Source organism: Devosia beringensis (assembly GCF_014926585.1).
Taxonomy (GTDB): Bacteria; Pseudomonadota; Alphaproteobacteria; order Rhizobiales; family Devosiaceae; genus Devosia; species Devosia beringensis.
Genome location: NZ_CP045422.1, coordinates 1,032,501 through 1,144,290 on the forward strand (window position 1 = coordinate 1,032,501; position 111,790 = coordinate 1,144,290).

Genomic DNA, 111,790 nt, shown 5'->3' on the forward strand with positions numbered 1-111,790 from the left:
GGGTGGCGCGGCCATGTTTACCGGCATGCTGGGGATTGGTCTGGCCGGTCTGGCGGGGCTATCGATCAACCTGCTGGTCGGCAGATCGACCTACCGAACCTGGCATGTGGGCGCGGTGGCCGTGCTGTCAGCGTTTCTGACCGCATTGGCGTCATTGACGCTGCCCGGTGCGACCCCACAGAATTTGCTGGCCGTTCTGGCACCGACGGTGCTGCTCAACATGACCACCACTATTGTCGCCGGACTGGCCTATCTGCAGGCCTGGAAAATGACGTCCGAGCGCGAGTTACTCGCCGTCGCCCTCACCAATGCGCCGGACATGGCCTATGTGAAGGATCGCCACGGCCGGTTCGCCGCGGCAAATCTGGCGACGGCGAAACTGTTCGGCTTTGAGGATGCCAAACGGGTCATCGGCAAGGACAATTATGCGTTTCAGCCGGCCGAGCGCGCCCGCCAGCAGCTCGAGGCAGAGCAACAGATCCTGCAGTCCGGCACACCGCAACTGGGCCTTGAAGAACAGGTGACCGAGGCGGACGGCATCGTCCGCTGGTACGCAACCAGCAAGGTGCCACTGCATGACAGGCATGGCACGATCATCGGCCTGGCCGGGGTGTCGCGCGACATCACGGCCAAGCGGCAGCTGGAACAGGACCTGGTGTTCAGCCGGGACACGCTGTCCCATGCGCTGGCCGAGATGACCGGCGGGCTGGCCATGTATGACAGCGCAGGCACCCTGCTGCTCTGCAACGAGCAGTATCGCGAAGCCTTTCCCTTTACCGGCGCCCTGCGCCAGCCGGGCGCGCATTACCGCGATATCCTGCGCGCCGTGCTCGCCACGCGCGAACAGCCGTCCACGCCCCAGGACCAGGATGCGGCAGCCGCGTGGGTGGAGAGCCGCTTTGCCAATCTGCAGCGCGAGTCCGAGGACGAAATTCACCTGGCCAATGACCGCTGGCTGCAAATCCGCACGCGCCCTACCAGTAATGGCACCACAATGGTGGTGGCGATCGACGTCACCCGCTTCAAGCAGGCCGAGATTGACCTGCACACCACGACCACCCAGCTCAAGCACCTGGTGCGCACCGACAGCCTGACCGGCCTGCTCAACCGGCGCGCCTTCGACGATGCCATCGAGGGCGAAATCCGCCGCACCGGCCGGGCCGGCACGGCGCTGAGCCTGCTGCTGGTCGATGTCGACCGGTTCAAGCCCTATAATGATCATTACGGCCACCTGGCGGGCGACGAGGCCCTGCGCCAGGTCAGCAATCTGCTCAAGGCCAGCCTCAAGCGCCCTGGCGATGTGGTGGCGCGGTTCGGCGGCGAGGAGTTCACCGCCATCCTGCCTGACACCGACGAGGACGGCGCCTATCTGGTGGCCGAAAGCTTCCGGCGCGCCCTGGCCGAGGCCAGGCTGCCCCATGCCGGCGCGGACAAGGGCTACATTACCGCCAGCGTCGGCGTTGCCACCTATATGCCCGATGCCATCGAGCGCAGCGCCGTGGATCTGATCGAAACGGCCGATGGCGCGCTCTACAGCGCCAAGGCCGCCGGACGGGACCGGGTATTTGGCACGCGCGTGGCCGCCAAGGGCCACTTCCGGGCACAATCCTGAGCTCGGGAGCAGCGCTTGGGGATGTTTGACGTCTAGCGCCCCTGCCCTGCCACCGGCTCGTGCGGGCTTTTGAACCAGTAGAAGGGGCGGCGCAGCAGATCGGTGAGGGCGCTGATCGTGGCCAGCGAGATCAGCAGCCAATAGAGCGGCAGGAGGAGCTGGGGTAGCATCAGACCCAGGCTTTGCACGCGGGCAAGCCCCAGGATCGTGGCTGCCAGCGTGCTGCCATAGCCCAGCACAAGAAAGCCGGTATAGAGCACCGACCAGCCGCGGCCGTCAAAGAGTGGCGCGCCCAGCGCCAGTTGCGCCACAAGGCAAAGGCCCAGGCCGCAATGCAGCAGCGGCGCCACGATCATGCCGAGCATCAGCACCTCAAAGATCAAAGCCGGGCCCAGACCCATCTCGTCGACCAGAAGCAGCGGCTTGCGGTTGTGCACGATGATGGTCTGCATCCAGCCCTTCATCCAGCGGGTGCGCTGGCCCAGCCAGGGCCGCAGGCGCAGCGGGCCGGCACGGTCAGATCGAGCTGGGCGGCGGCATAGGGCCAGCGCTGGGCGAGGCCCTGGCGGGCGGCCGTGACCAGATCGTCCGAAACGGAAGCGGTGAGGTAGGCCCGCAGGGCACAGGCGGGCAGGATGCAGATGCGCTGGCGCAGCTGCGGATTGGTCCGCAGGCGGCGCCGGAGCTGCAGCAGGCCGGCAAAATCGGGGGCGGTGAAATCGACCGCGCGGTCGAGCACCTGCATGCGGAACAGCCGCACCCCGGCCAGTTCCTCGAGCTGCAGCGGCTCGACGTCGCCCACCAGGCCGTGCGGTACCCGTTCGAAAAAGGCATAGCCGGCCCAGGCGGCCGCCCGCTCCATGGCCAGCGTCTCCTCCACGCCGCAGGCAATGATGGCGTGGAGCAGCGGATCGGTTTCGGCTTGCAGCGCGGATTCCAGCAGAGCCAGCGCTGCCTTGTCATCGGCACAGCCTTCACCCAGCACGGCCCGGAGCAGGTCGAGCGCGTCCGACACCGCAGGCGCCTCGGGCGATCAGCGCCGCCGTCGCCGTCGCCGTCGCCGTCGCGGCGGGATGGCGATGATGCCAGTCAACGTACAGAGCGGTGGTAGCACGACACTCTTCATCTGCATGGCTCGGCCCCCCAAAGCTGCCTGGATGATCGATCTGGAATGGTCTTTGGTGCGACTGAGCCCAACAGCCGCGCATGGCCCCGCGCCATGCCCATGGTCCTGACGTGAGGACCACAATCAATAAATCAACCGGCAAATATTGCGGGGATTGGTGCTGGTTGGCAAGGTGGGCGCGTCAGGACTGAAATGGGGCAGTCCTGACGCGCTCGCAAAGGCTCAGTTCTTGACGTCGAACTGATGCGGATTGAAGTGGTAGGCGGTCGAGCAGAACTCGCAGACCACTTCGATTTCGCCATTGACCGCCATTTCTTCACGATCCTCGGCGGTAAAGCTGGTGGCCAGCATGTCCTCGATACGATCGGCCGAGCAACTGCAGCGCTCCACGACCGGCATGGGCGGAAACACCCGCACGCCGGTCTCGTGATAGAGCCGGAACAGCAGGCGCTCCGAGCTCAGTTCGGGATCGGCCAGTTCGAGATCGTTGACCGTGGCCATAAGGGCCTTGGCTTCGTTCCAGCCGTCATCCTCGGTAAAATCGGGATCGGCGGTATGGGGATTGTTGAAGTCGCCATCGCCGGGCAGGTCGGCGATATGGGACATGCCATGCTCGGGCAGGTGCTGGATCAGCACGCCGCCGGCCCGCCAATGGGGGCGGTGATCGCCCTTTTGGGTGAACTCGGCCACGGCCAGGCGCACCTGGGTGGGGATCTGCTCGGACTGCATGAAATAGGTATGGGCCACCTCTTCGAGCGAATTGCCCTGCAAGGCGACAATGCCCTGATAGCGCTCCATATGCTGGCCCTGGTCGATGGTCATGGCCAGATGGCCATTGCCCAGCAGGTCTGCCGGCCTGGTGCGGCCCTCTTCGGCGGCCTTGAGCAGCAGCTCGCGATCGAAGCGGGCATAGCCGCGCAGCCCGTCCGGCGCGTCGAAATCAACCACGATCAGGTTGACCGGACCATCGGTCTGGGTCTGCATGATGAACTTGCCCTCGAATTTGAGGGAGGAGCCGATCAATGCGGCCAGCACCACGGCCTCGCCGAGCAGGCGGGCCACGGGCGCGGGATAGTCATGCCGGGTCAGGATGGTGTCGAGCGCCTCGCCCAGCCGCACGCTGCGACCGCGGGTATCGAGCTTGTCGAGGGTAAAGGGCACGACCGTATCGTCGCCGCTTTCCGGCCGGTCGAGCCCCAGGGCCGTCATCAGGTTGTCAGTCATGGGCGTCGTATCCGTCGTCATTTGTGGTCACGTGGCTTTCAGGTCGGCGAGGCCATAATGGGTATAGCCCACAAACTCGGCAAGAGTTTGCGGGCTGCGCGCACCGAACAGCGATGAGATGCTGATTGGGCTGAGCCGAAAATGGTGACTTTCAAGAACCGGAGCGGAGCGTACATGCGTACGCGAGCACCGGAAGCGCAGAAAGCTGCCATTTGCAGACCAGCCCAGACAGCAGATCGAAGCAGTTTAGTTCGTTTCGACCCCGAAGGCCCAGCACAGGATGGCTTTTTGGGCATGCAGGCGGTTTTCGGCCTCGTCAAACACCACCGACTGGGGACCGTCGATCACCTCGTCGGTCACCTCGTCGCCGCGATGGGCGGGCAGGCAGTGCATGAACAGGGCGTCCTTGGCCGCCAGGCCCATCAAACTGGTGTTGACCTGGTAGGGTTTCAAGACCCGGCGCCGTTCGGCGGCGTCGGTGTCACCCATCGAGACCCAGGTATCGGTGACGATGAGGTCGGCATTTTCCACCGCCTCGCGCGGATCCTCGATCAGCTTGACCCATTTGCCGGCCTTTTCGATATCGAGCATCAGGTCCTTTTCGGGATGATATTCATCGGGCACGGCGATGGTCAGTTCGCATTCGAACAGCTCGGCGGCATTAACCCAGGAGTGCAGCACATTATTGCTGTCGCCGACCCAGGCCACCTTGGCGCCCTTGATCGGACCGCGATGCTCTTCAAACGTCATCAGATCGGCCATCACCTGGCAGGGATGGGCGCGGCGCGTCAGGCCATTGATGACCGGCACGGTCGAGCCTTCCGACAGCTCGACCAGGTCCGCGTGGCTGAGGATACGGATCATGATGGCGTCGACATAGCGGCTCATTACCCGGCCGGTATCGAGCAGGGTTTCCTCGCGGGCCAGCTGCATGTCATTGCCGGACAGCATGATGGTTTCGCCGCCCAGCTGGCGCATGCCAACATCGAAGGAGACGCGGGTACGGGTCGACTGGCGCTCGAAGATCATGGCGAGGACCTTGTCCTCGAGCAGCTTGGGGCGGTCGCCCTGCTTGAGCCGGGTCTTGAGCGAGGTGGCGACATTGAGCATGCCGCGCAGTTCGGCATAGTCGAAATCGTCGATATTGAGAAAATGCCGTGGCGTGCCGGTCGAGGTCATGGGCCGGGCTCCTTTAGGTAACGCTGGGGTTATATCCGCCTGCTTGCTGGCCGGCGGCATGGCCTTGCCCCCCCGCTTGCGGGGAGGTGGGCGTTCATCGTCGGCGTCGCGCCTGCTGGAAAAGCATGGTGACTATCCTACTGCCGGCACCGAGGCCGTCTCGGCCTCGATGGCGTCAAAGGCGGCGGCCAGCTTGGCCACGGCTTCCTCGATCTCGACCTCGGTGACGATCAGCGGCGGGATCAGCCGCAGCACATTGTCGCCGGCGCCGACCGCCAGCATGTGGTGATCGTCGCGCAGCCGGGCGACGAAGTCGCGCACCGGCGGGGTGATCTTGATGCCGGCGAGCAGGCCCTTGCCGCGCAGTTCGAGCACATAGTCGGGATATTTCTGCGCCAGCTGCTGCAGGTGCCAGGCCAGCTTCTGGCCCATCTGGTTGACATGGTCGAGGAAGCCGGGCGCCAGGATGCGGTCGAGCACGGCATTGCCCACGGCGCAGGCCAGCGGATTGCCGCCATAGGTGGAGCCATGCGTGCCGGGCACCATGGAGGCAGCCACCTCGCCCTTGGCCAGGCACGCCCCGAGCGGGAAGCCGCCGCCAATGGCCTTGGCCACGGCAACGATGTCCGGCGTGATGCCGCTCCACTCAAAGGCAAAGAAGCGCCCGGTCCGGCCATAGCCGCACTGGACCTCGTCGAGAATGAGCAGCATGCCGTGTTCGTCGCACAGCGCGCGCAGGCCCTGCATGAAGTCGGTTGACATGGCGGTCACGCCGCCCTCGCCCTGCACGGTTTCGATCAAGATGGCGCAGGTCTGCGGCCCGATCAGCGCCCTGACGGCATCGAGGTCACCAGGGGCGGTGTGCTTGAAGCCGGGCAGCGGCTGGCCGAAGCCTTCGAGATAGCTCGGATTGCCGCCAGCGGCGATGGTGCCCATGGTGCGGCCATGGAAGGCGCCGGTAAAGGCGATGATCTCGGTGCGATCGGCCTCACCCTTGGCCCAGAAATAGTGCCGCGCGGTCTTGATGGCGCATTCGAGCGCCTCGGCGCCCGAATTGGTGAAGAACACCGAATCCGCAAAGGTGGCATCGACCAGCCGCTGGCCGAGCCGCTCCTGCTCGGGAATGGTGAAAACATTGGACGTGTGCCAGACCTTGTCGGCGGCGCTTTTGAGCGCGCTGACCAGGTGAGCGTCGCCATGGCCGAGCGCATTGACGGCGATGCCGGCATGAAAATCGAGGTAATCGCGGCCCTGCTGGTCAAAAAGGCGCATGCCTTCGCCCCGCTCAAAGGCGAGTTCGGAGCGGGCATAGGTGCCAAAGAGCGCAGACATGGGTCGAATTCCTTCTCAAAGGTCGGGGTTGTGCACGATGTTCAGATCGACGCGTGACAATAGCGCCACAAAAACCAAAAACGCGCCTGTCTCGCAGCGCGTTTCCGGGGCAGAGTTAGGCCAGTTTTCTCAGATAAGTCAATGATCACAGGCCATGCCTCGCATTTGACTCAAAGATCGTTAGCATAATTTTAACCAGTGAATTTACGGGGAAACTCTCGCCCGACTCTTGATCCTGATTCCTCGCATGGCGTAAACTCATCATCATTGGGAACACGATATCTCGTGTGGCGGACCCATTCAACATACGACGCCTAGCGTTTGATGGTTGCCAAGGTTTTTTGGCGGCGCAATGAAGGATTCTGTTTTGACGATGGTTTCAGGAGCACAACCGGCAGGCTGGACGGACGAGCGCGTCGAGACCTTGAAGAAGCTCTGGATGGAAGGGCTGAGCGCGAGCCAGATTGCTGGCCAATTGGGCGAAGGGGTTACCCGCAATGCCGTGATCGGCAAAGTCCACCGCCTCAAGCTTTCAGCACGAGCCAAACCCACCAATTCCGCCCCGCGCGCCCGGCCGGCAGCGCGCCCGGCCCCCCGCCGCGTCGCCAGCCCATCGGCCGGCCCTTCCAATATGGGTTCGGCCAGCAAGATGCGTAGTTCGATGCCGCAGCGTCCGCAGTCCATGGGCGCCACGGCTTTGGCGCATAATCCGGAAATGGAGCACCAGCTCTATGTCGCGCCGGCGGTGCAGGAACTGTTCATTCCCGAGGACAAGCGGCTTACCTTGCTGCAGTTGAGCGAGAGCACCTGCAAGTGGCCGATCGGGGATCCGCTGCACAAGGATTTCTACTTCTGCGGCCAGCACAGCCTCGAGAGTGGCCCCTATTGCGAGTTCCACTCCAAGCGCGCCTATCACCAGGTCGACAAGAAGCGTCGCTGAGACGAACTACATACCAAAAAAATCGGGCGCCTGCGGGCGCCCTTTTTTGTTGCTGGTGACCGCGATGCCGCAGCGAACTTTCCTCCCCCGCCTGCGAGGGAGGGAACCGCCGTCAGGCGGTGGAGGGGGGGCAGCGAGCACGATGGCGCCTGCCCGATCGCGAGGCCTAACGATGGGATTCCGATCATGTGGCTCCCCTCTCCACCACGCTTTGCGTGGTCCCCCTCTCCCGTGAACGGGAGAGGATGAAGAAGGGACGCCTCTCAGGGCAAAAACACGTCCACGCGCATGCCTTCGCCGGGCTTGCTCTTGATCGAGAGCTGGCCGCGATGGCGGTTGACGATGTGCTTGACGATGGCGAGGCCCAGGCCGGTGCCCTTTTTCTTGCGGCTGGCGTCGGCGTCGATGCGGTAGAAGCGCTCGGTCAGGCGCGGCACATGTTCGGGTTCGACGCCCGGGCCGTGGTCGATCACGGTGACCATGTGCTGGAAGCCGGGACGTCCGGCAGGGGCCAGGCTGACTTCGACGAACTTGCCGCCAGCGCCATATTTGATGGCATTGTCGAGGAGATTCTCGAAGACTTCATAGAGCTGGCCACGGTCGCCAAGGGTGGTCGAGGGGCCGGCAAACAGATCGAGGCGGATTTCCACATCGGCGGCCTTGGCCTGGGTCATCAGGCCCTCGCGCACTTCGCGCAGCAGGGCGGCCAGGTCGATGCTGCCGGTGGGCCGCACATGCTGGTGCATCTCGATGCGCGAGAGGCTGAGCAGGTCATCGATCAGCTTGCTCATGCGTTCGGCCTGGCCGCGCATGATGCCGAGGAATTTCTCACGCGCCGCCGTGTCCTTGGCTGCCGGGCCGAGCAGGGTATCGATAAAGCCGAGCAGCGAGGCCAGCGGCGTACGCAGTTCGTGGCTGGCATTGGCGATGAAGTCGGTGCGCAGCGCTTCGACCCGCTTGAGGTCGGTCAGGCTCTGGAAGGTGACGATGAGCTGGCGGTGGTCATCGGCAAACCAGTCGAGGCCCGGCTGGCTGAGCGGCGCAACCACGACCTTGTCCCAGGTTTCGGACGGCACGGTCTCGTGCAGTTCGATGCTGCGCGTCACCCCGCTGCGCATGGCCGCGTCGATCGCCTGCACCAGTTCAGGATTGCGCATGGAAAAGGAAAGGGGATTGCCGGTGGTGACACCGGGAAACTGGCGGCGCGCGGCAGGATTGGCATGCAGCAGCACGCCGCGCCGGTCCAGCACCAGGCAGGGGTCGATCAGGGCATCGGCAAAGACCGAGACGGTGCGGGCGGGCACGACGACCGGCAACGGCGCCGGCACAGGCTCGGTGGACGCCTCGACCGTTACCGGCGCGGCCGGCAGCAGGGCGACACCGGCGACCACGGCGACAAAGCCGATCAGCGCGCCAGCCGGACTCAGGCCGGCAAACAGCGCCAGCCCGGCAAACACGCCAGCGCAGCCGGCCAGCAGGCCGAGATGGGCGCGCAGGCGAGACAGAGCGGGGTGGGGGCGGCGGCCGGTGGGGCGGCTGTGGGATTCGTCCATTTGCTTTTGCGATTCAGTCAGTTGCCAAGCCCCTTGCACAAGGGGGCTGCTCTATAGCACGGTGACCATGACAGTGGAGCGACATGCGTGACTGACCCAATCGACGGCTTCGACATTGAAAATCCTGATCTCCCCAAGGCCATCAAGAAGCGCGCCATGGAGTCGGGCGGCTATCCCTATGAGGATAAGCTGGATCGCGACGACTATGAAGCCCGGATGTATGAGCTGCAAAAACAGCTGGTGACGCTGCAGGCGCATCTGGCGGCAACCGGCGAACGGGTGATGATCGTGTTCGAGGGGCGCGATGCCGCCGGCAAGGGCGGCACCATCAAGCGTTACATGGAAAACCTCAATCCGCGCTACTCCATCATCGCTGCCTTGCCAAAGCCCAATGATCGCGAGCGCACGCAATGGTATTTCCAGCGCTATGTCGACTGGCTGCCGGCAGCGGCCGAGACCGTGCTGTTCGACCGTTCCTGGTACAACCGGGCGGGCGTGGAAAAGGTAATGGGCTTCTGCACGCCCGAACAGACCGAGCATTTCCTCGAGGAAGCGCCGGAATTCGAAAAGCGCATCACCAAAGACGGCATCCACCTGTTCAAGTTCTGGCTGTCGATCGGCCGGGAAATGCAGCTCAAGCGCTTCCATGACCGGCGCCACGATCCGCTCAAAGTTTGGAAACTGTCACCCATCGATCTCGAGGCACTGCCGCGCTGGAACGACTATTCCCTGGCCCGTGACGAAATGATCAAGCGGACCCATACCGAGCACGCGCCCTGGACGGTGATCCGCACCAATGACAAGCGGCGCGGCCGCATCACGCTGATCCAGAGCGTGCTGGATCGGCTCGACTATGCCGGCAAGGACAGCAAGGCGATCGGCGAGATCGATCCCAAGCTGTGCTTTACCGGTCCGCAGTTTCTCAAGATGCCGCGGACCGACTAGCTGCGCTCGATGGCCCCCATGCGCTTGCTGGCGGTCGCCCAGGTCAGTTCGGTGGTGCGCGCCAGCACGGCTTCGACCAGGGTCAGCAGGGCATTGTTGGCATCCCAGGTGCGGCCCATTTCGGTGCGGGCAGGCAGCACCAGCTTGGCGAAGCGGCTGACCGGGCTCATCCATTCATCGGTGATCAGCACGATCTGGGCGCGCCGCGCGGCCAGATCGGCGGCCAGTTCCAGCAGCGCCGGGTCGTAGCGGCGCACATCGAACAGCAAGACGACATCGCCGGATCCGACATCCATCAACTGGTCCGTCCGGGTCGCCGGCCGGCCGTCGAACCGCTGCACGCCGGGACGGATCAGGCGCAGATGGGCCTCCATATAGCCGGCGAGGAAATCGCTGAAGCGGCCGCCGGCCAGCCAGCAATGGCGCCGGGGGTCGGCCAGCCGGGCGCAGACCGCCTCAAACTCGGAGGCCGGAATCAGGGCGGCGGTCTCGCGCAGATTGTCCACCGCCTGGGCAATGAAATGGTCGAGGAAATGGGCATCGCCGGCGCCCCGGGCCGCGCCGCTCGCGCTGCGCTGCAAAGGCGACTTGGAGCGCTGCTCCATCTCGTCGCGCAGGGCGCGCTGGAAATCGGGATAGGACTTGTAGCCGAGCTGGGCAACGAAACGCAGCACCGTGGCCGAGCTGGCGCCAGCCTGCAGGGCGAACTCGGCGACCGGCGCCAGGCCCAGCGTCGGATAGGAGCCCAGCAGCCCGCGCGCCGCCCGCTTTTCGGCCGCCGTCAGGCGTTCGATGGCATCGTGAATACGGCCGGCAACCGACTTTCCCTCCATCGTTCCCCCTGAACCAGAGCTTTCAGCATTGACAGTTTTTGCATTTGTGAAACTACTGATACAGAAGTTAACCAATTCTGCGTAGGGGCCAAGTGAGCATTGTCGAACAAAGCCCGGTTCTGGTGACCAATGCGCGCGGGGCATCGCCCTTCGTCATCGTCTGCGACCATGCCAGCAACCGCATTCCGGACCGCTATGGTGACCTGGGTCTGACCATGACCGAGCGGGTCAGCCATATTGCCTGGGATCCCGGCGCGCTGGCGGTGAGCCGGGGGCTGGCCGACCTGCTGGACGCCCCGCTGGTGCAATCGACCGTGTCGCGGCTGATCATCGACTGCAATCGCGACCTGGATGCGCCGGACCTGATCTGGACGCTGTCGGAGGCCACCGCCATCGCGGCCAATGAAAACCTGACTGCCGCGGAGCGGCAGTATCGGATCGACCATTACCACCGCCCGTTCCATGCCTCGATCGAGACGCTGCTCGAAGCGCGCCGCCAGGCCGGGCGGGAGACGATCCTGGTGTGCATGCATTCATTCACGCCGGTCTATCACGGGCTGGCGCGCCCCTGGCCGATCGGGCTGATCCATGGCGTGGACCCGCGCTTTACCGAGGCCGTCTATGACGCCCTGGCGGCGGACACACCCGACCTCAATATCGGCTGGAACCAGCCCTATGCGGCGCTCAACGGGGTGACGCTGACGCTCGAAAGACATGGCGATGCGCGCGGGCTCGACGCCACCATGATCGAAATCCGCAATGATGAAATCCTCGAACCGGCCGGGGTGGACCAATGGTCTGCCCGGCTGGCCCGTTGTCTGCAGGCGGCGCGTCTGGCGCGGCAGGGGGCAATGGCCGTGTAGTCAATACCAGGGCATTTTCAAAGGGGGACGTGACTATGAGTGAAACCAGAAAGGTCGGCAGTGTCGCTTATGCGAAACGCGACAAAAGCTATTTTGAAGAACGCGGCCTGACCCGCTATGCGGGCATCTGGTCACTATGGGCGCTGGGGGTTGGCGCGGTGATCTCGGGCCATTTCTCGGGCTGGAATTTCGGCTTTGCCACCGGCGGCTGGGGCGGCATGATGGTGGCAGCCGGCATCATCGCCATCATGTATCTCGGGCTGGTGTTCTGCATCGCCGAAATGAGCCCGGCTTTGCCTCATACCGGGGCTGCCTATTCGTTTGCCCGCACCTCGATGGGCCCCTGGGGCGGCTTCGTCACCGGCCTGTTCGAGAATGTCGAATATGTGCTGACACCCGCCGTGGTGGTCACCTTCATCTCGGCCTATTTCAGCGCCATTGTCGGGCTGGATACGGCCTATCTGCCGGTGATCTGGGTGGTGTTCTATGCCATCTTTCTGGCCCTCAACGTCTATGGCGTTGCCCTCAGCTTCAAGGTGACGCTGGTGGTTACCCTGGCCTCGCTGGCCGTGCTGATCGTGTTCTGGATCAGCGCCATTCCCAATATGGATTTCTCGCGCTGGGCGCTCAATATCGCGGCCGACGGCACCGAACTGCCCGAAGGCGGCGGCGAGCTCTTCCCGTTCGGCTTCAGCGGCGTACTGGCCACCCTGCCCTTTGCGGTCTGGCTGTTCCTCGCCATCGAGCAGCTGCCGCTGGCGGCCGAGGAATCGGTCGACCCCAAGCGCGACATGCCGCGCGGTATCCTCTTGGGCATGGGCACGCTGGTGATCTCGGCCTTCATGATCATGCTGCTCAATCCGTCCGTGGCCGGCGTCGGCGCCTATGCCCTGAGCACGTCGGGCGAACCGCTGCTGGACGGCTTCCGCGCCATCTACGGCACCAGCGGCGCCGTGGTGCTGGGCCTCGTCGCCATGATCGGGCTCATCGCCTCGTTCCACACCATCCTCTTCGCACAGGGCCGCCAGGTCTATTCGCTCAGCCGCGCGGGCTATTTCCCCTCCGGCCTGTCGGTCACCCATGGCGTGCACAAGACGCCGCATATCGCCATGATGGCCGGCGCCGCGCTGGGCCTGACGGTGATGCTGATCATCTGGTTTGCCAATGGCGGCGGCGGCAGCGGGGAAACCCAGCTGGGCGACGACATCATCGGCACGGTGCTGCTCAACATGGCGGTGTTCGGGGCGATGCTGAGCTACATCATGCAGGCGCTCAGCTTCATCCTGCTGCGCCGCAACCAGCCCAATATGGAGCGGCCGTTCCGCTCGCCGCTGGGCATTGGCGGCGCTGTCGTCACCATCCTGATAGCGGCGGTGACGCTGTTCTACCAGATGCAGGATCCCAACTTCTACAAGGGGGTGATCTGGGTGGTGCTGTGGTGCGCGGTGGGCATTGCCTATTTCGCCCTGGTCGGCCGCAACCGGCTGATCCTGTCGCCCGAAGAAGAATTCGCGCTCGAACACAAGGCCTGATTGCAGGCGGGCGCCCGGTGATCCGGGCGCCCATTCTTACAGGGGGAGACTGAGCATGACCTATTCGCTGGCCGATCTGGCGGCCGACACTGCCGCCGGCAGCATTGATACCGTGCTCGTCGCCTTTCCGGACATGCAGGGGCGCATGATCGGCAAGCGCTTCCAGGCCGAGTTCTTCCTCGAAGTGGCCGAGGACGAGACCCATGGCTGCGATTACCTCCTGGCCGACGACATCGACATGGAGCCGGTGCCGGGCTATGCCGCCGCCAACTGGGGCAAGGGCTATGGCGACTTCGTCATGAAGCCCGACCTGACGACGCTGATGAAGGCCAGCTGGCTCGAGGGCACCGCCATCGTGCTGTGCGATCTCAGCGACCACCACCATCACGAGCCCATCGCCCATAGCCCGCGCGCCATTCTGAAGGCCCAGATCGAGCGCCTCGCCGCCATGGGCTTCATGGCCAATGCCGCTACCGAACTCGAATTCTACCTGTTCGACGAGGACTATCGAACCATCAGCCAGAAGGGCCATGCCAAGGCGCAGACCGCCGGCGACTATATCCAGGATTACCACATCTTCCAGACCACCAAGGAAGAGGGGGTGATGCGGGCGCTGCGCAAGCACCTGCAGGCCTCGGGCATTCCGGTGGAATCCTCCAAGGGCGAGTGGGGCCCCGGGCAGGAAGAGATCAACGTCAAATATGCCGATGCGCTGACCATGGCCGACCGCCATGTGGTGCTCAAGAACGCCACCAAGGAAATCGCCTGGGCCCAGGGCAAGGCGGTGACCTTCATGGCCAAGTGGGACTATGCCCTGGCCGGCTCCTCAAGCCACATCCACATGTCGCTGGCCAATCTGGACGGCAAACCCATGTTCCCCGACAGCAGCGACGACCGCGGCATGAGCACGCTGATGAAGCAGTTCATGGCCGGCCAGCTGGCCTATGCGCGCGACATCACCTATTTCCTGGCGCCCTATATCAATTCCTACAAGCGCTTCCAGGCCGGCACCTTTGCCCCGACCAAGGCGATCTGGAGCCCGGACAATCGCACGGCCGGCTTCCGCCTCTGCGGCGAGCATTCCAAATCGATCCGCGTCGAGTGCCGCATGGGGGGCGCCGACCTCAATCCCTATCTCGCCATCGCGGCGCTGATCGCCGCCGGCATCAAGGGCATTGAAGACAAGCTCGAACTGCAGCCGGCCTTTGTCGGCGACGCCTATGTCAGCGAGCAACTGCCCGAAATCGCCAAGACGCTGCGCGAAGCCACCGACTGGCTGCGGCGCTCGGAAATGCTCAAGTCGGCCTTCGGTGCCGACGTAATCGGTCATTATGTGCACACCGCCGAGTGGGAACAGCTTGAATATGACCGCAGGGTGACCGATTGGGAACTCAAGCGGGGCTTCGAGCGCAGCTAGGTCTCCTTGCTGCCACACAATGTTTGACATACTCGGTGTCACCCCCGGCCCCCGCGCCGGACCGAGCCTGAGCGCTCGGCACAGATCCTGGCCCAGGGCCGGGATGACACCGTGGATTGGAAGAGTCCGGACCCATGACTGACACCGTAAAGATCATCTCCCCTATCGACGGCAGCGTCTATGCCGAGCGCCCGCTGGCCAGCGGCATCGATGTCGAGGCTGCGGTCATCCGCGCGCAGCTGGCGCGACGCGCCTGGGGCGAGACCACCCTCGCCGAGCGGCAGAAGATCGTCAGCCATTTCGTCGATGCCCTGCTGCTGATGAATGACGAGATCGTGCCCGAACTGGCCTGGCAGATGGGCCGGCCGGTCCGCTATGGCGGGGAGAAGCGCGGCGTCGAGGAGCGCTCGCGCTATATGATCGAGCTGGCCAGCAGCGCCCTGGCGCCGGTTCAGCTGCCGCCCAAGACGGGCTTTACCCGCTTTATCACGCGCGAGGCCCTCGGCATCGTGCTGGTCATAGCGCCGTGGAACTACCCCTTCCTCACCGCCGTCAATTCCATCGTGCCGGCGCTGGTGGCCGGCAATGCGGTCATGCTCAAGCATGCCAGCCAGACGCTGCTGGCGGGCGAGCGCTTTGCTTTGGCGGCAGAGCAGGCAGGCCTGCCGACTGGCCTGTTCCAGAACCTGGTCATGGGCCATGCCGATACCGAGGCGCTGATCGGCTCGGGTCAAATCGACCACATCAACTTCACCGGCTCGGTCGAGGGCGGCCGCCGCATCGAAACGGCCGCGGCGGGCACCTTTGCCACGCTGGGACTCGAACTGGGTGGCAAGGATCCGGCCTATGTGCGGGCCGATGCCAATCTCGACAACGCCATCGAAAACCTGGTCGATGGCTCGTTCTTCAATTCGGGCCAGAGCTGCTGCGGCGTCGAGCGCATCTATGTGCATGGCGACGTCTATGATCGCTTCGTAGAGGGTTTTCTCGACACGGCCAGCGGCTGGACGCTGGGCAATCCGCTCGATGCCGATACCGTGGTGGGGCCGATGGCGCGCGGCAGCTTTGCCGATCACGTGCGGCAGCAGACCGAGGAAGCGGTGCGCGGCGGCGCCACTGCTCGCCTCAACACCCGCCACCGGCTCGACGTCGCCGGTTCGCCCTATCTGCCGCCCGAGGTGCTGACCGGGGTCAATCACCAGATGAGCGTAATGCGCGAGGAAAGCTTTGGTCCGGTGGTTGGCATCATGAAGGTGGCCGACGACGCCGAAGCCATCACCCTGATGAATGACAGCCCCTATGGCCTGACCGCCTCGATCTGGACGCAGGATCTGGACATGGCCGCGAAGCTGGGCGCCCAGGTCGAGACCGGCACGGTATTCGCCAATCGCTGCGACTATCTTGATCCGGCGCTGGTCTGGACCGGGGTCAAGGACACCGGCAAGGGCGGCAGCCTCAGCGAAATCGGCTACGCCAATCTGACGCAGCCCAAATCCTATCACTTGAAGCAGGTGTGACCCCATGACCAAAGCCAACTGGAACTATCCCACCGCGATCAAGTTCGGTCCCGGCCGCATTGCCGAACTGCCGGAGGCACTCAGGAGCGTCGGCATCAGCAAGCCGCTGCTGGTGACCGATGCGGGCCTGGTTAACCTGCCGGTGACGCAGAACACCATCAAGCTGCTCGAGGATGCCGGCTTTGCGGTCGGGGTGTTCGCCGAGGTCAAACCCAATCCGATTGCTGCCAATGTGGCAGCGGGCATCAAGGCGCTGCGCGATGGCGGCCATGACGGCGTGATCGCCTTTGGCGGCGGCTCGGGCCTCGACGCCGGCAAGGTCATTGCCTTCATGGCCGGCCAGACCCGGCCGATGTGGGACTTTGAGGATATTGGCGACTGGTGGACGCGGGCCGACCCAGCCGGCATCCTGCCCATCATTGCCGTGCCGACCACGGCCGGCACCGGTTCGGAAGTGGGCCGCGCCGGGGTGATTACCGACGAGACGACCCATACCAAGAAGGTGATCTTCCACCCGCTGATGATGCCGAAAATCGTCATTGCCGATCCCGAGCTGACGGTGGGCATGCCCCGCTTCATCACCATCGGCACCGGCATGGACGCGCTGGCCCATTGCCTTGAGGCCTATTGCGCCCCCGGCTATCACCCGATGGCCGATGGCATTGCCGTTGAGGGCATCCGCCTGGTCATGGAGAACCTGCCCAAGGTGGCAGCCAATCCCGATGACGTGGAAGCGCGTGGCCATATGATGAGCGCGGCGGCCATGGGCGCCACCGCCTTTCAGAAGGGCCTGGGCGCCATTCACGCCCTCAGCCACCCCGTCGGGGCGCTCTACGACACCCATCACGGCATGACCAATGCGGTGTTCATGCCCTATGTGCTGCTGGTCAATCGCGGCGCCATCGAGACGCGCATTGCGCGGCTGGCGGCCTATCTCGGCCTGGCGCCGACCTTCGAGGCGTTCCAGCATGCCGTTATTGGCCTGCGCATGCGGCTCGACGTGCCGCACACTTTGGCCGAGTTCAAGGTCGATGGCACCCAGCGCGAGCTGATCGCCGACATGGCCATTGTCGACCCCACCGCGGGCGGCAATCCGGTTCAGCTCACCAGGACGCTGGCGCTGGAAATCTTCGACCGGGCGATGACCGGCCGGCTCTAGGGGGAGTCCCCCACCCAACCTCCCCCTGAAGGGGGAGGAGTCAGTTTGGTGCTTGGTGTGAGATAACGCCCATGAGTGGAGCGGCCCCTCCCCCTTGTATGTTTGCTTGGAGGCCGTGATTGGCGATGATCGGCCTGGGAGCTTTGGGTTTACCGGGCTCCCGGGCTGGATAGCGTGTGTCCCCCAAGAGCCAGCAAGCTCGCCCCTGAGCAGACGCGTCCGGCCCATCTTGACTGTCTCGAACGGTTGGTTGGGCGACATGCCCGCATACAAGGCAGAGCGATCATGATTTTTTCCCCAGACTATGTTGGTGTCGACGTCTCCAAGAAGCACCTGGATCTGGCCATCACCGGCTCGAGCAGGTTGCGCGTGTCCAATAATCCGGCTGGCATGGCTCGGTTGGTGCAAAAGATCTCCAGCCTGACCCGGCCCCATCTGGTCTGTGAGGCCACCGGCAGCTATACGCGGCTGATGGCCCGCTCGCTCAGCCAGCATGGCATCGCGCTGAGCACGATTAACCCGCGCCGGGTGCGCGATCTGGCTCGGGCCGACGGGCTGCTGGCCAAGACCGATGCGATTGACGCCGCGGCGATCCTGCGCTTCGCTCACCTGATGCACCCAGATCCCGACCCCCTCTACGATCCAAATGCCGTGGAAATGGCCGATCTGGTGCGCCGGCGCCGCCAGATGGTGGATATGCTGGCCATGGAAAAGCAGCGTCGCGAGCACCCTGAAGCTGCGCTGGCGCAAGCCAGCATCGATGCTCATATAGGCTTCTTGAGCAGCCAGATCGGCGAGATGGATCGGGCCATTACCCGCCAGATCGATAGCGATGCGACGCTACGGCGCCGGGCCGAACTACTCACCACCATCCCCGGCATCGGCCAGACTACGGCCGCCGTGCTGCTGGCCGAAATGCCCGAGCTGGGCGGCATCGGCAACAAGCAGGCGGCCGCCTTGGCCGGAGTCGCCCCCTTCAACCGCGATAGTGGTGAGATGCGCGGCCAGGCCCATATCGCCGGCGGACGCCTCTCGGTGCGCTGCGCTCTCTATATGGCCACCCTGTCGGCCATCCGTGCTAACCCGCCCATCCGCGACTTCTACAAAAGGCTGCGCGCCCAGGGCAAACCGGGAAAGCTCGCCATCGTCGCCGCCATGCGCAAACTCATCACGACAGCCAATGCCGTCCTTGCCAACAACACCCCCTGGCACACCAACACAGCTTGACCGCAAACACGGTTGCTCAGGGGGAGGAAGGGTGGGGGATGCCTAGCCAACCAGTTCGCGGATCGTCTCGACGACGCCGTCATCGAACAGGCTCTCGAGCTGGGTGACCACGGCGTCGCCAAAATCCTGGTTGTCGGCCAGGTCGGTGCCGAACACTTCGGTCATGGCTGTCAGGCCGATGTAAAGCGCCTCGGCATCGTCTCCGGCTTCGGCTGATATGGCCATCATGCGCATGGCGAGCGGGTCGCGGACGTCGATATTGCCGCCCTTTTCGTCGATGCCCACGACATAGCGCATCCAGCCGGCGACGCCGAGCGCCAGCCGGTCAAAGCTCTGGCCGGCCTTGAGACGGTCACGGATGGTACCGAGCAGGCGCTGCGGCAGCTTCTGGCTTCCATCCATGGCGATCTGCCAGGTGCGATGCTGCAGGGCCGGATTGGCGAAACGCGCCAGCAGTTCGTCGCGATAGGCGCCGAGATCGGTGCCGGGCATGTCCAGCGTCGGCATAGCCTCTTCGGTCATCAGCCCATGGATGAGCGTGAAGAAGGCCGGATCGGCAATGGCCTGGGAAACATATTCATAGCCCGCCAGATAGCCGAGATAGGCAATGGTGGAGTGGCTGCCATTGAGCATGCGCAGCTTCATGCGCTCGAAGGGTTCGACATCGCTGACCAGTTGCGCACCGACCGTCTCAAAGGGCGGGCGGCCCTGGGGGAAGTGGTCCTCGATCACCCATTGGGTAAAGGGCTCGGTCATGATGGGCCAGGCGTCTTCGGCGCCGATCAGGCCTGCAATGGTCGCCCGATCCACATCGGTGGTCGAGGGCACGATGCGGTCGACCATGGTGCCGGGAAAGGCCACCTTTTCCTTGACCCAGGCGCCCAGCGCCGCATCGCGCAGGGTGGCAAAGCGGGTGACGATGCGTTTGACCGTCTCGCCATTGGACGGCAGGTTGTCGCAGCTCATCACCGCAAAGGGCGCCACGCTCGCCGCGTGGCGCCGCGCCAGGGCCTCAACCAGCATGCCGGGGGCCGAACGGGGCGCGGTCGGCTTGGCCAGGTCATGGGCGATGTCGGGGTGGCGCTCGTCGAGCTCGCCGGTGGCCGGATCGTGGCAATAGCCCTTCTCGGTCACCGTCAGTGAGACGATGCGGATCTGGGGACTGGCCATCAGCGCCAGCAATTCCTCGCGCTGGGTGTTGGCGTCGAGCACGTCGATGATCGAGCCGATGACCCGGGGATGGGTCCCCGCGGCGTCGCGCACGGCAATGGTATAGAGCCCGTCCTGCGGCTCGAGTGCTTCCTTGGTATCTGGGCGGCGCAGGCTCGCGCCGACAATGGCCCAATCGGGATGGGTCTTGAGCAGGTCATCGACATAGACCGCCATGTGGGCGCGATGAAAGGCGCCGATGCCCAGATGCACGATCCCGGCGGTCAGGGTGCTGCGATCATAATCGGGCACAGCCACCCCGGCGGGAATGCTGCTCAGGGTCTTGGCGCTCAGACGCGTCATGGAAATCTCCGGCGAAATAATCTGGCGGCACCATAGTGCCTTCCGATCTTGTATGGAAGATACTGGGTTGCGGCGAAATGGGCTTTACCGGCATATGCCCTAGGCACGCAAGGAGGCAAGGCTTTGGCACAACAGCGCTTGGTCAGCATCGGTGAATGCATGATCGAAATGAGCGGCGGCGAAGACCGTCAATATCGCCTCGGCTATGCCGGCGATACGCTCAACACCGCCTGGTACATGCGGGCGCTGCTGGGCGACGACTGGTCGGTGGACTATTTCACAGCCTTGGGCGCCGACAAATATTCGGCCGACATCAAGGCCTTCCTTGAGGCCAATCGGATCGGCACGAGCCATATCCGCACCATTCCGGAACGTCGGCCGGGCCTCTACATGATCCATCAGGCCGATGGCGACCGACACTTCACCTATTGGCGCGACACCTCGGCGGCCAAGCTGCTTGCCGATGACAAGCAGGCTTTGGCCCAGGCGGTCGAGGGTGCCAGCATGGTCTATTTCTCGGGCATCACCCTGGCCATCCTGGCGCCGCGGGCGCGCGGCAGGCTGCTGGGCGCCATCGTGCGGGCCCGCGACAATGGCGCCAGAATCGCCTTCGACACCAATCTGCGGCCGGCGCTGTGGACCAGCCCGCGGGTGATGGCCGGCGTGCTGACGGCCGCCGCCAGCCTCTGCGACATCGTGCTGCCCACCCATACCGACGAGGCGCCGCTGTTCGGCGACAAGAATGTCGATGAAACCGCTGACCGCTATCTCGAGCTGGGCGTGGAAGAAGTGGTGGTCAAGGACGGCTCCGGCGAGGCGCTGATTGCCACCGCGCATGAGCGGGTGCGCGTGGCGCCGCCAGCGGGCGCAACTGTGATTGACGCCACCGGGGCGGGCGACAGCTTCAACGGCGCCTATCTCTCGGCCCGGCTGGCGGGCCAATCGCTGCAGGAGGCGGCCGAGGCGGCGCATCGCGTTGCCCGGGTGGTCATCGGGCAGAAGGGCGCGCTGGTCGATCCTAAGCTGGTGTCGCTTTAGCCCCTAGAACACCCGCTCGCCCTGCTCGGCCATATAGGCGGTTTCCTCGGGCGTGCTGGTCCGGCCCAGCGCCTTGTTGCGGAACGGAAAGCGGCCAAAGCGGGCAATGGTGTCGCGGTGGCCGGTCATGAATTTCTGCAGGTCCGCATCAAACTGGGCGAACAGCTGAACGCCTTCCTCCTGGATCACCAGCGATTCGGCATGCATGAAGGGCATGTAGAGGAACATCCGGCGATCCAGTTCGAGCGCCTGGTCGGCGCCGGCGGCAATGGCTTCCTGGGCCAGCACCAGCGCCATCTTGTCCTGGGCGAAGGCCTGGGAAGAGCCGCGATGCAGTTGGCGAGAGAACTGGTCCAGTGCGATGATCTCGGCCAGCCGGCCCTCCGGCGTTGCCCGCCAGCGCCAGGCCTCGCCCCGGGCCACCGCGACATGGGTGTCGGCAAAGCCTGCCGCCAAAGCGGCGTCGAACTCGGCCTTGCCGCCGAACCAGTCATCCTTGCCGTGCTGGACAAACCAGAAATCGATGACGTCGTCTGCGCCCTGCATGAAGCCTCCCTGTGATGGACGATCGCGTGTCAGGCGATCAAAGGCGCATCATTGAAGTTGGGGCCGCCGCTGGCAAGCCATGCACCCTCATCAGGCGCTGACAACCAGGTGAAGGCGATTGCCGGCGGGATCGCGCGTCTCGATGCCCTGTGCCAGCGGCTCGATTGGGGCGCCCGCCCGCTGCAGACGCGCCTCGACGTCATCCAGCGTGGTCGCATCGGGCAGCACGATGGTGAACCAGCGCAGGCCGGCCGAACCGGCAATGGGCTGGGCCGCATTGGCGCCCGACCAGATGTTGAAGGCCATTGTATGGGGCATGTAGTCGAGCCCGACATCGCCCATGCCGAAGGAGCGGATCAGCAGGAAGCCCGCAAAGCCGATGACGTCGCGATAAAAATCCATCGCCATGTCGAGGTCGGTGACATGGACATGCACATGGCCGATGCGGGTACCGGCCGGCATGCGCGCGGCCAGGGTGGGGTTCTCACCCAGTTCGCCCAGCAGGCCGTCGAGATCAATGGCCTCGCGGCCGGAATGGGGCTGGCCGGCGGCGGTCACCGCATAGGTCTGGCCCTTGTCGGGGTCGCCCAGCGTACCGCGCCACGGCGTTTCGAGGGTGATCTCGATGCCGTTGCCGTCGAGATCCCACAGGTAGATCGCCTCGGAGACCAGGTGGTCGGTGGGCGAAATCCGCACATTGCGCTGCAGCGCGCGCACCGCCATTTGCGCCAGGTCGGCCCGGGCGGGGACATGGATGGCGACGTGATAGAGCCCCAGGCTGCGCGGCACCACTGGCCGAATGGCCCCGGTTTCCAGCACGATCAGCGCCTTGCCGCCGGCGCCCAGGGTCAAGGCATTGCCCGTCTCGTCGATGAGATCGAGCCCGACCACGTCCTGCCAGATGGCCAGTGCCCGGGCGCGGTCGGTAACGGCGAGATGGACCGGTCCCAGCGTGGTGGTCAGCGGCAGCAGAGGCGCCGACTTCACATTGGTCTGGACGGATGTATCGATCATGGCGCGCTCCTGTGTGCCGCTGGGGATGGCTCTTACATAGGCTCGACTGATGGCGATGAGCAGGTGGCATTGAGCGAACAGTGCGGACGACAGAGTAGTCTGAAACGAACGACACCAAGGAACCATGCGGCCCGGCCATGGTTGGTCACCCATAGGCCCACGCCAAGAGGACATCAGCTCATGCACTTCACCGACAAGGTCGCCCTGGTCACTGGCGCCGGCTCCGGCATCGGCAAGGCCACCGCCCTGCTGCTGGCCAAAGGCGGGGCGCGCGTCGCCGTGCTCAGCCGCACCGCCGAGGAGATCGAGGCGACCCGCGACGAGATCGCCCAGGCCGGTGGCGAGGCGATCGCCCTTACCGCCGACATTTCCGATATGGATGACATGCGCGCGGCCGTGGACAAGATCATCGCCAGCTGGGGGCGGCTGGACATCGTGGTGGCCAATGCCGGCGTCAATGGCGTCTGGGCGCCGATCGACGACCTGCAGCCCGACGAGTGGGACAAGACCATGGCAGTCAATCTGGGTGGCACCTATCGCACCGTGCACCTGACCGTGCCGCATCTCAAGAAGGCCGGGGGGACCATCATCATCGTCTCCTCGATCAATGGCACGCGCACCTTTACCAGTGCCGGCGCCACCGCCTATTCGGCCACCAAGGCGGGCCAGGTGGCCATGGCCCAGCAACTGGCGGTGGAACTGGGGCCGCACAAGATCCGGGTCAATGCGGTCTGCCCCGGGGCGATCGATACGGAAATCGACGACAATACCGACAAGCGCAATGTCGCGGCGGCGGAAATTCCGGTCGAGTTTCCAGAAGGCGATATTCCGCTGACCGGCGGAGAGCCTGGCGAAAGCCATGACGTTGCCGAGGCCATCGCCTTTCTGGCGTCGGACGCGGCCAGGCACATTACCGGCATGCCGATCTACGTCGATGGCGGCCAGTCGCTGCTGCGCTGACCCGGACCGACCCGCCAGCCGGATTCATCTGCAGCGGCTGCATATGCGCTATGCAGCCGTTGCGTTTTATTTGACGGTTCACGCAAACTTAAGCGATTCAGCCGATCTCTAGTGCAACGACTGGCGGCAGAACGCCGCGGTCATTTCCCGGGCACCAGGGTGCAGCGTCATGAACTTTAGAAATTTTCCTATTCTCCAGAAATTCATTTTGACGGTCCTGCTGATGGGCATCGTCGCCACCGCCATTGCCGGCATTGCCTGGCGGGAGCTTGGATCGCTCAGCGCCACCATGGACCGGGTGGGTGAAAAGGAAGTGGCGGCACGCGAGGCCATGGACCTGCGCATGGACGTTATCGCCATCAGTCGCATGACTTACCAGCTGGTGCTCGACCCTGCCGGCGTCGCCGATTTCGTTACCCAGGCCGATCGTCGCATGACCGAGATGAAGGCCCGCTTTCCGATCATCGAGGCTGCAGCGGACGAAACCGAGCTCAGCCAGCTCGAAGCGGTCAAGCCGGTGATGGATGCCTATTTCGAAAAGATCAACGGCATGCTGACCGTCGCGGCAGCCCAGCCGTTCGACGCTGCCGCGCTCGATGCCGCCCTGGCGGACACCCTAGCCTCCCAGAAGGTCGTTACCGATACGATCAAGGTCTACAGCACCTATTCGGGCGAGCTGATGGCCAGCATGCGCGCCGATGCCGAGGCCTCGGCCTTCACCGCCATGCTGACCCTTGCCATCTCGGCAGCGGTGGGTATCGCCATCGGCCTGACTGTCAGCATGCTGGTGGGTCGCCGCACCATCGTCAGCCCGGTGCGCAACCTGACACAGACCATGAGCGAGCTGGCCGATGGCAAGCTGGACGTGGAAATCGCCAATGCCGACGCCAAGGACGAGATCGGCGCCATGGCCCGCGCCGTCGAAATCTTCCGCCAGAACGCCAAGCGCGTCGCCGCGCTCAGCGCCGAGGAAGCCGCCCACAACATGGCGATCGTCGAACGGGCCGACATGATGGCCCTGCTGCAGGCCGAACTGGCCGCCGTGATGAAGGCCGCCAGCGCCGGCAATTTCGACCAGCGCGTGGCGACCAATTTCAGCGATGGCGAGCTCAACAGCCTGGCTGCCAGCGTCAATGGCCTGGTCGACACCGTCGATCGCGGCCTGGCCGAGACCGGCACCGTGCTGTCGGCCATCGCCAATACCGATCTGACGCAGCGCGTCACCGGCGACTACCAGGGCGCCTTCGGTGCCCTCAAGAACAATACCAATGCCGTGGCCGAAAAGCTGGCCGACATCGTTGCCCAGCTGCAGGACACCTCGCGCTCGCTCAAGACCGCAACCAGCGAGATCCTGGCCGGCGCCAATGATCTGAGCGAACGCACGACCAAGCAGGCCGCGACGATCGAGGAAACCTCGGCCGCCATGGAAACGCTGGCCGATACGGTGATGAAGAATGCCGAGCGGGCCCAGCAGGCCAATGGCAAGGCCAAGGAAGTGACCACCTCGGCCGAACAGAGCGGCGAAGTCATGGCCAAGGCCACGGGTGCCATGGAGCGCATCACCACCTCTTCCGCCAAGATCTCCAACATCATCGGCCTGATCGACGATATCGCCTTCCAGACCAACCTGCTGGCACTCAACGCGTCGGTGGAAGCCGCCCGCGCTGGCGATGCCGGCAAGGGCTTTGCCGTGGTGGCCGTCGAAGTGCGTCGCCTCGCGCAGTCCGCAGCATCGGCCTCGGCCGACGTCAAGGTGCTGATCGAACAGAGCGCCAGCGAAGTGCGCGACGGCAGCCGGCTGGTTGCCGACGCGGCCGATCGCCTCAACGGCATGCTCGAGGGCGTCCGCGCCAGCTCGACGCTGATGGACGGCATTTCGCGCGACAGCCAGGAGCAGTCCACCGGCATCACCGAGGTCAGCATCGCCGTCCGGCAGATGGACGAAATGACCCAGCACAACGCCGCCCTGGTCGAGGAAATGAACGCTGCCATCGAGCAGACCGAGACCCAGGCCACCGAGCTCGACATCATCGTCGATATCTTCAAGGTGAGCGACGCGCGCAGCCAGCGCAGCATGGGCCGCGCCGCCTGATCTGCACCCATAGTCGACACCGATCCATAAAAGAACGCCGGGGCCCTGCCCCGGCGTTCTTTTTTGTCAGGCCACGAGGCCCTTGGTCAGTTCGAGCGCCTGAAGCTCAAACAGGCCGCGGTAGATGCCACCCTTGAGCTTGATCAGCGCCTGGTGATCGCCCTCTTCGACGATGGCGCCCTTGTCGAAGACCAGCAGCCGGTCAAGTGCCCGCACCGTCGACAGACGATGGGCGATGACCAGCGTGGTGCGGCCCACCATCAGTCGCTCCATTGCCTCCTGGATCTGCGCCTCGCTCTCGCTGTCGAGGCTCGAGGTGGCCTCATCGAGGATCAGCAACCGCGCATCGGCGAGGAAGGCTCGGGCGATAGCGACGCGCTGGCGCTCGCCGCCCGACAGTTTCACGCCGCGCTCGCCCACCATGGTCTCGTAGCCCTTGGGCAGGCCGGCGATGAAGTGATGCGCATTGGCCTGCGTCGCCGCCAGCTCGATCTCGGCGCGCGTGGCGCCGGGACGGGCATAGGCGATGTTCTCGGCCAGGGTCCGGTGAAACAGGATGGGTTCCTGCTGCACGATGGCGATCTGGCTGCGCAGGCTCGACTGCTGCACGTCGGCAATGTTCTGGCCATCGATGGTGATGGTCCCTTCATTGACGTCATAGAGCCGCTGGATAAGCTTGACGAAGGTCGTCTTGCCCGAGCCGGAATGCCCGACCAGGCCGACGCGCTCGCCCGAGGCAATGGTGACCGAGAAGTCCTTGTAGAGCGGGGTGGCATGAGCGCCATACTGGAAGGTGACATTGTCGAAGGCGATGGCCCCCTCCCCGATGCGGATCGGGCCGGAACCGGGCCTGTCGTCAATGCCCATGGGCTGCTCGCCCAGTGCGACCAGCTCTTCCATATCATTGACCGAGCGCTGCAGGTTGCGGATGTGCTGGCCGACATCGCGCAGATAGCCCTGCAGCACGAAGAACATGGTCAGCACGAAGGTGATGTCGCCGGGCGTCGCCAGGCCCTGCCGCCAGAGCAGCAGCGCCGTGCCCAGGATGGAGGCCTGCATGGCCGCCATCATCAGCCCCTGGGCGCCGCCATTGAGGGTGCCGCGCTGCCAGAGCCGGCGCGTGCGCAGGCGCCACTTGCCCACCACGCGCTCGAGAATGGCTTCCTCGCGCTCTTCGGCGCCGAAGGCCTTGACCACCGAATTGCAGCTGACCGCATCGGCCAGCGCGCCGCCCATCCTGGTGTCCCAGGCATTGGCCAGCGTGCCGGCCGGCGCGACAAAGCTCACCGACAGCCAGACCGTCACCCCGACATAGATCAGCGAGCCGAGGCCCACGACCAGGCCCATGACGGGCCAGACCGAGCCCAGGATGACCGTCGCCCCGATCAGCATGACCACCGAAGGCAGCAGGGCCACCAGCAGCGTGTCATTGAGCAGGTCGAGCGCGCCCGAGCCGCGCGTGATCTTGCGCACGGTGGAGCCGGCAAAGCTGTTGGCGTGCCAGTCGGTGGAGAAGCGCTGCACCCGGTGAAAGGCATCGGCAATGACGTCCTTCATCATGGCCAGCGTGAAGCTGATGATGTTGAAAAAGACCAGCTGGCGTAGCACAACGGCGCCCAGATAGAGCGTTACCATCGTGGCGAATGCGCCCATGGCCGGCCCCCAGAAGGCGTCGTCCATGCCACTGCCCGAGGCAATGGCATCCACCATACGGCCGGCAAAGATCGGGCTGAAGGCCTCCGCCAGGGTTGCCGTCAGCACCAGGGCGGCGATGAGCGTGGCGCGCCAAGGCTGCTTGGCCCAGTGGCGGAAGGTATAGCCGAGCACATCGCGGAAGGCGTCGGCCCGGAAATCGAGTTTCTTGCGACTCATAATGGCAGCCCGACGCCGTTCTCCGGCAGTCGGCCCTCAAAAACATCAGAAATGAAAAGGCACAGCCGAGGACGCAGATTGGTGGTCAGATCAAGTGGCTGTGGGAAGATGGTACCGCAGGCGGCCGCTGGGCGGGCCGCGGATGGCAAGGACCTAAGGTCGAGGCTTGCCCGGGAGGAGATCGGTGAATGTCACTGTCATACAACGCCTCCCTTGCTGGTGATCTGAAGCGGTGTCGAATCTAGCGAAAGCCCACGCACTTGCCAACCGCCCCCGCGACGTCAGCAGCGCCAGTGATGCGCCAAAGCCACAGAAGCGAAACCGCGTCCGCCCCCTCCAGCCGATGGGGCAGGACGGTCAGCCGGCCGCACCTGTCGCCTCCCCGGCGGGCGCGAAAACCGAGATGGCGCTCGGCCTGATGATGAAATGCGCCGGGGTCTGGGTGACGATATCGCCATCGGTATTGATCGGCATCGGCTCTTTCGTGCGAATATCGAATTCGGTGCTCTTGGCAGTGCGCACCTCATCCCAGACGCCATGCTCGCCGCGGCGAAAGGCGCCGAGCATCAGCCCGAACTTCCACACACTCTCGAGCTCGAGACTATAGAGGTCGAGGTGCCCGTCCTCGATGGTGGCATCGGCATGGATGACGGTACCGCCGCCATAATGCACGCCATTGCCGACGGCAATCTGCAGCGTCTTGACGCTGACCGTGCCGATGTCGCTGATGATCTCGGCGCGAAAGGGCCTGGCCTTCAGCAGCACCTTGAGGGCGGCCAAGCCATAGCCCAGCTTGCCCCAGCGCCGCTTGGCCTCAGGCGTCAGGCCGCGCGCCAGATCGACCGAGAGGCCCAGGCTCGCCACGTTGAAGAATGGATGTCCGTTGACCTCACCAAGGTCGACCCGACTGAGATGGCCGGCCAGGATGACATCGGCGGCCTTGAGCAGGTCGTCCGGAATGCCCAGGGTCCGCGCCAGGTCATTGGCCGTCCCCATCGGCATGATGCCCATGGGCAGGCCGGTCTCCAATACGCCCCTGGCGGCCGAATTGATGGTGCCGTCCCCGCCGCAGACAATCACCAGGTCCGCCTCATGCCGGCGCCGGGCAATGTCGGCCGACACCTCCTCGGGCGCATTGAAGCGCTCGATGATGGCATCGATGCCACCGGCGCGCAGGTGATCGACTACCGGTTCGAGCGCGGCAGTCCCCCGGCGGGCATTGGGGTTGACGAGCATGAGGGCACGACGGCGGGCGGGAAGGGCTGACATGGGCGTCCGGAGCTGGTTAGTCTCCGACATGGCCTGTCTGCCGGCCCGGTGCAAGGGGGCGGCACTATTACCGATTGGTCATGCGGCGCAGGCCGACATGCCTAAAATCACGATGTCGCCGGGACTCGGCTGGCGATTACTGCGCGGCGGTGGAACCGGTCAGCTTGCTGTCGCGCGTCATCCACGCGCCATAGGCCAGTGCGGCGATAAACAGCACGAACGGGCTGCTGATCACGACCAGCGCCAAACCCAGATTTGCAACCATCGAACAAACTCCTCTTGCGATGGCTCGGTGCTCGCATGAAAGGGGCTTTTCACCATTGATTCAGGTCAAGCATTTTTGCATTTTGTCCGGGTGGCGCAGCGGTCGCGGCGGGACTAGGCTCCGGCCAACCGATTCAAAGCAAAGGCTTTCGCCCCCATGACCATCGATCCCGTCAAGCTCGACAAGCTCGCCCAGGTTGCCATCAAGGTCGGCCTGCAACTGGCCGAGGGCCAGGACCTGATCATGACCGCGCCGATGACCGCCGCTCCCCTGGTGCGCCGCATCACCGAGCACGCCTACAAGGCCGGCGCGGGCCTGGTCACCACCCTCTATTCGGATGAGGAAGCAACCCTGGCACGCTACCAGCATGGTCACGACTCCAGTTTCGATAAGGCTGCCGGCTGGCTCTATTCGGGCATGGCCGAGGCCTTCAAGGGCAATGCAGCGCGCCTGGCCATTGCCGGCGACAATCCGATGATGCTGGCGGGCCAGGACCCCGACAAGGTCAGCCGGGCGCAGCGCGCCAATTCGGCCGCCTACAAGCCGGCTTTGCAGCTGATCACGGGCTTTGACATCAACTGGAACATCGTCTCCTACCCCAGCGCGGCCTGGGCCAAGCTGGTCTTCCCAGACGACAGCGAAGAGGTCGCGGTCGGCAAGCTGGCCGATGCCATCTTCAAGGCCAGCCGCGTCGATGTCGACGACCCGATTGCGGCCTGGGCCGAGCACAATGCCAATCTCAAGGCGCGCTGGACCTGGCTGAATGGCAAGGCCTTCTCGGCGCTGCACTATACCGGCCCGGGCACCGACCTGACCGTGGGCCTGGCCGATGACCACCGCTGGAAGGGCGGCGCCTCCGAGGCCAAGAACGGCATTACCTGCAACCCCAATATCCCTACCGAGGAAGTGTTCACCACGCCGCACCGCCTGCGCGTGGACGGCCATGTCGCCGCTACCAAGCCACTGAGCCACAATGGTACCCTCATCGAGGAGATGCAGGCACGCTTCGAGGGCGGAAGGCTGGTCGAGCTCAAGGCCGCCAAGGGGCAGGACATCTTCAACAAGGTGCTTGATACCGACGAGGGTGGCCGTCACCTCGGCGAAGTCGCGTTGGTGCCACATTCCTCGCCCATTTCCGCCTCGGGCGTGCTGTTCTTCAACACGCTCTATGACGAGAACGCCTCCTGCCATATCGCCCAGGGGCAGTGCTATTCGGACTGCTTTGTCGGCGGCAAGGACCTGACCCAGGCCGAGATCAATGCACGGGGCGGCAACAGCTCCAATATCCATATCGACTGGATGATCGGCAGCGACAAGATCGACATCGACGGCGTGCATGCCGATGGCAGCGTCGAGCCGGTCATGCGCAAGGGCGAATGGGCCTATTGAGGCCTGCCGACAGCAGCAGTTCCGGCCGGCTTTGGCCGGCTGACGATATTACCGGTTGAGTCCCGCGCAGCGGCGTGGGACTCTGCCGGTCAAATGGAGAATGCACCGTGTCCACTATCAGCGCTGACCGTATTGCCGTTTCGACCTGGTCGCTGCACCGCCTGCTTGGCACCACTTTTCCGCATGACCTGACGACGACCGAAGTCGGGCCGATGCAGGAAACCTATGGCGAAGGCGAAGAGACGCTGCTCGGCCTGCCTTCGGTGCTGGCCAATCACGGCTATCACCGGCTCGAGATCGTCTCGTTCCACCTGCGCAGCCGCGATCCGGTCTATCTGGGCGAGCTGCGCGACCAGCTCAAGATTGCCGAGGTGACGCTGCAGACCCTGCTGATCGACGCCGGCGATATCAGCCATCCCGAGCATGGGGCCCGCGACCAGGCCTGGATTGCCGGCTGGATCGAAACCGCCAATGAGCTGGGCGCGCAGAATGCGCGGATCATTGCCGGCAAGCAGAAGCCGACGCGCGATGCGCTCGACCGTTCGGTCAAGGCGCTGACCGCGCTGGCCGACGGCAATGCCGGCTCGAATGTGCGCCTCGTCACCGAGAACTGGTTTGACCTGCTGGCCGAGCCGGCGCATGTGCATTTCCTGCTCGACAAGCTCGATGGCCGCATTGGCCTCTTGGCCGATTTCGGCAATTGGGGCGGCCCCAGCAAATATGCCGACCTGAAATCGATCTTCAACCGGGCCGAACTGTGCCACGCCAAGGCCAGCTTCATCGACGGCGATCTGGACGAAGCCGATTACGGCCAGTGCGTCGCCCTGGCGGAAGCCGCTGGCTACAAGGGGCCCTATACGCTGATCTTTGACAGCGAAATCCCCAGCGAATGGCATGGCCTGGGCATCGAGCGCGACTTCATCACATCGCATGGCGGATAGCCGCTGCAGGCGGCGGGCGGTGCCCTGCTGCGGCAGGTAGCACCGACCATTGGCGGCAGTTGCCTTCGGCGTGACCGAGCTCTAGAGCGTTTCCAGCAATAGTGGCTCCACTTTTGCGGTTCGAAAACGCGACAAATCAAAGGGCTAGAGCCATTGAGCCGTTTCAGCGAAACGGTGAAATGCTCTAGTCGAGTGGCTTGAGATCGGCCAGCAGCGTGGGCAGCAGTTCGCTCACCGTGGGATGGATATGCATGGTTTCCATCATGGTGGTGTAGGGGGTGCCAGCCACCATCAGCTGCAGCAGGTTGTGCACCACCTCGTCGCCATTGATACCCAGAATGGCGGCGCCCAGGATCAGCTTGGTCTCGGCATCGACCAGCACCTTCATCATGCCCTGTGTCTCGCCGCGCTCCTTGGCGCGGCTGACCCGGTCCATGGGCCGCGTCGCCATCAGGGCCTTCTTGCCGGACTGGCGCACCTCGGTCTCGCTCATGCCGATGCGGCCAAGCGGCGGATCGATGAAGAGGCCATAGACCGGAACGCGGTTGGCCACCGAGCGCTTGCCACCATCAATGACATTGTCGGCGACCACCTCGAAATCGTTGTAGGAGGTGTGGGTGAAGGCGCCCCGGCCATTGACGTCGCCCATGGCCCAGATGCCGGGGACATTGGTGCGCAAATGCTCGTCGGTGGGGATGTAGCCGCGCTTGTCGGTCTTGACGCCGGCGGCCTCGAGGTTCAGCGCCGCCGTATTGGGTGTGCGGCCCAGGGCGACCAGCAGATGGCTGCCCTCGACCGAGGCGCGCCGCTCGCCGGTCTTGAGCGACAGCAGGACGCCGCCACCAGCCCGCGCCACCGATTCCACCGTGGTATCAAACAGGAAAGTGACGCCCTCGGCCTCGAGGATCTGGCGAATCCAGGCGGAAATGTCCTCGTCCTCGCGCGAGGCGGGTCGGGTGCCGCGCTCGATCACCGTCACCTTGGCGCCGAAGCGGGCATACATCTGGGCGAATTCGAGCCCGATATAGCTGGCCCCGACGATCACCAGATGGCTCGGCAGGGTATCAAGGTTCATCATGCTGGTATTGGTCAGGAACGGCACGCTGCGCAGGCCAGGCCAATCGGGCACGCTGGCGGTGGCACCGGTATTGATGAAGATCTGCGGCGCCGTCACGGTCCGGCTGCCGACCTTGACCGCGGTGGGCGAGACGAAGCTGCCCTCGCCCTCGATATAGTCGATGGCCTCGATGCCGCCGATCCATTCGGTGAGGCTCCGCACCGAGGCGCCAACCACCGCATCCTTGCGGGCCTTGACGGCCTTCATGTCGACGGTGACCGGGCCTTTGACGATCACGCCGAAATCGCCGGCATGCCGGGCGGCCCAGGCGGCGCGGGCGCTGGCCACCAGCGTCTTGGTTGGGGTGCAGCCGTCATTGACGCAGGTGCCGCCGAGATGCTCGCGCTCGATCAGCGCGACGGTCTTGCCGGCCGCGGCCAGGCGCGCCGCCAGAAATGGCCCCGACTGGCCGGCACCCACAACGATGGCGTCAAACTGGTCTGACATGAACACTCTCCGAAAAACTCTGCCTTGGTCACGGCTGCAACGGCTGGCGCGGCCGAGGGTTCATTCGATCGGCGCGATGGGCGTGGTGCGCGGCATGCGGTTCCAGGCATCGAGCGCGGCAATCTTATAGGCTTCGGCAAGCGTGGGATAGTTGAAGGCGTTCTCGACAAAATAGTCCAGCGTGCCGCCGAGGTTGAGCACGGCCTGGCCGATATGGATCAGCTCGGTGGCGCCCTCGCCGACAATGTGGGCGCCGAGCAGCTTGCGCGTCTTGAGCGAGAAGATCAGCTTCATCATGCCCGATTGCAGGCCCATGATATGGCCGCGCGAGGTCTCGCGGAACCGCGCCACGCCACTCTCATAGGGGATGCCGCGCTGACGCACTTCCTGCTCGGTCAGGCCGACTGTGGAGATTTCCGGTACGGCATAGATGCCATAGGGGAAATATTCCGGCGCCGGCGGCATGGCGGCGCCGCAGGCATGCAAAGCCGCGATCCGCCCCTGCTCCATCGAGGTCGAGGCCAGCGAGGGAAAGCCGATGACATCGCCGGCGGCATAGATGTTGCGGGTGGTGGTCTGGAAGGTCACCGGGTCGACCTTGAGCCGGCCGCGCTCAGCCGTGGCGATGCCGCAGTTTTCCAGTCCCAGCCCGGCCGTGGCGCCCGAGCGCCCGGCGGCATAGAGCAGCATGTCGGAGCGGATAGTGCGCCCGTCGGTCAGCGTGGCTATCGGCCAGCCCTGCGCATCGAGTTCGACCTTTTCCACCTTGGCGCCGAAGCGGATGGTCATGCCGCGCTTGCGCAGGTCATGGGTGAATTCCTCGATGATCTCGCGGTCGATGAAATCGAGAATGGTGTCGCGCGGCTCGATAATGGTGACCGGCACGTCGAGCGCGGAAAAGATGGTGGCGTATTCGATGCCGATGACGCCGGCGCCGACCACAGTCAGGCTGCGCGGCACGCGTGGCTCGGCGACGAGGCTGTCGCTGTCGACCACTGAATGGTCATTGAACGGGATATTGGCCGGACGATGGGGCGTCGTGCCTACCGCGATGACGGCGAATTCGAAGCCGAACGTGTGTTCTTCCCCGCTCGGGTCGGTCACACAGACATGGTTGGCATCGATGAAGCGGGCCATGCCGCCGAAGGTGCGCACGCCATTGCGGGCGAACTGGTGTTCGAGCACCTCGATCTCGTGGTCCAGCGTCATGCGCAGCCGGGCGCCGAGGTCCTTGCCCTCGATGTCCTTCTTGACGCGATAGGACAGACCGTAAAAGCCGCGCTCACGCCAGCCGGAGAGGTTGAGCACGGTCTCGCGCAGGGTCTTGGAAGGGATGGTGCCGGTATGCACCGAGACGCCGCCCAGCCGCAGGCGATCCTCGACCACCAGCACCGACCTGCCCAGCTTGGCGGCCTGGATGGCGGCGCGCCGCCCGGCCGGGCCGCTGCCGATGACAACGAGATCAAACTTTTCCAAGCGGCTACCCCTGATTCGACGCGCAAACGCCTATCGGGGCACTGTGACACTGCCATTGCAGCCGAGGCAATGTGGCCGGGCGAAAGGCAGGATTGCGCGTCAGTCGCCGCGCAGGACCTCGTCGATCTGGGGCAGGTGGTAGAAGGCGCGCACGATGTCCCAGCCCTCGTCAGCGGTATCGACCACCGAGAACAGGTCGAGATCGCCCGGCGAGATGGTGCCGGCCTCGGCCAGGGCTTCCAGGTGGAGCACCTTGCCCCAGAACTCCTTGCCGAACAGCAGCAGCGGCACGCGGTCCATGCGGCCGGTCTGGATCAGGGTCAGGGTTTCAAAGAACTCGTCGAGCGTGCCGAAGCCGCCGGGGAACACGGCGACGGCCCGCGCGCGCATCAGGAAGTGGATCTTGCGGGTGGCGAAATAGTGAAAATTGAAGCTCAGCTCGGGCGTCACATAGACATTGGGCGCCTGCTCGTGCGGCAGCACGACATTGAAGCCGATCGAGGGGGCACCGACATCGGTGGCGCCGCGATTGCCCGCTTCCATCACCCCGGGCCCGCCGCCGGTGACGACGACGAAATCCTTGTTATCGAGGCTCTTGGCCGTGGCCGAGGCCAGCTGGGCAAAGCGGCGAGCCTCATCATAATAGCGCGAGGCGGCCTGCAGGTTCTTGCGCTGCACCTCGTTCTTGGCAGCCCAGGCATCCTTGCCCGGTTCGGGAATGCGGGCGCCGCCAAACAGCACGACCGTCGAATTGATGCCGCGCTCGCGCAGGGTGAATTCGGGCTTGAGATATTCAAGCTGGAAGCGGATGCCGCGCGTATCTTCGGAGGTCAGGAATTCGTCATCGGCAAAGGCCAGGCGGAAGGCCGATGCCTCGGTCTGGGGCGTCCGGGGCGCCAGCTTGGCGGAGGCGATATCCTGCTTGGAGGTCCGCAAGGTGGTAGGGTGGCGCTTGGCCATGACGGCAATTCTCCTGTACTGGGGCCCCGTCTAGCCGATGGCGCCAGCGACCGCAACGCAAGGTCCCGTGTCACAGTTTGCCCCGGGGCCTTGCCATGGGCGCAATAAATTCGCATATAGCGGCCGGGAGGTTGGCGCGGACGTGTTCCTCGCCAACCGGGTCAGGTCCGGAAGGAAGCAGCCCCAACGAGACCTTCACGGGTCGTTGCCAGCCTCCTACTTGCCACTATGATGGTCTGATGATCACAGGCAGATTCCCGAAGCTTGACCTAGAGGGGCACGATGGCTGACGCTACGACCTCGCCCTATCTCGTTCTCGCCCGCAAATACCGGCCGCGCGACTTCACCACCCTGGTCGGCCAGGACGCAATGGTGCAGACGCTGGGCAATGCGTTCACGCAGAACCGCATCCACCACGCCTTCATCCTGACCGGCGTGCGCGGCGTGGGCAAGACCACCACCGCCCGCATCCTGGCCCGCGCCTTCAACTATGAAGATGCCAGCGGCCCGCATCCCACGCTCGACCTCAGCGTCGAGGGCGAGCACTGCCGCGCCATCATCGAGGGTCGCCATGTCGATGTGATCGAGATGGATGCTGCCAGTAATACCGGCATTGGCGACATTCGCGAGATCATCGACTCGGTCAAATACGCCCCCTCCTCGGCGCCGTACAAAGTCTATGTGATCGACGAAGTGCACATGCTTTCGACGGCGGCCTTCAACGGGTTGCTCAAGACGCTCGAAGAGCCGCCGCCCTATGTGAAGTTCATCTTTGCCACCACCGAGATCCGCAAGGTGCCGGTGACGATCCTGAGCCGCTGCATGCGCTTTGACCTGCGCCGCATCACGCCCGAGATCATGTCGACCTATCTGCAATCGATCCTGGGCCAGGAAGGCATCACCTTCGAGCCGGAAGCGCTGGCGATGATCGTGCGGGCCGGCGAAGGCTCGGCGCGCGATAATCTGAGCCTGCTCGACCAGGCCATCGCCCATGGCAATGGCACGGTGACGGCGGCAACGGTCAAGGCCATGCTGGGCCTGGGCGACCGTGCGCGGATCATCGACCTGTTCGAGGAACTGATGGGCGGCCGGATCGGCGAGGCCATCGAAACGATGCGCAGCCTTTATGACATGGGCGCCGATCCGCAGACGCTGATTGCCGACCTGGCCGATTTCACCCATCTGGTGACCCGCATCAAGGTGGTGCCGGCCGCGGCCGATGACGTTTCCTTGACCCCTGATGAACAACGGCGCGGCGCCGAGCTGGCCGGCAAGCTGCCAATGCGGGCCCTGACGCGGGCCTGGCAGATCCTGTTCAAGGGGCATGACGAGGTGGCGCGGGCCAATAATGGCTTGCAGGCCGCCGAGATGGCGCTGATCCGGCTGGCCTATGCCGCCGACCTGCCCAGCCCGGATGACCTGATCGCGAAGCTGGCCAACCAGCCAGCGCCGGTGCCCAGTCAGCAATCCATGATGCCGCTGCCCCGCGGCTCGACCAGCGGTTCTTCGGGTGGTCCTTCGGGCGGCGCCTCGGCCATGCGGGTCGAGCAGCCCCGGATCGTCGCCACCGAGGCCGTGGCCAGCCAGCCCGTCGTGCCGCAGGCGGTCATCGCGCCGGCTCTGGCGACGGTGGGCAGCTACAAGGAACTGATCGCTCTGGCCCAGGCCAAGCGCGACGTGCTGGTCAAGCTGGCGCTCGAGGGCTCGATGCGCCCGATCTCGTTCGAACAGGGTCGCATCGAAGTGGCCCTGCTCGATGGCACCGATCCGGGCATTATCGCGACGCTCTCGGCGCGGCTGCAGCTCTGGACCGGCGAGCGCTGGCTGATCATGGTATCGTCCAAGCCCCCCGAAGGGCTGACGGTGCGCCAGGAGACCGAGCAGCGCACCCAGGCCCATCATGCCGCCGCGCATGAGGACCCGCTGGTCAAGGCCATACTCGAGACATTTCCCGGGGCCAAAGTAGTCAACGTCAAGGTGCGCGACGACGCCGCCGTGGTTGACGAGGTTCCCCCGCCCCCACCCGAAGAGGACGACGAATGAAAGACATCATGGGTATGATGAAGGCCGCCAGCGAGATGAAAGGCAAGATGGAGGCCATGCAGGCCGAGCTTGCCGCGCTGGTGGTGGAAGGCCGTTCCGGCGGCGGCATGGTCACCGTGTCGCTGAGCGGCAAGGGCGAGATGAAGGGGCTCAAGATCGATCCGAGCCTGTTAAAGGAAGACGATGTCGAGGTGCTCGAGGACCTTATCGTGGCCGCGCATAACGACGCCAAGGCCAAGAGCGAAGAAGAAATGCAAAAGCGCATGAAAGAGGTCACTGCCGGCCTGCCGATCCCTCCCGGCATGAGCCTGCCGTTCTGAAACGCGGCGCTCAACGTTAACAGTCTGCTAACCAATTCGAGCATGAGCTAGCGCAGCAATGGCCAATGGCGGACCCGAGATCGAACAGCTGATCCAGCTGCTGGCGCGCCTGCCCGGGCTCGGGCCGCGCTCGGCCCGGCGCGCCGTGCTGCAGCTGATCAAGAAGAAGGAGCAGCTGATGATACCGCTCTCGGCAGCGCTGGATCGTGCCGTCGTGGCGGTGCGCAGCTGCGAGGTCTGCGGCAATATCGATACGGGCAGCCCCTGCACCATCTGTTCGGATCCACGCCGCGGCGAAAGCGGCATGCTGATCGTGGTCGAGGACGTGGCGGACCTCTGGGCGCTGGAGCGCGCCGGGGTCGGCGCGGTGCGTTATCATGTGCTGGGGGGCGTGCTGTCGCCGCTCGACGGCGTGGGTCCCGACGACATCACCATCAACGAGCTGATCGCCCGGGCGCCCGACTACAGCGAGATCGTGCTGGCGGTCAATGCGACGGTGGAGGGCCAGACCACCGCCCATTACATCACCGATCGTCTGGCCGGTTCGGCCGTCAAGATCACGCGCCTTGCCCATGGCGTGCCGATGGGCGGGGAGCTCGATTACCTCGATGAGGGCACGCTGAGCCAGGCGCTCAAGGCGCGGACGAGCATCTGAAGCCAGCCGATCAGGCTGCCTGCGCCAAGGGCGCCGCGCCGCTGGTCAGGGCAGCGTAGCAGAGGCGCAGCTGTTCGATGCCGTAGCCGCAGGCGTCGATCTGGGTAGCGAGAAAATCAAAGCCACCGCGGCCGTCCTGCGAGCGGATCCCGGCTTCGACGACGCGATCGGCAAAGGCATCGCTGTCGGAAGCGTCGAGCCCCAGGCAATGGGCGACGAACGCCCCGGCAGAGCGGTCAGCGCGGGCCCGGTCATAGAAACGGCGCTCCTCGATAACGAAGTATTTGCGTTCCGTAGTTTCGTTTGCCTTGTTGAAATTCGTCATCTTGTCCCCTGGGCCTTCTGGCCGTGCAGGGGCAAGATGGGAGCGCAAATCTAACGCGCGCTCACCGAAGTCCGTACAATTGTACGCTCCGCAGGCCGGCTACACCCATCCAGACAGGCCCAACCTGCCATTTAGATTCCGCGGCGCGATAAAAATCAGGCGCCGTAGTGCGTTAATATCGTTAACGGCGCGGTAACCATGGGTCCACAATTGACCCAGCTGACTGGGCCTGGAGCGGCGTGACGGCAGGATCATCGGGCCGAGGCCGGGTTGCAGCGGTCAGCGGGCGGCAATATTCGTGGTCAGGCAAGATCGCCCGGCTCGTCCGTCACCAGGCGCAGGGTTGGCTCGGGCTTGTCCGCCCTGCCCTCGCCGCCTTCCCAGCCGGGCGGCATGATCTGGCTGGATTTGGCCCCCAGTTCGCGCAGCATTTCCACCTGGCGCACCATATTGCCCTTGCCCGAGGACAGCTGGCCCTTGGCTGCGTCGAAGCTGGTGCGCGCCTTATCGAGATGGCCGTCAAGCTTGTCCATGGATCCGAGAAAGCCGACGACCTTGTCATAAAGCGCGCCAGCGCGGCTGGCGATTTCCTCGGCATTGCGGTGGCGCTTTTCGATGTCCCAGACATTGCGCACGGTGCGCAGCACGGTCATCAGCGTGGTCGGCGTGGTCAGCATGACGCCCTGGCTCATGCCGTATTCCACCAGCTTGGCATCGGCTTGGATGGCGGTAGCCAGCGCGGACTCGATGGGCACAAACATCATCACATAGTCCATCTTGCTCTGGGCATGACGCTGGTAGGTCTTGTCGCCCAGCGTCTTGATGTGGCTGCGGATGGACACGATGTGGGCTTGGAGGAACCGGCCCTTCGCCTCGTCCTCGCAGTTCACATAGGCCTCAAAGGCCGTGAGCGAGACCTTGGAATCGATGACCAGCCGGTCATTGTTGGGCATGAGCACCTCGACATCGGTGCGCACGCGGCTGCCGTCCTCGGCAGTGTGGCTGGTCTGGGTGATGAATTCCTCGCCCTCGCGCAGGCCGGAGCCTTCGAGAATGGTCGAGAGGATCATTTCGCCCCAAGCGCCCTGCGTCTGGGAATTGCCCTTGAGCGCCCGGGTCAGGTTCTGCGCCTCGGTGGTGATCTGCAGGTTGCTGGCGGCCAAAGCGCGGATCTGTTCGCCCATGGTGGCGCGATCGCGCAGCAGCTCGCCCTGGAACTCGACGATCTTCTCGTTGAGCGGCTTGAGCAGCACGTCGACCTGTTCGCGGTTCTGCTTGGAGAAGGTCTCGCTATGGCTTTTGAGCACCTCGCCGGCAATGGACTTGAACTCGTCCGTCATGTGCTGGCGGGCTTCGAGGAAGCGCTTGAGATTTTCCTCATACTGCTTGGTCTGTTCGGCCATGCTGGCGCGCAGGCCCGCATTGTCGGCGCGCAGCGAGCTGGCCCTTTCGCGCTCGATGTCCAGCAGTTCCTCGCCGCGCTCGCGTTCCTGGGCCAGTTGATGGTCCAGCTCATGGATGCGGCTGTCACGCTCGCCGAGCTGGGTGAGAAAACTGGTGCGCAGCTGTTCGACGGCCTGTCCGGCCGCAAGCTCCGCCCGCGCAGCGCTGGCGCGCAAGGCGCCGAGCATGATCGTCCCCAGCAGCAGGACGAGCAAGAGGGCGCCGAACATGGCGGCGATGGGGAAGGTAACCGGCCAGTCGCCGAGCATAAAAATCACTGTGTCCATGGCCGGAGTCTAGCCGATTCGGCGCGTTCCTGTAATGTTCTGAGCAGCCAGCATTCCGGGCCTGCTGCCACAAGAGTTGACCTCAAGCGCGGAAATACCATATCGAGAGGCACTTCCCCAATTGCCGGACCTCAACCATGGCCATCCGCCCCATTCTTGTCATTCCCGATGCACGCCTGCGGGCCGTTACCGATCCGATCATCGAGGTGGATGACGAGATCAAGGCGCTGGCCGCCGACATGCTCGAGACCATGTATGATGCCCCCGGCATCGGCCTGGCTGCGCCGCAGATCGGCGTGATGAAGCGCATCGTGGTGATGGATCTGGCGGGCGAGGACGAAACCCCCACGCCGCTGGTGATGATCAATCCGGAGATCACCCATTTCGGCGAGCAGATGCAGGTGACCGAGGAGGGGTGCCTCTCCATCCCCGAGCTCTATTACGAAGTCGAGCGCCCCAATGAGGTCACGGTGAAATATACCGATCTCGAGGGCAAGGAAGTCATCACCGAGGCCGAGGGCAAGCTGGCGGTCTGCATCCAGCACGAGCTCGATCACCTCGATGGCGTGCTCTATATCGACTATCTCAGCCGCCTCAAGCGCGACCGGGTGATCAAGAAGTTCGAAAAGGCCGCCAAGCGCGCTGCCGGCTAGCCGGACGCCTCACCTCACCCGGGTGGCCCAACAAGGAAACTCTGCTGCATGCGCGTCGTCTTCATGGGTACGCCCGAATTTTCCGTGCCGACGCTGACCGAAATCGTCTCGAGCGGGCATGAGGTCGTGGCGGTCTATACGCGCGCGCCCAAGCCGGCCGGACGCGGCCAGGAAGAGCGCAAGTCGCCCGTGCACCTGGCGGCAGAGGGCTTCGGCCTGCCGGTGTTCACGCCGCGCTCACTCAAGGGCGAGGCCGAGCAGATCGTGTTTGCCAGCCATGATGCCGATGTTGCCGTGGTGGTCGCCTATGGCCTGCTGCTGCCCAAGCCGATCCTCGACGCACCGCGGCTGGGTTGCCTCAACCTGCACGGCTCACTGCTGCCGCGTTGGCGCGGCGCGGCCCCGATCCAGCGTGCGATCATGGCGGGTGACCGCCAGACCGGGATCCAGGTCATGCAGATGGAGGAAGGCCTCGACACCGGCCCCATCGGGCTGGGCGAAGTCATCGCCATCGGTCCGGACATGACGGCCGGCGAGCTGCACGACACCATGAAGATTGTCGGCGCCGACCTGATGGGCCGCGCCTTTGCGGCGCTGGAGCGCGGCAGCCTGCAATTCACCCCGCAGTCCGATGAGGGTGCCGTCTACGCCAAAAAGATCGAAAAGGCCGAGAGCCGGATCGACTGGTCGCGGCCGGCCGCCGAGGTGCACAATCTCATTCGCGGGCTCTCGCCCTTTCCCGGCGCCTGGTTCGAGATCGAACTGGGCGGCAAGCCGGTGCGGGTCAAGGCGCTGCGCTCGACCCTGGCGGAGGGCTCGGCTGATGCCGGCACATTGCTGGACAATCTGACGATTGCCTGCGGGACGGGCGCCGTGCGCCTGACCCAGGTGCAGCGCGAGGGCAAGGGCGCCATGGATGGCGCGACATTCCTGCGCGGCGCCGGACAATTGCCACCAACCGTTGCCTGACCATGCCGCGCTACAAGCTTACAATCGAATATGACGGAACCCCGTTTGCCGGCTGGCAGCGGCAGAAGACCCATCCCAGCGTGCAGCAGACGCTGGAAGAAGCGATCTGGCGGATGTCCGGCGAGAGCGTGACGCTGCAGGCCGCGGGCCGGACCGATGCCGGCGTGCATGCATTGGGCCAGGTGGCCCATGTCAATCTCAGCAAGCAATGGGACCCGTTGCGCATCCGCGAGGCGCTGAACTTTCACCTGCGCCCCAATACGGTGGGGGTGATTGCCGTCGATGCCGTGGACGAGACCTTTGAAGCCCGCTTCTCCGCTACAGCCCGGCATTACGAGTATCGCATCCTCAACCGGCGCGCCCCGCCGGTGCTGGAGCGCAACCATATCTGGCATGTGGCCAAGCCGCTCGATGCCGACATCATGGGCCGGGCCGCCGGGCTGATCCTGGGGCTGCATGACTTTACCACCTTCCGCTCCTCGGAGTGCCAGGCCAAGTCGCCTTTGCGGACGCTCGATGTGCTGGACGTGCGGCGGGAGGGCGATCGCATCCTGGTCAGCGCCAGTGCTCGCAGCTTCCTGCACCATCAGGTGCGCTCGATGGTGGGCTGTCTCAAGCTGGTCGGCGAAGGCAAATGGACGCCGGAGGATTTCCGGGCAGCGCTCGACGCCAAGGATCGCAGCCATTGCCGCGCCATGGCTCCGTCAGACGGGCTCTATCTAATGGCAGTGGACTATTAGGCGACAGGCGGCATGAACATGCCGGGCGCGACTATGGCAATGATCAGGCCCATGACGATGGCCTGAACCACCAGCTTGGCAATGATGAACACCACGATCTGCAGCGGCGCCAGCGTCACGATCAGCCGGGCAATGTTGATCTCGATCACGAGGGCGGCCACACCCACGACCAGCGTGGACAACTGCCCGGCACCCACCAGGAGCAGCCCCATCAGGATCAACGAGGCGAACAGGTTGATCCAGTTGAAAGCCACCAGATAGGGCACGAAACCGTCGAGACGGGCGAACTGGCGCAGCACCAGCCAGCCGGCGCCGGTCTGGAGCGCGTAGAGCAAGGCGCTCATCAACAGACCGGTGGAAGCGGCGCCGGATTCCATCGACAATCCGAGCAGGCGTGGCCCGAAGGCGGAGATGGCGCCGGCCAGCAGGAAGGCGATGAAGCTGCCCACGAGCCCGCGCTGACTGAAGTCAAAATAGGTCGGCGCCTTGCGATCACCGGTCAGCAGGGCAACGGCGCCCTGGGCGGCGGCGAAGAACTCTTCGAGGAAGGTTGGGGTCGACTGGGCCAAAGCGGTCTCGATCGGTCAGAGGGAGGCTGTGGAAACCATGTAGAGCGCCAGGCGCATCGCCACAAGGAGAAGGACCGTCAAAACCGCGAAGCCGGCGGCTATGCCGCGGCTCCAGTCAAGTGCATGACGCGTCAGGCGGAACAGCAGATAGCCGGTGCCGATCCAGGCCAGCATGACAATGGGGCCGCCGATCATGGCCAGCAGACCCTCAAGCAGCAAAAAGCCGGTCAGCGCATAGACGCCCGGCACCAGCACGGGCAGCTGGGGCGCCTGGTTGCCGAGAAAGTTGCGCGTGATCAGCAGCGACAGCACCAAAGCGATCACCGGCACGGCCAGGACGACCATTGCTGCCAGCACGCCGAAGGCCCCCAGCATGCCGATGCTCATGGCAGCGACGGCGACAGCCAGAAATGCCAGGAGGGCGTAGATGGACAGGGCGGCGGTCAGGCCAGCGGCGGTAAGGTCGAACTGGCTGCGCCAGCCGGGCTCGCCGCGCACGATCATCTGCCAGCCGACAATGGCCCGGTTGAGGATGGTCCAGAGCTTCATGCCGGCCTGCCAAAGAAGGCCAGCATGAAGGCGCGGTAGATTTCGGTCAGTCCGGTGAGGTCGCTGATGGCGATGTGCTCGTCGGCCTTGTGCATTGACGGCCCGACCAGGCCGCATTCGACCACCGGGCCATACTGGGCGATGAAGCGGGCGTCGGAGGTGCCGCCGCCGGTCGATAGGGTCGGGCGCTGGCCGGTCAGCTCGGCAATGGTGGCGGTCAGGGTCTGCACATCCTGGCTGAGGGGCGACAGAAACGACAGCGACGGCTCGCCTGCCAGTTGCAGGGTAATGGTGGTCCCGGCGGCATCGACGCTGGCGATACGGCTACGGACCCAGTCCAGCAGGCTTTGGGGAGTCCACAGATCATTGTAGCGGATATTGAACCGGATGGTGCCGACGGCGGGGATGACGTTGGAAATCCCATTGCCGACGTCGATGGAGGTGACTTCCAGATTGCTGGCCGGGAAGTGTTCGGTGCCGTCATCAATGTTGGTATCAAGCGCGGTGACCACCCGGGCGAGCGCCGGCATGGGATTGTTGGCCTTGTCGGGATAGGCAACGTGGCCCTGCGTGCCGGCAACGGCAATGGAGCCGGAGAGCGAGCCGCGGCGACCGATCTTGATGCTGTCGCCCAGACTGACGGCCGAGCTCGGCTCGCCGACCACGGCAAAATCGAAATGGTGCTGCTGTTCCTTGGCCCAGACCATCAGCTTGGCGGTGCCATTGATGGCGTCGGCTTCCTCGTCGCCGGTAATGGCCAGCATGATGGTGCCAGTGTCAGCGGGAATGGCCGACGCGGCGGCGACGAAGGCGGCAATGCCGGACTTCATGTCAGCGGCGCCGCGGCCATAGAGCTTGCCGTCGGCCTGGCGCGGGGTGAACGGGTCGGCGCTCCAGTTGCCCAGATCGCCGGGGGGAACGACATCGGTATGGCCGGCAAACAGCAGGCGCCGGCCGGAATTGCCGCGAATGGCAAACAGGTTGTCGACCGGATAGGAGCCATGGCCCTCAAAGCGCAACCGCGTGACGGCAAAGCCGATCCCGGTCAGTGTCGCATCGAGCAGATCGAGCGCGCCAGCTTCGGCCGGCGTCACCGAGGGGCAGGCGATCAGCGCCTTGAGCAGGTCGAGCGGGTCCAGGCTCATGTCAATCGCGCAGCAATTCGTTGATGCCGGTCTTGGAGCGCGTCTGCGCATCGACGGTCTTGACGATCACGGCGCAGTAGAGCGAGGGGCCCCAGTTATGGCCGGGCATCGCCTTGCCGGGCAGGCTGCCCGAAACCACGACCGAATAGGGCGGTACCTTGCCGATATGGATCTCGCCGGTGGCGCGGTCGACAATCTTGGTTGAGGCGCCGATGAACACGCCCATGGAGATGACCGAGCCCTCGCCCACCACCACGCCTTCGACGACTTCGGAGCGGGCGCCGATAAAGCAGTTGTCCTCGATGATAACCGGGCCGGCCTGCAGCGGCTCGAGCACGCCGCCAATGCCGACGCCGCCCGAGATATGCACATTCTTGCCGATCTGGGCGCAGGAGCCGACGGTGACCCAGGTGTCGATCATGGTGCCCTCGTCGACATAGGCGCCGACATTGACGAAGCTGGGCATCAGCACGACCGACTTGGCGATGAAGGCCGGCCGACGCACCACGGCACCCGGCACGGCGCGGAACCCGGCTTGGCGGAATTCGGCCTCGCCCCAGCCCTCGAACTTGGTGGGCACCTTGTCCCAATAGGACGACCCGCCCGGCGCGCCTTCGATGAGCTTGTTGTCATTGAGCCGGAAGTTGAGCAGCACGGCCTTCTTGAGCCACTGGTTGACCTGCCAGGCGCCGTCGATCTTTTCGGCAACGCGGGCCTTGCCGGTATCGAGCAGGTCGAGTGCTTCGACCACCGCGTCACGCACGGGACCTTTGGTGTCGAAGCCGATCGTGGCGCGGGCCTCGAAGGCGTCATCAATGGTCTTGGCGAGATCGGCAAACGACATGGCAGGTTCCTCAGAATATCCGGGCGGACCATAGCGGGACAGCTAGGGGTGTCAATTGCCTAGGGATTTGGCTGACGAGGTGCTAGGCCCGGCGCGAACTCTGGAGAGCGCCATGGCGACGATGTATCTCGTGCAAGCCTTTAAGCAGAACGGCAAGAAGCTGATTGCCGACCCGGTGCAACAGGCCAAGAGCGAAGAAAAGGCCATCGCCACGGCCGAACGCCTCGCGCCGATGCGCGCCGGCGTGCTGGTATTTTCACAGGAAGTCGATGTCGAGACCGATGCCTATGACGAGCCGCGCGTGATCCTGCGCATCGGCACCCTGCCCCCCGGCCTGATGGACGGCTGAGCTATTCGCCAGCCGCCGCCGGATAGACGCCCAGGATGCGGAAATAGTCGGTGAAGAAACCGAGTTCCTCGAAGGCGTGCACGACGCCGGGATCGGCGGGGTGACCCTCGATATCGGCATAGAACTGGGTGGCGGTGAAATTGCCGCCCACCATGTAGCTTTCGAGCTTGGTCATGTTGATGCCGTTGGTGGCAAAGCCGCCCATGGCCTTATAGAGCGCAGCCGGCACGTTGCGGACGCGGAAGACGAAAGTGGTCTTGACCTTGCCACCCTGGGGCGCCCGCTTTTCGTCGCGCGACAGCACCAGGAAGCGCGTGGTGTTGTGATCGGCATCCTCGATATTGGAGGCCAGCACATCCAAGCCATAAATCTCGCCAGCAAAGCGCGATGCAATGGCAGCCACTGACTTGTCGGCCTTTTCGGCCACTTCACGGGCCGAGCCGGCGGTATCGACGGCATTGATGGTGCGCAGGCCGTGCTCGGTGATGAACTTGCGGCACTGACCCAGCGCCACTGACAGCGACTGCACCGCCTTGATGTCGGCTAGGGTCGAGCCCGGCACGCCGAGCAGGGTCATCTCGACGCGCAGGAAGGTCTCGCCGATGATGAACAGGCCGCTTTCAGGCAGCAGGTGATGAATGTCGGTGATGCGGCCATAGAGCGAATTTTCCACTGGCACGACGGCAAAATCGGCCCGGCCCGACTGCACGGCAACCAAGGTTTCCTCGAAGGTGACGCAGCCGATGACATCCTGCCCGGGAAAGAAATTGCTGGCGGCAGCGTGGCTGAAAGCGCCAGGCTCTCCCTGAAAGGCGATCTTGATGGTCATCTGTATGGGTCCAGTTCTGGTCGGCGAGGAGGCTTTTGAACCCGGGGCGAAGCGGAGTCAATTCAGGCTGCCAGCGCGGCCGCATGGCGGTTGCGGTGGGGAATTGTCGCAGCAGGGGTTTGCATGGTTGCGCCTTGTCGGCCATCAGACTATCTTCCGCCCGCATCGTATCCCTCCGTTGAGGCGGATTCCTTTTGGGTTTCCGAATGTTGAGCCGGGTGCGAGCATCGTCCGCAGGGGATGGACTGGCAGAGAGACCAAATGGATTCGTTCGAGCTAAACAAAATTATGGGCGCCGTTCTGGGCACGTTGTTGTTCGTCATGGGCGCGGGCTTTGTCGCTGAAGCCGTCTACCACCCCATCGAGGACAATGGTCCGGGCTATGCCCTGCCCGAGCCAGAACTGGTGGCAGGCGGGGCGCCAGCCGAAGACGCCGCGCCGGAAGTACCGCTGGGCGTGCTGCTGGCCAGCGCCGATGCGACCCGCGGCGCCGCTGCCGTCCGCAAGTGCCAGTCCTGCCACAATTTCGGCGAGGGTGAACCCAACAAGCAGGGTCCGCATCTTTATGACGTGGTTGGCCGCCTTGAAGGCAGCATCGAAGACTTCGCCTATTCCGACGCCCTGCTGGCGCACAATGCCGCCGGCGATGTGTGGAGCTACGAAAATCTCAACGCCTTCCTGACCAAGCCAAGCGATTATGCGCCAGGCACCAAGATGGCTTTTGCCGGTATCCGTACTGCCGAAGAACGCGCCGACATCCTGGCCTATCTGCAGTCGCTGAGCGGGGCGCCCGTGCCCTTCCCGGCCGCCGAGGAAGCTCCGGCAGCAGAACCGGCCTCGCCGGCCGAAGACGCTGCCGTGTCACCGGCCGAGTCGCCGGCAACTGCCACCGAAGCGCCAGCCGCCGCACCGGCGGATGCGCCGGTCGTTGCGCCCGAATCGGTGATCGAGACGCCAACCACGGCGCCGTCGGAAACCCCTATCCAGGGCACGCCGACCACCACCGCACAGTAGTCGCGCCAACCAGAACGATTTCGAAAGCCGCGCCCGGTCAACGGCGCGGCTTTTTGCTTGAGGAGATAGTCCATGCTGCTGCTGCACCTGAGCGATGTCGACGAGGCCGGCTGGGCCGAGCAGTTCCGCCAGGCTCTGGCGCCCTATCCGGTCGTGCGGCGCGGCGATGATTTCGATCCGGCGGCAGTCCGCTACATCTTCGTCTGGAAGCCCAAGCCGGATGCCTTCGACGGGCTTACCGGGCTGCGCGCCGTGCTCTCGCTGGGCGCCGGGGTCGATGCCTTGCTCAGGCACAAGGCCCTGCCCGAGGCGCCCATCGTCCGCTTCGTCGATGCCGATCTCAGCCAGCGCATGAGCGACTATGTAGTGGCCCATGTCACCATGCATCACCGCCTCTATAGCCGCTTCCAGGCCGACCAGAAGGCCCGGCGCTGGAGCCAGCTCTATCCGCCGGCCGCCTCGGAAACCACGGTGGGCATTATGGGCATGGGCGTGCTGGGGCAAGACGCCGTCCGTCGCCTGCAGCCGCTGGGCTTTGAACTGCGGAGCTGGAGCCGGACGCCCAAATCGATCGAGGGGGTGGAAGGCTTTGCCGGCGACGACAGCTTTGACGAGTTTCTCGCGGGCACCGATATCCTGGTCAACCTGCTGCCCTTGACGCCGGAGACGACCGGCATTCTCAACAGCAGCACCTTTGGCAAGCTGCGTCGCGACCGGCTCGCCGGGGGACCTGTGATCATCAATGCCGCGCGGGGCGGCCACCAGCGCGAGGCCGATATCGTTGCGGCGCTGGCTGACGGCACGCTCGGGGGGGCCAGCCTTGACGTCTTCGAGGTCGAACCCCTGCCGGCCGATAGCCCGCTCTGGGAGATCGAGAACTGCTACATCACGCCCCATATTGCCGCGATCAGCAATGAAACCAGCGGCGTGCGTTATTTCAGCGCGATCATAAAGGGCCATGAGGCCGGCGAGCCATTGATCAATGTCGTCGATCGCAACCGCGGCTACTGACCCCGCACCGGTTCAGAAGCGCAGCTCCCAATATTGCCCGTTGAGATCGGCGCCGAAAGACTGGTGCCGCTCCTCGCGCAGCAGCGTGAAGCCCGCCTTCTGATATATATGGCGGGCCGCGCTCAGGCAGTCCTGGGTCCACAGGATGATGCGGCGATAGCCCGCCTCGCGCGCGAAGCGCACGGCTTCGTCGACCAGAACCTTGCCCACGCCCTGACGGCGAAAGGACGGCTCGACATAGAGCATGCGCAACTGCGCGGTGCCCTCGGCCTCCGCGGAGGCGGCAGGAACGACATAGACGGAGCCGGCGATCTCGCCGCCCCGCTCGGCGATCCAGAGCGATTTGGGTGGCGTGGCCGGGGCGGCGACGAAATCGCCATAGAGCCTGGCGATCAGCATCTCGAATTCGCCATTCCAGCCCTGTTCGAGGTGATAGAGCAGGCCCTGGCGATGGATCAGCCAGCCGATCTCGCCGACGCGATGCGGCCGCAGGATCAGGGGATCATCGTCAGGCTCGGCAAGCATGGCCTCGATTCGACGCATGGCGCTGATCAGATCGCGCCGCTGGAATTCATCGAGTGGTTCAAGCAAGCTGTTGGCGGCGGCCTTGTCGCTCATCTCGTTGAAGCGACGGTAGACGGCCTCACCATCGGGGGTCAGCGCAAGCGGCGCGGACCGCTTGTCGGTCCCCCGGGGCAAGGACGCAACAACGCCCATATCCAGCAGTTTTAGGAACATCCGACTCATCTGGCCGCGATCCATGCCCAGGTGCTCGGCGATGGCGGACGCCGTTGAGGTGGTCCGCCGGCCCAACTCGTAGATCACCCTGGCCTCGGCGAGTGTAAACGGGCTCTCGTGCATGGACTCCGCCAGCAAGCCAATGACCTTGGTGTAGAACCGGTTGAAGGCACGAACCTGGGCGATATCGTCGGGCCGCACGGCCATGATCTAGCTCCGCATTGAGAGTTGATATCGTCAACTAACTAATTGTCACAGTCAACTATATCGACACGGTAAATGCGAAGGTGTTCCAGGCCGTGGCTGTCTGGTTTGCAGCGTCCCTGCCCTATTGCAGGTCGCCATGGCCCCCGCCGCCGCCCACCTTAACGGGGTGTTAGGGTTAATGATCTATGTCTGTGAGGGATTGGGCACGAGCCCGAAACTGACGATCGCGCGGTGCTAGCGGCAAGACCTTGCCCGCTTCATCCGCGCCGGGAGCCGCCCTTGACGTTCCGCTATTCCCGCGCCCGCCTCCTGCGAAACCTGCTGCTGGCAGGCGTGGCTGTTGTCGCGCTGGGTGGCTGTGCCATCAACCGCACCAGTTCCCCGTCCCCCGACTATGCGGGCATGTCCGCCGGCCAGAGCCAGGCCACGCTGGGTGAACTGACGGGTCGCTACAAGGCCAATCCGCGCGACAAGGGCAATATCATCCACTATGCGGCTGCCCTGCGGGCGGCGGGACAGTCCGGCCAGGCGGTATCGGTGCTTGAGCTGGGTATCCAGACCTATCCCGGCGACGTCGACATTTCAGTGGGCTACGCCAAGGCCCTGACGGCCGATGGCCGCTTCGAGCAATCGCTGGCGGTGCTGGACAATGTGATCCGGCTCGATGCGCCCGACTGGAATGCCTTGCTGGTCAAGGGGGCAACACTGGACCAGATGGGTCGCAATGGCGAAGCGCGCCAGCTCTACATCCAGGCGCTGACCATCGCCCCCGGCGAGGCCTCGATAGAGGCCAATATGGGGCTGAGCTATGCCATGACCAATGAGTTGGGCACGGCAGAACAGCATTTGCGCCGGGCCGTGCAGATGCGCGGCGCCAGCAGCCAGATCCGGCAGAACCTGGCGCTGATTGTCGGGCTGCAGGGTCGGTTCGATGAATCGCGCGCGCTCTATGCCGCCGAACTGCCACCCGATCAGGTCGAGAACAACATGACCTATGTCCGCGCCCTGCTCACCCAGCAGAACCGCTGGGACGCCATCGCCAAGAGCTGACAACACAGATCGCGCCGCCGCCCAGCAAGGCCGTCCCGCGGGGCGGCCTTTGTCATTTCTGGGGCTAGCCGCCGGCGACGCCACCCGGGCCAAAGACCTTGATCATGGCGGGCGAGATGATGACGATGAACAGCACGGGCAGGAAGAACAGGATCAGCGGCACGGTGAGCTTGGGCGGCAAAGCTGCCGCCTTCTTCTCGGCGTCCATCATGCGCTGCTCGCGACCTTCTTCGGCCATGACGCGCAGTGCCTGGCCGACCGAGGTGCCATAGCGATCGGCCTGGATCAGCGCCGTCATCACCGATTTGACGCCATCGAGCCCGGTGCGGCGGCCGAGGTTTTCATAGGCGCGGCCGCGATCCTCGAGAAAGGCCAGTTCGGCCGTGGTCAAAGCCAGTTCTTCGGCCAGTTCAGGACTCTGCTGGCCGATTTCGCGGCCGACCCGCTTGAAGGCGTGCTCCATGGACATGCCTGATTCCACGCAGAGCAGCATCAGATCGAGACAATCGGGCCAGGCGCGGCGGATCGAGAACTGCCGCTTGTCCGTGCTGTTCTTGAGCATGACGACGGGCAAAAAGGAGCCCACCAGGCCGGCACCGACCGCATAGGCCAGGTTGAGGTAGAGCGGGCGCTCGGCCGGGGCTAGGACCAGCAGGTAGACGGCCGCCACCAGGAAGATGGCAATAGGGGTGGACAGGCGCATGAACAGGAATGTGGTCAGATGCCCCTGGCCGCGAAAGCCGGCCATGGCCAGCTTGTCGAGGGTGGCGTCGTCCTGGAAGGCCTTCTTGAGGTCGAGCCTTTCGACAACGCTCTTCATATAGGTCTTGGTTTCACCGGACCGCCGGATGCCCCGCCCCTCGACAATGGCGCCACCATTGCCGCGCAACCGGGCCATTTCTTCGGCGCGCATCTTCTCGCGCTCGAGGGCGACGCGCTTGATGCGGTCCTTCATCTCGGATTTGACGATGAAGCTGGAGCCGAAGGTGAACACCACGGCTGCCATGGAGATGGCCGCGAGGACGGCAATCATGAAGTCGCGCTGGGCCAGAAGGTCAAAGATCATCATTGCTGGGTTCCTGGCCGATCAATAGTCGAACTTGACCATCTTGCTCATCACGAAAATACCGGCGCAGAGCATGGCTATGCCAATGCCCAGCCAGACATTGCCCAAGGGCGTCATAAACAGCGGCGCCAGATAGGTCGGCGAGGTCAGGCTCACCAGAATGCCCACGACAAAGGGCAGCGAACCGATGATGCCAGCCGAGGCCTTGGCCTCCGAGCTCATCGCCTTGATCTTCTGCTTCATCTTCTTGCGGTTGCGCAGCACCTTGGCCAGGTTGCTCAGCGCTTCGCTGAGGTTGCCGCCGGCCTGCTGCTGCACCGTGATGACGACGACGAAGAAGTTGACCTCGGGTAGTGGCACGCGGTCGAGCAGCACGGCGACCGCATCGGTCATGCCCATGCCGACGGCCTGCTGGTCGAGTACCCGGGCAAATTCGGATTTGACCGGCTCCTTGGCATCCTTGGCCACCACGCGCATGGAATCGTTGAGCGGCAGACCGGTCTTGACGCCGCGGACGATGGCCTCGACGGCATTGGGCAGTTCGTCGAGGAACCTGTCCTGATATTTGCGGCGCTTGCGGCTGACATACATGCGCGGCAGCAGATAGCCGGCGGCGACGGCAAAGATCGGCGCGAAGTAGAGCGGCACCTGCACGACGATCAGCAGCAGGAAGACAAGGGTCCCGAAAATGACGCTGTTGCGGACGAAAGCGGCCGGCTTGATGGTCATGCCGGCCTGGAACAGCAACTGCTTGAGCGTGACGCGCTTCTTCTGGTTGAGGGCAGCGGTCTGACTCTTGAGGGTCTGCTGCAGTTCCTTGCGGCGCTGGTCGCGGTTGCGTGCGGCATTCTCTTCCAGCCGGTTGACCCGGACGTCGCCCTTGAAGGTTTTGAGGCGCTGCTGTGCCCGACCACCGCCCAGCGCCGCCGGCGCCAAGGCAAAGCCTAGCGCCGCGACGACGATCATGGCCAGCAATGCAATGCCGATGGGGCCGAGCATGGTCAGGAGCCCATCAGTTCGTGCTGTTCGACATTGGACTTCTCGAGCGCTTCGACCAGGTTGGCTTCCTCGTTGAAGTAGCGGGCGCGCTCGGCAAATTGCGGCTTGGTGATGCCGGTGGAGCGATGCCGGCCCACCAGCATGCCATTGGCGTCTTCGCCCATGATATCGTAGAGGAAAATATCCTGCGTCACGATCACGTCGCCTTCCATGCCGAGCACTTCGGTGATGTGGGTGATGCGGCGCGAACCGTCGCGCAGGCGGGCGGCCTGGACCACCACGTCGATCGATGAGGTGATCATCTCGCGGATGGTCCGGCTGGGCAGGCTATAGCCGCCCATGGTGATCATGGATTCCAGACGGGCCAGGGCTTCGCGCGGGCTGTTGGCATGCAGCGTACCCATGGAGCCGTCATGGCCGGTATTCATGGCCTGAAGCAGGTCGAAGCTCTCGGGGCCACGCACTTCGCCGACGATGATGCGTTCGGGCCGCATGCGCAGGCAGTTCTTGATCAGATCGCGCATGGTGATCTCGCCCTCGCCCTCAAGATTGGGCGGGCGAGTTTCGAGCCGCACCACGTGGGGCTGCTGGAGCTGAAGCTCTGCCGAGTCCTCGCAGGTGATGACGCGCTCGTCCTTCTCGATGAAGGCGGTCAAGCAGTTGAGCAGCGTGGTCTTGCCCGAGCCGGTACCGCCCGAAATCAGCACATTGGCGCGTACCTTGCCCAGGATGCGCAGCACTTCGGCGCCTTCGGGAGAGATCGAGTTGTACTTGACCAGCTGCTGGAGGGTCAGCTTGTCCTTCTTGAACTTGCGGATGGTGAGCGCGGCGCCATCGATGGCGAGCGGCGGGGCGATGACGTTGACGCGGCTGCCGTCGGGCAGGCGCGCATCGCAGATGGGCGAGCTTTCATCGACGCGCCGGCCCACCTGGCTGACGATGCGCTGGCAGACATTCATCAGATGCGCATCATCGCGGAAGCGGACATTGGTCAGCCGCACCTTGCCGTTGACCTCGATGTAGCAACGCTGGCTGCCATTGACCATGATGTCGGCGATGTCGTCGCGGGCCAGCAGCGGCTCGAGCGGGCCATAGCCCAGCACGTCGTTGCAGATGTCTTCAAGCAGGTCTTCCTGCTCGGAAATCGACATGATGATGGATTTGAGCGCGATGATTTCGGCGACGATGTCGCGGATTTCCTCGCGCGCCGCCACCTGTTCCATGGTGGCGAGCTGGCTGAGATCGATGGAATCGATCAGGGCGTTGAAAATGGCCGACTTGGTGTGGAAATACTCCTTGTCGCGTGCGGCATCGGCGGGCGCGCGGACATCGACGACCTCTTCATTGCTGCGAATGCGGGCGGCCATGCCATCGGTATCGCTGCCGCGGCGCGCCATCGGCGCCGGCTCGGCGCGGGGCGGCGGGCTCTGCACCGGGCGCGCGATTTCGCCGACGCCAGGGGTGTTGCCGCCAAAACTGGTGCGCTTGCCAAACATAGTCATCTCACCATTTCAGGCTGCCGCAGCGCGGTCAGGCCCGCTTCTTGAGGAACGAGGGTAGCTTGATCAGGCTCGATGACTTGCCCCCGACATGGGCAGCCTGACGACCCGTCACATGCATGCCGATGGCACGATAGACGTCGTTGATCTTGTTGTTGGCGGCGACCTCTGCGATCATCTGGCCATTATTGGCGGCGGTGCCGAACAGGGCCGCATCAAAAGCCAGCTGACCGATCAGCTCGCATTCGACCGAGGCGGCAAATTCGCCGGAATTGATCTCGGGGCGGCGCGGCAGGCCGACCTTGTTGAGCACCAGCGATGGGGGGGCCTCGGTGGGCCGCAAGGCCTTGATGGTATCGGCGAGGTTTTTGGCATTGCGCAGATTGGCGAGGTCCGGCTCAGCCACGATCACCACTTCATCGATGGTTGCCAGCGTGTGGCGGATCCAGGCATTCCAGGCGTGCGGAATATCCAGGATCACCACGGGCATGGTGTTCTGGCACATGTCGAGGATCTGCTCGAACTGGCGCTCCTCGAAATCGAAGGTGTGGTCGAGCGTCACCGGTGCGGTCAGCAGGTTGATGTGGCTGGCAGCCTTGCTCATCAGGCGGTCCAGCATGGTCTGGTCGACCTTCTGGTTGGCGGTGACGGCATCGGCCAGGCCGTGCGGCGGATCCTGGTTGAAGTTGAGACCGGCGGTGCCGAAGGGCAGATCCATGTCGAGGATCAGACAGTCCTGGCGCAAAGCCGTGGCAATGGCCCAGGTGACATTGTGCGCCACGGTGGAGCCGCCGGCGCCGCCCTTGGCCGAGACAAAGCCGATGGTGCGACCGATCGGGGCGGCATTTTCGGAAGCGAACAGCTCGGTGATCGCCGAGACGATCTGGCTGGCCGTGGCCGGCAGCACGATATATTCCGAGATGCCGGAACGCACCAGTTCGCGATAGAGCAACACGTCATTGACGTGGCCGAGCAGGACCACCCGGGTCGAAGAATCGCACACCTCGGCAAGCCTTTCGAGCGCCGCTGGGATGAGCTCGGGCGAAAGCGTGCTCTCGACGATGATGAGGTTGGGGGTCGGGTTGGACTTGTAGGTCTCGATCGCCCCGTCGATGCCGCCATTGTGGGTGGTCAGCGCCACCTTGGACATGCGGCGATCATGGATGGCGCTCTCGACCAGCTGGGCGGTCTGGGAGTGTTCGCAAAAGGCCTGGATGGTGATGCGGGGAATCAGCCGCGCGCCGGCAGCGATATCGGCCGCCGGTTCGTCGGTCTTCCTGGTATCGGGGGTGAGAAAACTCATGAAACCTAATCTCCTTGACCGGGGCCGGTACGCTGCCCCTCAAGCCAGTGGCCCTTGGACAACGTCCTCGGGCCGGCTTGCACTAATCTGTTGTCGCCCGGCGCATGGTGGACAGGTTCTGTCACCGCGCGCCCGGCACTAGTCGAGCACGAAGCCGACCGAACCCGATATGCTGCCACGCATCTCGCCGGTCTGGCCAACGCCATACATGTTCTCCAGCCGGCCGAGAAAGATCGACTCCGCATCGGTGGCTACGCTTGAGGCATCAGTCGGCACCGGGATGGCATTGGCCGGGCTGGGCGCCACCAGATAGGGGGTGACCAGGATGACCAGTTCAGTCTGCTCGGTCTGGAAATCGCGGGACCGGAACAGGACACCGAGGATCGGAATGTCGCCAAGCCAGGGGAACTGCTCGATCTGCTGGCTGGACTTTTCTTCCAGCAGTCCGCCGATCGACAGTGTCGTGCCGCTGGGCAGTTCCACAGAGGTATTGGCTTCGCGCTTGGTGATCGAGCCATTTGCCTGCGGTTCGGAGACCGAGGTCTCCACCTTCAGGCTGATGGTGCCGTTGGATTTGACCACCGGGGTGAACCCCAGCTCGACGCCATAGGGCTTGAACAGGACCGTGCGGGTGCGGGTGCCGTTGTCCTCTTCGGCAAAGGTGTAATAGGGCATTTCGCCACCGGCGAGGAATGTGGCAGCCTCGCCTGAAATGGCGGTAAGGGTTGGCTGGGCCAGCACCCGCAGAGCGCCGCGGCCTTCAAGGGCGCGAATGGCGGCACTAACCGAATTGCCGCCGCTGCTGAAGCTTGCATCGACGCCATCGAGCGGGAAGGCATCGGTCAGCAGGCCGTTGGCGAACTGCAACAAGTTGGTGGTTCCCACATTGAAAGCCGCCCCCAGATTGATACCAAGCTGCTTGGCGATGGTCCGTTTCACTTCGGACACGGTGACCTGAAGCATGACCTGCTGGGCGCCGGAAACGTCGAGAATATTGGCCACGTTCTCAACGCCACCGGCAAACTGCACGGCAACTTCGGTGGCGCGGGCACGGTCTTCACCGGAAAGCACATTGCCGGTCAGGACAACGCGGTTGGTGTCACTGCCCAGCGTGACCGATTCGACGCGTATATTGGACCCCGGAATGATGCGGGCCAGCGCAATCTGCAGGGCGTTGCCAACCTGAGACGGTTGCTCAATGACGTTCACGTCCAGCACGGCAATGGTGCGGCCCATGTCATCGAGAAAGAAGATATTGGTATCACCGCCCGTCATGCCCTGCACGATCGCGCGGGTCCGGCTGCGCATGATGGCTGCGGCCACATTGGGTTGGGACACGATGACCTCGGCCGCGCCGGCCGGCAGATCGACCAGTACGGTCTTGTTGATCTGCACCTCAAGCTGGCGGGTAGCGCCATAGGCGGCGGCCGAAATGGTCACATGGGTTTCACTGGCAGCAGCGGGAGCAGCGCCGAAACCGGCGACGGCCAGCACGGCGAACACAGCGGGGGCGATGAGCTGGTGGACGGCGCGGCGGCCGAGGTGGTGCAAAAAGTTCGTCATGTTGTTCTCCACCTACTGCACCATCGGCCCGGCCGGTGCCCCGCCGACTTCGCTGGACGGCACCGCCCCGCCGGTCGGGCTGCTCGGCATGCTCATGCTGGTCGGCTCAAGCATTGGCGCCTGACCGGTGCTGCCAGCCAGCACGCTCTGCTCCTTGCCGAAGCGGAAGACGCGAATGGCCTGGTTGTTGCCCGGCCGCTGCGTGCTGGCATCCTCGGCAAAATCGGCCACCGAGCGCAGGGTCAGCGACAGCTGTCCCTGGGTGGTGGCGTTGATCAGCGTTTCGGCCTGGCTGGGGTCAAGCTCGAGCGTGGCAATGGTCGTATCGTCAAACGTCACGGCCTGCGGCGCGCCGCCGGCGGCAAGCTGTTCGTCGGTCTGTCCACCGCTGGCGCCAAGCTCGCCGAGGCGCTTGCCGATGGCCAGGATGCGCACATTGGCCAGAATGACGTCCGAGCGCTCGCCCGCCGCGCTCTGGGTGGTCAGGACAACATCGACATGGTCATTGGGCACGATGAAGCCGCCGGCGCTGGATACGGCGCTGACGCCGACCGAGACGCCGCGCATGCCGGGCTGGAGCACAGCCGAAAGATAACCTTGGTCGGTGGTGACCAACTTGGCCTGGCGAATAGGCTCGCCGGCGAAAAACTCAAAGCGCGCCACGGCGCCGGTCAGCTCGGCTGGCGCATCGGGCATGGCGTCGATGGTCACATAGTCGGCCCGCAGGGCGCCTTGCGGCCATTCCTGCCATTCCAGCGTCTCCACTTTGAGCCGCTCGCCCATGCCGATAGGAGCACTGGCGACCAGGATCTGCGTCTTGGCCTCAGGGACGATTTCGGTAACGGATTGGGGTGTGGGGGCCGGGCCGCCGCCTCGGGTCACCAGAAAAGCAGCCAGGCCACCGGCAACCAGGGCTACAAGCAACAGGATGATACGCGCCGGCTTCATGACTCACTCCGGTTGTACTCAGGACGCTGGCGCCCAACTCGACCGGCTGAACCTTGCACCCAAAGGGTCAAAGTTTGGTTAATCGGAGCTTTGCAGAACCGGTTAACAATTTGTGAAATCCGACAAAATTGGTGTCTACGCCGCTGCTGTATCGAGATAGTAAAAACGCCTGATTGAGGCGGTCTACACTATGGCTGAACTGCAATCAGGCGGCCAGGCGCTCGAATATAGTGGAATTGGAATAGGTCAGCAGGCCGGCAATGGCCAGGGCGATGCCATAGGGCACGCCGGACTTGGGGTTGTGCAGACGTTCCAGCCAGCCGTAGCGCGCCAATACCGGCATCAGCGGCAGATTGCGAAGCCCCAGAATGACCAGGGTCAGTGCGCCGCCGAGCAGGGCTGCATAGGCCAGAAAAGGCGTGGCCAGGCCAAACCCCAGCCACAGCGCGGTGGCCGCGGCCAGTTTGGCGTCACCGCCGCCGATCCAGCCCATGGCAAAAAAGCTGAAGCCGGCTACCAGCACCACAAAGCCGCAAGCCATATGCATAGCCAGGACATCGAGGGGCAGCTGTATTGCGATGGCAATGCCGAAGAAAGCAGCGACCAGCAGCAGCACCAGCTTGTTGGAGATGGTCATGGTCAGTAGGTCGGAAGCCGCCGCCAGAGCCATGCCGGCCGGAAACAGCAGCAATCCGATAGTCGGCAGCAATGCGAACGTCGACATGCCCCGCACGCCCCACAGATTGATCGGTGACGTGGTGAAATCTGCCGCCGAAGGGTTAACAAACAAGAAAGGGGACCGCTGATGCGGCCCCCTGATTCATGCTTGCAGCGATAAACTCGTTAGATCGAGTTCGTCGAGGTATCCAGCTTGCCGGAAATGCCGGTGAACAGGTCACCAAGGCTGTTGCCGAGAGCGGAAGCGGCAACAATGATGCCGACAGAGATCAGAGCGGCGATCAGGCCGTATTCAATTGCGGTCGCGCCGGACTCGTCCTGCGCGAAGCGTGCGAAGAGGTTCATTCCCAGACTCCATTTATACGTCATCAAGAGACGCCATCGTTCGACACGTTAGACATCGAACATGACGCAAAGCTATGCCGCACTTCTTGAAAATACGTTAACCGGAAGCCGACAACGTCCAAAATCTCCAGCAAATTCAATATAGTTACTGAATTTATAAGCATATCATTTGCATTTTAATAACATGATTGCCAATCGGTTTTTACTGTCAACTTTCCTCACCAAAATTGTTCCAACTGCAATTTCATTCCTTGCAGTAAATCTTTCTAATTGCGCTCATTCTACTTCTATTGGCTAACGTCATTCTGAGACGCCACGTTTGCCAAATATTCACCATTCGCGCGGAAAATGGCGCTATCGAGTACCTGTACCGCCGGAACCGCCATGCGTACCCACCAAGCCGTCTTTGCCCTTTGCCTGTCTCTCGCCAGCGGTCTTGGCATGGCTCCGGTCGCCGCCCAGGATGGCGCGCCGATCAATGTCAATGTGAACATGGCTCGGGTCCTTCGCATCAATGCCTCGGCCGCGACCGTTATCGTGGGTAATCCGGGCATTGCCGATGTCACGATCCAGGACCCGAAAACGCTGATCCTGACGGGCAAGAGTTTCGGCCAGACCAATCTGATCGTGCTGGACAATGCCGGCAATCCGATTGCCGACACCATCATCGAAGTGGTGCAGATGCAGGCCGGCGTCACAACTGTCTATCAGGGGCAGGCCCGTACCAGCATCGCCTGCGCGCCGGTGTGCCAGAACATCATCATGATGGGCGATGATCCGGCCTTTTCTGGCCAAGCCGTGGCTTCGTCCAGCATCATGAGCTCGATGGGCAACTAGGCCGACGGCCGGTGTTAACCCGCCATTAACCGCGCGGGCAGTTGACGGAACGTTTGCACCTGCTCCTAACCATCAGTTAGCCCCGCGCGGCTAGCCTTGCCCCATTGCAACAAGGCACAGCTGATGGCCACTGGATTGGGATCATTGATCGGACGGGCGCTGTTCGGCCAGGGGCGGCGGCGCTTCCTGCGCGATCAGCGTGGCGCCACGGCCGTCGAATTCGGTCTCCTGGCTTTGCCCTTTTTTGCCATTATCGGCGCCATTCTCGAAACCTCGGTTGTATTCCTGTCCGGTCAGGTGCTGGAAAGCGCCGTGCAGGATACCAGCCGCTATATTCGCACCGGGCAGGCCCAGGGCGTCATCGTAACGGCAGCCGACTTCAAGGCCCAGGTGTGCAGTCGCCTCTACGGCATGTTCGGCGATTGCAGCGGCCTGCATGTCGAGGTGCAGACCATCAACGATTTCAACACGATGCCCATATCCGCGCCCGTCGACTGGAATTGCGTCAGCAATTGCCAGTGGAACAGGCCGGAGACCTATACCATTGGGGCGGGCTCAAGCATCGTGGTGGTGCAGGTCTATTACAAGTGGCCCATCATCCTGTCGCTGGGCGACATGACCCTGGCCAATCTGCCCGAACAGAAACGACTGCTGGCAACCGCCACCGTGTTCCGCAACGAGCCCTATAGTTGATGGGGATGCGTGCCACATGGCGCCATTGGGCGCGGTCGTTCAAACGCGCGGAGAGCGGCGTCGCCGCCGTGGAATTCGCGCTGATCCTGCCCATCATGCTAATGCTCTATGTCGGCATGGTGGAGGGTAGCGCCCTGATTTCCATGGACCGCAAGGTGCAGACGGTTTCGGGCGCCGTGGGCGATCTGGTGGCCCGCTCCAACGGCGCCATCAGCATCGGTACGCTGGACAATTACGTCAAGATCGCCAGCGGCATCATGACACCGTACCCCACCAGCGACCTGGTGCAGATCGTGACGCAGGTTCATGTCGATACTGCGGGCAAAGCCACCGTGGACTGGTCGCAGCGCTATGTGGGACAGGTCCGTCAGAGCACGGGCGCCCATACCAAGGGCGCCGTCTATCCCCTGCCAGCCCAAGTCGTGGCCATTGCCAAGGGGGAATATGTCATCGTCACCGAGAGCGGCCTGGCCTATACGCCACTCTACGGCATCATCTTTGACTCGGCGGTCAACCTCTACCGCGAAAACTTCTTCATGCCGCGCTTCCGCGAGCCGATACTGCTCAACTAGGGCCGCGGCCTTGCACCGCTCCGGGCTGCATGGCACAAGCCGGATCAAGATCCCTCTTTTCCGGCAGATTCAGCATGACCGATACGCTCGTCCCCGTATTCGACCTTGGCGGCGTTTTCGTCGACTGGAACCCGATGTACCTGTTCCGCAAGCTCTTCGAGACCGAAGAGGACGCGGTATGGTTCCAGCAGAACATCTGCACGCTCGACTGGAACCTCGAATTCGACGCCGGCGAAATCTATTCCGAAGGCGTTGCCAAGCTGATTACCCGCTTTCCCAAATACTGGCGGGAAATCCAGGCCTATGACCTGCGCTGGAAGGAAACGCTGGGCGGCTTCATCCAGGGCACGATCGACATCCATGACGAGCTGATCGAGCAGGAGGTCCCGACCTTCGCCATCACCAACTTCTCCTGGGAGAAATGGGTGAGTTGCCTCGGCGAATGGCCGTTCCTGGAAAAGTTCGACGGCGTGATCGTCTCGGGCCTTGAGGGCCTGGTAAAACCCGATCCACGGCTCTATCGCGTCTTCAGTGAGCGCTATGGCATCGCCGGCGAAAACTGCGTCTTCATTGATGACAGCGAGCCCAATATCATCTCTGCCCGCAAGTTCGGCATGCATGGCATCCACTTCAAGGATCCCATCCAGCTGCGCCAGGAACTGATCACCCTGGGCCTGCCGCTCAAGGCGAAATAGAATAAACAAAACCCCGGAGCGATCCGGGGTTTTTCGTTTCCGGCTTCAGCCGAAGCGGCCACCGCGCTGGATGACCTCGATCTGGTAACCGTCGGGATCGGCAATGAAGAAGAAGCGCCCCACCTGCACGTCGCCATTGTTGAAGTCGACCAGCTTGCGCGGGGCATAGCCGAGGCCGGTCAGCCTTGAGTGTTCGGCATCGAGATCATCCACCACCAAGGCGATATGGCCATAGCCGTCTCCCAGTGCGTAGGGCTCGCTACGGCCGTGGTTGATGGTCAGTTCGAGCTCGAAACCGCCGGTTTCGGCGGCGAGATACACCAGGGTGAAATCGGCAAAGACCAGCCGGTCGGCAATGCGAAGGCCAAAGGCCTGGGTGTAGAAATCGACGGAACGCGCCTCGTCGAGGACGCGGACCATGGAGTGGACGAGCTTGGCCATGAATTGAACTCTCAGTTGCCGTGGACGAGCGCAGCGAGGACCCCGCGCCTGGCTTTGGGCGCATAACGCGGCCATTCGAGCGCAGCTCTCATGGCCTTCTCAGCTCAAACCGCTCCACCGGAGCGGTTTGCCCCTAGGGACGGTTCGAAGAAGACTGCTATTTCGTGCCGTACATGCGGTCGCCGGCATCGCCCAGGCCCGGAATGATATAGCCTTTCTCGTTGAGCTTCTCATCGATGGCCGCGGTGAAGACGGGCACATCGGGATGGGCCTCAGTAAAACGCGCCACCCCTTCTGGGGCGGCAAGCAGGCACAGGAAACGGATATTGTTGGCGCCGCGCTCCTTGAGCTTTTCAATGGCGGCGGTGGCCGAATTGGCGGTGGCCAGCATGGGGTCGACGACAATGATCAGCCGGTCTTCCAGGTTTGACGGCGCCTTGAAGTAATATTCCACCGGCTGCAGCGTCTCGTGGTCGCGATAAAGGCCGATATGGGCGACGCGGGCGGCGGGCACCAGGTCGAGCATGCCATCGAGCAGGCCGTTGCCGGCGCGCAGGATCGAGGCGAACACCAGCTTCTTGCCCTTGATGGTGGGGCTGTCCATCCGCGCCATCGGCGTCTCGATGGAAACCATCTCCAGCTGTAGATCGCGCGTCACCTCATAGCACATCAGATGGGCGATCTCGCGCAGCAAGCGGCGGAAACCGGCGATCGAGGTCTCCTTGTTGCGCATGATGGTCAGCTTATGCTGGATCAGCGGGTGATCGATGACGGTTACATTGCCGCGCGCTGGAGTCATGGGATCGCCTGCTGCTGAGGGTTGTTAAAGGAAGCTCTTGCCGTGGCGGCCAGGTGCCAGACCGAGCCAATGGGCTATGCTCTCACCTATATCAGCGAAGGTGGAGCGAATGCCAATCTCTCCTGCGCCCAGGCTTGGGGAAAAGACCAGGATGGGGATCTGCTCACGCGTGTGATCGGTGCCTGACCAGGTCGGATCATTGCCATGGTCGGCGGTCAGAACCAGCAGATCATCGTGCCGCATGGCGGCGATCATCTCGGGTAGTCGGCTGTCGAAGAATTCGAGTGCAGCGGCATAGCCGGGTACGTCGCGACGGTGGCCGTATTCGCTGTCGAAGTCGACAAAATTGGTCATGATCATGGCCCTGTCAGCGGCCATCGTCATGGCATCGAGCGTCTTGTCGAACAGCTGGGTGAGGCCGGTGCCCTTGATCTTGTGGGTGACGCCATGGCCGGCATAAATGTCGGAGATCTTGCCGATGGCATAGACCTGATGACCGGCCGCCTGGTTACGGTCGAGCAGGGTCGGCTCGGGCGGGGCAATGGCGAAGTCGCGGCGATTGCCGGTGCGCTTGAAACTGGCAGCGTCCTCGCCAATGAAGGGCCGGGCAATGACGCGGCCGATCATCAATGGCGCGGTCAGCTCGAAGGCGATCTGGCAGATTTCATACAGGCGCTCGAGGCCAAAATGGCTTTCATGCGCGGCGATCTGGAACACGGAATCGATCGAGGTGTAACAAATCGGCTTTCCGGTCCGGATACTCTCTTCGCCCAGTTCGGCAATGATGGTGGTGCCCGAGGCGTGCTTGTCTCCCAGGATGCCGGGCAGCCCTGCCCGCTCGATGAATTGCGCGATCAGGTCGGGCGGAAAGGTTGGCTCGGTATGGGGGAAATAGCCCCAGTCGAACGGCACCGGCACGCCGGCAATTTCCCAATGACCGGATGGTGTATCCTTGCCATTGCTGACCTCGCGGCCGACCCCGAAGCGCCCGCCCTTGGGGGTAGCGGACAGGCCAGTGGGCAAGGTGCCCGTCGAGAGCTGGATCGCGGCGCCGATGCCCAAGGCATCCAGATTGGGCACGTGGAGGGGACCGCTGCGCAGACCGGCGCGATCGGCCTTGCCGGCATGGGCCCATTCGGCGATGTGGCCAAAGGTATTGGCGCCGACATCGCCGTACTTGTCGGCATCGGGGGCGCCGCCAATGCCGACGCTGTCGAGGATACACAGAATGGCGCGGGGCATGGGTCAGATCTCCTGAGACGTGGCATAGGGCACGCTGTCGGGGATCAGCGCGTGCACGGGTGCCGCGGCGCCCAGCCGATAGGCGGCCTTGATCCGGCGTTCCGCATCGTCGGCACTGGCCGTATCGGCAGCGTGCAGCCGCGCGAGCGGGGTGTGCCCGTCAATCGTGGCGCCCAGGCCCACCAGGCGATCAAAGCCGACCCGGTGGTCAATGGCATCACTGGGCATGGTCCGACCACCGCCCAGCGCCACCACGGCCATGCCGACGCCGCGGGTATCAATCTCAGCAATCGTGCCCTCACCATCGGCGAACACGTCGCGAATGATCGGTGCGGCCGCCAGATAGGCGTCCGTCTTGTCCAGAAAGTCGCCCGGCCCGCCCAAAGCGTGCACCATGACGCCGAAGCGCTCGGTGGCGCGGCCGCTATTGAGCGCGGCTTCGGCCAGCAGGCGGCCGGCTTCGACGGTGCCGGCAACCCCGGTCATTTCCGCCAGCACGGCACAGAGCGACAGGGTTACTTCCTTTAGGCGCGGATCCTGGTGGCGGCCAGTAAGGAAGTTGACGGCATTGCGCATTTCAAGGCCATTGCCGGCGGCGCTGGCCAGGGGCTCATTCATGTCGGTGATCAGCGCCCCGGTCTTCAGCCCGGCGCCATTGGCCACCTCGACGAGGCTGCGCGCGAGTTCGCGCGAGCGGTCCAGCGTCGGCATGAAGGCGCCCGAGCCGGTCTTGACGTCCAGGATCAGCGCGCCGAGCCCGGCGGCCAGCTTCTTGGAGAGGATCGAGGCGGTGATCAACGCGATCGATTCCACCGTACCGGTGACGTCGCGAATGGCGTAGAGTGCCTTGTCGGCGGGGGCAAGATCGGCGGTCTGGCCGATAATGGCGCAGCCGGCCTGGCGCACCACCCGGCGGAACAGGGCATTGTCGGGCTGGGTCTGATAGCCGGGAATGGCATCGAACTTGTCGAGTGTGCCGCCGGTATGGCCCAGGCCCCGGCCCGAGATCATCGGCACGAAAATGCCCATGGCGGCCAGGATCGGCGCCAGCATCAGGCTGACATTGTCACCGACGCCACCGGTCGAATGCTTGTCGGCCACCGGCCCGTCGAGATCGGACCAGTCGAGTACGGTGCCGCTGTCGCGCATGGCCAGCGTCAGCGCCACGCGCTCGGGCATGGTCATGTCCTGGAAATAGACCGCCATGGCAAAGGCCGCCGCCTGGGCATGCGAAACCGTGCCCTTGGCGAAGCCCGCAATGAAGGTGGCGATCTCGTCGGCGCTCAGGGCATGGCCATCGCGCTTGCGGGCGATGACTTCTTGGGGGAGGAAGACCATTGATCGGCTTTCTTTCTTTGGGCTGCCGGCTCAGGCTCCGTAGGGAATCCAGACATTCTTGACCTGGGTGGCCTTACTCAGGAAATAGCCGCCCTCAAAGCGCCGGTCGGCCAGATCGTAGTAGAGGCCGCGGCTGGTCCAGGTCTGCTTGAGGTTGGACGTGGAGGCCTTTTCGACCATGGTCGAGGCCTCGGCATTGCCGGCAAACCACAATCCGTCGACGCCGTCGTGCTCGGCCAGCGTCTTGGCCAGGGCCACGCTGTCGCCGGTGACGATATTGATGACGCCAGCGGGAACGTCCGAGGTTTCGATGACCTGATAGAGGTCTGTCAGCGAGAGCGGTGACTGGGCCGAGGGGACCAGGACCACCGTATTGCCCATGGCCAGCGCCGGGGCAATCAGCGCGATCGAGCCCAGCAGCGGCCGCGACGGCGGGGCGACAATGCCCATGACGCCGAGTGGCTCGATCATGGCCGCAGCCACGGCGCGCAGGGGCGGATTGTGCACCGCGCCATCATATTTGTCGGCCCAACCGGCAAAGGCGAAGAGGCGCTCGACCGACAGGTCGACTTCCTCGCCGCCATCATGGCCGGTCTGCAGCTTGATGCGGGCGGCAAATTCGTCGCGGCGGTAGTCGAGGTTCTCAGCGAGGAAATAGAGGATCTGGGCGCGGCTGTGCGCCGGCGTGGTGGACCAGCCGAGCGCGGCGCGGGCGGCTTCCACTGCGTTGCGGATGTCCTTGCGGTTGCCGTCGCCGACCTCGCCGATCAGTTCACCCTTGGGCCCAAGCACCGGACGCGAATAGCCGCTATCGGGCCGCGCCTGCTTGCCGCCGATATACATCTTTGCCGTCTGGTCGAGATGGCTGGCATCGAGCGGGTTGCCGGCCTTCGCCTCGACAGTTTTGGCAGCGGGCGCGAGCTTGAGATCCTTTTCCCAGGCCGGCTTGAGATAGGCGCTCATGCCCTCGCGGCCACCTTCGCGGCCGAAGCCGGATTCCTTGTAGCCACCAAAGCCGACCGCCGCGTCGAAATTATTGGTGCCGTTGATCCAGACCACGCCGGCCTTGATCTGCGGCGCGATGTCGAGCGCAAGGTTGATGTTCTCGCTCCAGATCGTGGCGGCGAGGCCATATTTGGTATTGTTGGCCAGGGCCACCGCCTCTTCGGGGGTGCGGAAGCTCATGGCGACGAGGACCGGCCCGAAGATCTCCTCGGCCACAAGCGTATTGGCGGGCGAGACATTGGTGACCAGAGCAGGCTTGAGAAAGCAGCCCTTGGCGGGCAATTGCCCATCGGGTTCGTAGATCATCGCGCCTTCGGCGGCGCCGCGTGCCATCAGGTCGCGGATGCGGGCGACCTGGACCGGGGCAATCATGGCGCCGATATCGACGGACTTGTCCATCGGATCGCCGACGCGCAGCGTCTGCATGCGGATCTTGAGCTTGGCGATGAACCGCTCCTCGATGCTCTCCTGCACCAGCAGGCGCGAACCGGCGCAGCAGACCTGCCCCTGGTTGAACCAGATGGCGTCGATCAGGCCCTCAATGGCGCTGTCGATATCGGCATCCTCAAAGACGATGTAGGGGCTCTTGCCGCCCAGTTCGAGGCTGAGCCCCTTGCCTGTGCCGGCGGTGACGGCGCGAATGGCCTTGCCCACTTCGGTCGAGCCGGTAAACGCAATCTTGTCGATGCCGGCGTGGGCAGTGATGGCCGCGCCGGTCTCGCCCGCGCCGGTGACGATATTGACCACGCCCTTGGGCAGGCCGACGCGCTGGCAGATTTCGGCAAAAAGCAAAGCCGTCAGCGAGGTGAACTCGGCGGGCTTGAGCACCACCGTATTGCCGGCGGCCAAAGCCGGGGCGATCTTCCAGGCCAGCATCAACAGCGGGAAGTTCCAGGGAATGATCTGGCCGCAGACGCCATAGGGCACGGCATCGGGGAATTCACGGGAGAGATGCTGAGCCCAGCCGGCATGGTGGTAGAAATGGCGTGCCACCAGCGGAATATCGATGTCGCGGCTTTCGCGGATCGGCTTGCCGTTGTCGAGGGTTTCGAGCACGGCGAAGAGGCGGGCATGCTTCTGCACGGCGCGGGCGATGGCATAGAGATATTTGCCGCGCGCATAGCCCGACAGCGCGCTCCAGCCCTTGAAGGCGGCGCGGGCGGCCTTGACGGCTGCGTCGACGTCTTCGGCCGTACCATCGGAAATCTGGGCCAAGCTCTCGCCGGTCGCCGGATTGTCCGAGGAAAAGGTCTTGCCGGGCTTGGTCCATTCGCCGTCGATGAAATGGCCGAAGCTGCGGTCATGGGCATCGAGCCAGGCATTGGCCTCGTCGGGGCCTTCGGGGGCCGGGCCGTAATCCAGCGACTGGAAGATTTGCGCGATCTTGTTCATGTGTGTTCCTCCGGGTCCGTGCAGCGGACCTCGTGGGTCGGCGGGCGATACGCCCTAAACCATCGGCTGACGATAGTCAGCGGCGTAGTGGCCGGTCAGCCCGTGCTCGAGCTGGCGTTCGATATCGGTCAGCAGGGTCGAGGCGCCGAAGCGGAACAGGTGCGGCTGCAGCCAGCCATTGCCCAGTTCCTCCTTCATCAGCGCCATATATTTGAGCGCATCGGCGGCCTTGGAAATGCCGCCGGCCGGCTTGTAGCCGATTTCGATGCCGGTCTCTTCGGCGAACCAGCGGATCATGCGGATCATGGTCAGGCTCGTCACCAGATTGGCATTGACCTTTTCCTTGCCCGTCGAGGTCTTGATGAAATCGGCGCCGGCCAGCATGCAGACCAGGCTCGCCTTGGCGATATTGCTCTGGGTGGCCAATTCGCCGGTGCCCAGGATGGTCTTGATATGGGCGTCGCCGCAGGCCTTGCGAAAGGCGCGGATCTGGTCGTAGAGCCCCTGCCAATCCTGGCGCAGCACCATGCCGCGTTCGATGACGATGTCGATTTCCTGGGCGCCGTCGGCGACCGAAAGCTCGATCTCGCGCAGCTTGGTTTCAAGCGGCGCCAAGCCGTGCGGAAAGGCCGTCGACACGGCAGCAACCGGAATGCCGGTGCCCTCGAGCGCCGTCACCGCGGTCTTGACGAAGTTGTGGTAGACGCAGACCGCGCCGGGCAGGATGCGTAGCTCGGGCACATCGAGGCGGTCGAGAATGTCCTGGCGCAGCGGATGGCGCGCCTTGGCACAGAGCCGCTCGACGCGGCCGGCCGTGTCGTCGGCATTGAGCGTGGTCAGGTCGATCAGGGTAATGGCCTTGAGCAGCCAGGCCAGCTGATAGTCCTTCTTGACGGTGCGGCGCGCGCCGATCGAGCCCGCGCGACGCTCCAGCGCCGAACGGTTCATGCGGACGCGTTCGACCCAGTCGAGATCGAGCGGAAAGCCGGGATTGCGCTTGTGCGGGCTGTGGGTTGATTGACCGCCCTGGGGCGTCTTGTCGATAACGCGTAAGCTCATAGCTCCTCCACCAGCGCCGGAATGAGCCTTTTCAGCTTCTGGGCGCCCTGTACTGCCATGGTCTTGGTATGCTCATGGCTGATGTTTTCGCTCGACAGGCCCGCGCCCATATTGGTGATGGACGAGCAGGCCCAGATCTTCATGCCCAGGAAACGCCCGAGAATGACTTCGGGCGCCGTCGACATGCCCACCGCATTGGCGCCGAGACGCACGGCCATCTGGATTTCGGCGACGGTCTCGAAGCTGGGGCCAGAATACCACAGATAGATGCCTACGCCGAGCTTGATGTCCATGCCCTCGGCCAGGCGCTGCGCCTTGGCCCGCAGGTCGGGATCATAGCAGTTGACCATGTTGACGAAGCGCCGGTCGGTGGCTTCGCCGATCAGCGGGTTCATGCCGGCATAGTTGATATGATCGCTCAGCACCATCAGGTCGCCGGGCTGGAAGCGCTCATCGAGCGAGCCGGCCGAATTGGTGAGCAACAGCTTTTCTGCCCCCAGCTCGGCCATGGCCTCGAGCGCCGGGCGCATGGCGGCGGCATTGCCGTGCTCATAGTAGTGCTCGCGGCCGGTCAGCACGGCGACGCGCTTGCCGCCCAGGGTGCCGATCAGCAAATCACGGCCATGGCCGGAGACGCCGCCGCCGGGAAAGCCCTTGAGTTCGGAAAAGGGAATGGTGACCTTGTCGGCCAGAAGGTCACCGATGGCCGACAGGCCCGAGCCCAGCACGATAGCCGCCGCAATCGGCTCCTTGCCGGCGATCTTGAGGATGGTCTTGCTGGCCTTGGTCATTTCGGCAAGTACTCCGGGCCGAAACTGTGCGGCAGCAGTTGATCGAGCGTACAGATCAGCGGCGCCCCATCGACGCCATGGGAAATGATCTCGACGTCGAGATCGGCAAATTCGCGGATGCGCTGGCGGCAGCCGCCACAGGGGGTGACCGGCATGGTGCCGGGACCGGTGACATAGATGCGCTTGATGCGCTTGGCGCCCCCGGCCAGCATGGCGGCGATGGCGCTGGGCTCGGCGCAATTGCCCACCGGATAGGCGGCGTTTTCGACATTGCAGCCGGTATAGATCTTGCCGTCATCGGCCAGGATCGCCGCCCCGACCTGAAAGCGGGAATAGGGTGCATAGGCCTTGGCCCGAATGGCTTCGGCGGCCAGGAACAGGTCCTGGTCCCTTGATGTGTCGGCCATGTGCAATCCTCTTTTCAGTTGACCTCGATAGGGTCGCGCGCCTTGCCTTAGCGCTCCTTGGTATAAGGCACGCCGGCGGCCTTGGGGGCTACGGCCCGACCGATGAAGCCGGCGAGCAGAACCACCGTCAGGATATAGGGTAGCGCCTGGATGGCCTGCACCGGCACTTCGCCAATAATGGGGAAGGACTGGCCCTGGATGCGGAACTGCACCGCGTCAAGGAAGCCGAACATCAGGCAGACCAGCAGCGCCGGGCCCGGCCGCCACTTGGCAAAGATCAGCGCCGCCAGCGCGATATAGCCGCGGCCGGCCGACATGTTGTTGTTGAAGCCCGCCGACTGGGCGATGGAGAGATAGGCACCGCCGATGCCCACCAGCACGGCGGTGATGATCAGCGCCTGATAGCGCAGCAGGGTCACCGAAATGCCGGCCGTGTCGATGGCCTTGGGATTCTCGCCGACGGCGCGCAGGCGCAGGCCGAAGCGGGTGCGGAACAGGATGAAGGCGGTCGCCGGGACGCATAGAAAGGCGAAATAGGTGATGATATTGTGGCCCGAGATCAGCTCCCAGTAGATCTGACCAAGCACCGGGACCTCACGCAACTCTGCGGCAAAGGGCAGCGTGATCGGGCTGAAACGCTGGTCGCCCGATAGCTGGGGCGTATAGCCACCGCGCTGGAACCAGCTCTGGCCGAGGAAGGTGGTGAGGCCGGCGGCGAGGAAGTTGAGCGCCACGCCGGAAATGGTCTGGTTGCCCTTAAAGTTGATCGAGGCCAGGCCGTGGATGCCGGAGAACATCAGCGCTGCGCCAATGCCGGCCAGGAGGCCGAGCCAGGCCGAACCGGTAACGGCCGACATGGAGGCGGCAGCAAAGGCGCCAGCCAGCAGCTTGCCCTCGAGGCCGATATCAACGATGCCGGCGCGCTCGGAATAAAGCCCGGCCAGGCAGGCCAGGAGCAGCGGCACCGCCAGGCGGATGGTGGAATCCAGGATCAAGGTGATGTCGACGAGATACTGTTCCATCACTTGGCTCCGGCCACGGGGTCAGGCTGGGCCAGTATGCGCGACAGCGGGCCGCGCAGCATGTCGCCCATCGCCCCGGTAAACAGGATCACCAGCGCCTGGATGGTGACAATCATTTCGCGGGTAATGCCGGGCATCTGGAAGGCCAGTTCCTGCCCGCCCTGGTAGAGGATGCCGAACAGCAGCGCCGAGAGCGCCACGCCTATGGGATGACCCTTGCCCATGAAGGCCACGGCAATGCCGACAAAGCCTGCGCCGTTGACGAAATTGAGGATGAGCCGCCCCTGCACGCCGCCGACATTGTTGACCGCGACCATGGCGGCAAAGGCACCAGCCAGGGCCATGACGATCATGATCATCTTCTGGTTGGAAATACCGGCATAGTTGGCGGCGACCGGGTTATTGCCCAGGGCGCGCACGGCATAGCCGAACTTGGTGCGCCAGATCAGCCAGTAGACAAAGAACAGCGCGGCAATGGCCAGAAAGAAGGTCAGGTTGACCGGGGAGTTCTTGAACAGCTCGATGAAGGTGCGCAATTGCGGCACGCGGGTGATCGCGTCGAGCGGGGCGCTCTCGTCGGAATTGACGCCAGCGGGCTTCAAGATCCGCGAGATGATGTAGCCCATCATCGAGACGGCGATGAAGTTGAACAGGATCGTGGTGATCACCACGTGGCTGCCGCGCTTGGCCTGCAGATAGCCCGGAATGAAGGCCCAGAACGCGCCAAAGGCGGCGCCGCAGACGATCATCAGCGGGAAGACGATGGCCCAGTGGGTGCCATTGAGCGCCAGGCCGATCAGGATGACCCCGAGGCCGCCGACATAGGCCTGGCCTTCGGGGCCGATATTGAACAGGCCGGCATGATAGGCCAGCGAGACGGCCAGCCCGGCAAAGATGAAATCGGTGGTATAGTAGAGCGTATAGCCAAAGCCCGAGCCATAGCCGAAGGCGCCATAGAGCATGATGCCGACGGCTTCGATCGGGTTCTGTCCGACGGCGAGCACGATGAGCCCGCCGACCAGGAAGGCCAGCACCACATTGAGCAAAGGCAGCAGGACAACGTCGGCCCAGCGCGGCAAAGTGGTCATCAGTTGGTTTCCCTGCCGGAATTATTCTTCGGGCTCATCTCGACCAGCGTCTGCTGGATCGGGGTCTCGTGCGCCGGCAGAGTGCCCGGCTCGGTGACTGTCTTGACCGCACTGGGGTGCGAGCCGGTCATCAGCAGGCCCAGTTCGGTTTCGTCGGCCGTCGCCGGATCGGCCTCGCCGACGATCTGGCCGTCAAACAGCACCAGGATGCGGTCGGAAAGCGAGCGGATTTCGTCGAGCTCGACCGAGACCAGCAGGATGGCCTTGCCGGTGTCGCGCATCTTGATGATCTGGTTGTGGATGAACTCGATGGCGCCGATATCGACGCCGCGCGTCGGCTGACCGACGATGAGCACTTCGGGATTGCGCTCCATCTCGCGCGCCAGCACGATCTTCTGCTGGTTGCCGCCCGAGAAGTTGGAGGTCTTGAGATCAATATTGGCCGGACGGATGTCGAATTTCTTGATGTAGTCGGCGGCCGTGGCGCGTGCCTTGGCGATATCGAGGGCCGGGCCATCGCCATAGGAATGCTGATAGCCCAGGATGGAGTTTTCCCACTGGGAGAAATTGGTGACCAGACCCATGCGCAAGCGGTCTTCGGGCACATGGGCAAGGCCGGCGGCGCGGGCGCGGGCGGCGCCATCGTCGCCCTCAAGCGAGAGCGGCTCGCCATTGAGACGGATGGTACCGCCTGCCTGGTCGCGCATGCCGGCAATGGATTCGAGCAGTTCGGACTGGCCGTTGCCGGCCACGCCGGCAATGCCAACGATCTCGCCGGCGCGGACTTCAAAACTCACATGCTTGACGCGCGGCACGCCGAAATCATCGGTGACGACAAGATCTTCGACCGAGAGCAGCACCTTGCCGGGATTGGCCGGCCCCTTGTCGACGCGCAGCAGCACGTGGCGGCCCACCATCAGCTCGGCCAGCTGCTCGGGGCTGGTCTGGGCGGTGGAGAGCGTTGCGACCATGGCGCCCTGGCGCATGACCGAGACGTCATCGGTAATGGCCATGATCTCGCGCAGCTTGTGCGTGATCATGATGATGGTCTTGCCCTCGTCGCGCAGCTTGCCGAGGATGCGGAACAGGTGATCGGCCTCGGCGGGCGTCAGCACGCCGGTGGGCTCGTCCAGAATGAGGGTTTCGGCACCGCGATAGAGCGCCTTGAGGATTTCGACCCGCTGCTGCTGGCCCACCGAGAGGTTCTCGACGATGGCGTCGGGATCGACCTCAAGGCCATAGTCGCGGGCCAGCTGCTTGAGCTGTTCGCGCGCCTTGGTCAGGGTCGGCGCCAGCAAAGCCGAGTTTTCGGCGCCGAGCACGACGTTTTCGAGCACGCTGAAATTGTCGACCAGCATGAAATGCTGGTGCACCATGCCGATACCCAGAGCCAAAGCATGGCGGGAATCGGTGATGGCGTGAGGGATGTCGTTGACGCGGATTTCGCCGCTGTCGGCGGTGTAGAAGCCATAGAGGATCGACATCAGCGTCGACTTGCCGGCGCCGTTTTCGCCGACAATGCCGTGCACCGTGCCGCGGCGGATGGCCAGGTGGATGTCGCGATTGGCGTGCACCGGGCCGAAATGCTTGTTGATGCCTATCAGCTCAATAGCCAGTGGCGCAGCAGCGGCCCTTTTGGGCCGCTGCTGGTGTGTCGGGTCAAGACTCGTCATCGATGAAAGTCCAACCCTGTTGGCATTAGAGCGACGGGCACTGCTTGTCGCTGCGGAAGTCGTGCACGGTGACGGCGCCAGAGATGATGTCGGCGGTCGCCTTCTCGACGGCGGCCTGCATTTCCGGCGTGATCAGCGCGGCATTGTTGTCGTCCATGGCGGCGCCAACGCCTTCCTCGGCGAGGCCGAGGACGATCAGGCCGGGGGCCCAGGTACCGTCTTCAACGCCCTTCATGGCGTTGTAGGTGGCGACGTCGACGCGCTTGGTCATCGAGGTCAACACCGAACCGGCATGCAGGTGGTTCTGGTTGGAGTCCACGCCGATGCCGAACTTGCCGGCGTCGGCAGCGGCCTGCAGCACACCCGCACCGGCACCGCCGGCGACCTGGAAGATCACGTCCACGCCCTGGTCGAGCTGGGACTTGGCAACTTCGGTGGCCTTGACGGGGTCGTTGAAGGCTTCAAAGCCGGTGCCGACATAGGTCTCGAGCACTTCGATGTCGGGGTTCACCGACTTGGCGCCCTGGGCATAGCCGCAGGCAAAGGCTTCGAGCAGGTCGAAGTTGAAGGCCGGGACGACGCCGATCTTGCCGCTTTCCGACTTCATCGCGGCCAGGATACCGACGAGATAGGAGCCTTCCTGTTCCTTGAACACCACGGACTGCACGTTGGGCAGGTCGACGACGGTGTCGATGATGGTGAACTTGGTATCGGGGAATTCAGGCGCAACGGTGCGCAGCGCGGTTTCCCAAGAGAAGCCCGGCAGCACGATCGGGTTGTTGCCGCGCGCGGCGAACTGGCGCACGGCCTGTTCGCGCATGGCGTCGCCCGAGATCTCCAGATCCTGGTAGGCGCCGCCTTCGGCCTTGAACTTTTCGGCGCCGGTATAGGCGGCTTCGTTGAACGACTTGTCGAACTTGCCACCGCCGTCATAGACCAGTGCACCATCGGCGAAGGCAACGCCAGCCATCAGCGCGCTGAAGGCAACGCCGCCAGCGACGGCCTTGGTAAGGGTCGAAATTTTCATAGATTGCATCTCCCTGTCTTGCACGCTCGCGCCGGCATAAGCCCCATCAGCTACTCGGCGTGCACTGGAAGCCGATACAATCGTGCAAACGGGCCGCTTGCAAGATGCAATTGCGCAATTTTTTCCGGTTGGTCAAAAATCGGGCAGCCGGGGTGACACGGGGGCGCGCTTTCACCCGGTAGCGGGCGCGCTCAGAGGCGCGCCAGCAGCAGGCCGAACAGGTGTTCGAGATCAATATCGGGAAACAACACGGCGATGATGGCGAGCGAGCCAATGGCAAAGAGGGCGATGGTGTCCCTGGTCTGGGTGGTCATGACAATTTGCTTCAAGTTGGACGGATCTGACGCCCTGCATAGCCCGGGCCCATCCGCCCGATTGTGGTGCTTTCAGGGCAGCTGCCGACATGGTTAGGGCAGTGCTAACAAGCCATCGGATCATGCCGGGCCCGCAGGCCACTCAAAGTCAGGGAACGGGGTCTGTTTCGGGCTCGACCGGCAGCGGCGTCACCTGGGCGCCCATGGCGGCGCCGAAGCGCTCGAAGAAGCCGTCGATGACCTTTTGCGCCGAGTGGCCGATAATGGCCTTGCCCAGCTTCATGATCTGGCCGGAGGCGCCGCCCCGGGCGACAAAGACCAGCAGCGTATCCTCGCCCGCGTCGGCCAGGATGATGTCGGCCGATCCTTCGGCAAGCCCGAGCAGACCGCCCTTGCCGCGGCCGGTCAGGGTATAGCGTTCCGCCGGCACGATGCCGCTGAGCGCCAGGTCACCCTTGAACACGGGGTGGACCACCCCGAGATTGACCTTGATCTCGAGATCGAGCGTGTCGGCACCCGACCAGACGATCTTGTGGCAGCCCGGAATGGCGGCCTTGAGCATGGCCGTGTCATTGAGCGCCGCCCAGACGGCAACCCTTGGCGCGGCAACAATGTAGCGTCCGCCAAAGTCCATCAGCGGGTCCCCGCGCGACGCGAACAGGTGCCGGCCCTATTGTGGCCGCGAAGACCCCCGAGATACCTGCCTGCCATAGTTGCGTCCCCGCTCTTTACGTGCGGCTTTTTCGCACCAATATGGTCTAAATAGTGGGCTTGGCAGAGCGATGCAATTGTCAGGCGGCACCGGAGCGGCGATCAATGCGCAACGAGGCGCGTTTTGACGTTTCGGCATGGGAAGCGGGAGCGAGACGATGGCCAATGATGTGAGCACTGCACCGACCAGCCAGCTGGCGCCCGTCGCCACGGCAGAAAAGCCCCTGCAGTACCTGGACAAGGCCGTCAACGCCATTCGCGACCTGGGAATCTGGCCCGAACAGCAGGGCGAGGCGCCGATTACCGGGCTCCTGCAAAAGATCACCGAACTGGACGAGACCCGCGTCCTGCTGATCGGCCGCACGCTGAGCCAGGCCAGCGCCTTCAACGAGGTGGTGCGCGAGCAGATCGCCGCCATGCAGATCGGCGAGCGCTACGAAGACATCACCAAGGGCTTTGATTCGATCCGCGACGATGCCAAGGGCATGGTGGACCAGTTGGCCGACAACAAGCTCGACCTGCTCGAGCGCGCCTCCAATGTCTGGATGAAGGTCAGCCGCGGCGATATCGCCAGCCGCTTTGACAAGATCCGCGACACCTATCTGGCGGTGACGGCAGACACCAAGGACCAGATCGACCGCGAGCATACCATTCTTGAGGCCTATCGCGATTTCCGCGGGGCGCTCAAGCAGTCCGAGGTGATGGCGCTCGAAGTGCTGGCCACCGCCGAGCAGCGCCTGGCCGCCAAGAAGGACATCCTGGTGGCGGCGTCGACCGCCGTGTCGAGCTTTGCCGGCAGCGTACCGGCCGACCGGGCGCGGCTCGAGATGGATCGCGACGAAAAGCTGCGCGCCATGCAGAATGAGGAAGCGCGCTACCAGATCGCCAAGGATCTCTCGGACAACCTGACCATTTCCTACAATACGTCCGAAGTGGTGATGGCACGGCTGATGCAGACCACCAATGCCAAGGAGCGGGTCTATCAGCAGTCGATCTCGTTCTTTTCGACCAATGAGACGGTGCTGACGGCGCTTAGCGCCTCGTTTACCGGCATGTTCGGGCTGCATGAATCGACCGCGACGCTTAACGCGATGAAAGAGGGCATGAGCAAGAGCCTCGAAACCCTCGCCGAGATCGGCGACAAGGTGACCGAAGAGGCCGTGCGGGCCGGCTATGGCCCGACCGTGCGCGCCGATGCGGTCAAGAAGCTGGTCGATTCCGTGGTGAATTTCCAGGAAAAGAGCCGCACCATCATCAACGAGATGCGCGTCGCCTCGACCAAGAATTCCGCCGAAATCCGCGATGCTGTGGAAGACGGCAAGCGGCGTCTGGCGGCCCTGGCCGCCGAGGGCAATGCGCTGCTGCTCGATAGCAGAACCTGAGGGGACGGACACACGCGGGTGGACGGCAACAATGAGTGACGTGACAGCGAAGTCCGCTGCCCCCCTGGACGAAATCATGCTGGCCATGGACGTGGTGGACACGCTCCGTCACCAGCAGGGTCTGGCGACGCGTGAGCTGGATACCGATGCCAAGCAGGCCCAGTTGCTGGAAAAACTGCGCGACATCTATCACCAGCAGGGCATTGAGGTGCCCGACCACATCCTCAAGGAGGGTGTGACGGCGCTGCAGGAAAGTCGCTTCACCTATGATCCGCCGGCGCCCAGTTTCGGGGTGACGCTGGCCCGTCTCTATGTCAGCCGTGGCCGGTGGGGCAAACCCGTGCTGGTGGTGGGCGGGGCGCTGCTGGCGCTGGTCATCGGCTATTTCGGCGTCTGGCAGCCCTATCAGGCCGGGCAAGCCGAGCAGGCGCGCGTCGAGCTGGCCGAAGGCCTGCCGGCCCAGATGGACAGCCTCTACGAAACCATCTTTGAAGAAACCAAGGTGCAGCAGGCCGTGATGGAGGCCGAGGCGATCCGCACGCGCGGCCAGACCCTGGCGGCCGAGGGCAACCGGCCGGCCGCCGAACGCGCCGTGGCCGAGCTTGCGGCGTTGCGCGACACCATCCGGCAGGAATATAGCCTGCGCGTGGTCAACCGTCCCGACGTGCAGTCCGGCTTCTGGACCATTCCGGAAGTCAACACCGACGCGACCAACTACTACTTGGTGGTCGAGGCGGTGAACGATGAAGGGCAGACCCTGAGCCTGCCCATTCTCAACGAAGAGAACGACACGACCGAGACGGTCAGCATCTGGGGCATCCGCGTGCCCGAGGCGGTCTATGACGCAGTGTCGGCCGACAAGCGCGACGACGGCATCATCCAGAACAATGAAGTCGGCCGCAAAACCTACGGCTTTGTCGAGGTAAACTACAATGTGCCGGTCTCCGGCGGGGCGGTAACGCAGTGGTAAGGTCATGAGCATCCGCGGCCCTGAAGCCCTGGCGAGCCTGGATGAAGCCATGCGCGATATCCGCCGGGAGGAAGACGAGATCTCCAAGCGGCTGGCCCGCTCGGCCGAACGTGTCAGCAAGATCCGCGCAACCGAGGCGGAGCTGTTTCGACAGCTGGCGCGGCTGCGGCTTGATCCGGCTTTGCAGGGCGAACTGGACGGCGCCATTTCGGCGGCCGAGAGCAAGGCGCGGGCGCAGCTCAAGGCCCATGCCAGCGACCTGGGCAAGGCCGAGCGCGCCGTGGCCGAGATCGATGCCCGTTTGAGCCAGCTCACGGCGGACCGGGCTGCCGCACTCAAGCAGTTCGAAACCCATCAGGCCGAGCTCAAGGCCCTTGCCGGCAAGCTGGGCGCCTCGATCGCCCGCGACCCGGCCTTCGCCGCCAAGCGCGAAGAGGCGGCAGCGCTGGCCGAGATTGCGGCCCAGTCGATGCGCAAGACCGAGCAGGCCGAGGCAGACCGCCAAACCAAGGGCCAGCCCTATCGCGACGATCCGCTGTTCATCTATCTATGGGAAGCTGGCTACGGCACGGCCAATTATCGCGCCAACAACCTGGTGCGCTATCTGGACAGCCTGGTCGCCAATCTGGTGGGCTTTGGCAAGACGCGGCCCAATTTTGCCATGCTCAACGAGATCCCGCTGCGCCTGCGCGAGCATGCCGAGCGTCAGATCGCGTTGGCCCATGCCGCCGAAGCCGAACTCGATGCGCTCGAAACCACGGCGATCGATGCGGCCGGGGGCAAGCCGATACGCGACGCCATGATGGCGGCGCAGCAGCAGATTGCGGCGCTCGATGCCGAGATGGTGGCCAGCGAAGATCAGCGCGACGAGAGCGCCAAGGCGGTGGCAGCGCTGTCACAGGGTCTCAACCCTGCCTTTGAGGGCGCGCTGTCGGAACTGGCCTCGGCATTGGGACGCGAGGATATCCAGACGCTGCTGGCCGATGCACGGCGCACCCGCACCGGGCAGGACGATACCATCGTCGCCCAGATCGACGATGCGCGGGCGCGTGCCAAGGAAGAAGACCAGGAAACGCGCGAGCAGAAGGAGCGCCTGAAGACCCTGGCCGTCCGACGGCGCGAGCTGGAGGACATCCAGTGGGAGTTCAAGAAGCAGCATTTCGACGACCCGCGCTCGACCTTTCGCGAGGACCGGCTGGTGGGCGACCTGCTCAACGATTTCCTGCGCGGCGGCATTACCGCGGCATCCTATTGGGACAAGTGGCAGCGCAGCCAGAACTGGGGTGCAGGCACCTCAGACTGGGGTGGTGGCGTCGGCCTGCCCAATAATGGCCGCCAGCGCAGCAATGCCCCACGGCCCGAGAGCGGCGGCTTTTCATGGCCGGACAACAGCTTTGGCGGCGGCGCGGGTGGCAAGTCCAAGGGTGGTTTCGGCGGCGGCTTTGGCGGCGGGCTCGGGGGCGGCTTTTCGCGCCCGCGCACCGGTTCGACCGGCACCCGCAAGCATGGCGGGTTCAAGACCGGCGGCGGCTTTTAGGCACGCCCGGGAAGTCGCCCCGCCTGCCGGCGGGACGACGGGCCTGGCTCAGACCGGATTGATGAAGCCGAACATCTCGGCTGCCTTGCCATTCTGTTCGGCATAGCGCAGCGGGTGCACACGCTGGACCAGCACTTCACCATTTTCAGGCTGGCCGGCCAGCAAAGCCATGGTTTCCTGCAGGTATTCCGCCAGCGGCATGGCGTGCGGATCGCTGGCCTGGTGCGCGCCCTGCAGGAAGGTCTGCACATAGGGCGGGACGATCTCGATCACCTCGACGGCGGTGTTGCGCAACTGGTGGCGCAGCGCCTGCGAATAGGAATGGATCGCCGCCTTGGTGGCGCTGTAGGTCGGTGTTGCTGCCATGGATACGAAGGCCAGCCCGGATGACACGGTGAGCACGCTGGCTTTGGGCTGGGCCAGCAGATGCGGCAGTAGCGCCGCCGTCAGCCGAATCGGCCCGAGCAGATTGGTGGCGATGGTGGCCTCGGCTGTGGCTAGGTAATCGGGTGCGGCCAGAACGTCCTCATTGACCATGATGCCGGCATTGTTGATGACGGCATTGAGGGAAGGATGCGCCGCAATCACCTGCGCGGCCAGCGCGCTGATGCTGGCGGGGTCGGTCATGTCGACGGTGAAGGCGACCATGCCGGGATTGGCGGCCTTGACCTCGGCCAAGGCCGCGGCACGGCGACCCGAGATGATCACCTGATTACCCTGGCGGTGAAACGCTTCGGCGAGGCCGCGGCCAATGCCTGAGCCGCCGCCGGTGATGAGGATGGTATTGCCTGTGGTCTGCATGGAAATCTCCGTTGGTATTGCCAGGCGCAGAGATATATCTCATACTCTCCACAAGAAAGTAGGCGCCCGAAAGTTCGGTACGCACCCAAAGGAGAGTGTCAATGTCGGAGACCGCCGAAGCACCCGCCATCTATCACTGGAGCGGTCGCGATGCCGCTGGACCCGTTGACCCCGCGCTCGAAGCCATGGTGCGCGACATTATCGGCAAGGTGGCAGACAAATGGACCATGCTGATCCTGGAGGCGCTGGACGAGCACGGCACGCTGCGCTTTACCGATGTGGGTCGCAAGGTGGGTAGCATCAGCCAGAAGATGCTGACCAAGACGCTGCGGCAGATGGAGGCGGATGGGCTGGTGGCGCGCAAGGTGCACCCGGTGATCCCGCCGCATGTCGATTACCGATTGACCGACATGGGCCGCAGCCTGGGCGCGGCTTTCTGCAGCGTCTGGATCTGGGCCGAGGCGCATCACAGCCAGATCGAGGAAAGCCGGAAGGCCTTTCGCGCGCGGAACGAGGACGTCTAGTTGGCCGCTGGCTGGGCCATCAGTTCCCAGACATTGCCTTCGCTGTCCTCGAAATAAGCCGAATAGCCCCATTCGGACTGGGTGCCCCCGGTGACGATGGCGCCCCCGGCGGCCAGCACCTGGCGCAGGATGTCGTCGACCTCGGCCGGGCTGTGCGCCTGGTGGCTCAGCACGAAGCCCGGCGTGCCGGCAATGGCTACCTCCTTGCCGGCCGTCTGGGCAAGCTGCTCGCGTGGGAACAGCACGAAGGACAGATTGTCATCGATGAAAAAAGCCACATGGTCGGCACCAGCGCCGATCTGCTCGTCGCCGATCTCGAATAGGGCGCGATAGAAGGAAAAGGCGCGTTCGAGGTCATCGACGCCAATGGTGATGATCGAGATCGAAGGCTTCACGGCGCGCTCCTGTGGATTCTTGCGCGCCAATCTAATGATCATGGGCTGCTTCGTCACCCGCAATAGTCGCCGGACCTTTGCCTATCGGGGCAGGCGCCCGGCCGGAGGTCGATCCGGTCGAGCGCCTCTGGTCAGGATTTGGCCAGCAGATTGCGCAGCTTGCCGAGCGCCGTCGCCTGGTCCTCGCGATAGGCAATGGTGCCCTGGAACTCGCCACTGGCATCAAGCAGGAACACCGAGGCGGTATGGTCCATGGTGTAGTCATCACCACCCAGGTCGACCCGCGCGTAATAGACGCCCCAGGCCTTGGCGATCTTGGCGATCTCCTCGGGCGTGCCGGTGACCCCGGTGATGCGGTCGCTGACCCAGCTGACATAGTCGCCCAGCACTTCAGGCGTATCGCGCTGCGGATCGATGCTGACGAAGTAGGCGCGCAGGTCCTGGCCCTCGTCGCCCAGCTGCTCGAACCAGCTGGCCATTTCGGCCATGGTGGTGGGGCAGACCTCGGGGCAATGGGTAAAGCCGAAGAACAGCGCGGTGGGATGGCCGACAAACACGGTCTGGTCGACCGGTTGGCCGTTCTGGTCGATCAGGTTGTAGCTGCCCCGGCCGAAGCCGGTCTGCTCGGGCTGGCGCAACAGCACGGCGGCGACAATGGCCGTCAGCGCCAGGGCGGCAACCGCGCCCCAGAGCCAGAGGCGGATGGATTTGATGGTCATGGCGCTAGTGGGACATTGTGTGGGCCGCGTCGGCGGCAGCGCTCATGACGGGCAGGTCCAGCTCTACCGGACCGGCCTTTTCAAAGACCAGCGTCACCGGCACGGTCTCGCCTTCGACAAAGGCCTGGGTGAGGCCCATGAACATCAGGTGAAAGCCACCGGGCGCCAGGGTGACTGTCTCGCCAGGCGGAAGCTCGAGGCCATCGGCAAGTTGGCGCATCTTCATGACGTCGCCTTCCATGGCCATTTCATGGATCTGCACCATGGCGGCAGCCGGCGAGCTGGCCGAGACCAGGCGATCAGCATCGGCACCGGCATTTTGGATGCTGAGAAAACCGCCTCCGACCGGCGCATTGGGCAGGGTGGCGCGGGTGAAGGGCGCCGAAAGATTGAGATCGGCGTGATGGATAGTGCCGTCATGGTCTTGGGCAAAGGCGGGTGCGACAAGCAGAAAACTGGCGGCAAAGGCCGCGCGCAGGAAACGGATCATGATGATGACTTCCGAAAAGGGACAGGAATCTGGACGAGCCGGGTGCTCGGGCGCTAGTGACCGGTCGGCGGTCCGCGCGGCCCCGATGGCGGGGTGATGGTGGCCGGAAGAGTTGTTGCCAGGGCCAGGGGACGCGGCGCGGCCAGCAGGGGCGCGTGCAGATCGAGCAGCACCGTGTCGAGGCTGGGCGCAAGGGCAGCCGGCTTGCCGACGCCCGATACCGGGCATTTGCTCACGGCATTGTCGCTGTCCCCGCCGGCATCATCAGCTGCAGCGCAGAGCACCCAGCCGGTTGTCAGCGTCGAATAGCCCAGCTCCTCTAAAGCCAGCTGGCTGGCGCGCGCTTCATGCAGGGGGGCGAGAATGGTCAGTAAATAGATGGCCAGCACGGCCAAAGCCGTTCCGATCTCTCTGCCGATATTGCGCCTGTGGGTCATGCCCTTTTCATAGGCCGGCGGCAGGCCGGGGGAAAGCGCCGTGTTGTCGCAAGCCTCAGAGCGCAGGCACATAGGTTTCGCTGCACAGGGCGATGAAGCTCTTCATGGCGGCGGAGAGGGGCGTCGACTTGCGGCGGGCAACCAGCAGCTGGCGCAGCGCCCAGGGCTCGGCCAGCGGCGCACAGACCAGATCGGTGCCGGCCAGCAGGTGCAGGCTGGTGGAGCGCAGGAAACCGATGCCGAAGCCGGCTTCGACCATGCGCACCAGGGCCGGAAAGCTCTCGACGCGGACGGTCTCGACCAGCGGCTTGCCCGCGGCCTTGGCGGCATCGGCCAGCAGGCGATCGAGCGAGCCGGCATGGTGGATGCCGACAATGGCGTGGTCGAGCACGGCGGCAAAGGCGATATCCTTGCGGGGCTCGATACTGGCCGCCAGCGGGTGATCGGGCGGCGCCAGCACCCAGACACGGTCATCCTCGAAGGCCTTGATCTCGAAGCGGGTGAAATCGTAATTGTCCGAGACGATGGCGATATCGGCCCGCCCCTCGTCGAGCGCCAGCAGGGCCTTGGCGGCGCTCATTTCCTGGATGTCGAGATCGATGCCGATATGCCGACCCGCGTAATGGGCCAGCAGTTCGGGCAACCGGCCGGTCAGGGCCGAGCTGGTGCAGGCCAGGCGCAGCGCGCCGCGCTGGCCGCTGCCGAAATCGGCCATGACCGCATCGAGGTCAGCAATGGCGCGCAGCACCACGCGGCAGCCTTCGGCATAGGCCTGGCCAGCGGTGGTGAGCTTGACGCCGTGGGCGGAGCGGTCGAACAGCACGACGCCGAGGCGGCTTTCGAGATCGGATACGCGGCGGCTGACGGCCGAAGAGGCGATGCCTTCGCGCTCGGCGGCGCGGCCAATCGAGCCGGTTTCGGCCAGCAGCAATATCAGGCGTGCGGTAACGCTGTCGAAGGGTGTCATCGAGTCTCCTGCTGGCACCATACTGATCACGCTCAGATCAGCAAGGAAATGCCGCGCAGCAGATAGAAAATGCCGATGGCGGTGACGATGAGCCGGGTCCAGGCGCGGAAATTGGCATCGGTCAGCCGCTGCAGCACCCAGTGCCCGGCGCTGGTGCCGGCAACGGCAAAGGGCGCTGCCAGCGCCACCCAGGTCCAGTCGGCCGCGGTCAGCATGGTGGTGGCATTCCAGTAAAAGACGATCTTGGCGGTGTGATTGACCACCTGCGCCGCCGCTTTGGTGGCGATGATGGTGCGGCGGTCCATCTGGGTGCGGATGAAGAACATGTCGATGGTCGGTCCGGCCACGCCCACCGCCAGATTGACCCCACCGCCCAGCACGCCGCAGACAAAGGCATGACTGGGCTTGCTGGCATCGAGCGCCAGCCAGGACTGCGGAATCCACAGCAGCGCCGGCAGCAGGCCGATGATGATGCAGACGGTGGCCAGGTCAGGGGTATAGCGCACGATGAACAGCACCACGCCGACGCTGACCAGGCCCAGCGTCATGATGGCCAGTACCCGCCAGTCGATAAAGGCGCGCGACATGAAGGCGCGCGAGCCATTGGCTACCAGCTGGATGGCGCCCTGCACGGCAATGGCCGTCCCCACCGGCAGGATGAGCAGCAGGATGGCCAGCAACACCAGGCCCCCGGCCATGCCGAAGACGCCCGAGAGCATGGAGGTGAAGAACACGGACACCAAAAGCGCCGCCGCGAGCAGAATCGTCATCAGTGGTTCCCCGTCCTCCCAGCTTGATGCGCCTGGCGCCGGCGCCGCGCCATGCGCAATTGGGCAAGAGGGGGTGCCATGTCTACCGGGCGAGGCTGGGGAAATAATCGCCGGCGGTCGGCGCCAGCAGCTCGGTAATGTCGGCAAGACGCACGGTCAAAAGGTCTCCACCACAGGCGGCGACGACGTTGGGCAGGCCTTCGAGGGTCAACAGCACCCGGTCGCCCGGCACGAAGCGCGCGCCAAGATAGGTGGCAATCAGCTCGTCTATCCCGCATTCGGCTTCGAAATCGGCGTCGGGATCAGGCAGACGGTTGGCGATGACATAGTCGATCAGCTTCTGGCCGGCGCTCCAATAGTAATCGTCGGGCGCATCGGCGGCAGCGGCCTGATCGATAGCGGCGCCATCGTCATTGCCGGTCTTGCGACTGGTTGCCGTCCAGTCCTTGAACACCTTGGCCAGCGCCAGGGTTGCGCCGGTGCGCACGTCGAGGCTGAAGCTGTTGCTGTGATTGTCGGGGTGGGCGCCGCCACACCAGGTGCTGCCTGATTCCATCCAGCTCATCAGCGTGGGCGAGAGATAGGACACCGCGATGGTCTCGCTGTCATAGTCGCCCAGCGTACCCGGCCCCATGCCGATGGAATATTGGTTGGCGCCAAAGCCGGCATAGATCTGCGCCAGGCAGTCGAAGGCGCGAAAGCTGATCTTGGCATGGCGTGCGGCCAGGCCGCGATTGGCTGCGTCGGGCGCGCTGCCATCGGCCAGAGCGACGACGCGCGGAAAGGCGAACCTGGTCCGCGGATCGGTGACGAAGCGGATGGTCGAGCCCTCCACCGCCTGGGTGTCGCCCAGCTCGAGCGGGACATCCATCTTGGCGAAATCATAGGGCGCGCTCTGCGCATTGAAGCCGGACAGTCCGCCATAGCTGAGCTGAAAGACGCTGTCGTACAGATCATAGGGGGTCAGTTCGGCGCCTTCGGGAAGGGTGCGGCGGCCAATCTCTTTGAGCGCGATGGGCAGAGTCTTGCCGGCCTTGCCCGTGGCCTGCCAGGCGCCGGTGAGGGTGTTGTCGGTGGCAGACCATTGCAGCGTCCAGGTGGCGCCGATCGGCGGATCGACCACAACGCCGTCGTCGTTCTGGATGCAGGTCTCTTCGGCGCAGGGGGTTTCTTCAGAGAGCGCGATACTGCCCCCGGTGCTTTCCATGGCGTCGAGCGGGATATCGCCACCCTTGGACATGTAGCTGTAGCGCCCGACAATGGTGGAGGATGCCGGGTCAGTCAGCTCGGCGATGATGTCGAACTTGCCCAGGGTGCCCTTGTAGGTCACGGCCTCGAGGGCCAGGACCGGGGTGATGGCGAGCGAGAGGATAGCGACGAGGGCCAGGCGCATGCGGGTCTCCCTTTTGGCGCGCAGGCTAGCAGGCGCGCGCGTCTTTGGGGAGCCGGGTGAAGGGTCTCTAGGTCGAGGCCGCCTTGGCATTGGCCTGGCTGACCAGCTCGTCGGGAATGTCGTCGAAGCTGGCATAGTTCATGTTGTAGAGCTTGGCGTAGAGCCCCTCGCGCGCCATCAGTTCGTCATGATTGCCGGTCTCGATCAGCTCGCCATTCTGCAGCACGATGATGCGGTCGGCGCCGCGGATGGTGGCGAGGCGATGGGCGATCACCATGCCGGTGCGGCCCTTGAGCAGGGTCAACAGTGCCTTCTGGATCTGCCGCTCGGTATAGGAATCGATATTGGCGGTGGCCTCGTCGAGCACCAGGATCTTGGCGTCGGCAACGAGGGCCCGGGCAAAGCTCAGCAGCTGCCGCTGGCCGAGGGACAGGTTGGAGCCGCGCTGCTCGAGAATGCTGTCATAGCCACCCGGCATGCGCTCGATGAATTCATGTGCCCCCACCGCCGTGGCGGCATCTATGACGTCCTGGCGAGTGGCCGAAGCCTTGTTGTAGCGGATATTGTCGAAGACCGAGCCGGTGAAGAGGAACGGCTCCTGCAGCACCATGGCGACCTGTTCGCCCAGTGACTGCTGGGTCACATCGCGCACGTCGTGGCCGCCCACAAGCACGGCGCCGGACTGGACCTCGTAGAAGCGGTGCACCAGGGCCATGGCCGAGGTCTTGCCCGAGCCGGTGGGACCGACCAGGGCGACGGTTTCGCCGGGCTTGACCTTGAAGCTGACATTCTTGAGCACCGGGCGATCGGGATCATAGGCGAAGCCGACATTGCGGAACTCGACCGAGCCGTCCATCTCACGTGTCAGCGCAATGGCGTCGGGCTTGTCGTTGATCGAGGCGGGGACGTCGAGCACCTCGGTGATGCGGCGACCCGAGGTCATGGCGCGCTGCATGATGGAATACTGCATGGTCAGCGAGCGGATCGGATCAAAGAAGCGCTGGATGTAGAACAGGAAGGCGACGATGACGCCGATTTCGAGCTCGCCATTGAGCGCCAGCGAGCCGCCAACCACCACGACGATGGCCATGGCCGTGCCGGTCAGACTGTCGACGATGGGAACCATGACCTGGGCAAAGCGCGAGCCGGTCAGCTGGGTGCGCAGATTGACATAGGCCTTGTCGTCAAACAGGTCGAAATTGACCTTCTGGCGATCCAGGTTCTGCACGGTGCGCACGCCATTGATGCCCTCGGCCATGGCGCCTGCCGTGATCGAATTGGTTTCGTGCGCCGCCCAGAAGGCGCGCTTGGCCGGCGGCAGCCAGAAGATGCGGACGATGAAGAGGATCGGCATGGTGGACAGGGTCAGCAGGCCGAGGCGGAAGTCGAGACTGAGCAGCACAACGACGATGCCCACGAGCAGCACCAGGTCGCCCACCGAGATCACCGAGGTCTCGAGGAATTCCTGCATGGAATTGACGTCACCCTGCAGCCGGCTCATCAGCCGGCCGACCTCGGTCTTGTCCATGAAGCTGAGCGAAACGCGTTGGAGCTGGGCGAACATGGCGCGGCGCATGTCGAACAGCACGTTTTCGGCGACCTTGCCGACTTCAGTCTCCTGCACGAAGGAGGCGGCGAAATTGACCAGCACGACCACGGCAAAGGCGCCAACGGCCCAGGCCAGATTGGTGGAATTGCCCCCCTCGGTCATGCCGGTATCGATGGCCCGGCCAATGATCAGGGGGATGGCCAGCTGGGTGGCGGTGAAGACCAGCACGGCGGCGACCGACAGATAGATCTTGAGCCGATAGGGCCGCACGAAGGCCCAGATACGGCGGACCGTCTTGGGATCATAGGCCTTGCCGAAGATGTCTTCCTCGATGCGGTGACTGCCCACGCTGGCGCGCGGCGGGCGCTGGCCGGGAAAGGCGGCGACGTCGCGGTCGTCTTCGTCGGTCACGCTCATTGGGCGGCGCTCCCCAGTTCGAGGTCATCGGTGGGGCGGGTCTGCAGATCATAGAGGGCGCGATAGCGGCCGCCCAAAGCCAGCAGCTCGTCGTGGCTGCCCTGCTCGACGATCTTGCCATCCTCGAGAAACAGGATGGTGTCGGCATGCAGCAGCGAGCTCAGGCGATGGGAGATGACCAGCGTCACCCGGTCGCTGGCATAGCGGCGGATGGCGCTGCGGATGCGGTGCTCGGTGCCAGCATCGATGGCGGCGGTGGAATCATCGAACACCATGACGGCCGGCTTGAGCACCAGGCTGCGGGCGATAGACAGGCGCTGGCGCTGGCCGCCCGACAGCGAGACGCCGCGCTCGCCGACCACGGTATCGTAGCCGGCCGGCAGGCCCATGATGTAGTTGTGCAACTGCGCGCTTTCGGCGGCCTTTTCGATCTTGGTCTCCTTGGACCAGGGATCACCATAGGCAATGTTGTTCTGGATGGTGGTGGTGAACAGGAAGGTATCCTGCTGCACCACGGCCACGGCGCGGCGGAGCGATTGCAGGCTGACCTGGCTGACATCCTGGCCGTCAATGGTGATGCGGCCGCTGTCGATGTCGTAAAAGCGCGGGATCAGATGGGCGAGCGTCGACTTGCCGCTGCCCGGCACGCCGACAATGCCGATGGTTTGGCCGGCCCGTGCCTCAAAGCTCACGCCATCAAGCGTCTTGTGGGAGGCGCCGGGGTAGGTGAAGTGCACATCCTCAAAGCGCAGCGTGCCTTTGGTGAGCTTGAGATCGACGGCCCCGGGTGCGTCGTCGATGGCCAAAGGCTCGTCGAGAAAGGCAAACAGGCGGTCGCCGCAGATCGAGGCGCGGGCAAAGGAATTGACCATCAACCCGAGCTGGCGCACCGGCATCTGCAGAATGGTCATGAAGGTGAGAAAGCTCGCCAGCGTGCCCACGCTCATCTCGCCGGCAATGACCTTGTTGCCGCCGAACCAGAGCACCAGGCCCATGGCGGCAAAGAAGGAAAAGGTCATGGCGCTGGTATTGCGCACCCGCACGTCCACCCGCTGGTGCGACAGGGCCAGGGCCTCGCGCGAGGCGGCGTCGAACTTGTCGAGTTCGAAATCCTGGGCCGAAAAGGCGCGCACCACGCGGATACCGCCCAGATTTTCCTCCATGACCCGGGTGAGGCCGGAGAGCTTTTGCTGCAGGGCGATCCAGGTGGTGCGCAGGGTGAGCTGGGCCACCGAGGAGCGCCAGGCCACGAAGGGCACAAAGCTCAGCGCCAGAAGCCCTAGCTGCATATCGGTGGTCAGCAGCATATAGGCGCCCACCCCGATCAGCACCGAGAGCAGCACCACACGCACGAGGCCGGTGGCGAAGAACATGCGCACGCCGTCAAGGTCGAGCAGGCCCATGGTGATCAGGTCGCCGGTATGAATCTTGTCATGGTAGGAAAAGGAGAGCTTCTGCACCTTGTCGTAAAAGGCCAAACGCAGCTCATAGCCGACATGGTGGCCGACACTTTCCGAAAAGTAGTTCTGCAGCAGGGTGAAAAAGCCGCGCGCCACCGAGACGGTGAGCAATGTCATGGCGCTCCAGAACAGGGCCTGTTCGGCCCCCTCCCCCGCCGTTGTCAGAATGCCCTGGGCCTGATCGACCGCATGGCCGAGCAGGCGTGGAATCAGCAGTTGCAGCACCGAGGCAACAATGGTGGCGCCGATGGCCAGCCCGGCCTGAAAGGGATGGCGCAGGGAATAGAGGGCGATGCGGGCTAGCGCGGTGCGGCCCTTGCCGGCATGGGCGGCCGCCAGATGTGCCCGTGCATCGCCGCGTGAATGGTCGCGGCCAGCCGTGTGGGTGGTCAAGGAAGGATCCAGACTTTTAAAATACGAGGTCCGAGACGACCGGGCGCCAAGCGTCGCCGGGGTTCGGACAAATCAACATGCAAACTATAAAAGGCCCATTCGCTCTGCCATTCAAGGCTGAATTTGAGCAAAAAACGCAACAACAACGTTCCAATGGCCCGAAAGGGGCCTCAGGGCGTGTCGTTGAGCGCGGGATAGATCAGCGCCGAGCACTGCCGGTTGCTGGCATCCAGAATGGTCTGCTGCTGCGCCGAAACCATGCCGGAATAGATGGCATCCCAGAGATCGTTTTGCTGCACGCCTTCAAGGCCACATTGGCAATAGGTGGTGCAGAGCGGCGCCGTGGTGCCACCGGCCTCGCAGGTGGATTGGCAGGAGGCGAGGAAATCGGTCTGCCGCATGGCGATCTGCGGCTGCAGCACGGCGGCGGCCGGATAGATCAGGCCGAGCAGGATGGGCTGGTGCAGCAGATAGATCAAAAGGCTCCAGCGCCCGAGTCCGGCCAGCAGGCGCGGCAGGCGACCGGTCGGGCAGATGGCTGCGAGGCGCGTTGCCACGGACGAGGCCAGGATCAGGCGCGTGGCGACAATGCCGATCAGCACGGCGGCCAGCCAGGGGAAGATGGGCACCAGGTCATTGGTGGGCGGGGGCACCTGCCAGAAGCCGATCCAGGAGTAGAGCTTCTCGTTGAACAGGGCATTGGACAAGAAAAAAGGCAGGGCGATCATCGCCGCCGCGACCAGCCCCGTCAGCCAGAGCGGCACGAAGAGGAAGGGCAGCGCCAGAATGCTGAACAGCGCGATGGCGTGCAGCACGCCGAAATAGACAAAGCTGTCGGGGAAGACGAGGAAGGTGCCCAGGGTGATGGCCAGCGCGCCCAGCACGACAAAGCCGGTGCGGCGCCGGAAGGCACGCCAGCGGATGGTCTTGCCATGCCCCAGCACCAGGCCGACACCGACCAGAAACAGAAACACCGCCAGAATGGAGCGGGCGATCAGGACCCAGTTCGGATCACGGCCGACATCGGGAGCGATGAAGCGGAAATAGCTCAGGTCCCAGCACAGGTGATAGGCCACCATGGCAATGATGGCGACGCCGCGGGCGATATCGACAATGGCAAAGCGCGGACGCGGGGCGACCGCAGGCGCGCTCACGCCGCCACCCGTGCCACCACGGCCAAAAAGTCATCGCCATAGCGATCGAGCTTGGCCTGGCCGACGCCGGGCAGGTTGAGCATGTCGTGGGGATGCCGCGGCACGGCCAGCGCCATGGCGCGCAGGGTGGCGTCGTGGAAGATCACATAGGGCGGCACGCCCTGGGCCTTGGCGAGGCGCGTGCGTTCCTCGCGCAGCGCCTCGAACAGCGGCAGCGCATGGGGCGGTATGGTCGCTGCCCGCTCGAGCGAACGCCGCACATCGACCGATTTCTTGGGCCGGTCCTTGCGCAGGGTGACCTTGCGCTCGTGGCGGAACACGGCGCGGGCGCCCTCGCCCAGCGTCAGCGCGCCATGGGCGGCGTGATCGACAACGATCAAGCCCGAGGCGGTCAGCTGGCGCAGCACCGATTGCCAGCTGCGCGAGTCGAGATCGGCGCCCTGGCCGAACACGGCCTGCTTGTCATGGCCGAAGCGAGTGACCTTGTCGGTAGCCTTGCCCATCAGCACGTCGATGACATGGGCCCCGCCGAAGCGCATGCCGGTGCGGTAGATGGCGGCCAGTGCCTTGATGGCCGCCTCGGTGCCGTCCCAAGTTTCGACCGGGGAGCGACAGGTATCGCAATTGCCGCACTGGCCGGGATGGGCCTCGCCGAAATGGCTCAGGATCGCCTGGCGGCGGCAGTCGGCGGTTTCGCAGACGCCGAGCAGGGCATTGAGCTTGCCGTGTTCGAGCCGCTTGATCTCGTCGGGGGCATTGCCCTCGTCGATCATGCGGCGGCGCTGCACTACATCGGCCATGCCATAGCTCATCCAGGCGTCGGCGGGCTGTCCATCGCGGCCGGCGCGGCCGGTTTCCTGGTAATAGGCCTCGATCGAGGACGGCAGGTCCATATGCGCGACATAGCGCACGTCAGGCTTGTCGATGCCCATGCCGAAGGCCACGGTGGCGACGATGCAGATGTTTTCTTCCTTGAGGAAGGCATCCTGATTGGCATTGCGGCGCTCGGCGCTGAGGCCGGCATGATAGGGCAGAGCCGGAATGCCCTTGCCCGACAGCCATTCGGCCGTGTCCTCGACCTTGGCGCGGCTGAGGCAATAGACAATGCCCGAGCTGCCCTTGTGCGCGGCGAGAAAAGCCAGCAGCTGGTCGCGAGCCTTGTCGCGCTCGACGATGGAATAGGAAATATTGGGGCGGTCGAAGCTGGTGGTGAAGACCTCGGCCGTTTCGAGCCCGAGCCGCTCGATGATGTCCTCGCGCGTCGTCGGATCGGCCGTGGCAGTCAGGGCAATCCGCGGCACGCCGGGGAACAGCTCGGTCAGCCGGGTCAGTTCACGATATTCCGGGCGGAAATCGTGGCCCCACTGGCTGACGCAATGGGCCTCGTCGATGGCAAAGAGGGCAATGTCGATGCCCGACAGCATATTGGCAAAGCCCGGCGTCGCCACCCGTTCGGGCGCCACATAGAGCAGGTCGAGCTCGCCACGCCGCAACTGGCTGCGCACTTCCGCTGATTCTTCTGGCGTGAGCGACGAGTTCAGCGCCGCCGCCGCAACGCCCGCCTGGCGCAGCGCCTCGACCTGGTCGCGCATCAACGCGATCAGCGGCGAGATGACGATGCCGACGCCGGGGCGGCAGATGGCGGGGATCTGGTAGCACATCGACTTGCCAGCGCCGGTGGGGAACAGCACCACCGCATCGCCGCCATGGACGACGTGATTGACGACGTCGGCCTGCAGGCCGCGGAAGCTCTTGTGACCGAAAACGTCGCGCAGGACCGCAAGCGGGTCACGCGGCATGGCCGCTTGTCCCGCGCCGAACAGATCGATACCCGATTCAAGTGCGCTCACCCCGCCCTTGAATCACGGGACGGGGTCAGCCGCAAGGCAGCACAGGTCAACGTGACCTGCTATCCACCGACGATCTCGCCGCCATTGGGATGCAGCACCTGGCCGGTCAGATAGGAACTCTCGTCGCAGGCCAGAAACAGATGGCAGGTGGCCACTTCATTGGGCTGGCCGGGCCGTTTCATCGGCTTGTCGGCGCCAAAGCTGGCGACCTTTTCGGCGTCGAAGGTCGCCGGAATCAGCGGCGTCCAGATCGGCCCGGGTGCCACCGCGTTGACGCGGATGCCCTTGTCGACAAGGTTGGCCGAAAGGGCGCGCGTGAAGGCGACGATGGCGCCCTTGGTGGCCGAATAGTCCAGCAGAGTGGCCGAGCCACGATAGGCAGTGACCGAGGTGGTGTTGACGATGGTCGCGCCCGCGCGGAGGAACGGCACGGCCGCCTGCGTCATGTAGAAATAGCCATAGATATTGGTCTGGAAGGTGCGCTGCAGCTGGTGCGGCGAGATATCGGTGATCTCGTCCTGCGGGTGCTGTTCGACGGCATTGTTGACCAGCACATCGAGCCGGCCGAATTCCTCGATGACCTTGCCGACGACATTGTCACAGAAGGTCTGTTCGCCGATATCGCCGCGGATCAGCAGCGGATCCTTGCCCTCGGCCCGGACGGCCTCGGCGGTGATCTTGGCGTCCTCGGTCTCGTTGAGATAGATCAGCGCCACCTCGGCGCCCTCGCGGGCGAACAGCACGGCGCAGGCCCGGCCGATACCGCTATCGCCGCCGGTAATGATGGCGACCTTGCCCTCTAGCCGGCCATTGCCGGGGAATTTGGGCGTGAATTCGGGCTTGGGGTGCATCTGCGTCTCAAGACCGGGCTGCTGGTCCTGCTGCTGCGGCGGATTGATGGCTTCAGCGGTAGTGTCACCCTGGGACATGATCGCATTCCTTGATGTGGTCGAGGCCGGAACGGGCGGGATAAGGGCTCGGCTGCCGTTTCGTTGGCCAGACTGGGAAACCGGAAAAACCCGTCTGTTCCCTCTGCCGCCATGTCCGGTTGACGCGTTCCGGCCTCGGGGACCAAAAGCGCCAGAACCCGATTTTGGTTCCGTCACGACTGGCCGGCGGTCATCACGTCTTTCTTGCGGCGCTGCAGGCTCTTGGCGTGCGGGCAGCCGCCCCCACGGCGCCATCCATACGGGACCGGCACGCACGGGTGTCGATCGCCGGGACGCTTAGCGCAGAGGCTTGCTGAGGAAGGGCGAGCCCTGCCGGACAAAGCGCCAGGGTGTATCGACACCCTTGGTAATGCCGATACGCGGGCCGGTAGCCACCGCAGGAGCCTCGGGGCTTGGGATGAGGCCAAACGGCTCGGCATCGAGTGGCAGTCCATCATGCGCGCGGGTGATGGACAGCGCCTGGCAAAGCTTGCCCGGTCCTGAGCAGAGCTGGCGGGGCGTGAGGCCACCGCGGCGTTGCTGCATCAGCTCCAGGCCATGCAACGGCTCCAGCGCCCGGATCAGAACGGCGCTGCCGGGCTGGCAGACAAAGTTGAGGCACCAGTGGACGCCGTAGATCTTGTAGACATAGGCATGGCCGGGTGGCCCGAACATGGCGGCATTGCGCGGCGTCGGCCCTTTGAAGCTGTGCGAGGCCGGATCGGCCTGGTCATAGGCCTCCACCTCGACCAGCACCCCGCCCACGCCATCGACCAGTAGCGTCACGCCGATCAGATCAGGCGCGACGATGTCGGCGGGTCGGTCAAAGAAGGCGGGGGTGATGTGCGGCATCAGCAGGCCTCAATGCGGCGGCGCTGCCAAGCCCGCATCAGCGTGCAGCGCGGGCTCCCGTAAGCGGGTCGCCTCACCCCACCCTGCCCCGCGCGTCGACGCGGACGGTCTCGACGACGTCGTCACCCGAAATCAGCGTCACCGTGTCGAACAGGTTGGATACCACGCAGGCATGGTTGGGGATGATGCGCAGCTGTTCGCCGATGGCCGGCTTGGTGGCACAGTTCGTCAGGTCGATGGTGCCATGCTCCTCGCTCAGCCCGACGATCTCGGCGCCGGGATAGGCCTCGATCAGGCCGAAGCCGGCCATGCCCAGCGTGTCGCTGGTCAGCGCCTTGGAGCCGGCATCGATGATGGCGCGGTTCTCGGTGGGGCGGCTGACCACAGTGGCCAAGACGGTCAGGGCGCAATCCTCGAAACCGCCGACGCCTTTGGCGACCTGGAAGCGGTCGAGATAGATATAGGTGCCGGGGCGGTGCTCGGTCGCCGCCGTCACCTCATGGGCGCGCCACAGGTCGGGCGTGCCGCCATTGGAGATGATGGCGGGCGGCAGGCCGGCCTCGATCAGGGCCTGCTTGGCACTGCCCAGCCAGGCCGCATTGGTCTCGACATGGCCGGCGGCCGGATAGGTCATCAGCCCACCAAATTCGAGACCGGGTGCGGCCGCGATCAGCTGGGCGAGCGTGACGGCGTCGCCTGGGCTCTGCACGCCGCAGCGCCCCATGCCGGTATCGCATTCAACCAGGACGGTCAGCGGCCCGACGGCATCGGCGAAGGTTACCGACAGACCGGCGACGGTTTCGGCGCTGTCGGCGGTCACCGTGATATGCACGCGCTCGCTCAGCGCCCGCAGGCGCGCCAGCTTGGCGGCGCCCAGGATATTGTAGGGCAGGAAAATCTCGGTAATGCCGGCATCGGCCATCACCTCGGCCTCGCCCAGCTTCTGCACGGTGATGCCGACGGCACCCAGTTCCATGGCCCGGCGGGCAAAGCGCGGCAGCTTGTGGGTCTTGATATGGGGCCGCAGCTTAAGCTCATGGCTGTCGGCATAGTCCTGCACGCGCTTGAGATTGGCCTCGACGCGATCGATATCGATCAACACGGCCGGGGTATCGAGTTCGGAAAAACGGGTCATTTGCCCCTCAGGACGTCATCGACGAAAACCAGGTTGCCGGCGGTAAGCCCGGCATCAACCGGCAGCACGGTGCCGGTAATGCCAGAAGCTGCTTCGCAGGCGAAGAAGACGGCCGCATTGGCCACCTCGACCGGCAGCACCATGCGGCCGAGCGGATAGTGCGGCAAGACATTGTCCAGCAAAGTCGGATCGGCGGCCAGGCGATGGTCCCATGCCGGCGTGCGCACCGAGCCAGGGCAGATCACATTGGCCCGGACCCCCTGCCCGCCCCGCTCGACGGCGATGGCCTTGGCATAGGCGACGAGCCCCGCCTTGGCGGCGGAATAGGCCGGGTTGCCATAGTGGCCCAGGGCATTGACCGAGGAGATGAAGACCAGGCTGCCCGAGCCGCGCGCCGCCATGGCGGCGACAATGGGATCGGTCATGGCATAGGCGCCACTCAGGTTGATGCCCAATTCGCTCGCCCAGACATCGTCATCGAGCTGGTCGAGCGTTTCGGCGCGGGTAAAACCGGCATTGGACACCACCGCGTCGGGGGCGCCATGGTCGGCCAGATAGCGCTCCACGGCGGCCCGCGTGCCCTTGGCATCGGCCTGGTCGAACAGCACCGTGCCGACGAGATCGAGGCCCGCCAGCATGCCTGCCTCGCGATCGGCGCCGACCACCTTGGCCCCCGCCGCCACGAAGTTGCGGACCAGCGCCTGGCCGATGCCACCGCCGGCGCCGCTGATCAGCACAGTCTTGCCGTCGAGGCGGAAAACGGAATTGGTCATTGCCGGCCTTTCCTCAGGGCTTCTTGTAGGCGACGCAGTCGATCTCGACCTTGCAGTCGACCATCATATGGCTCTGCACGCAGGCGCGCGCCGGCGGGTGCTCGCCGAAATAGCTCTTGTAGACGCCATTGAAACTCCAGAAGTCGCGTGGATCATCGAGCCAGACGCCGCAACGCACCACATCTTCGAGCCCATAGCCAGCCTCGGTCAGGATGGCGATGACGTTCTGGATGGTCAGATGGGTTTCCTCGACAATGCCGCCGCGGACGATCTCGCCATCCTTCATGGCCACTTGGCCGGACACATAGAGCCAGCCATCGGCCTGGACGGCGCGGGCGAAGGGCAGGTTCTGGCCACCGGCCCCGGACTTTTCGGCGCCATAACGGATGATCGACATGAGGGTCTCCTGAGCAGGTTTCTGAAAGCCAGTTTCGTTATCCGGCAGCATAGCTGGCCAAAATCGGCATTTCACCGAGAATGTGCCGACAAACATGTAAATTTCTTACGTGATAGCGCTGTGTTGCCTATGCTATCGTGCAGCAAGCCCTTCTTGCGGCCAAGCCCCTCTTGCCCTCAATGCGAGTTTCCACGTGCGCGTCTTTACCGCTGCCCTGGCCACCGAAACCAATACCTTTTCGCCCATCGCCATCGATCGACGGGCCTTCGAGGCCTCGCTCTATTCCGGACCCGGCGAGCATCCGGCCACGCCCACCCTGTGCACGGCGCCGATTACCGTGGGGCGCGAGGTCTGCGCCCGTGAAGGCTGGACGCTGATCGAGGGCAGCGCCAGCTGGGCGGATCCCGCTGGCCTGATCGCGCGCGGCACCTATGAGGAACTGCGCGACGAGATCCTGGGCCAGCTGCAGGCGGCGCTGCCGGTGGATGGCGTGGTGCTGGGCCTGCATGGCGCGATGGTGGCGCAGGGCTATGACGATCCCGAAGGCGACCTGCTGACGCGGGTGCGCCAGATCGTCGGCCCGGATGTGCTGGTCTGCGCCGAGCTCGACCCGCATAGCCACCTGACTGCGAAGCGCGTTGCCGCCGCCAATTTCTTCGTCGTTTTCAAGGAATTCCCGCATACAGATTTCGTCGACCGCGCCCGCGATCTCTGGGGCATCGCGGTGCGGACGCTCAAGGGCGAGATCACCCCGGTGATGAGCGTCTTCGACTGCCGGATGATCGACATTTTCCCCACCTCCAAGCAGCCGATGCGCGGCTTTGTCGACCGGCTCTATGCGCTGGAAAAGTCCGAACCTGGCGTGCTGTCGCTCTCGGTCATCCACGGCTTCATGGCCGGCGACGTGCCGGAAATGGGGACCAAGGTCATCGCCGTGACCGATGGCGATGCTGCGGCGGGCGCGGCACTGGCCGAGCGGCTGGGGCGGGAACTGTTTGCCATGCGCGGCACCTTCATGGTTGCCCAGGTTGACGAGAAGGCCGCGGTCGATGCGGCCGTTGCAGCGCCGGTCGGCCCGGTGGTGATTGCCGATGTCTGGGACAATCCGGGTGGCGGTACGGCCGGCGATGCCACGGTCATTCTCGCCGAGCTGATCGCCCGGGGGATCACTGACGTGGCCGTAGGGACGATCTGGGATCCGATCGCGGTGCAGATCTGCATGGCCGCCGGCGAGGGCGCCGTCATCCCGCTGCGCTTCGGTGCCAAATCGGCGCCACATACGGGTAACCCAATTGACCAAACGGTGACGGTCAATCGAATCGTCTGCGACGCGCAGATGCGCTTTGGCGAGAGCTATGCCCCCTTCGGCGACGCGGCGTGGATAAGCTTTGCCGGCATCGACGTTATCCTCAACTCTACGAGGGCACAAAGCTTTGATCCATCGCTGTTTTCGGCGCTGGGAATCGACCCGAAAACGCGGAAAATCCTGCTGATCAAGTCAACCAACCACTTCTATGACAGCTTCTCCAAGATCGCTGCGGAGATCATCTATTGCGCGGCGGGAAAGCCCTATCCCAACACGCCGAAAACCACGCCCTATCGCAAGGCGCGGCGCGATATCTGGCCGATGGTGGAAAATCCTTGGGGGTAGGCCTCCTCTCCCGTTTACGGGAGAGGGGGACCACGCGAAGCGTGGTGGAGAGGGGCGCCACACGCACCTATCTATAGTGCGGTTGGGCAGTGCTCATTCGCCCCATCGCGGGTGTGGCTCCCCCCTCCACCGCCTAATGGCGGTCCCCCTCCCCCGCGGGCGTGGGAGGCTGAGCTCCGTGCAAGCGCCTTACTCTGCAGCCCAATTTCCGTACATGATCGGCATGAGGCCAACGAGCGCCTTGAAGCGATCCCAGCTCTTGCGCTCGGGCGTGGTCCAGCCGGCTTCGGCAATCGCCGAAAGGCGGGGAAAGACCAGGCGATCGAAGATGGCGCGGTCGGTCATGGACTCGCTCCAGATGCAGGCCTGGATGCCCAGCAGATGGGTCAGGCCCTGTTCGGAGAAGCCGGCGCGGGCTTCGAACTCATAGGTTTCCTGTGGGCCCGACCAGCCGGCCCAGCCGGCACCGGGCTCGGCCCAGTTCACGCCATTGGCCATGTCGAGATAGTAGCGCTGGCCGGGCGAGACGACGATGTCGAAGCCCTTTTCGGCCAGGGCAGCGTTGATCTCGACATTGCGCCAGCCGATAACGAAGCTCTTGTCCTTGTCGACCGCATTGCCATGGGCCGCCTCTTCCCAGCCGCCGGTAATGGCGCCCTTGGACGCGATATAGTCATGCACGCGGCGGATGAAGGCGGCCTGGATCAGGGCCGTTGGCGAGCCCTCGATTTCGTCGGCGCCGTGGTGGTTGCCGAGCTGGTTGAACTGGCGCTCATGTTTGGCGCGCATCTCGGGGCCACCGAGCTTTTCGATCATGTCGAGGGCCAGCGGCGAGCCGGACCAGGCGGCCAGCGGCACTTCATCGGCGCCCAGATGGAAGATGCCGGCGGGGAAGAGCTCGAGCACCTCGTCGACGACGGTCTCGATGAACTTGTAGACCGGCTCATAGGCCGGGTTGAGGCTGTTATTGGGGAAGCCCTGTACCGATTGGTATTCGCCCTGTTCGGCCGGGTCACGCAGCTGTGGCAAGGCCTGCAGCGTGGCGTAGGAATGGCCGGGAATATCGATTTCGGGGATGACCGCGATGGCCAGGCTATCGGCCAGGGCCACGATCTGACGCACGACAGGTTTGGAATAGTAGCCGCCCGTCGGATGCGGGCCGGAGCCGAGCAGCGGTGGCAGCGCCATGCCATGGCCGCGCCAGGCACCAATCTGGGTCAGTTCGGGGAAGGCGTCGATCTCGATGCGCCAGGCCTCGTCTTCGCTGAGGTGCCAGTGGAACTTGTTGAGCTTGTTCCAGGCCATCAGCTTGAGCAGCTGGCTGACTTCGGCGCCGGAATAGAACTGCCGCGCCACATCCAGGTGGCAGCCGCGATAGGCAAAGCCGGGTTCGTCGGTGATGGTGCCGCCGGTGGGGAAGACGAAGGTCTGTGGGTACTGACGCGCGCCGCGCAGGATCTGTCCCAGCGTGATCAGGCCGTAGACCATGCCCTGGCGCGTGGTAGCGGCGACGGTAGCGGCATTGTCGGCAAAGCTGAGCTCATAGGCCTCGGCAGCCAGGCCGGCCTTGTGCACAATGGCCACCGGCATGCCGGCTTCCGAGCCGGGGCGCACCAGGCCCTCTACCGGGAAGAGATCGGCGACGAGACCGGCAAAGGCGGCCGCAGCCTTGCCGGCGTCATCGCCCTGTGGCTTGAGATCGAGGCCGGGAGGCGCGACACGAGCACCCGTCGTGGCCACCGATTTGGGCCAGGGAATGATCGAGACCGAAACCGGCGCCTTGGCCGGAATGCGGAATTTTGCCGTGCCCTTGAGCAGGGGCGCATTGTGGCCCTTGCCCTGGGTGGGCGCGGTTGGCAGGGTGATGATGGTGCCGTCGGCCAGCGCGACATAGGCCGCGTTGGCGCCGTCGCTCCAATGGCGCAGGCCATAGGAGAGGCCACGGGCCACCGAGCGCCAGGTGGCGCCGGGTTCGAGCACGAAGCCATCGGGCGGCGCGATCAGGGTATGGTTGGACAGGCGCTTGAGCAGCTTGCCGTTTTCCAGCGTCGCGGTGGGATCGATGCGGGCGGGGCCCGAAAAGCCTAGGGTGAAATTCGTGATCGCGGTATCGCCATCATTGGTCAGCTCAAGGCCATAGGCGAGTTCCTCGCCGTCGGTGGGGGGGGTCCAGGTGGTGGCAAGCGAGAGGGCGATCGTCATAGAATAGTCCTTCAGTAGACCTCCTCCTGAGCGTGTGGAAGGAGGAGGTCGTGGCGGGTTCGGTGGCTGCGACCGCGTGGCTCGACAGGCTCACCATGAGGTCTGGGAGAGTTCGCCGCCGCTAATCCCCCAGCGGCTGGGCGTCGTCGCCGTCGCGATTGACGACGAGCTGGTGCTTGATGCGGCGCATGCTGGCGACTGCGGACGGACCCAAACGGGTGGCCACGGTCTGCGCCAGCACATCGACCGTCGCCAGAAAGGCATAGCGGCCCGGCGTGGGACGGAGGATGTCGGCATTCTCGTGCCAGTTGACCGGCAGCAGAATGTCGGACTGGGCCGAGACGATGGAGGCGGAGCGGGTAATGACGATGCGGGTCAGGCCATATTCACCGGCCACGGTGAGGGTCTTGGCCAGCTGGGCATTGTTGCCCGAGAGCGAGAAGGCGACAATGACGGTGCCGGCCGGCGCGGCGGCGGCGCGCATCATCTGTAATTGATGGTCGTCGGTGGAGGCCACCTTGAGACCGAGGCGAAACAGCCGCGCCTCGACTTCGCCGGCCATCATTGATGAGGCGCCACCCGAGCCGAAGGCCAGCACAAAGCTGGATTTGACCAGGCTTTCGGCTGCCCGCTCGACAGCAGCGAAATCAAGATGATCAAAGGTTTCGTAGATGATGGACTGGATGCCGTTGACCACGCCCTGGGCAATTTCATGCACGCTGGACGGGCCGGCGGCGGGGGCAAAATAGCGCTGGCCGACAAAGCGCGACTGCGCCAGCCGCACCTTGAAATCGGCATAGGAATCGCAGCCCAGGCGCCGGCAGAAGCGGGTGACGGTGGGCGGCGAGACGTCGGCCTGGGCCGCCAGATCGACGATGGAGAGCTTTAGGGCAGCGTCGACATCGGCCAGCACGATCTCGGTCAGCGCGCGCTCGGAGCGGGTGAAGGCGTTCTTTTCGGCCTGCAGCAGCCCAACGATATCCAGCATGTTCTCCGCTTCCCGTGCACGCCCAGACAGGTCAGTAGACGGCGAGGCCCGCCGTATCAAACAGGTGCACCTGATCCAGGGTAAAGCCGACCTCGCTGACCTCGCCTTCGGCGATCGGTGGGGCACCTTCGAACAGGGCGATGAAGTTTTCCCCGCCCGGCAGGGTCGAATAGGCCACGGTATGAATGCCCAGATGCTCGACAATATTGGGCGTGATCCTGAGACTGAAATCGCCCGTGCCGAGCTGGAGATGCTCGGGGCGCACGCCCAGGGTAATGTCCTGCCCGACAACGGAAGTCGACTGGCGCGGCAGGGCAATGCTGCCCAGGCTGCCCAGATCGACGGTAATGGTGGTGCCATCGGCCTTGGTAACGGTGCCGTTGATGAAGTTCATTCGCGGGCTGCCGATAAAGCCGGCCACGAAGAGATTGTCCGGCTTGTGATAGAGCTCGAGCGGCGAGCCGACCTGGGAGATTTGGCCGGCATCGAGCACGACGATCTTGTCGGCCATGGTCATAGCTTCGACCTGATCATGGGTGACATAGATCATGGTCGAGCCCAGGCGCTTGTGCAGCTCCATGAGCTCGATGCGCATTTCCGAGCGCAGGGCGGCGTCGAGGTTGGACAGCGGCTCGTCGAAGAGGAATATCTTGGGCTGGCGCACGATGGCGCGGCCGATGGCCACGCGCTGGCGCTGACCACCCGAGAGCTGGCCGGGACGGTGCTGCAACCGCGATTCCAGCTGCAAGACCTTGGCGGCGGCGCCGACGCGGGCATCGACCTCGGCTTGCGGCAGCCGTTCGACGCGCAGCGGGAAGGCGATGTTTTCATAGACCGTCATGTGCGGATAGAGCGCGTAACTCTGGAACACCATGGCGATGCCGCGCTGGACGGGGGGCAGGTCATTGACGATCTTGCCGCTGATCTCGATTTCGCCCTGGGTGACATCTTCCAGCCCGGCGATCATGCGCAACAGGGTGGATTTGCCACAGCCGGAGGGACCGACGAATACCACGAACTCGCCCTCGGACACGTCCAGGTCGATGCCCTTGATGATGCGGGCTTCGTTGAAGGACTTTTCGAGGTGCTTGAGGCTCAGCTGCGACATTGGTCGTCTCCGGTCGGCGGGACTTGATACCCGCGGGCAGGCATGGGGGGCGTGAGTGCCGCCGCCCCAAAAAGGGGGCGACGGCCAGATCAGGAGAGCTTACTTGTACTGCTCGAGTTCGCCAGCGGCGGTCGTCAGGGCAGCAGCCGGTTCGGCAGCGCCGGTCACGACGGACTGGACCATTTCGATCATCACGTTCTGCAGACCGACATAGTCGGTGAACAGGGGCTCTGGGCCACCGAACTCGATGCCATCCAGGAAGGGCTTCCAGTAGGCCTTCTCGGCGATCAGCGCATCGGTCTGGGGCTGCAGTGGACGCAGCGGGGTCAGGCCCTGGGCCATTTCGGCAGCCCACTGGCGTTCGCCATCGGTGATGAACTTGGCAAGGCTGGTGGCCTGTTCTTCAACACCGGTGCCCTTGAAGACAGCCAGCGCATCGGTGATCAGCAGGGTGCCGGGACCCTGGGCATCAGGACCGAGCGGCAGGTCGGCAACGCCCCAGTTCATGCCGGCTTCTTCAGCACGAAGCGCGGCACCGGGGGAGGCTTCGATCATGGCAACACCGCCGTCCAGCCAGATGGCACGGACTTCGTTCTGCTCATAGGCGGTCGGGCCTTCTTCGGAATAGGGCACGATGTCCTTGAGCGCGGTGAGGGCAGCCAGGACCTGTGGCGAGTCGAGGGTGATGTTGCCCTCGGCGTCGATCACCGAACCATTGTTGGTGTAAACCCAGTGCAGGAACTGGTGCAGGGTGTTGTCGAAGGTCTTGGCGACGAGGCCATAGCCGGCTGCGTCGGTATTTTCAGTGATCTGCTTGGCGAAAGCGATCTTTTCTTCCCAGGTCTTGGGTGGCACTTCCGGATCGAGGCCGGCGGCTTCGAACAGGTCCTTGTTCCAGAACAGGGCCTTGGTCGAGAAGGCGACCGGGACGCCCCACTGGGTGCCGTCGAAGGTCACGGTATCGGGCACGTAGTTGTAATAGGCGGCCTTTTCGTCATCCGTCATCGGCACGGGAATGATCAGGTCGTTGAGCGCGAACTGCTTGAGGGTACGCGAGCCGACATAGGCCAGGGAAACCGGCGTGCCGGCTGCAGCCAGCGTGGTCACCTTGTCCTGGCACTGGCCCCAGCCGACGATCTCGGGGGCAACCTTGAAGCCTGGATTGGCGGCTTCCCATTCGGCGAAGTATTCAGCATAGCCAGCGGTCAGTTCGTCACCGCAGTTGATGAAGGTGATTTCCTTGACGTCTTGGGCGAAAGTCGCCGGGACCGCTGCGGCCATGGCCAGCAGTGATACCGCGGTAAGTCCGATGATTTTTTTCACGTTGTAGTCTCCCTTTGTGCGCGCCCCGGAAGGCGACTTCCCTCAATCGGGTTCATGCGATCCCGATCTCGATTCCCTTGATTCAGGCCCCCTCGGGCCCGCGTTACTGCTTCACGGCACCAGCGGTGAGGCCGGCGACGAGGTAGCGCTGCAGGAACACGATGACGATCATGACCGGCAGGATTCCGACGAAACTGGCTGCCATCAACTCGTTCCAGATCACTTCCTGCTTGCCGAAGAAGGCGAACAGCCCCACCGGCAAAGGCATGAATTCGGTCTTGGAATTGAAGGTCAGCGCGAAGATGAACTGCTGCGCATAGGCACCGATGAAGGTCATGATGGCGACCACGACGATGCCCGGCATGGCCAGCGGCAGGATGACCCGGCGCAGGGTATAGAGGCGGGAGGCGCCATCGACCCAGGCGGCCTCGTCGAGCTCCTTGGGGATGCGCATCATATAGGTGCGCAGCAGCCAGATCGAGGACGGGATAAGAAAGGCGGCGCCTGGCACAATCATGGCCCAATAGGTGTTGAGCAGGCCCAGCTGGCGCATCAGGCGGAACAGCGGGATGAGCAATACTGCGCCCGAGAACATGTTGACCGCCAGGAATCCGCCCAGCATCAGGCTGGAGCCGGGAAACTGGAAGCGGGCAAAGGCATAGGCTGCCGGCACAACGATGATGACCACGATCAGGGTCACGACCGAGGAGATGAAGAACGAGTTGAAGATGTGCATGCCCAAAGCCGGTACCGACTGCCACATGCTGAAATAGGCGTCGAACGAGCCGTTCTTGGGCCAGAAGCTGTAAGGGGTGGAGAACAGCAGCGCCAGCGGCTTGAGCGAGACCAGGAAGCCTTCGATGAAGGGCGCCAGGATGAAAAACAAGAAGACTGCCATGGCCGCGTACATCAGCACCACTTCGTGCAGCTTGTAGCGATCGATCATCGGCTTGGTCGAGCGAACGCGCAGGAGTTTGGCCGGCTTGACCAGCGCCTTGCTGTCGGCAGCGGCAACTTCGGTGGTGCGGGCGACGTCAGTCATTTGGCTTCTCCCTGCGACAGTTTCCGAACGGCACGGAAGTAGACGATGCAGAACAGCGAGACGAAGATGCAGATCACCACGGCGCGGGCAGCACCCTCGCCATATTTACGGCTGCCCATGGCCGTCTTGTAGGTGTCGATGATCATGGTGGTGGTGGAGCCGGACGGGCCACCCTGGGTCAGGATCCAGATGATGTCGAAAGAATTGAAGGTGGCGATCAGGCTGAGCAGGCTCATGGTCAGCAAAGCCGGCACCAGCAGCGGCAGGGTAATGCGGCGGAAGCGGTAGCCGCGGCCGGCACCATCGGTCCAGGCAGCCTCATAGAGATCCTTGGGGATCGATTGCATGGCGGCCAGCAGGTAGATGGTGACCATGGGCACGCCGATCCAGACGTCGGTGACGATGGTGGCCCAGAAGGCGCTGTCGCCATAGGCCAGGATGGGCCAGGGTTTTTCGATGACGCCGAAGTTTTGCAGCAGGCCCGAAATCATGCCGAACTGGCCATTATACATCCAGCCCCACATGAAGATCCCGATGGCCATGGGGACAATCCAGGGTGGCATGATCAGGATGCGGAACATGGCCTGGCCGGGGATAGCCGCGTTGAGCAGGGTGGCGCCCAGCGTGCCGATGATCATCTTGGTAGCGACCGAGAAGAAGGTCCAGATGAAGGTGCGGATGATGACTTCGGTGAAATTGCCGGCGCCGAAAATGCGCTCGTAATTGGCCCAGCCAACGAAATCGGAGGTCGGCCGCAGCGACGCATTGGTGAAGGACAGCACCACCGTATCAAACAGCGGATAGGCGACGATGATCAGGATGTAGATGAGGGCCGGCGCCAGCAGGGCCAGGGCGAAGAGGGAAGCGCTACGGTTGCCGGTCATCCTGCTCTCCTAGCCCGCGCGCCCGAGGGCGGTATCGAACTCTTGCCAGATGGGGGTCATGTCGATGACCGATTTTGTGCGCATGGCCCGGTCCATGGTCAAGGCCAGCAGGCCGGCCTCGAGCGCGTCGGTAATGGACACCGGCAGCGGATCGCCATCGAGCACATGCTTGAGGATGTCCTCGGCCATCTGCTCGTCTGCGCCGTAATGCTGGCTGAGTTCGCTCAGCTTGTAGGTGGTGTCGACAAGGCGCTCGGCGGTGCGGCTGTCCGTGACGCGCAGGAAATTGCGGATGAAGTCGCCTTCGGCCATGCCCTGTGCGCCCATCACGGCAAAGCGGCGGAAATCGTCGGGGACGTTGAGATTGGTGTGGAAGGTCAGCGCCGCACCGTTTTCGTACTGCACCATGGCCGTCTGGAAATCGATGATGTCGCCATCGCTGTCGAACACCTTGTCGCTGCCCTGCCAGCCGCTCGGCTTGCGGTGATAGACTTCCATGTCATTGACGCCGACATTGGCGGGCGCATTGGCCGGAATGAAGGTGCGGCGGCCGCCGAAGCTCGAGACATATTTTGGCCGGCAGCCCATGACGCCATTGTAGAGGTCGAGGTCGTGGCAGCATTTTTCGAGCATGAAGCTGCCCGAATAGCGCTCGTAGCGGCGCCAGTCGCGCATGAAGAAGGCGCCGTGATAGGGCGGGATATGTTCGGAGGCCTCGATGGAGGTGATGGCGCCCAGCTGCCCATCGGCCTGCGCCCGGCGCAGATCGACATAGAGCGGGGCATAGCGCAGCACGAGACCGACCATCAGATTGTCCGAGCCGTACTGGGCGATCAGCCGGGCAATCTCCATGGTGTCTTCAACCGAGGTCACCACCGGCTTTTCGGTGAAAATCTTGAGGCCGCGCTCGAGGCCGATGCGAATATGCTCAAGATGCAGGTGATTGGGCGAGCCGACCATCAACAGATCCAGCGGCTCGCTGTCGAGCATGGCTTCGAGACTATCAAACTGGGTGCCGAGCGAAACGCCGTGCTCGGTGGCATAGGGCAGGCCGGCAGGCGCCGGATCCACATAGCCGGCAATGGAGAAGTCATCCCGGGCAGCGGAAAAGACCCGCGCCAGATAGCCCAAACGATAGCCGAGGCCGATGATGCCTACCCGCATGGTGTGCCTGTTGTCCCTGTCGTATCCCGCCAATCTCTGTCGGATCGGTCGAGCTTTTTGTAAACTATTTTCAAGATTAGGATCGTTCCGAAAGCAATGTCAACATGAATCCGTCACAATGACAATACCAATATAAGCCACCATGGCGGTTTGCTTAAACGGGCAGCATTTTGGCGAAATTCTGGGCGTTTATGGGGTGTTTTTCGCTGATGACGGTGTGGACAAGCCACGTAAAAATCCGCAGATTGTCCAAATTGGTATTCATCTGGCTTCAACGCTCTGTTCAGGGTTGGATGAGCGCTATGAAAATTTGAAACACAAAGACGGGCAGCCTTGCCGCCATTCGGTCACCGGTATGAACGCATGATGACTGACGCCCGATCGCCCCATTCGCCACCAGCCAAGAGACCGACGATGACCCGTGCCAATCCCTTTGCCGACGATGCCGACCGCAGTGCCATATGGACCATGCTGGTGGAGCGTGACATCGCCGCCTTTGTCGCCGCCGACTGGTCCCAGGTTGATGGCGACTTCGTCAAGACAGGTTTTCTGGGCATCAATGGCGGCAAGTCGGGCAATCCCGATGACTGGCGCATCAGCTATCCCACCCTTGAGGCCTATCGCGACGACTGGATCGGGCAGGCCCAGGCCAGCCAGAAGCTGGACTATGCCGAGGACGTGCTGGAAGGCATCCACCGCGCCACGAGCCTCACCGAAATCGAGATCAATGGCGACATCGCCATCGCGCATAAAAAGTTCGACGGCGAAATCGCGCTCAGCGATGGCGGCAAGGACGTGCTCAACTGGCAGACGCTCTACTTCTGCCGCAAGGTCGATGGGGTGTGGAAGCTGACCGGGTTTGCGGGCTACCTCCCCTATCCGATGGGCGCGGCGACCTCCCGCCAGGCCTAGAACATGCTCTCTCCCCAGCGCCTGACCATGCTGATCTTCCTGCTGCAGCCGATTGCCTTCGGCTCTTGGCTGCCGCGGATTCCGGATGTCCAGCAGGCGCTGGGCCTGGGGCCGCAGGGCTTGGCGATCGCCCTGCTCGGCCTGCCCTGTGGCACGCTGCTGACGCTGCCCTTTGCCGGACCGCTGGTGGGCAGGATCGGGCCGCGCCGGGCGATTCTCATCGGCATGATGCTCTATTCCATCGCCACCTGCCTGCCGGCGCTGGCGCTCACCCCGGCTTTGCTGTTCGTGGCGCTGATGCTGGCCGGCTCGTCGCTGTCCTTTGTCGAGCTCGGCCTCAACGTCCAGGCGGACCTGGTGGAAAAATCCACCGGCGCGGTGATCATGACGACGTCACACGGCTTCTGGTCAGTGGGCATCATGCTGGGAAGCCTGCTCGGTTCGGGCCTTGCCGCACTCGGCCTGGCGGCAGGCCACGCCATCGCGCTGGTGGCCGTTGTAGTGCTGCCGCTGGCGCTGCTGGTGGCAAATGCGCTGCCGGTCATGCAGGCCGCAATACCCACAGGCGAGAACCAGCGCTCCGTCTGGGCGTTTCCGAGCTGGGCGCTGCTGGGCATCTGCTTCTTTGTCTTCGGCATCACCATGACCGAGGGCGCCATGGCCGACTGGTCGGCCATCTTCCTGCGCGATGCGCTGGGCGCCAATGCCGGCACGGTGGGGCTGGGCTATGCGGTGTTTGCCATGATGGTGGCCGCCGGCCGTTTTGGCGGCGATACCCTGAAGCGCCGCTTCGGCGCGGTCAACACGGCGCGCATCTGCGGCAGCCTGGCGCTGTGCGGCGCGGCGATCCTGTTTGTCGCGCCCAGCACGCCGATCGCCCTGGTCGGCTTCGGCATTATCGGGTTGGGCGTCTCGGTGGGGTTCCCGCTGGCCGTCACCGCGGCGGCGAGCCTGACCGATCGCACGGCCTCGGCCAATGTCGCCATCTTGAGCTTTGTCGCCCTGCTGGGCTTCCTCGTCGGCCCGCCGGTCATCGGCTTTGTCGCCGAACATGCCGATATGCGGCTGGCCATTGCCTGCCTCGTGCCGGTGCTGCTGGTCAGCCTGCTGCTGACCGAGCGACTCGCCACGGCGCGACCTAAATCCCTCGCCATTCGGGCATAGCCCGCATGGCCCTCTGACGATTTGTCCTACGGAGTGGTTTCGAAGATGCGTATTGCTGTTGCTGGCCTGCATACCGAATGCAGCACCTATAATCCCGTCCTCGCCCGCGAAGCCGATTTTCGCGTGTTGCGCGGGCCCACCATGCTCAAGGATGCCTATTTCGATTTCCTGACGCATTTCCCGGCCGAGTTCATCACCGTGCTGCATGCCCGCGCGATTGCCGGCGGGCCGGTGGAAGGCGCGCTCTATGCCCGCTGGAAGGCGGAAATCCTCGACGGCATCAAGGCCGCGCTGCCGCTGGACGGCGTCTATCTGGCCATGCACGGGGCGATGTTCGTCGACGGCCTGTTCGATGCCGAGGGCGACTTCATCGCCGCAGTACGGGCGCTGGTGGGCCCCGACGTGCTGATCGCGGCCAGCTATGACCTGCATGGCAATGTCAGCCAGGCCATCATCGACAGCCTCGACATCTTTTCCACCTATCGCACGGCGCCGCATATCGACGTGCAGGACACGATGCGCCGCGCCGTGACCATGCTGGTGCGGGCGCTGCGCTCGGGGCAGCGTCCCGTGGTGGCCTGGGCGCCGGTGCCGGTGCTGCTGCCGGGTGAGCGCACGTCGACCCAGGACGAGCCCGCGCGCAGCTTCTACACCCAGCTGCAGGCTGCCGAGGATCCGACCGGGATCTGGGATGCCTCGTTCCAGGTGGGCTATGTCTGGGCCGACGAGCCGCGCGCCACGGCCTGCGCGGTGGTGACCGGCACCGACCGGCTGGCCATGACCGCGGCAGCCCGCACGCTGGCGCAGGACTATTGGGACATTCGCGAACAGTTCGTGTTCGGCACGACCACGGGCAGTATCGAGGAATGCGTCGACTGGGCGCTGGAAGCGACCACCGGGCCGGTGGTGCTGGCCGAGTCGGGCGACAATCCGACCGGGGGCGGCGTGGGCGACCGGGCGGAGGTGCTGGCCGAACTGATGGCCAATGATGCGCAGGGCGTGGTGTTTGCCGGCATTGCCGACAAGGCCGCCACGGACGCGGCCTATGCAGCTGGCGTCGGCGCGAGCATCAGCGTGACGATCGGGGGCAGCCTCGACCCGTCCAGCGTGGTCGTGCAGACCGAGGCCGAGGTCAGGTTTCTGGTCGAGACCAGTGAGCCGCACCTGCGCGAAGCGGTGCTGCGGATCGGCGGCATCGACCTGGTGGTCACGGCCCGCCGCCGGCCCTTCCACAATATTGCCGACTTCACCCGGCTCGGGCTCGACCCGCGCACGGCGAGGATTGTCGTGGTCAAATCGGGCTATCTGTCGCCCGAGCTGGGGCCGATCGCCAATCCCAGCCTGATGGCGCTGTCGCCCGGCGTGGTGGACCAGTTTGTCGAACGACTGGAGCGCCAGCACAAGAGCGTCCCGCAATATCCGTTCGACAAGGACTTTGCTTGGGCGCCGACCGT

The 111,790-nt window shown here is 64.1% G+C and carries 106 protein-coding genes, 1 other RNA gene and 1 pseudogene (2 of these 108 only partly in view); 38 read left to right on the forward strand and 70 right to left on the reverse strand.

What is annotated here, in order from left to right; genetic code table 11:
• A protein-coding gene (locus GDR53_RS05050) for a diguanylate cyclase (protein ID WP_193336996.1) crosses the window boundary here: on the forward strand, positions 1-1,612 show its 3' portion. 299 nt of this gene lie to the left of the window's left edge; 1,612 of the gene's 1,911 nt are visible here — the last part of the coding sequence; its start codon lies beyond the left edge, outside the window; its stop codon occupies positions 1,610-1,612.
• 32 nt (positions 1,613-1,644) lie between these two features.
• On the opposite strand, the gene GDR53_RS05055 is transcribed toward GDR53_RS05050, so the two are convergent.
• From GDR53_RS05055 to GDR53_RS05075, 5 genes are all read right to left on the reverse strand, one after another.
• Positions 1,645-2,064 carry a hypothetical protein gene (locus GDR53_RS05055; RefSeq protein WP_193336997.1) on the reverse strand — a complete coding sequence of 140 codons (420 nt, stop codon included), beginning with the start codon at positions 2,062-2,064 and terminating at the stop codon, positions 1,645-1,647.
• A gap of 8 nt (positions 2,065-2,072) precedes the next feature.
• Positions 2,073-2,627, reverse strand: a complete 555-nt coding sequence (locus tag GDR53_RS05060; RefSeq protein WP_193336998.1) for a hypothetical protein — start codon at positions 2,625-2,627, stop codon at positions 2,073-2,075.
• A gap of 333 nt (positions 2,628-2,960) precedes the next feature.
• The gene (locus tag GDR53_RS05065) at positions 2,961-3,962 is read right to left on the reverse strand and encodes an Hsp33 family molecular chaperone (RefSeq protein WP_193336999.1); all 1,002 of its coding nucleotides are present in this window, start codon (positions 3,960-3,962) and stop codon (positions 2,961-2,963) included.
• Between the two features lie 246 nt (positions 3,963-4,208).
• Positions 4,209-5,141, reverse strand: coding sequence for an ornithine carbamoyltransferase (gene argF, locus GDR53_RS05070; protein WP_193337000.1), 933 nt, complete (start codon positions 5,139-5,141; stop codon positions 4,209-4,211).
• A gap of 132 nt (positions 5,142-5,273) precedes the next feature.
• Complete coding sequence (locus tag GDR53_RS05075) at positions 5,274-6,473, reverse strand: aspartate aminotransferase family protein (RefSeq protein WP_193337001.1); 1,200 nt, start codon at positions 6,471-6,473, stop codon at positions 5,274-5,276.
• A gap of 373 nt (positions 6,474-6,846) precedes the next feature.
• Here GDR53_RS05075 and GDR53_RS05080 point away from each other — a divergent pair, with 373 nt between their 5' ends.
• Entirely contained in the window at positions 6,847-7,413 is a 567-nt protein-coding gene (locus tag GDR53_RS05080) for a GcrA family cell cycle regulator (RefSeq protein ID WP_193337976.1), read from the forward strand.
• Between the two features lie 263 nt (positions 7,414-7,676).
• Here the strand turns inward: GDR53_RS05080 and GDR53_RS05085 are convergent, their stop codons facing one another.
• A complete protein-coding gene (locus GDR53_RS05085) occupies positions 7,677-8,966 on the reverse strand; it encodes an ATP-binding protein (protein WP_193337002.1) in 1,290 nt (429 codons plus the stop codon).
• Positions 8,967-9,053: 87 nt separating this feature from the next.
• On the opposite strand from GDR53_RS05085, the gene ppk2 reads away from it, so the two are divergent.
• Entirely contained in the window at positions 9,054-9,911 is an 858-nt protein-coding gene (gene ppk2, locus GDR53_RS05090) for a polyphosphate kinase 2 (RefSeq protein WP_232846735.1), read from the forward strand.
• On the opposite strand, the gene GDR53_RS05095 is transcribed toward ppk2, so the two are convergent.
• Positions 9,908-10,744, reverse strand: coding sequence for a MurR/RpiR family transcriptional regulator (locus tag GDR53_RS05095; protein ID WP_193337003.1), 837 nt, complete (start codon positions 10,742-10,744; stop codon positions 9,908-9,910). The two genes, ppk2 and GDR53_RS05095, sit on opposite strands and share 4 nt — an antisense overlap.
• Positions 10,745-10,836: 92 nt before the next feature.
• Here GDR53_RS05095 and GDR53_RS05100 point away from each other — a divergent pair, with 92 nt between their 5' ends.
• From GDR53_RS05100 to GDR53_RS05125, 6 genes are all read left to right on the forward strand, one after another.
• On the forward strand, positions 10,837-11,607 hold the full coding sequence (locus tag GDR53_RS05100; protein ID WP_232846736.1) for an N-formylglutamate amidohydrolase: 771 nt from the start codon (positions 10,837-10,839) through the stop codon (positions 11,605-11,607).
• Between the two features lie 35 nt (positions 11,608-11,642).
• Positions 11,643-13,139 (forward strand): amino acid permease, encoded by a 1,497-nt coding sequence (locus tag GDR53_RS05105; protein ID WP_193337004.1) that lies wholly within the window; start codon positions 11,643-11,645, stop codon positions 13,137-13,139.
• 55 nt (positions 13,140-13,194) lie between these two features.
• The gene (locus GDR53_RS05110; protein ID WP_193337005.1) at positions 13,195-14,556 is read left to right on the forward strand and encodes a glutamine synthetase family protein; all 1,362 of its coding nucleotides are present in this window, start codon (positions 13,195-13,197) and stop codon (positions 14,554-14,556) included.
• A 134-nt stretch (positions 14,557-14,690) separates the two neighbouring features.
• Positions 14,691-16,073 (forward strand): aldehyde dehydrogenase family protein, encoded by a 1,383-nt coding sequence (locus GDR53_RS05115; RefSeq protein WP_193337006.1) that lies wholly within the window; start codon positions 14,691-14,693, stop codon positions 16,071-16,073.
• A gap of 4 nt (positions 16,074-16,077) precedes the next feature.
• A complete protein-coding gene (locus GDR53_RS05120; RefSeq protein WP_193337007.1) occupies positions 16,078-17,232 on the forward strand; it encodes an iron-containing alcohol dehydrogenase in 1,155 nt (384 codons plus the stop codon).
• Positions 17,233-17,517: 285 nt separating this feature from the next.
• Positions 17,518-18,459 (forward strand): IS110 family RNA-guided transposase, encoded by a 942-nt coding sequence (locus GDR53_RS05125; protein ID WP_193336481.1) that lies wholly within the window; start codon positions 17,518-17,520, stop codon positions 18,457-18,459.
• A gap of 42 nt (positions 18,460-18,501) precedes the next feature.
• Here GDR53_RS05125 and GDR53_RS05130 read toward each other — a convergent pair whose 3' ends face one another.
• A complete protein-coding gene (locus GDR53_RS05130) occupies positions 18,502-19,971 on the reverse strand; it encodes a mannitol dehydrogenase family protein (protein ID WP_193337008.1) in 1,470 nt (489 codons plus the stop codon).
• A 159-nt stretch (positions 19,972-20,130) separates the two neighbouring features.
• Between GDR53_RS05130 and GDR53_RS05135 the strand changes: the two genes are divergently transcribed.
• The gene (locus GDR53_RS05135) at positions 20,131-21,009 is read left to right on the forward strand and encodes a sugar kinase (RefSeq protein WP_193337009.1); all 879 of its coding nucleotides are present in this window, start codon (positions 20,131-20,133) and stop codon (positions 21,007-21,009) included.
• 3 nt (positions 21,010-21,012) lie between these two features.
• Here the strand turns inward: GDR53_RS05135 and GDR53_RS05140 are convergent, their stop codons facing one another.
• Both GDR53_RS05140 and GDR53_RS05145 read right to left on the reverse strand, forming a co-directional pair.
• On the reverse strand, positions 21,013-21,555 hold the full coding sequence (locus tag GDR53_RS05140) for a DUF924 family protein (protein WP_193337010.1): 543 nt from the start codon (positions 21,553-21,555) through the stop codon (positions 21,013-21,015).
• Positions 21,556-21,645: 90 nt separating this feature from the next.
• Positions 21,646-22,569, reverse strand: a complete 924-nt coding sequence (locus GDR53_RS05145; protein ID WP_193337011.1) for a VOC family protein — start codon at positions 22,567-22,569, stop codon at positions 21,646-21,648.
• Between the two features lie 180 nt (positions 22,570-22,749).
• Between GDR53_RS05145 and GDR53_RS05150 the strand changes: the two genes are divergently transcribed.
• Both GDR53_RS05150 and GDR53_RS05155 read left to right on the forward strand, forming a co-directional pair.
• On the forward strand, positions 22,750-23,529 hold the full coding sequence (locus tag GDR53_RS05150; RefSeq protein WP_193337012.1) for an SDR family oxidoreductase: 780 nt from the start codon (positions 22,750-22,752) through the stop codon (positions 23,527-23,529).
• 208 nt (positions 23,530-23,737) lie between these two features.
• A complete protein-coding gene (locus GDR53_RS05155; RefSeq protein WP_232846737.1) occupies positions 23,738-25,621 on the forward strand; it encodes a methyl-accepting chemotaxis protein in 1,884 nt (627 codons plus the stop codon).
• A gap of 66 nt (positions 25,622-25,687) precedes the next feature.
• Here GDR53_RS05155 and GDR53_RS05160 read toward each other — a convergent pair whose 3' ends face one another.
• From GDR53_RS05160 to GDR53_RS19850, 3 genes are all read right to left on the reverse strand, one after another.
• A complete protein-coding gene (locus GDR53_RS05160) occupies positions 25,688-27,493 on the reverse strand; it encodes an ABC transporter ATP-binding protein (RefSeq protein ID WP_193337014.1) in 1,806 nt (601 codons plus the stop codon).
• Between the two features lie 357 nt (positions 27,494-27,850).
• The gene (locus GDR53_RS05165; protein WP_193337015.1) at positions 27,851-28,762 is read right to left on the reverse strand and encodes a lipid kinase; all 912 of its coding nucleotides are present in this window, start codon (positions 28,760-28,762) and stop codon (positions 27,851-27,853) included.
• Positions 28,763-28,898: 136 nt separating this feature from the next.
• Positions 28,899-29,027, reverse strand: a complete 129-nt coding sequence (locus tag GDR53_RS19850; RefSeq protein ID WP_269802202.1) for a hypothetical protein — start codon at positions 29,025-29,027, stop codon at positions 28,899-28,901.
• 156 nt (positions 29,028-29,183) lie between these two features.
• Between GDR53_RS19850 and GDR53_RS05170 the strand changes: the two genes are divergently transcribed.
• A complete protein-coding gene (locus GDR53_RS05170; RefSeq protein WP_193337016.1) occupies positions 29,184-30,416 on the forward strand; it encodes an aminopeptidase in 1,233 nt (410 codons plus the stop codon).
• 107 nt (positions 30,417-30,523) lie between these two features.
• Positions 30,524-31,357, forward strand: a complete 834-nt coding sequence (locus tag GDR53_RS05175; protein ID WP_232846738.1) for a sugar phosphate isomerase/epimerase family protein — start codon at positions 30,524-30,526, stop codon at positions 31,355-31,357.
• A gap of 184 nt (positions 31,358-31,541) precedes the next feature.
• Here the strand turns inward: GDR53_RS05175 and GDR53_RS05180 are convergent, their stop codons facing one another.
• The 3 genes from GDR53_RS05180 to GDR53_RS05190 all read right to left on the reverse strand — a co-directional run bounded on the left by GDR53_RS05180 (position 31,542) and on the right by GDR53_RS05190 (position 35,366).
• Positions 31,542-32,921, reverse strand: coding sequence for an FAD-containing oxidoreductase (locus GDR53_RS05180; RefSeq protein ID WP_193337017.1), 1,380 nt, complete (start codon positions 32,919-32,921; stop codon positions 31,542-31,544).
• A gap of 60 nt (positions 32,922-32,981) precedes the next feature.
• Positions 32,982-34,397 (reverse strand): Si-specific NAD(P)(+) transhydrogenase, encoded by a 1,416-nt coding sequence (gene sthA, locus GDR53_RS05185; protein ID WP_193337018.1) that lies wholly within the window; start codon positions 34,395-34,397, stop codon positions 32,982-32,984.
• Positions 34,398-34,496: 99 nt separating this feature from the next.
• The gene (locus GDR53_RS05190) at positions 34,497-35,366 is read right to left on the reverse strand and encodes an LOG family protein (protein WP_408639799.1); all 870 of its coding nucleotides are present in this window, start codon (positions 35,364-35,366) and stop codon (positions 34,497-34,499) included.
• 116 nt (positions 35,367-35,482) lie between these two features.
• On the opposite strand from GDR53_RS05190, the gene ffs reads away from it, so the two are divergent.
• From ffs to recR, 4 genes are all read left to right on the forward strand, one after another.
• Positions 35,483-35,578, forward strand: an RNA gene (gene ffs / locus GDR53_RS05195) — signal recognition particle sRNA small type.
• A 61-nt stretch (positions 35,579-35,639) separates the two neighbouring features.
• The gene (locus GDR53_RS05200; protein ID WP_193337020.1) at positions 35,640-37,400 is read left to right on the forward strand and encodes a DNA polymerase III subunit gamma/tau; all 1,761 of its coding nucleotides are present in this window, start codon (positions 35,640-35,642) and stop codon (positions 37,398-37,400) included.
• The gene (locus GDR53_RS05205) at positions 37,397-37,720 is read left to right on the forward strand and encodes a YbaB/EbfC family nucleoid-associated protein (RefSeq protein ID WP_193337021.1); all 324 of its coding nucleotides are present in this window, start codon (positions 37,397-37,399) and stop codon (positions 37,718-37,720) included. The genes GDR53_RS05200 and GDR53_RS05205 overlap by 4 nt, the downstream gene beginning before the upstream one ends.
• A 58-nt stretch (positions 37,721-37,778) precedes the next feature.
• On the forward strand, positions 37,779-38,375 hold the full coding sequence (recR, locus tag GDR53_RS05210) for a recombination mediator RecR (protein WP_193337022.1): 597 nt from the start codon (positions 37,779-37,781) through the stop codon (positions 38,373-38,375).
• A gap of 10 nt (positions 38,376-38,385) precedes the next feature.
• Here the strand turns inward: recR and GDR53_RS05215 are convergent, their stop codons facing one another.
• Both GDR53_RS05215 and GDR53_RS05220 read right to left on the reverse strand, forming a co-directional pair.
• The gene (locus GDR53_RS05215; protein WP_193337023.1) at positions 38,386-38,700 is read right to left on the reverse strand and encodes an ATPase inhibitor subunit zeta; all 315 of its coding nucleotides are present in this window, start codon (positions 38,698-38,700) and stop codon (positions 38,386-38,388) included.
• Positions 38,701-39,002: 302 nt separating this feature from the next.
• Positions 39,003-40,430 carry a DNA recombination protein RmuC gene (locus GDR53_RS05220; protein ID WP_193337024.1) on the reverse strand — a complete coding sequence of 476 codons (1,428 nt, stop codon included), beginning with the start codon at positions 40,428-40,430 and terminating at the stop codon, positions 39,003-39,005.
• Positions 40,431-40,567: 137 nt separating this feature from the next.
• Here GDR53_RS05220 and def point away from each other — a divergent pair, with 137 nt between their 5' ends.
• The 3 genes from def to truA are packed head-to-tail and all read left to right on the forward strand — an operon-like array spanning position 40,568 to position 42,792.
• Entirely contained in the window at positions 40,568-41,083 is a 516-nt protein-coding gene (def, locus tag GDR53_RS05225) for a peptide deformylase (RefSeq protein ID WP_193337025.1), read from the forward strand.
• 48 nt (positions 41,084-41,131) lie between these two features.
• Entirely contained in the window at positions 41,132-42,052 is a 921-nt protein-coding gene (gene fmt / locus GDR53_RS05230; RefSeq protein ID WP_193337026.1) for a methionyl-tRNA formyltransferase, read from the forward strand.
• 2 nt (positions 42,053-42,054) lie between these two features.
• Positions 42,055-42,792: a tRNA pseudouridine(38-40) synthase TruA gene (gene truA, locus GDR53_RS05235; RefSeq protein WP_193337027.1), complete on the forward strand. Its 738-nt coding sequence runs from the start codon at positions 42,055-42,057 to the stop codon at positions 42,790-42,792.
• Here the strand turns inward: truA and GDR53_RS05240 are convergent.
• From GDR53_RS05240 to dapD, 4 genes are read right to left on the reverse strand one after another with little or no spacing between them, the layout of a single operon-like run.
• Complete coding sequence (locus tag GDR53_RS05240) at positions 42,789-43,361, reverse strand: hypothetical protein (RefSeq protein WP_193337028.1); 573 nt, start codon at positions 43,359-43,361, stop codon at positions 42,789-42,791. The genes truA and GDR53_RS05240 overlap by 4 nt on opposite strands.
• 15 nt (positions 43,362-43,376) lie before the next feature.
• Complete coding sequence (locus tag GDR53_RS05245) at positions 43,377-43,910, reverse strand: hypothetical protein (RefSeq protein ID WP_193337029.1); 534 nt, start codon at positions 43,908-43,910, stop codon at positions 43,377-43,379.
• A complete protein-coding gene (gene dapE / locus GDR53_RS05250) occupies positions 43,907-45,055 on the reverse strand; it encodes a succinyl-diaminopimelate desuccinylase (RefSeq protein WP_193337030.1) in 1,149 nt (382 codons plus the stop codon). The genes GDR53_RS05245 and dapE overlap by 4 nt, the downstream gene beginning before the upstream one ends.
• Before the next feature lies 1 nt (position 45,056).
• On the reverse strand, positions 45,057-45,899 hold the full coding sequence (gene dapD / locus GDR53_RS05255; protein WP_193337031.1) for a 2,3,4,5-tetrahydropyridine-2,6-dicarboxylate N-succinyltransferase: 843 nt from the start codon (positions 45,897-45,899) through the stop codon (positions 45,057-45,059).
• A 112-nt stretch (positions 45,900-46,011) separates the two neighbouring features.
• Between dapD and GDR53_RS05260 the strand changes: the two genes are divergently transcribed.
• Positions 46,012-46,248: a hypothetical protein gene (locus GDR53_RS05260; protein WP_193337032.1), complete on the forward strand. Its 237-nt coding sequence runs from the start codon at positions 46,012-46,014 to the stop codon at positions 46,246-46,248.
• A gap of 1 nt (position 46,249) precedes the next feature.
• Here the strand turns inward: GDR53_RS05260 and GDR53_RS05265 are convergent, their stop codons facing one another.
• Positions 46,250-47,077, reverse strand: a complete 828-nt coding sequence (locus tag GDR53_RS05265) for a prephenate dehydratase (protein ID WP_210321395.1) — start codon at positions 47,075-47,077, stop codon at positions 46,250-46,252.
• A 261-nt stretch (positions 47,078-47,338) separates the two neighbouring features.
• Here GDR53_RS05265 and GDR53_RS05270 point away from each other — a divergent pair, with 261 nt between their 5' ends.
• Together GDR53_RS05270 and GDR53_RS05275 are read left to right on the forward strand one after the other, a co-directional pair.
• On the forward strand, positions 47,339-48,091 hold the full coding sequence (locus GDR53_RS05270) for a c-type cytochrome (RefSeq protein ID WP_193337033.1): 753 nt from the start codon (positions 47,339-47,341) through the stop codon (positions 48,089-48,091).
• A 72-nt stretch (positions 48,092-48,163) separates the two neighbouring features.
• On the forward strand, positions 48,164-49,102 hold the full coding sequence (locus tag GDR53_RS05275) for a 2-hydroxyacid dehydrogenase (RefSeq protein ID WP_193337034.1): 939 nt from the start codon (positions 48,164-48,166) through the stop codon (positions 49,100-49,102).
• A 12-nt stretch (positions 49,103-49,114) separates the two neighbouring features.
• On the opposite strand, the gene GDR53_RS05280 is transcribed toward GDR53_RS05275, so the two are convergent.
• Complete coding sequence (locus GDR53_RS05280; RefSeq protein ID WP_193337035.1) at positions 49,115-50,047, reverse strand: bifunctional helix-turn-helix transcriptional regulator/GNAT family N-acetyltransferase; 933 nt, start codon at positions 50,045-50,047, stop codon at positions 49,115-49,117.
• A gap of 279 nt (positions 50,048-50,326) precedes the next feature.
• Between GDR53_RS05280 and GDR53_RS05285 the strand changes: the two genes are divergently transcribed.
• On the forward strand, positions 50,327-51,097 hold the full coding sequence (locus tag GDR53_RS05285) for a tetratricopeptide repeat protein (RefSeq protein ID WP_193337036.1): 771 nt from the start codon (positions 50,327-50,329) through the stop codon (positions 51,095-51,097).
• Between the two features lie 64 nt (positions 51,098-51,161).
• Here GDR53_RS05285 and GDR53_RS05290 read toward each other — a convergent pair whose 3' ends face one another.
• The 8 genes from GDR53_RS05290 to GDR53_RS05325 form a co-directional block, all read right to left on the reverse strand.
• Positions 51,162-52,166, reverse strand: coding sequence for a type II secretion system F family protein (locus GDR53_RS05290; RefSeq protein ID WP_332872413.1), 1,005 nt, complete (start codon positions 52,164-52,166; stop codon positions 51,162-51,164).
• Positions 52,167-52,184: 18 nt separating this feature from the next.
• Complete coding sequence (locus GDR53_RS05295; RefSeq protein ID WP_193337037.1) at positions 52,185-53,162, reverse strand: type II secretion system F family protein; 978 nt, start codon at positions 53,160-53,162, stop codon at positions 52,185-52,187.
• 2 nt (positions 53,163-53,164) lie between these two features.
• Positions 53,165-54,658 (reverse strand): CpaF family protein, encoded by a 1,494-nt coding sequence (locus GDR53_RS05300; RefSeq protein ID WP_232846787.1) that lies wholly within the window; start codon positions 54,656-54,658, stop codon positions 53,165-53,167.
• A 34-nt stretch (positions 54,659-54,692) separates the two neighbouring features.
• Positions 54,693-55,964, reverse strand: coding sequence for an AAA family ATPase (locus tag GDR53_RS05305; protein WP_193337038.1), 1,272 nt, complete (start codon positions 55,962-55,964; stop codon positions 54,693-54,695).
• Positions 55,965-56,102: 138 nt separating this feature from the next.
• A complete protein-coding gene (locus tag GDR53_RS05310; protein WP_193337039.1) occupies positions 56,103-57,527 on the reverse strand; it encodes a type II and III secretion system protein family protein in 1,425 nt (474 codons plus the stop codon).
• A gap of 12 nt (positions 57,528-57,539) precedes the next feature.
• Complete coding sequence (gene cpaB, locus GDR53_RS05315) at positions 57,540-58,475, reverse strand: Flp pilus assembly protein CpaB (protein ID WP_193337040.1); 936 nt, start codon at positions 58,473-58,475, stop codon at positions 57,540-57,542.
• A gap of 205 nt (positions 58,476-58,680) precedes the next feature.
• Entirely contained in the window at positions 58,681-59,199 is a 519-nt protein-coding gene (locus GDR53_RS05320) for an A24 family peptidase (protein ID WP_193337041.1), read from the reverse strand.
• A gap of 119 nt (positions 59,200-59,318) precedes the next feature.
• A complete protein-coding gene (locus tag GDR53_RS05325) occupies positions 59,319-59,498 on the reverse strand; it encodes a Flp family type IVb pilin (protein ID WP_193337042.1) in 180 nt (59 codons plus the stop codon).
• A 384-nt stretch (positions 59,499-59,882) separates the two neighbouring features.
• Here GDR53_RS05325 and GDR53_RS05330 point away from each other — a divergent pair, with 384 nt between their 5' ends.
• The 4 genes from GDR53_RS05330 to GDR53_RS05345 all read left to right on the forward strand — a co-directional run bounded on the left by GDR53_RS05330 (position 59,883) and on the right by GDR53_RS05345 (position 62,295).
• On the forward strand, positions 59,883-60,335 hold the full coding sequence (locus GDR53_RS05330) for a pilus assembly protein N-terminal domain-containing protein (RefSeq protein WP_193337043.1): 453 nt from the start codon (positions 59,883-59,885) through the stop codon (positions 60,333-60,335).
• A 123-nt stretch (positions 60,336-60,458) separates the two neighbouring features.
• Positions 60,459-61,028 (forward strand): TadE/TadG family type IV pilus assembly protein, encoded by a 570-nt coding sequence (locus tag GDR53_RS05335; RefSeq protein ID WP_193337044.1) that lies wholly within the window; start codon positions 60,459-60,461, stop codon positions 61,026-61,028.
• On the forward strand, positions 61,028-61,600 hold the full coding sequence (locus GDR53_RS05340) for a TadE/TadG family type IV pilus assembly protein (RefSeq protein WP_193337045.1): 573 nt from the start codon (positions 61,028-61,030) through the stop codon (positions 61,598-61,600). Before GDR53_RS05335 ends, GDR53_RS05340 begins: the two co-directional genes overlap by 1 nt.
• A 74-nt stretch (positions 61,601-61,674) precedes the next feature.
• A complete protein-coding gene (locus GDR53_RS05345; RefSeq protein WP_193337046.1) occupies positions 61,675-62,295 on the forward strand; it encodes an HAD family hydrolase in 621 nt (206 codons plus the stop codon).
• Between the two features lie 45 nt (positions 62,296-62,340).
• Here GDR53_RS05345 and GDR53_RS05350 read toward each other — a convergent pair whose 3' ends face one another.
• The 14 genes and pseudogenes from GDR53_RS05350 to GDR53_RS05410 all read right to left on the reverse strand — a co-directional run bounded on the left by GDR53_RS05350 (position 62,341) and on the right by GDR53_RS05410 (position 76,527).
• Positions 62,341-62,736 (reverse strand): VOC family protein, encoded by a 396-nt coding sequence (locus GDR53_RS05350; protein ID WP_193337047.1) that lies wholly within the window; start codon positions 62,734-62,736, stop codon positions 62,341-62,343.
• Between the two features lie 157 nt (positions 62,737-62,893).
• Positions 62,894-63,535, reverse strand: coding sequence for a uracil phosphoribosyltransferase (gene upp / locus GDR53_RS05355; RefSeq protein WP_193337048.1), 642 nt, complete (start codon positions 63,533-63,535; stop codon positions 62,894-62,896).
• A 24-nt stretch (positions 63,536-63,559) separates the two neighbouring features.
• Entirely contained in the window at positions 63,560-64,777 is a 1,218-nt protein-coding gene (locus GDR53_RS05360) for a phosphopentomutase (RefSeq protein ID WP_193337049.1), read from the reverse strand.
• A gap of 3 nt (positions 64,778-64,780) precedes the next feature.
• Positions 64,781-66,115 carry a thymidine phosphorylase gene (gene deoA, locus GDR53_RS05365; protein ID WP_193337050.1) on the reverse strand — a complete coding sequence of 445 codons (1,335 nt, stop codon included), beginning with the start codon at positions 66,113-66,115 and terminating at the stop codon, positions 64,781-64,783.
• A 30-nt stretch (positions 66,116-66,145) separates the two neighbouring features.
• The gene (locus GDR53_RS05370; protein WP_193337051.1) at positions 66,146-68,512 is read right to left on the reverse strand and encodes an aldehyde dehydrogenase family protein; all 2,367 of its coding nucleotides are present in this window, start codon (positions 68,510-68,512) and stop codon (positions 66,146-66,148) included.
• Between the two features lie 54 nt (positions 68,513-68,566).
• A complete protein-coding gene (deoC, locus tag GDR53_RS05375; protein WP_193337052.1) occupies positions 68,567-69,571 on the reverse strand; it encodes a deoxyribose-phosphate aldolase in 1,005 nt (334 codons plus the stop codon).
• Positions 69,568-70,362, reverse strand: coding sequence for a purine-nucleoside phosphorylase (locus GDR53_RS05380; protein ID WP_193337053.1), 795 nt, complete (start codon positions 70,360-70,362; stop codon positions 69,568-69,570). The genes deoC and GDR53_RS05380 overlap by 4 nt, the downstream gene beginning before the upstream one ends.
• Entirely contained in the window at positions 70,359-70,769 is a 411-nt protein-coding gene (locus GDR53_RS05385) for a cytidine deaminase (protein WP_193337054.1), read from the reverse strand. The genes GDR53_RS05380 and GDR53_RS05385 overlap by 4 nt, the downstream gene beginning before the upstream one ends.
• A 47-nt stretch (positions 70,770-70,816) precedes the next feature.
• The gene (locus GDR53_RS05390; RefSeq protein WP_193337055.1) at positions 70,817-71,791 is read right to left on the reverse strand and encodes an ABC transporter permease; all 975 of its coding nucleotides are present in this window, start codon (positions 71,789-71,791) and stop codon (positions 70,817-70,819) included.
• A complete protein-coding gene (locus tag GDR53_RS05395) occupies positions 71,791-72,879 on the reverse strand; it encodes an ABC transporter permease (protein ID WP_193337056.1) in 1,089 nt (362 codons plus the stop codon). Before GDR53_RS05395 ends, GDR53_RS05390 begins: the two co-directional genes overlap by 1 nt.
• 122 nt (positions 72,880-73,001) lie before the next feature.
• Positions 73,002-74,552 (reverse strand): annotated as a pseudogene (locus tag GDR53_RS05400) (ABC transporter ATP-binding protein); the annotation flags it as partial.
• Positions 74,553-74,577: 25 nt separating this feature from the next.
• Positions 74,578-75,579 carry a BMP family lipoprotein gene (locus GDR53_RS05405; protein ID WP_193337058.1) on the reverse strand — a complete coding sequence of 334 codons (1,002 nt, stop codon included), beginning with the start codon at positions 75,577-75,579 and terminating at the stop codon, positions 74,578-74,580.
• Between the two features lie 191 nt (positions 75,580-75,770).
• Positions 75,771-75,893: a hypothetical protein gene (locus tag GDR53_RS19855; protein ID WP_269802203.1), complete on the reverse strand. Its 123-nt coding sequence runs from the start codon at positions 75,891-75,893 to the stop codon at positions 75,771-75,773.
• Positions 75,894-76,041: 148 nt separating this feature from the next.
• On the reverse strand, positions 76,042-76,527 hold the full coding sequence (locus GDR53_RS05410; RefSeq protein WP_193337059.1) for a CoxG family protein: 486 nt from the start codon (positions 76,525-76,527) through the stop codon (positions 76,042-76,044).
• 235 nt (positions 76,528-76,762) lie between these two features.
• Between GDR53_RS05410 and GDR53_RS05415 the strand changes: the two genes are divergently transcribed.
• The 3 genes from GDR53_RS05415 to GDR53_RS05425 are packed head-to-tail and all read left to right on the forward strand — an operon-like array spanning position 76,763 to position 80,493.
• Positions 76,763-77,986 (forward strand): cell surface protein, encoded by a 1,224-nt coding sequence (locus GDR53_RS05415; protein WP_193337060.1) that lies wholly within the window; start codon positions 76,763-76,765, stop codon positions 77,984-77,986.
• Positions 77,987-78,017: 31 nt separating this feature from the next.
• Complete coding sequence (locus tag GDR53_RS05420; protein WP_193337061.1) at positions 78,018-78,956, forward strand: DUF6384 family protein; 939 nt, start codon at positions 78,018-78,020, stop codon at positions 78,954-78,956.
• Between the two features lie 4 nt (positions 78,957-78,960).
• The gene (locus GDR53_RS05425) at positions 78,961-80,493 is read left to right on the forward strand and encodes a coiled-coil domain-containing protein (RefSeq protein WP_193337062.1); all 1,533 of its coding nucleotides are present in this window, start codon (positions 78,961-78,963) and stop codon (positions 80,491-80,493) included.
• A gap of 48 nt (positions 80,494-80,541) precedes the next feature.
• Here GDR53_RS05425 and GDR53_RS05430 read toward each other — a convergent pair whose 3' ends face one another.
• A complete protein-coding gene (locus GDR53_RS05430) occupies positions 80,542-81,294 on the reverse strand; it encodes an SDR family oxidoreductase (protein WP_193337063.1) in 753 nt (250 codons plus the stop codon).
• 185 nt (positions 81,295-81,479) lie between these two features.
• On the opposite strand from GDR53_RS05430, the gene GDR53_RS05435 reads away from it, so the two are divergent.
• Positions 81,480-81,818 carry a winged helix-turn-helix transcriptional regulator gene (locus GDR53_RS05435; protein WP_232846789.1) on the forward strand — a complete coding sequence of 113 codons (339 nt, stop codon included), beginning with the start codon at positions 81,480-81,482 and terminating at the stop codon, positions 81,816-81,818.
• Here the strand turns inward: GDR53_RS05435 and GDR53_RS05440 are convergent.
• From GDR53_RS05440 to GDR53_RS05515, 16 genes are all read right to left on the reverse strand, one after another.
• The gene (locus GDR53_RS05440) at positions 81,815-82,213 is read right to left on the reverse strand and encodes a VOC family protein (RefSeq protein WP_193337065.1); all 399 of its coding nucleotides are present in this window, start codon (positions 82,211-82,213) and stop codon (positions 81,815-81,817) included. The genes GDR53_RS05435 and GDR53_RS05440 overlap by 4 nt on opposite strands.
• Before the next feature lie 131 nt (positions 82,214-82,344).
• Positions 82,345-82,932, reverse strand: a complete 588-nt coding sequence (locus GDR53_RS05445; protein ID WP_193337066.1) for an SCO family protein — start codon at positions 82,930-82,932, stop codon at positions 82,345-82,347.
• A 4-nt stretch (positions 82,933-82,936) separates the two neighbouring features.
• Complete coding sequence (locus tag GDR53_RS05450) at positions 82,937-83,422, reverse strand: copper chaperone PCu(A)C (RefSeq protein ID WP_193337067.1); 486 nt, start codon at positions 83,420-83,422, stop codon at positions 82,937-82,939.
• Positions 83,423-83,475: 53 nt separating this feature from the next.
• The gene (locus tag GDR53_RS05455) at positions 83,476-83,859 is read right to left on the reverse strand and encodes a hypothetical protein (RefSeq protein ID WP_193337068.1); all 384 of its coding nucleotides are present in this window, start codon (positions 83,857-83,859) and stop codon (positions 83,476-83,478) included.
• Between the two features lie 55 nt (positions 83,860-83,914).
• Entirely contained in the window at positions 83,915-84,826 is a 912-nt protein-coding gene (locus tag GDR53_RS05460; RefSeq protein WP_193337069.1) for a LysR family transcriptional regulator, read from the reverse strand.
• Between the two features lie 32 nt (positions 84,827-84,858).
• Positions 84,859-85,596 (reverse strand): TSUP family transporter, encoded by a 738-nt coding sequence (locus GDR53_RS05465; protein WP_193337070.1) that lies wholly within the window; start codon positions 85,594-85,596, stop codon positions 84,859-84,861.
• Between the two features lie 82 nt (positions 85,597-85,678).
• Positions 85,679-86,989, reverse strand: a complete 1,311-nt coding sequence (locus GDR53_RS05470; protein ID WP_193337071.1) for a hypothetical protein — start codon at positions 86,987-86,989, stop codon at positions 85,679-85,681.
• Between the two features lie 67 nt (positions 86,990-87,056).
• A complete protein-coding gene (locus tag GDR53_RS05475; RefSeq protein ID WP_193337072.1) occupies positions 87,057-88,955 on the reverse strand; it encodes an ABC transporter ATP-binding protein in 1,899 nt (632 codons plus the stop codon).
• Entirely contained in the window at positions 88,952-90,808 is a 1,857-nt protein-coding gene (locus GDR53_RS05480) for an ABC transporter ATP-binding protein (RefSeq protein ID WP_193337073.1), read from the reverse strand. The genes GDR53_RS05475 and GDR53_RS05480 overlap by 4 nt, the downstream gene beginning before the upstream one ends.
• Positions 90,809-90,978: 170 nt before the next feature.
• Positions 90,979-91,962 carry a DUF1624 domain-containing protein gene (locus tag GDR53_RS05485; protein WP_193337074.1) on the reverse strand — a complete coding sequence of 328 codons (984 nt, stop codon included), beginning with the start codon at positions 91,960-91,962 and terminating at the stop codon, positions 90,979-90,981.
• Positions 91,959-93,761, reverse strand: coding sequence for a DNA helicase RecQ (gene recQ, locus GDR53_RS05490; RefSeq protein WP_193337983.1), 1,803 nt, complete (start codon positions 93,759-93,761; stop codon positions 91,959-91,961). Before recQ ends, GDR53_RS05485 begins: the two co-directional genes overlap by 4 nt.
• A gap of 110 nt (positions 93,762-93,871) precedes the next feature.
• A complete protein-coding gene (locus GDR53_RS05495; RefSeq protein WP_193337075.1) occupies positions 93,872-94,741 on the reverse strand; it encodes an SDR family oxidoreductase in 870 nt (289 codons plus the stop codon).
• A 297-nt stretch (positions 94,742-95,038) separates the two neighbouring features.
• Positions 95,039-95,593 carry a DNA-3-methyladenine glycosylase gene (locus GDR53_RS05500; protein WP_193337076.1) on the reverse strand — a complete coding sequence of 185 codons (555 nt, stop codon included), beginning with the start codon at positions 95,591-95,593 and terminating at the stop codon, positions 95,039-95,041.
• A gap of 73 nt (positions 95,594-95,666) precedes the next feature.
• Positions 95,667-96,728, reverse strand: coding sequence for a D-TA family PLP-dependent enzyme (locus GDR53_RS05505; protein ID WP_193337077.1), 1,062 nt, complete (start codon positions 96,726-96,728; stop codon positions 95,667-95,669).
• Entirely contained in the window at positions 96,725-97,501 is a 777-nt protein-coding gene (locus tag GDR53_RS05510) for an SDR family oxidoreductase (protein WP_193337078.1), read from the reverse strand. Before GDR53_RS05510 ends, GDR53_RS05505 begins: the two co-directional genes overlap by 4 nt.
• Positions 97,502-97,514: 13 nt before the next feature.
• The gene (locus GDR53_RS05515) at positions 97,515-97,898 is read right to left on the reverse strand and encodes a RidA family protein (protein ID WP_193337079.1); all 384 of its coding nucleotides are present in this window, start codon (positions 97,896-97,898) and stop codon (positions 97,515-97,517) included.
• A 193-nt stretch (positions 97,899-98,091) separates the two neighbouring features.
• Between GDR53_RS05515 and GDR53_RS05520 the strand changes: the two genes are divergently transcribed.
• Positions 98,092-99,549 carry a M81 family metallopeptidase gene (locus GDR53_RS05520; RefSeq protein ID WP_193337080.1) on the forward strand — a complete coding sequence of 486 codons (1,458 nt, stop codon included), beginning with the start codon at positions 98,092-98,094 and terminating at the stop codon, positions 99,547-99,549.
• A gap of 189 nt (positions 99,550-99,738) precedes the next feature.
• On the opposite strand, the gene GDR53_RS05525 is transcribed toward GDR53_RS05520, so the two are convergent.
• The 7 genes from GDR53_RS05525 to GDR53_RS05555 all read right to left on the reverse strand — a co-directional run bounded on the left by GDR53_RS05525 (position 99,739) and on the right by GDR53_RS05555 (position 108,260).
• On the reverse strand, positions 99,739-101,751 hold the full coding sequence (locus tag GDR53_RS05525) for a beta-N-acetylhexosaminidase (RefSeq protein WP_193337081.1): 2,013 nt from the start codon (positions 101,749-101,751) through the stop codon (positions 99,739-99,741).
• Between the two features lie 121 nt (positions 101,752-101,872).
• Positions 101,873-102,739 (reverse strand): MurR/RpiR family transcriptional regulator, encoded by an 867-nt coding sequence (locus tag GDR53_RS05530; RefSeq protein ID WP_193337082.1) that lies wholly within the window; start codon positions 102,737-102,739, stop codon positions 101,873-101,875.
• A gap of 31 nt (positions 102,740-102,770) precedes the next feature.
• On the reverse strand, positions 102,771-103,847 hold the full coding sequence (locus GDR53_RS05535) for an ABC transporter ATP-binding protein (RefSeq protein ID WP_193337083.1): 1,077 nt from the start codon (positions 103,845-103,847) through the stop codon (positions 102,771-102,773).
• A 99-nt stretch (positions 103,848-103,946) separates the two neighbouring features.
• Positions 103,947-105,128, reverse strand: a complete 1,182-nt coding sequence (locus GDR53_RS05540) for an ABC transporter substrate-binding protein (protein WP_193337984.1) — start codon at positions 105,126-105,128, stop codon at positions 103,947-103,949.
• A gap of 145 nt (positions 105,129-105,273) precedes the next feature.
• Positions 105,274-106,116: a carbohydrate ABC transporter permease gene (locus GDR53_RS05545; RefSeq protein ID WP_193337985.1), complete on the reverse strand. Its 843-nt coding sequence runs from the start codon at positions 106,114-106,116 to the stop codon at positions 105,274-105,276.
• Positions 106,117-106,208: 92 nt separating this feature from the next.
• Positions 106,209-107,096, reverse strand: a complete 888-nt coding sequence (locus tag GDR53_RS05550) for a carbohydrate ABC transporter permease (protein ID WP_193337084.1) — start codon at positions 107,094-107,096, stop codon at positions 106,209-106,211.
• A 9-nt stretch (positions 107,097-107,105) separates the two neighbouring features.
• Complete coding sequence (locus GDR53_RS05555) at positions 107,106-108,260, reverse strand: Gfo/Idh/MocA family protein (RefSeq protein ID WP_193337085.1); 1,155 nt, start codon at positions 108,258-108,260, stop codon at positions 107,106-107,108.
• A 142-nt stretch (positions 108,261-108,402) separates the two neighbouring features.
• On the opposite strand from GDR53_RS05555, the gene GDR53_RS05560 reads away from it, so the two are divergent.
• The 4 genes in view from GDR53_RS05560 to GDR53_RS05575 are tightly spaced (at most 47 nt apart) and all read left to right on the forward strand, a layout consistent with a single transcriptional unit that may run on beyond the window.
• Positions 108,403-108,627: a hypothetical protein gene (locus tag GDR53_RS05560; RefSeq protein WP_193337086.1), complete on the forward strand. Its 225-nt coding sequence runs from the start codon at positions 108,403-108,405 to the stop codon at positions 108,625-108,627.
• 47 nt (positions 108,628-108,674) lie between these two features.
• Entirely contained in the window at positions 108,675-109,172 is a 498-nt protein-coding gene (locus tag GDR53_RS05565) for a hypothetical protein (protein ID WP_193337087.1), read from the forward strand.
• Between the two features lie 3 nt (positions 109,173-109,175).
• Positions 109,176-110,336, forward strand: coding sequence for an MFS transporter (locus GDR53_RS05570; protein WP_232846739.1), 1,161 nt, complete (start codon positions 109,176-109,178; stop codon positions 110,334-110,336).
• A 45-nt stretch (positions 110,337-110,381) separates the two neighbouring features.
• A protein-coding gene (locus GDR53_RS05575; RefSeq protein WP_193337088.1) for a M81 family metallopeptidase crosses the window boundary here: on the forward strand, positions 110,382-111,790 show its 5' portion. It continues 31 nt past the right edge of the window; the window shows 1,409 of its 1,440 coding nt (coding positions 1-1,409); the start codon lies at positions 110,382-110,384; its stop codon lies beyond the right edge, outside the window.

Excerpts from the sequence above, each read along its gene's own strand:
- GDR53_RS05085 (WP_193337002.1), bottom strand. The coding sequence starts at position 8,966 with ATGGACGAATCCCACAGCCGCCCCACCGGCCGCCGCCCCCACCCCGCT.
- GDR53_RS05130 (WP_193337008.1), bottom strand. The coding sequence starts at position 19,971 with ATGACGCGTCTGAGCGCCAAGACCCTGAGCAGCATTCCCGCCGGGGTG.
- GDR53_RS05300 (WP_232846787.1), bottom strand. The coding sequence starts at position 54,658 with ATGTTTGGCAAGCGCACCAGTTTTGGCGGCAACACCCCTGGCGTCGGC.
- GDR53_RS05500 (WP_193337076.1), bottom strand. The coding sequence starts at position 95,593 with ATGCCGCACATCACCCCCGCCTTCTTTGACCGACCCGCCGACATCGTC.
- GDR53_RS05330 (WP_193337043.1), top strand. The coding sequence starts at position 59,883 with ATGCGTACCCACCAAGCCGTCTTTGCCCTTTGCCTGTCTCTCGCCAGC.
- GDR53_RS05540 (WP_193337984.1), bottom strand. The coding sequence starts at position 105,128 with ATGGCCGCAGCGGTCCCGGCGACTTTCGCCCAAGACGTCAAGGAAATC.
- GDR53_RS05320 (WP_193337041.1), bottom strand. The coding sequence starts at position 59,199 with ATGTCGACGTTCGCATTGCTGCCGACTATCGGATTGCTGCTGTTTCCG.
- GDR53_RS05245 (WP_193337029.1), bottom strand. The coding sequence starts at position 43,910 with ATGAAGCTCTGGACCATCCTCAACCGGGCCATTGTCGGCTGGCAGATG.
- GDR53_RS05275 (WP_193337034.1), top strand. The coding sequence starts at position 48,164 with ATGCTGCTGCTGCACCTGAGCGATGTCGACGAGGCCGGCTGGGCCGAG.
- GDR53_RS05550 (WP_193337084.1), bottom strand. The coding sequence starts at position 107,096 with ATGACCGGCAACCGTAGCGCTTCCCTCTTCGCCCTGGCCCTGCTGGCG.
- GDR53_RS05350 (WP_193337047.1), bottom strand. The coding sequence starts at position 62,736 with ATGGCCAAGCTCGTCCACTCCATGGTCCGCGTCCTCGACGAGGCGCGT.
- deoC (WP_193337052.1), bottom strand. The coding sequence starts at position 69,571 with ATGAGCTTACGCGTTATCGACAAGACGCCCCAGGGCGGTCAATCAACC.
- argF (WP_193337000.1), bottom strand. The coding sequence starts at position 5,141 with ATGACCTCGACCGGCACGCCACGGCATTTTCTCAATATCGACGATTTC.
- GDR53_RS05115 (WP_193337006.1), top strand. The coding sequence starts at position 14,691 with ATGACTGACACCGTAAAGATCATCTCCCCTATCGACGGCAGCGTCTAT.
- GDR53_RS05150 (WP_193337012.1), top strand. The coding sequence starts at position 22,750 with ATGCACTTCACCGACAAGGTCGCCCTGGTCACTGGCGCCGGCTCCGGC.
- GDR53_RS05560 (WP_193337086.1), top strand. The coding sequence starts at position 108,403 with ATGGCGGTTTGCTTAAACGGGCAGCATTTTGGCGAAATTCTGGGCGTT.
- def (WP_193337025.1), top strand. The coding sequence starts at position 40,568 with ATGGCCATCCGCCCCATTCTTGTCATTCCCGATGCACGCCTGCGGGCC.
- GDR53_RS05430 (WP_193337063.1), bottom strand. The coding sequence starts at position 81,294 with ATGCAGACCACAGGCAATACCATCCTCATCACCGGCGGCGGCTCAGGC.
- GDR53_RS05445 (WP_193337066.1), bottom strand. The coding sequence starts at position 82,932 with ATGACCATCAAATCCATCCGCCTCTGGCTCTGGGGCGCGGTTGCCGCC.
- GDR53_RS05450 (WP_193337067.1), bottom strand. The coding sequence starts at position 83,422 with ATGATCCGTTTCCTGCGCGCGGCCTTTGCCGCCAGTTTTCTGCTTGTC.
- GDR53_RS05165 (WP_193337015.1), bottom strand. The coding sequence starts at position 28,762 with ATGTCAGCCCTTCCCGCCCGCCGTCGTGCCCTCATGCTCGTCAACCCC.
- GDR53_RS05470 (WP_193337071.1), bottom strand. The coding sequence starts at position 86,989 with ATGCGCCTGGCCCTCGTCGCTATCCTCTCGCTCGCCATCACCCCGGTC.
- GDR53_RS05420 (WP_193337061.1), top strand. The coding sequence starts at position 78,018 with ATGAGTGACGTGACAGCGAAGTCCGCTGCCCCCCTGGACGAAATCATG.
- GDR53_RS05385 (WP_193337054.1), bottom strand. The coding sequence starts at position 70,769 with ATGGCCGACACATCAAGGGACCAGGACCTGTTCCTGGCCGCCGAAGCC.
- dapD (WP_193337031.1), bottom strand. The coding sequence starts at position 45,899 with ATGTCGTTTGCCGATCTCGCCAAGACCATTGATGACGCCTTCGAGGCC.
- GDR53_RS05145 (WP_193337011.1), bottom strand. The coding sequence starts at position 22,569 with ATGATCGATACATCCGTCCAGACCAATGTGAAGTCGGCGCCTCTGCTG.
- GDR53_RS05170 (WP_193337016.1), top strand. The coding sequence starts at position 29,184 with ATGACCATCGATCCCGTCAAGCTCGACAAGCTCGCCCAGGTTGCCATC.
- GDR53_RS05280 (WP_193337035.1), bottom strand. The coding sequence starts at position 50,047 with ATGGCCGTGCGGCCCGACGATATCGCCCAGGTTCGTGCCTTCAACCGG.
- deoA (WP_193337050.1), bottom strand. The coding sequence starts at position 66,115 with ATGGTCTTCCTCCCCCAAGAAGTCATCGCCCGCAAGCGCGATGGCCAT.
- GDR53_RS05220 (WP_193337024.1), bottom strand. The coding sequence starts at position 40,430 with ATGGACACAGTGATTTTTATGCTCGGCGACTGGCCGGTTACCTTCCCC.
- GDR53_RS05510 (WP_193337078.1), bottom strand. The coding sequence starts at position 97,501 with ATGACCAATTCCGTTTTCCGCCTCGACGGCAAGACTGTGCTGATCAGC.
- GDR53_RS05065 (WP_193336999.1), bottom strand. The coding sequence starts at position 3,962 with ATGACTGACAACCTGATGACGGCCCTGGGGCTCGACCGGCCGGAAAGC.
- GDR53_RS05340 (WP_193337045.1), top strand. The coding sequence starts at position 61,028 with ATGGGGATGCGTGCCACATGGCGCCATTGGGCGCGGTCGTTCAAACGC.
- GDR53_RS05415 (WP_193337060.1), top strand. The coding sequence starts at position 76,763 with ATGGCCAATGATGTGAGCACTGCACCGACCAGCCAGCTGGCGCCCGTC.
- GDR53_RS05370 (WP_193337051.1), bottom strand. The coding sequence starts at position 68,512 with ATGAACAAGATCGCGCAAATCTTCCAGTCGCTGGATTACGGCCCGGCC.
- GDR53_RS05080 (WP_193337976.1), top strand. The coding sequence starts at position 6,847 with ATGGTTTCAGGAGCACAACCGGCAGGCTGGACGGACGAGCGCGTCGAG.
- GDR53_RS05290 (WP_332872413.1), bottom strand. The coding sequence starts at position 52,166 with ATGATGATCTTTGACCTTCTGGCCCAGCGCGACTTCATGATTGCCGTC.
- GDR53_RS05525 (WP_193337081.1), bottom strand. The coding sequence starts at position 101,751 with ATGACGATCGCCCTCTCGCTTGCCACCACCTGGACCCCCCCCACCGAC.
- GDR53_RS05205 (WP_193337021.1), top strand. The coding sequence starts at position 37,397 with ATGAAAGACATCATGGGTATGATGAAGGCCGCCAGCGAGATGAAAGGC.
- GDR53_RS05410 (WP_193337059.1), bottom strand. The coding sequence starts at position 76,527 with ATGGACTTTGGCGGACGCTACATTGTTGCCGCGCCAAGGGTTGCCGTC.
- GDR53_RS05435 (WP_232846789.1), top strand. The coding sequence starts at position 81,480 with ATGGTGCGCGACATTATCGGCAAGGTGGCAGACAAATGGACCATGCTG.
- GDR53_RS05390 (WP_193337055.1), bottom strand. The coding sequence starts at position 71,791 with ATGGAACAGTATCTCGTCGACATCACCTTGATCCTGGATTCCACCATC.
- GDR53_RS05135 (WP_193337009.1), top strand. The coding sequence starts at position 20,131 with ATGATCGAAATGAGCGGCGGCGAAGACCGTCAATATCGCCTCGGCTAT.
- cpaB (WP_193337040.1), bottom strand. The coding sequence starts at position 58,475 with ATGAAGCCGGCGCGTATCATCCTGTTGCTTGTAGCCCTGGTTGCCGGT.
- GDR53_RS05095 (WP_193337003.1), bottom strand. The coding sequence starts at position 10,744 with ATGGAGGGAAAGTCGGTTGCCGGCCGTATTCACGATGCCATCGAACGC.
- GDR53_RS05180 (WP_193337017.1), bottom strand. The coding sequence starts at position 32,921 with ATGTCAGACCAGTTTGACGCCATCGTTGTGGGTGCCGGCCAGTCGGGG.
- GDR53_RS05055 (WP_193336997.1), bottom strand. The coding sequence starts at position 2,064 with ATGCAGACCATCATCGTGCACAACCGCAAGCCGCTGCTTCTGGTCGAC.
- GDR53_RS05075 (WP_193337001.1), bottom strand. The coding sequence starts at position 6,473 with ATGTCTGCGCTCTTTGGCACCTATGCCCGCTCCGAACTCGCCTTTGAG.
- GDR53_RS05515 (WP_193337079.1), bottom strand. The coding sequence starts at position 97,898 with ATGTCGATCATCCGTTATGGCGCCGAAAAGTCCGGGGCCGGTGGCCAG.
- GDR53_RS05345 (WP_193337046.1), top strand. The coding sequence starts at position 61,675 with ATGACCGATACGCTCGTCCCCGTATTCGACCTTGGCGGCGTTTTCGTC.
- GDR53_RS19850 (WP_269802202.1), bottom strand. The coding sequence starts at position 29,027 with ATGGTTGCAAATCTGGGTTTGGCGCTGGTCGTGATCAGCAGCCCGTTC.
- GDR53_RS05160 (WP_193337014.1), bottom strand. The coding sequence starts at position 27,493 with ATGAGTCGCAAGAAACTCGATTTCCGGGCCGACGCCTTCCGCGATGTG.
- GDR53_RS05565 (WP_193337087.1), top strand. The coding sequence starts at position 108,675 with ATGACCCGTGCCAATCCCTTTGCCGACGATGCCGACCGCAGTGCCATA.
- GDR53_RS05310 (WP_193337039.1), bottom strand. The coding sequence starts at position 57,527 with ATGACGAACTTTTTGCACCACCTCGGCCGCCGCGCCGTCCACCAGCTC.
- GDR53_RS05465 (WP_193337070.1), bottom strand. The coding sequence starts at position 85,596 with ATGACGATTCTGCTCGCGGCGGCGCTTTTGGTGTCCGTGTTCTTCACC.
- GDR53_RS05380 (WP_193337053.1), bottom strand. The coding sequence starts at position 70,362 with ATGACCAAGGCCAGCAAGACCATCCTCAAGATCGCCGGCAAGGAGCCG.
- GDR53_RS05260 (WP_193337032.1), top strand. The coding sequence starts at position 46,012 with ATGGCGACGATGTATCTCGTGCAAGCCTTTAAGCAGAACGGCAAGAAG.
- GDR53_RS05530 (WP_193337082.1), bottom strand. The coding sequence starts at position 102,739 with ATGCTGGATATCGTTGGGCTGCTGCAGGCCGAAAAGAACGCCTTCACC.
- GDR53_RS05305 (WP_193337038.1), bottom strand. The coding sequence starts at position 55,964 with ATGAGTTTTCTCACCCCCGATACCAGGAAGACCGACGAACCGGCGGCC.
- GDR53_RS05505 (WP_193337077.1), bottom strand. The coding sequence starts at position 96,728 with ATGACCCGTTTTTCCGAACTCGATACCCCGGCCGTGTTGATCGATATC.
- GDR53_RS05105 (WP_193337004.1), top strand. The coding sequence starts at position 11,643 with ATGAGTGAAACCAGAAAGGTCGGCAGTGTCGCTTATGCGAAACGCGAC.
- dapE (WP_193337030.1), bottom strand. The coding sequence starts at position 45,055 with ATGAGCCTGGACCCGCTCGACCTGCTCAAGGCGCTGATCGCCTGCCCC.
- GDR53_RS19855 (WP_269802203.1), bottom strand. The coding sequence starts at position 75,893 with ATGACCACCCAGACCAGGGACACCATCGCCCTCTTTGCCATTGGCTCG.
- GDR53_RS05395 (WP_193337056.1), bottom strand. The coding sequence starts at position 72,879 with ATGACCACTTTGCCGCGCTGGGCCGACGTTGTCCTGCTGCCTTTGCTC.
- GDR53_RS05570 (WP_232846739.1), top strand. The coding sequence starts at position 109,176 with ATGCTCTCTCCCCAGCGCCTGACCATGCTGATCTTCCTGCTGCAGCCG.
- GDR53_RS05475 (WP_193337072.1), bottom strand. The coding sequence starts at position 88,955 with ATGAGCGTGACCGACGAAGACGACCGCGACGTCGCCGCCTTTCCCGGC.
- GDR53_RS05325 (WP_193337042.1), bottom strand. The coding sequence starts at position 59,498 with ATGAACCTCTTCGCACGCTTCGCGCAGGACGAGTCCGGCGCGACCGCA.
- GDR53_RS05335 (WP_193337044.1), top strand. The coding sequence starts at position 60,459 with ATGGCCACTGGATTGGGATCATTGATCGGACGGGCGCTGTTCGGCCAG.
- GDR53_RS05140 (WP_193337010.1), bottom strand. The coding sequence starts at position 21,555 with ATGCAGGGCGCAGACGACGTCATCGATTTCTGGTTTGTCCAGCACGGC.
- GDR53_RS05425 (WP_193337062.1), top strand. The coding sequence starts at position 78,961 with ATGAGCATCCGCGGCCCTGAAGCCCTGGCGAGCCTGGATGAAGCCATG.
- GDR53_RS05295 (WP_193337037.1), bottom strand. The coding sequence starts at position 53,162 with ATGCTCGGCCCCATCGGCATTGCATTGCTGGCCATGATCGTCGTCGCG.
- GDR53_RS05460 (WP_193337069.1), bottom strand. The coding sequence starts at position 84,826 with ATGACACCCTTCGACAGCGTTACCGCACGCCTGATATTGCTGCTGGCC.
- GDR53_RS05535 (WP_193337083.1), bottom strand. The coding sequence starts at position 103,847 with ATGTCGCAGCTGAGCCTCAAGCACCTCGAAAAGTCCTTCAACGAAGCC.
- upp (WP_193337048.1), bottom strand. The coding sequence starts at position 63,535 with ATGACTCCAGCGCGCGGCAATGTAACCGTCATCGATCACCCGCTGATC.
- GDR53_RS05455 (WP_193337068.1), bottom strand. The coding sequence starts at position 83,859 with ATGACCCACAGGCGCAATATCGGCAGAGAGATCGGAACGGCTTTGGCC.
- GDR53_RS05215 (WP_193337023.1), bottom strand. The coding sequence starts at position 38,700 with ATGACGAATTTCAACAAGGCAAACGAAACTACGGAACGCAAATACTTC.
- recQ (WP_193337983.1), bottom strand. The coding sequence starts at position 93,761 with ATGCCGCGTGACCCGCTTGCGGTCCTGCGCGACGTTTTCGGTCACAAG.
- GDR53_RS05270 (WP_193337033.1), top strand. The coding sequence starts at position 47,339 with ATGGATTCGTTCGAGCTAAACAAAATTATGGGCGCCGTTCTGGGCACG.
- GDR53_RS05120 (WP_193337007.1), top strand. The coding sequence starts at position 16,078 with ATGACCAAAGCCAACTGGAACTATCCCACCGCGATCAAGTTCGGTCCC.
- GDR53_RS05125 (WP_193336481.1), top strand. The coding sequence starts at position 17,518 with ATGATTTTTTCCCCAGACTATGTTGGTGTCGACGTCTCCAAGAAGCAC.
- GDR53_RS05110 (WP_193337005.1), top strand. The coding sequence starts at position 13,195 with ATGACCTATTCGCTGGCCGATCTGGCGGCCGACACTGCCGCCGGCAGC.
- truA (WP_193337027.1), top strand. The coding sequence starts at position 42,055 with ATGCCGCGCTACAAGCTTACAATCGAATATGACGGAACCCCGTTTGCC.
- GDR53_RS05265 (WP_210321395.1), bottom strand. The coding sequence starts at position 47,077 with ATGACCATCAAGATCGCCTTTCAGGGAGAGCCTGGCGCTTTCAGCCAC.
- fmt (WP_193337026.1), top strand. The coding sequence starts at position 41,132 with ATGCGCGTCGTCTTCATGGGTACGCCCGAATTTTCCGTGCCGACGCTG.
- GDR53_RS05555 (WP_193337085.1), bottom strand. The coding sequence starts at position 108,260 with ATGCGGGTAGGCATCATCGGCCTCGGCTATCGTTTGGGCTATCTGGCG.
- GDR53_RS05360 (WP_193337049.1), bottom strand. The coding sequence starts at position 64,777 with ATGCCCCGCGCCATTCTGTGTATCCTCGACAGCGTCGGCATTGGCGGC.
- GDR53_RS05495 (WP_193337075.1), bottom strand. The coding sequence starts at position 94,741 with ATGTCCCAGGGTGACACTACCGCTGAAGCCATCAATCCGCCGCAGCAG.
- GDR53_RS05200 (WP_193337020.1), top strand. The coding sequence starts at position 35,640 with ATGGCTGACGCTACGACCTCGCCCTATCTCGTTCTCGCCCGCAAATAC.
- GDR53_RS05405 (WP_193337058.1), bottom strand. The coding sequence starts at position 75,579 with ATGAAAATTTCGACCCTTACCAAGGCCGTCGCTGGCGGCGTTGCCTTC.
- GDR53_RS05545 (WP_193337985.1), bottom strand. The coding sequence starts at position 106,116 with ATGATCGATCGCTACAAGCTGCACGAAGTGGTGCTGATGTACGCGGCC.
- recR (WP_193337022.1), top strand. The coding sequence starts at position 37,779 with ATGGCCAATGGCGGACCCGAGATCGAACAGCTGATCCAGCTGCTGGCG.